Source organism: Methylophilus methylotrophus DSM 46235 = ATCC 53528 (assembly GCF_000378225.1).
In the GTDB taxonomy this organism is placed as follows: Bacteria; Pseudomonadota; Gammaproteobacteria; order Burkholderiales; family Methylophilaceae; genus Methylophilus; species Methylophilus methylotrophus.
In genome coordinates this window covers 343,283-449,225 of sequence record NZ_KB905141.1, presented here as the reverse complement: position 1 = coordinate 449,225, position 105,943 = coordinate 343,283, and the positions used below count along the sequence as shown (strand labels likewise).

93 protein-coding genes and 1 riboswitch (1 of these 94 only partly in view) are annotated in these 105,943 nt (G+C 50.4%); of the genes, 47 read left to right on the top strand and 46 right to left on the bottom strand.

What is annotated here, in order from left to right; translation table 11 throughout:
* Positions 1-756: 756 nt before the first annotated feature.
* The 4 genes from F463_RS0102110 to F463_RS0102095 are packed head-to-tail and all read right to left on the bottom strand — an operon-like array spanning position 757 to position 7,095.
* Positions 757-3,828, bottom strand: a complete 3,072-nt coding sequence (locus tag F463_RS0102110) for an efflux RND transporter permease subunit (protein ID WP_018985392.1) — start codon at positions 3,826-3,828, stop codon at positions 757-759.
* Positions 3,829-3,830: 2 nt separating this feature from the next.
* Positions 3,831-4,994, bottom strand: coding sequence for an efflux RND transporter periplasmic adaptor subunit (locus F463_RS0102105; protein WP_018985391.1), 1,164 nt, complete (start codon positions 4,992-4,994; stop codon positions 3,831-3,833).
* A 2-nt stretch (positions 4,995-4,996) separates the two neighbouring features.
* A complete protein-coding gene (locus F463_RS0102100; RefSeq protein ID WP_018985390.1) occupies positions 4,997-6,448 on the bottom strand; it encodes an efflux transporter outer membrane subunit in 1,452 nt (483 codons plus the stop codon).
* Entirely contained in the window at positions 6,445-7,095 is a 651-nt protein-coding gene (locus tag F463_RS0102095; RefSeq protein ID WP_033412998.1) for a TetR/AcrR family transcriptional regulator, read from the bottom strand. Before F463_RS0102095 ends, F463_RS0102100 begins: the two co-directional genes overlap by 4 nt.
* A gap of 172 nt (positions 7,096-7,267) precedes the next feature.
* On the opposite strand from F463_RS0102095, the gene F463_RS0102090 reads away from it, so the two are divergent.
* A complete protein-coding gene (locus F463_RS0102090) occupies positions 7,268-7,810 on the top strand; it encodes a YaeQ family protein (protein ID WP_018985388.1) in 543 nt (180 codons plus the stop codon).
* A gap of 66 nt (positions 7,811-7,876) precedes the next feature.
* Here the strand turns inward: F463_RS0102090 and F463_RS0102085 are convergent, their stop codons facing one another.
* The 3 genes from F463_RS0102085 to thiC form a co-directional block, all read right to left on the bottom strand.
* Positions 7,877-8,392 carry a hypothetical protein gene (locus F463_RS0102085; protein WP_026295224.1) on the bottom strand — a complete coding sequence of 172 codons (516 nt, stop codon included), beginning with the start codon at positions 8,390-8,392 and terminating at the stop codon, positions 7,877-7,879.
* Positions 8,393-8,497: 105 nt separating this feature from the next.
* Entirely contained in the window at positions 8,498-10,153 is a 1,656-nt protein-coding gene (locus F463_RS0102080; protein WP_018985386.1) for a hypothetical protein, read from the bottom strand.
* Positions 10,154-10,307: 154 nt separating this feature from the next.
* Positions 10,308-12,188 (bottom strand): phosphomethylpyrimidine synthase ThiC, encoded by a 1,881-nt coding sequence (gene thiC, locus F463_RS0102075; protein WP_018985385.1) that lies wholly within the window; start codon positions 12,186-12,188, stop codon positions 10,308-10,310.
* Between the two features lie 30 nt (positions 12,189-12,218).
* Positions 12,219-12,331: riboswitch (TPP riboswitch) on the bottom strand.
* 137 nt (positions 12,332-12,468) lie between these two features.
* On the opposite strand from thiC, the gene F463_RS0102070 reads away from it, so the two are divergent.
* Positions 12,469-12,876: a hypothetical protein gene (locus tag F463_RS0102070; RefSeq protein WP_018985384.1), complete on the top strand. Its 408-nt coding sequence runs from the start codon at positions 12,469-12,471 to the stop codon at positions 12,874-12,876.
* A 78-nt stretch (positions 12,877-12,954) separates the two neighbouring features.
* Here F463_RS0102070 and gatB read toward each other — a convergent pair whose 3' ends face one another.
* From gatB to gatC, 3 genes are read right to left on the bottom strand one after another with little or no spacing between them, the layout of a single operon-like run.
* The gene (gatB, locus tag F463_RS0102065) at positions 12,955-14,400 is read right to left on the bottom strand and encodes an Asp-tRNA(Asn)/Glu-tRNA(Gln) amidotransferase subunit GatB (protein ID WP_018985383.1); all 1,446 of its coding nucleotides are present in this window, start codon (positions 14,398-14,400) and stop codon (positions 12,955-12,957) included.
* Between the two features lies 1 nt (position 14,401).
* Positions 14,402-15,892 carry an Asp-tRNA(Asn)/Glu-tRNA(Gln) amidotransferase subunit GatA gene (gene gatA / locus F463_RS0102060; protein WP_018985382.1) on the bottom strand — a complete coding sequence of 497 codons (1,491 nt, stop codon included), beginning with the start codon at positions 15,890-15,892 and terminating at the stop codon, positions 14,402-14,404.
* Positions 15,893-15,941: 49 nt separating this feature from the next.
* Positions 15,942-16,229 carry an Asp-tRNA(Asn)/Glu-tRNA(Gln) amidotransferase subunit GatC gene (gatC, locus tag F463_RS0102055; protein ID WP_018985381.1) on the bottom strand — a complete coding sequence of 96 codons (288 nt, stop codon included), beginning with the start codon at positions 16,227-16,229 and terminating at the stop codon, positions 15,942-15,944.
* 126 nt (positions 16,230-16,355) lie between these two features.
* Between gatC and F463_RS0102050 the strand changes: the two genes are divergently transcribed.
* The 13 genes from F463_RS0102050 (at position 16,356) to F463_RS0101990 (ending at position 29,895) form a co-directional block, all read left to right on the top strand.
* A complete protein-coding gene (locus F463_RS0102050) occupies positions 16,356-17,399 on the top strand; it encodes a rod shape-determining protein (protein WP_018985380.1) in 1,044 nt (347 codons plus the stop codon).
* 29 nt (positions 17,400-17,428) lie between these two features.
* Positions 17,429-18,517: a rod shape-determining protein MreC gene (gene mreC, locus F463_RS0102045; protein WP_018985379.1), complete on the top strand. Its 1,089-nt coding sequence runs from the start codon at positions 17,429-17,431 to the stop codon at positions 18,515-18,517.
* Entirely contained in the window at positions 18,514-18,990 is a 477-nt protein-coding gene (mreD, locus tag F463_RS0102040; RefSeq protein ID WP_018985378.1) for a rod shape-determining protein MreD, read from the top strand. Before mreC ends, mreD begins: the two co-directional genes overlap by 4 nt.
* Before the next feature lie 4 nt (positions 18,991-18,994).
* On the top strand, positions 18,995-20,938 hold the full coding sequence (gene mrdA, locus F463_RS0102035) for a penicillin-binding protein 2 (RefSeq protein WP_018985377.1): 1,944 nt from the start codon (positions 18,995-18,997) through the stop codon (positions 20,936-20,938).
* On the top strand, positions 20,931-22,028 hold the full coding sequence (gene rodA / locus F463_RS0102030) for a rod shape-determining protein RodA (protein ID WP_018985376.1): 1,098 nt from the start codon (positions 20,931-20,933) through the stop codon (positions 22,026-22,028). The genes mrdA and rodA overlap by 8 nt, the downstream gene beginning before the upstream one ends.
* Before the next feature lie 25 nt (positions 22,029-22,053).
* Positions 22,054-23,076, top strand: a complete 1,023-nt coding sequence (locus tag F463_RS0102025) for a septal ring lytic transglycosylase RlpA family protein (RefSeq protein WP_026295223.1) — start codon at positions 22,054-22,056, stop codon at positions 23,074-23,076.
* Positions 23,077-23,117: 41 nt separating this feature from the next.
* Positions 23,118-24,257: a D-alanyl-D-alanine carboxypeptidase family protein gene (locus F463_RS0102020; RefSeq protein WP_483819021.1), complete on the top strand. Its 1,140-nt coding sequence runs from the start codon at positions 23,118-23,120 to the stop codon at positions 24,255-24,257.
* A gap of 22 nt (positions 24,258-24,279) precedes the next feature.
* Complete coding sequence (locus tag F463_RS15060) at positions 24,280-24,567, top strand: HP0495 family protein (RefSeq protein WP_018985372.1); 288 nt, start codon at positions 24,280-24,282, stop codon at positions 24,565-24,567.
* Positions 24,568-24,582: 15 nt separating this feature from the next.
* The gene (gene lipB / locus F463_RS0102010; protein ID WP_018985371.1) at positions 24,583-25,197 is read left to right on the top strand and encodes a lipoyl(octanoyl) transferase LipB; all 615 of its coding nucleotides are present in this window, start codon (positions 24,583-24,585) and stop codon (positions 25,195-25,197) included.
* Complete coding sequence (gene lipA / locus F463_RS0102005; protein ID WP_018985370.1) at positions 25,187-26,197, top strand: lipoyl synthase; 1,011 nt, start codon at positions 25,187-25,189, stop codon at positions 26,195-26,197. Before lipB ends, lipA begins: the two co-directional genes overlap by 11 nt.
* Positions 26,198-26,229: 32 nt before the next feature.
* Positions 26,230-27,540: a glutamate--cysteine ligase gene (gene gshA / locus F463_RS0102000; protein ID WP_018985369.1), complete on the top strand. Its 1,311-nt coding sequence runs from the start codon at positions 26,230-26,232 to the stop codon at positions 27,538-27,540.
* Between the two features lie 18 nt (positions 27,541-27,558).
* On the top strand, positions 27,559-28,509 hold the full coding sequence (gene gshB / locus F463_RS0101995; protein ID WP_018985368.1) for a glutathione synthase: 951 nt from the start codon (positions 27,559-27,561) through the stop codon (positions 28,507-28,509).
* 111 nt (positions 28,510-28,620) lie between these two features.
* Positions 28,621-29,895: a D-amino acid dehydrogenase gene (locus F463_RS0101990; protein WP_018985367.1), complete on the top strand. Its 1,275-nt coding sequence runs from the start codon at positions 28,621-28,623 to the stop codon at positions 29,893-29,895.
* A gap of 83 nt (positions 29,896-29,978) precedes the next feature.
* Here F463_RS0101990 and F463_RS0101985 read toward each other — a convergent pair whose 3' ends face one another.
* Positions 29,979-30,902, bottom strand: coding sequence for a bestrophin family protein (locus F463_RS0101985; protein ID WP_026295221.1), 924 nt, complete (start codon positions 30,900-30,902; stop codon positions 29,979-29,981).
* A gap of 145 nt (positions 30,903-31,047) precedes the next feature.
* On the opposite strand from F463_RS0101985, the gene msrB reads away from it, so the two are divergent.
* Entirely contained in the window at positions 31,048-31,494 is a 447-nt protein-coding gene (gene msrB, locus F463_RS0101980; protein WP_018985365.1) for a peptide-methionine (R)-S-oxide reductase MsrB, read from the top strand.
* 67 nt (positions 31,495-31,561) lie between these two features.
* On the opposite strand, the gene F463_RS0101975 is transcribed toward msrB, so the two are convergent.
* The 5 genes from F463_RS0101975 to F463_RS0101955 all read right to left on the bottom strand — a co-directional run bounded on the left by F463_RS0101975 (position 31,562) and on the right by F463_RS0101955 (position 36,947).
* Positions 31,562-32,551: a catalase family peroxidase gene (locus F463_RS0101975; RefSeq protein ID WP_018985364.1), complete on the bottom strand. Its 990-nt coding sequence runs from the start codon at positions 32,549-32,551 to the stop codon at positions 31,562-31,564.
* 108 nt (positions 32,552-32,659) lie between these two features.
* Positions 32,660-33,112, bottom strand: a complete 453-nt coding sequence (locus F463_RS0101970) for a MarR family winged helix-turn-helix transcriptional regulator (protein ID WP_018985363.1) — start codon at positions 33,110-33,112, stop codon at positions 32,660-32,662.
* Positions 33,113-33,456: 344 nt separating this feature from the next.
* Positions 33,457-35,901, bottom strand: coding sequence for a bifunctional diguanylate cyclase/phosphodiesterase (locus F463_RS0101965; protein WP_018985362.1), 2,445 nt, complete (start codon positions 35,899-35,901; stop codon positions 33,457-33,459).
* A gap of 12 nt (positions 35,902-35,913) precedes the next feature.
* Positions 35,914-36,504: a methylamine utilization protein gene (locus F463_RS0101960; protein WP_026295220.1), complete on the bottom strand. Its 591-nt coding sequence runs from the start codon at positions 36,502-36,504 to the stop codon at positions 35,914-35,916.
* A gap of 20 nt (positions 36,505-36,524) precedes the next feature.
* Positions 36,525-36,947: a group I truncated hemoglobin gene (locus F463_RS0101955; protein WP_018985360.1), complete on the bottom strand. Its 423-nt coding sequence runs from the start codon at positions 36,945-36,947 to the stop codon at positions 36,525-36,527.
* A gap of 186 nt (positions 36,948-37,133) precedes the next feature.
* Between F463_RS0101955 and F463_RS0101950 the strand changes: the two genes are divergently transcribed.
* Positions 37,134-37,973, top strand: a complete 840-nt coding sequence (locus F463_RS0101950; protein WP_018985359.1) for a DUF3034 family protein — start codon at positions 37,134-37,136, stop codon at positions 37,971-37,973.
* Positions 37,974-37,986: 13 nt separating this feature from the next.
* Here F463_RS0101950 and F463_RS0101945 read toward each other — a convergent pair whose 3' ends face one another.
* From F463_RS0101945 to F463_RS0101890, 11 genes are all read right to left on the bottom strand, one after another.
* Entirely contained in the window at positions 37,987-38,730 is a 744-nt protein-coding gene (locus tag F463_RS0101945) for a hypothetical protein (RefSeq protein ID WP_154650008.1), read from the bottom strand.
* A gap of 144 nt (positions 38,731-38,874) precedes the next feature.
* On the bottom strand, positions 38,875-38,946 hold the full coding sequence (pqqA, locus tag F463_RS14680; RefSeq protein WP_081624291.1) for a pyrroloquinoline quinone precursor peptide PqqA: 72 nt from the start codon (positions 38,944-38,946) through the stop codon (positions 38,875-38,877).
* A gap of 141 nt (positions 38,947-39,087) precedes the next feature.
* A complete protein-coding gene (locus F463_RS0101930; protein ID WP_245545103.1) occupies positions 39,088-41,325 on the bottom strand; it encodes a lipopolysaccharide kinase InaA family protein in 2,238 nt (745 codons plus the stop codon).
* 8 nt (positions 41,326-41,333) lie between these two features.
* Positions 41,334-43,322 (bottom strand): LTA synthase family protein, encoded by a 1,989-nt coding sequence (locus tag F463_RS0101925; protein ID WP_018985354.1) that lies wholly within the window; start codon positions 43,320-43,322, stop codon positions 41,334-41,336.
* 89 nt (positions 43,323-43,411) lie between these two features.
* The gene (locus tag F463_RS0101920; protein ID WP_018985353.1) at positions 43,412-43,780 is read right to left on the bottom strand and encodes a hypothetical protein; all 369 of its coding nucleotides are present in this window, start codon (positions 43,778-43,780) and stop codon (positions 43,412-43,414) included.
* A 178-nt stretch (positions 43,781-43,958) separates the two neighbouring features.
* Positions 43,959-44,336 carry a hypothetical protein gene (locus F463_RS0101915; protein WP_018985352.1) on the bottom strand — a complete coding sequence of 126 codons (378 nt, stop codon included), beginning with the start codon at positions 44,334-44,336 and terminating at the stop codon, positions 43,959-43,961.
* 162 nt (positions 44,337-44,498) lie between these two features.
* Entirely contained in the window at positions 44,499-44,999 is a 501-nt protein-coding gene (locus F463_RS0101910) for a hypothetical protein (protein WP_018985351.1), read from the bottom strand.
* Positions 45,000-45,070: 71 nt separating this feature from the next.
* Positions 45,071-46,684 (bottom strand): hypothetical protein, encoded by a 1,614-nt coding sequence (locus F463_RS0101905; protein ID WP_018985350.1) that lies wholly within the window; start codon positions 46,682-46,684, stop codon positions 45,071-45,073.
* Positions 46,684-48,006 carry an MFS transporter gene (locus F463_RS0101900; protein WP_018985349.1) on the bottom strand — a complete coding sequence of 441 codons (1,323 nt, stop codon included), beginning with the start codon at positions 48,004-48,006 and terminating at the stop codon, positions 46,684-46,686. The genes F463_RS0101905 and F463_RS0101900 overlap by 1 nt, the downstream gene beginning before the upstream one ends.
* Positions 48,003-50,135, bottom strand: a complete 2,133-nt coding sequence (aas, locus tag F463_RS0101895) for a bifunctional acyl-ACP--phospholipid O-acyltransferase/long-chain-fatty-acid--ACP ligase (RefSeq protein ID WP_018985348.1) — start codon at positions 50,133-50,135, stop codon at positions 48,003-48,005. Before aas ends, F463_RS0101900 begins: the two co-directional genes overlap by 4 nt.
* Before the next feature lie 28 nt (positions 50,136-50,163).
* On the bottom strand, positions 50,164-50,469 hold the full coding sequence (locus F463_RS0101890) for an ArsR/SmtB family transcription factor (protein ID WP_018985347.1): 306 nt from the start codon (positions 50,467-50,469) through the stop codon (positions 50,164-50,166).
* Between the two features lie 154 nt (positions 50,470-50,623).
* Here F463_RS0101890 and F463_RS0101885 point away from each other — a divergent pair, with 154 nt between their 5' ends.
* A complete protein-coding gene (locus F463_RS0101885) occupies positions 50,624-51,280 on the top strand; it encodes a hypothetical protein (protein WP_018985346.1) in 657 nt (218 codons plus the stop codon).
* A gap of 40 nt (positions 51,281-51,320) precedes the next feature.
* Here the strand turns inward: F463_RS0101885 and F463_RS0101880 are convergent, their stop codons facing one another.
* Positions 51,321-52,073: a uroporphyrinogen-III synthase gene (locus tag F463_RS0101880; RefSeq protein ID WP_018985345.1), complete on the bottom strand. Its 753-nt coding sequence runs from the start codon at positions 52,071-52,073 to the stop codon at positions 51,321-51,323.
* A complete protein-coding gene (gene hemC / locus F463_RS0101875) occupies positions 52,070-53,014 on the bottom strand; it encodes a hydroxymethylbilane synthase (protein WP_026295218.1) in 945 nt (314 codons plus the stop codon). Before hemC ends, F463_RS0101880 begins: the two co-directional genes overlap by 4 nt.
* 207 nt (positions 53,015-53,221) lie before the next feature.
* Here hemC and F463_RS0101870 point away from each other — a divergent pair, with 207 nt between their 5' ends.
* On the top strand, positions 53,222-53,890 hold the full coding sequence (locus tag F463_RS0101870) for a mechanosensitive ion channel family protein (RefSeq protein WP_018985343.1): 669 nt from the start codon (positions 53,222-53,224) through the stop codon (positions 53,888-53,890).
* Between the two features lie 17 nt (positions 53,891-53,907).
* Here the strand turns inward: F463_RS0101870 and F463_RS0101865 are convergent, their stop codons facing one another.
* Together F463_RS0101865 and F463_RS0101860 are read right to left on the bottom strand one after the other, a co-directional pair.
* Positions 53,908-54,654 (bottom strand): LytR/AlgR family response regulator transcription factor, encoded by a 747-nt coding sequence (locus F463_RS0101865; protein ID WP_018985342.1) that lies wholly within the window; start codon positions 54,652-54,654, stop codon positions 53,908-53,910.
* Positions 54,647-55,666 carry a sensor histidine kinase gene (locus F463_RS0101860; RefSeq protein WP_018985341.1) on the bottom strand — a complete coding sequence of 340 codons (1,020 nt, stop codon included), beginning with the start codon at positions 55,664-55,666 and terminating at the stop codon, positions 54,647-54,649. The genes F463_RS0101865 and F463_RS0101860 overlap by 8 nt, the downstream gene beginning before the upstream one ends.
* Before the next feature lie 91 nt (positions 55,667-55,757).
* On the opposite strand from F463_RS0101860, the gene argH reads away from it, so the two are divergent.
* Both argH and F463_RS0101850 read left to right on the top strand, forming a co-directional pair.
* Positions 55,758-57,176, top strand: coding sequence for an argininosuccinate lyase (gene argH, locus F463_RS0101855; RefSeq protein WP_033413108.1), 1,419 nt, complete (start codon positions 55,758-55,760; stop codon positions 57,174-57,176).
* Positions 57,177-57,226: 50 nt separating this feature from the next.
* Entirely contained in the window at positions 57,227-57,910 is a 684-nt protein-coding gene (locus F463_RS0101850) for a hypothetical protein (protein WP_154650023.1), read from the top strand.
* Between the two features lie 840 nt (positions 57,911-58,750).
* Here the strand turns inward: F463_RS0101850 and F463_RS0101845 are convergent.
* Entirely contained in the window at positions 58,751-60,274 is a 1,524-nt protein-coding gene (locus F463_RS0101845) for a helicase-related protein (RefSeq protein WP_018985338.1), read from the bottom strand.
* A 35-nt stretch (positions 60,275-60,309) separates the two neighbouring features.
* On the opposite strand from F463_RS0101845, the gene mutL reads away from it, so the two are divergent.
* Positions 60,310-62,205: a DNA mismatch repair endonuclease MutL gene (gene mutL / locus F463_RS0101840; RefSeq protein WP_018985337.1), complete on the top strand. Its 1,896-nt coding sequence runs from the start codon at positions 60,310-60,312 to the stop codon at positions 62,203-62,205.
* 51 nt (positions 62,206-62,256) lie between these two features.
* On the opposite strand, the gene dinB is transcribed toward mutL, so the two are convergent.
* Both dinB and F463_RS0101830 read right to left on the bottom strand, forming a co-directional pair.
* The gene (gene dinB / locus F463_RS0101835; RefSeq protein ID WP_026295216.1) at positions 62,257-63,414 is read right to left on the bottom strand and encodes a DNA polymerase IV; all 1,158 of its coding nucleotides are present in this window, start codon (positions 63,412-63,414) and stop codon (positions 62,257-62,259) included.
* Between the two features lie 282 nt (positions 63,415-63,696).
* Positions 63,697-64,113 carry an ester cyclase gene (locus tag F463_RS0101830; RefSeq protein ID WP_245545101.1) on the bottom strand — a complete coding sequence of 139 codons (417 nt, stop codon included), beginning with the start codon at positions 64,111-64,113 and terminating at the stop codon, positions 63,697-63,699.
* Positions 64,114-64,326: 213 nt separating this feature from the next.
* Between F463_RS0101830 and F463_RS0101825 the strand changes: the two genes are divergently transcribed.
* Positions 64,327-64,767: a winged helix-turn-helix transcriptional regulator gene (locus F463_RS0101825; RefSeq protein WP_018985333.1), complete on the top strand. Its 441-nt coding sequence runs from the start codon at positions 64,327-64,329 to the stop codon at positions 64,765-64,767.
* 5 nt (positions 64,768-64,772) lie between these two features.
* Here the strand turns inward: F463_RS0101825 and F463_RS0101820 are convergent, their stop codons facing one another.
* The 5 genes from F463_RS0101820 to F463_RS0101800 form a co-directional block, all read right to left on the bottom strand.
* Positions 64,773-65,486, bottom strand: coding sequence for an SAM-dependent methyltransferase (locus F463_RS0101820; RefSeq protein ID WP_018985332.1), 714 nt, complete (start codon positions 65,484-65,486; stop codon positions 64,773-64,775).
* A 124-nt stretch (positions 65,487-65,610) separates the two neighbouring features.
* On the bottom strand, positions 65,611-67,047 hold the full coding sequence (locus F463_RS0101815) for a DUF4139 domain-containing protein (RefSeq protein WP_018985331.1): 1,437 nt from the start codon (positions 67,045-67,047) through the stop codon (positions 65,611-65,613).
* A 93-nt stretch (positions 67,048-67,140) separates the two neighbouring features.
* Positions 67,141-67,740, bottom strand: a complete 600-nt coding sequence (locus F463_RS0101810) for a Maf family nucleotide pyrophosphatase (RefSeq protein WP_026295215.1) — start codon at positions 67,738-67,740, stop codon at positions 67,141-67,143.
* 57 nt (positions 67,741-67,797) lie between these two features.
* On the bottom strand, positions 67,798-69,645 hold the full coding sequence (gene oadA, locus F463_RS0101805) for a sodium-extruding oxaloacetate decarboxylase subunit alpha (RefSeq protein ID WP_026295214.1): 1,848 nt from the start codon (positions 69,643-69,645) through the stop codon (positions 67,798-67,800).
* A gap of 40 nt (positions 69,646-69,685) precedes the next feature.
* Positions 69,686-71,104 (bottom strand): acetyl-CoA carboxylase biotin carboxylase subunit, encoded by a 1,419-nt coding sequence (locus tag F463_RS0101800; protein ID WP_018985328.1) that lies wholly within the window; start codon positions 71,102-71,104, stop codon positions 69,686-69,688.
* Between the two features lie 332 nt (positions 71,105-71,436).
* Between F463_RS0101800 and F463_RS0101795 the strand changes: the two genes are divergently transcribed.
* The 8 genes from F463_RS0101795 (at position 71,437) to fabF (ending at position 77,824) form a co-directional block, all read left to right on the top strand.
* On the top strand, positions 71,437-71,943 hold the full coding sequence (locus F463_RS0101795) for a YceD family protein (protein WP_018985327.1): 507 nt from the start codon (positions 71,437-71,439) through the stop codon (positions 71,941-71,943).
* 182 nt (positions 71,944-72,125) lie between these two features.
* Entirely contained in the window at positions 72,126-72,305 is a 180-nt protein-coding gene (rpmF, locus tag F463_RS0101790; RefSeq protein WP_018985326.1) for a 50S ribosomal protein L32, read from the top strand.
* Positions 72,306-72,446: 141 nt separating this feature from the next.
* Entirely contained in the window at positions 72,447-73,499 is a 1,053-nt protein-coding gene (gene plsX, locus F463_RS0101785; RefSeq protein WP_018985325.1) for a phosphate acyltransferase PlsX, read from the top strand.
* A 48-nt stretch (positions 73,500-73,547) separates the two neighbouring features.
* The gene (locus F463_RS0101780) at positions 73,548-74,489 is read left to right on the top strand and encodes a beta-ketoacyl-ACP synthase III (RefSeq protein ID WP_018985324.1); all 942 of its coding nucleotides are present in this window, start codon (positions 73,548-73,550) and stop codon (positions 74,487-74,489) included.
* A 53-nt stretch (positions 74,490-74,542) separates the two neighbouring features.
* A complete protein-coding gene (gene fabD / locus F463_RS0101775; RefSeq protein WP_018985323.1) occupies positions 74,543-75,466 on the top strand; it encodes an ACP S-malonyltransferase in 924 nt (307 codons plus the stop codon).
* A 10-nt stretch (positions 75,467-75,476) separates the two neighbouring features.
* Entirely contained in the window at positions 75,477-76,217 is a 741-nt protein-coding gene (fabG, locus tag F463_RS0101770) for a 3-oxoacyl-ACP reductase FabG (protein ID WP_018985322.1), read from the top strand.
* A gap of 86 nt (positions 76,218-76,303) precedes the next feature.
* The gene (gene acpP / locus F463_RS0101765) at positions 76,304-76,540 is read left to right on the top strand and encodes an acyl carrier protein (protein WP_018985321.1); all 237 of its coding nucleotides are present in this window, start codon (positions 76,304-76,306) and stop codon (positions 76,538-76,540) included.
* A 51-nt stretch (positions 76,541-76,591) separates the two neighbouring features.
* Positions 76,592-77,824 (top strand): beta-ketoacyl-ACP synthase II, encoded by a 1,233-nt coding sequence (gene fabF, locus F463_RS0101760; protein ID WP_018985320.1) that lies wholly within the window; start codon positions 76,592-76,594, stop codon positions 77,822-77,824.
* Positions 77,825-77,884: 60 nt separating this feature from the next.
* On the opposite strand, the gene tpx (F463_RS0101755) is transcribed toward fabF, so the two are convergent.
* Entirely contained in the window at positions 77,885-78,388 is a 504-nt protein-coding gene (tpx, locus tag F463_RS0101755) for a thiol peroxidase (RefSeq protein ID WP_018985319.1), read from the bottom strand.
* A 90-nt stretch (positions 78,389-78,478) separates the two neighbouring features.
* The gene (gene tpx, locus F463_RS0101750) at positions 78,479-78,985 is read right to left on the bottom strand and encodes a thiol peroxidase (RefSeq protein WP_018985318.1); all 507 of its coding nucleotides are present in this window, start codon (positions 78,983-78,985) and stop codon (positions 78,479-78,481) included.
* A 181-nt stretch (positions 78,986-79,166) separates the two neighbouring features.
* On the opposite strand from tpx (F463_RS0101750), the gene dnaE reads away from it, so the two are divergent.
* The 7 genes from dnaE to F463_RS0101710 all read left to right on the top strand — a co-directional run bounded on the left by dnaE (position 79,167) and on the right by F463_RS0101710 (position 90,975).
* Positions 79,167-82,646 carry a DNA polymerase III subunit alpha gene (dnaE, locus tag F463_RS0101740; protein ID WP_018985316.1) on the top strand — a complete coding sequence of 1,160 codons (3,480 nt, stop codon included), beginning with the start codon at positions 79,167-79,169 and terminating at the stop codon, positions 82,644-82,646.
* A 33-nt stretch (positions 82,647-82,679) separates the two neighbouring features.
* Entirely contained in the window at positions 82,680-83,675 is a 996-nt protein-coding gene (locus F463_RS0101735; RefSeq protein ID WP_018985315.1) for an acetyl-CoA carboxylase carboxyltransferase subunit alpha, read from the top strand.
* Positions 83,665-85,128 (top strand): tRNA lysidine(34) synthetase TilS, encoded by a 1,464-nt coding sequence (gene tilS, locus F463_RS0101730; RefSeq protein WP_245545099.1) that lies wholly within the window; start codon positions 83,665-83,667, stop codon positions 85,126-85,128. Before F463_RS0101735 ends, tilS begins: the two co-directional genes overlap by 11 nt.
* 198 nt (positions 85,129-85,326) lie before the next feature.
* On the top strand, positions 85,327-87,765 hold the full coding sequence (locus F463_RS0101725; protein WP_018985313.1) for a TonB-dependent receptor: 2,439 nt from the start codon (positions 85,327-85,329) through the stop codon (positions 87,763-87,765).
* Between the two features lie 17 nt (positions 87,766-87,782).
* Positions 87,783-89,198, top strand: a complete 1,416-nt coding sequence (locus F463_RS0101720; protein WP_018985312.1) for a sigma-54-dependent transcriptional regulator — start codon at positions 87,783-87,785, stop codon at positions 89,196-89,198.
* A 150-nt stretch (positions 89,199-89,348) separates the two neighbouring features.
* Positions 89,349-90,545, top strand: a complete 1,197-nt coding sequence (purT, locus tag F463_RS0101715) for a formate-dependent phosphoribosylglycinamide formyltransferase (RefSeq protein ID WP_018985311.1) — start codon at positions 89,349-89,351, stop codon at positions 90,543-90,545.
* A gap of 4 nt (positions 90,546-90,549) precedes the next feature.
* Positions 90,550-90,975, top strand: coding sequence for a group II truncated hemoglobin (locus tag F463_RS0101710; RefSeq protein ID WP_018985310.1), 426 nt, complete (start codon positions 90,550-90,552; stop codon positions 90,973-90,975).
* A gap of 53 nt (positions 90,976-91,028) precedes the next feature.
* Here the strand turns inward: F463_RS0101710 and F463_RS0101705 are convergent, their stop codons facing one another.
* Both F463_RS0101705 and F463_RS0101700 read right to left on the bottom strand, forming a co-directional pair.
* A complete protein-coding gene (locus F463_RS0101705; RefSeq protein ID WP_018985309.1) occupies positions 91,029-92,453 on the bottom strand; it encodes a DEAD/DEAH box helicase in 1,425 nt (474 codons plus the stop codon).
* 9 nt (positions 92,454-92,462) lie between these two features.
* Positions 92,463-94,010 carry a DEAD/DEAH box helicase gene (locus F463_RS0101700; protein WP_018985308.1) on the bottom strand — a complete coding sequence of 516 codons (1,548 nt, stop codon included), beginning with the start codon at positions 94,008-94,010 and terminating at the stop codon, positions 92,463-92,465.
* Positions 94,011-94,399: 389 nt separating this feature from the next.
* On the opposite strand from F463_RS0101700, the gene typA reads away from it, so the two are divergent.
* The 6 genes from typA to F463_RS0101675 all read left to right on the top strand — a co-directional run bounded on the left by typA (position 94,400) and on the right by F463_RS0101675 (position 100,921).
* Positions 94,400-96,208, top strand: a complete 1,809-nt coding sequence (gene typA / locus F463_RS0101695) for a translational GTPase TypA (protein WP_018985307.1) — start codon at positions 94,400-94,402, stop codon at positions 96,206-96,208.
* Between the two features lie 618 nt (positions 96,209-96,826).
* Positions 96,827-97,186 (top strand): hypothetical protein, encoded by a 360-nt coding sequence (locus tag F463_RS14925; RefSeq protein WP_154650007.1) that lies wholly within the window; start codon positions 96,827-96,829, stop codon positions 97,184-97,186.
* Between the two features lie 263 nt (positions 97,187-97,449).
* Positions 97,450-97,830 carry a hypothetical protein gene (locus tag F463_RS0101690; protein WP_018985305.1) on the top strand — a complete coding sequence of 127 codons (381 nt, stop codon included), beginning with the start codon at positions 97,450-97,452 and terminating at the stop codon, positions 97,828-97,830.
* 197 nt (positions 97,831-98,027) lie between these two features.
* Positions 98,028-98,840: a polyphosphate kinase 2 family protein gene (locus F463_RS0101685; protein ID WP_018985304.1), complete on the top strand. Its 813-nt coding sequence runs from the start codon at positions 98,028-98,030 to the stop codon at positions 98,838-98,840.
* 126 nt (positions 98,841-98,966) lie between these two features.
* Entirely contained in the window at positions 98,967-100,268 is a 1,302-nt protein-coding gene (locus F463_RS0101680) for an ATP-binding protein (RefSeq protein WP_018985303.1), read from the top strand.
* Positions 100,269-100,282: 14 nt separating this feature from the next.
* Positions 100,283-100,921, top strand: coding sequence for a response regulator (locus tag F463_RS0101675; protein WP_026295211.1), 639 nt, complete (start codon positions 100,283-100,285; stop codon positions 100,919-100,921).
* A 65-nt stretch (positions 100,922-100,986) separates the two neighbouring features.
* Here the strand turns inward: F463_RS0101675 and F463_RS0101670 are convergent, their stop codons facing one another.
* Positions 100,987-101,850, bottom strand: coding sequence for a DMT family transporter (locus F463_RS0101670; RefSeq protein WP_281163705.1), 864 nt, complete (start codon positions 101,848-101,850; stop codon positions 100,987-100,989).
* A 59-nt stretch (positions 101,851-101,909) separates the two neighbouring features.
* Complete coding sequence (locus F463_RS0101665) at positions 101,910-103,061, bottom strand: aromatic ring-hydroxylating oxygenase subunit alpha (protein WP_018985300.1); 1,152 nt, start codon at positions 103,059-103,061, stop codon at positions 101,910-101,912.
* 274 nt (positions 103,062-103,335) lie between these two features.
* Here F463_RS0101665 and tal point away from each other — a divergent pair, with 274 nt between their 5' ends.
* The 3 genes from tal (at position 103,336) to hxlB (ending at position 105,738) form a co-directional block, all read left to right on the top strand.
* Complete coding sequence (gene tal, locus F463_RS0101660; protein WP_018985299.1) at positions 103,336-104,289, top strand: transaldolase; 954 nt, start codon at positions 103,336-103,338, stop codon at positions 104,287-104,289.
* A gap of 172 nt (positions 104,290-104,461) precedes the next feature.
* Entirely contained in the window at positions 104,462-105,094 is a 633-nt protein-coding gene (hxlA, locus tag F463_RS0101655; RefSeq protein WP_018985298.1) for a 3-hexulose-6-phosphate synthase, read from the top strand.
* Positions 105,095-105,201: 107 nt separating this feature from the next.
* On the top strand, positions 105,202-105,738 hold the full coding sequence (gene hxlB, locus F463_RS0101650; protein ID WP_018985297.1) for a 6-phospho-3-hexuloisomerase: 537 nt from the start codon (positions 105,202-105,204) through the stop codon (positions 105,736-105,738).
* 54 nt (positions 105,739-105,792) lie between these two features.
* Here the strand turns inward: hxlB and F463_RS0101645 are convergent, their stop codons facing one another.
* Positions 105,793-105,943, bottom strand: partial view of a HisA/HisF-related TIM barrel protein gene (locus F463_RS0101645; protein WP_018985296.1) — the 3' end only. Its footprint extends 551 nt past the window's final position; 151 of the gene's 702 nt are visible here — the last part of the coding sequence; the start codon falls outside the window, past its right edge — the gene reads right to left on this strand; it ends in the stop codon at positions 105,793-105,795.

The following is a 105,943-nucleotide window of genomic DNA, read 5'->3' as shown; positions in this document are numbered from 1 at the left end:
GAGTTACTTTCTGTTGCTTGCCCCACAGAAAGTAACCAAAGAAGAGGGCACCCAGCCATCACGGCCTACGGCTCCCTTGCGTTGCTCAACAAAGTGGGCGTCCATCGAAACTCGCCCTAGCGGCTTGCACACTACACAAGCCACCGCGGAACTCGAACAGCCGATGGCCGACTTCTCCCACTTCGTCTCCGCTACTCAGCGTGATGGGATGGGATTCATCTCATCAAAGTACCATCGTTGAAATTTGGAATAGTTAAAAACTCAAATTCTTTTCTTTTTAGCCCACAAACGGTGGCGCTCATTGGTTTTCGGGCCCCTATCTGCCGCGCCGAGTAGCGCAGACAAAATAAGATCAAGCGAGCGGCTGTCCGAATCCCGCGGTGGCCTGCGTATTGTGCAGGCCGCTAGGATGAGTTTCGCGAGCGCTTATTTTGATGAGCAACGCAGGGAACAAGCGGAAGCTAGGGTGTCTTGTTCTTTGCCTTCTTTCCTATGGACAAGCATAAGAAAGAATGGTCGCCTAAAGGCGAAATAAAGACTTCCTCCATCTAGGAGCACACTCAAAAGTAAACCATAGCTGCTCAAGCAAAGAAAAGTAACTCGCCTAGAGGCGAAATAGAAAGATTGTAAGTTGTAAGTGAGGATACGAGTGGCACTACAACCAAAAATTTAAAGAATTACCTTCTTATATATCCAATAAAAAACGAGGTGCACCTCTCAGCACGCCTCATTTTAATCAACTGTACTTTATAGAGATTACACGTGCTTCCGCGCCAATCTCCCCACTCCCCGCAACCACCCCAACAAATCATCCACATAGGTATACAACACCGGAATCACCACCAGGCTCAATACCGTCGAAGTAATCAACCCACCAATCACCGTGATCGCCATCGGTGAGCGGAAGCTGGGGTCTGCACTCCAGCCCAAGGCAATCGGCATCATGCCGGCTGCCATGGCAATGGTGGTCATGATAATTGGGCGTGCGCGTTTGTGGCAGCCATCAATAATGGCATCAAAGCGACTGAGTTTGCGCTCTTTGCGCGCCATGATGGTGTATTCCACCAGCAGAATGGAGTTTTTGGTCACCACCCCCATCAGCATCAACAAACCAATCACGCTTGGCATGGAGAAGCTGTTATGGGTCACCAGCAGCGCAAAGAAAGCGCCCCCCAATGACAGTGGTAAGGCTCCCAGAATGGTGATGGGCTGCAAAAAGTCACCAAACAGCAACACCAGCACCACATAGATACACATGACGCCAATGATCATAGCGCCGCCAAAGCTGGCAAATAACTCGTTCATACGCTTGGCATCGCCAGCTTCAAGCTGTTTCACGCTAGGCGGCAGGTTTTGCATAGCAGGCAGTTGCTGCACCTCACGCATGACTTCGCCAATCTGGCGTTTATTGAGCTCAATATCAAAGGTGACATTACGCATACGGTCCATGCGGTCAATCTGCTGCGGGCCGCTACCCATGCGGACTGTCGCGACGGTTTCCAGGCTAACACTGCCATTGCGTGATGGAACACGTAATTGGGCAATTTCTTGCAAACTGGTACGTACACTAGGTCCCAAACGCACGCGGATCGGCACTTGCCGCTGCGGCAGATTCAGCTTGGGCATGGTATTGGAGAAGTCTCCTGAAGTTGCCACGCGGATCACCTGTGCGATGGACTCCACAGTCACGCCCAACTCGGCCGCCTTATCTATATCCGGGATAATCTGTACCTCTGGCCGTTGCAAACTGGCGCTGGAGGTAATATTGCCCACACCATTCAAGGTCCTTAATTGCTGTTGCAATTGCTGACTAGCACTGGTTAACGCATTCGCATCATCACTAGCCAGTGTAATTTGCAACTTCTCGCCGGACTCGCCTATGCCTACTGTGACACGCGCACCTGGCAGGTTTTTCAACCGCTCGCGCAAGTCTGCCTCAATTTCAGACTGCTTTTGCTTGCGCTCACTGCGGTCGGTCAGGCTGATGACCAGACTGCCCTTGCGCACATCGGTGCTATTTTGTGAGGCGTTCGGCCCGCCCCCGCCGGTACTGGCCGTGCCAGCCGCAGTAAAGACCGCCTTGACTTCAGGATGCTGCTTGACAAGTTGTTCAGCCATTTGCACCACTTGCCGGGTTTGCGCAAGGGGCGTACCCGGTTGCAACTCAATATTAACCTTGGTCTGACTACTGTCGGAAGACGGGACGAAACCCTTGGGCAACAAAGGCATCAGGCTCAACGAACCGATAATAAACAGAATAAAGCCTGCCACCACGGTTTTGCGGTGATTTAAGCACCAGCTGACCCAGCCCAAATACCAGCGCATGGAAGCTGAGTCGGTTTCCTCTTTGACAGGATGTGGTTTGAGCAGGTAGGCGGACATCATGGGCGTTAACAAACGTGCCACCACTAAAGAACCCAGAATCGCAATGGCTGCCGTGATGCCAAACTGTTTGAAAAATTTGCCCGGAATCCCGCCCATAAATGCCGTTGGCAGAAAAATCGCCACCAGCGTAAATGTCGTCGCAATCACGGCAAAGCCAATCTCGTCGGCCGCCTCCATTGCTGCCTGGTAAGGCGTTTTACCCATGCGCAAATGCCTTACGATATTTTCAATCTCCACAATCGCATCATCGACCAGGATACCCACGACCAGCGCCATGGCCAGCAGAGTCAGCACATTGAGCGAAAAGCCAAAATATTGCATAAAAGCAAAAGTGGGAATCATGGACAGCGGTAAAGCCACCGCAGCAATAATAGTGGCGCGCCAATCACGCAAGAACCACCACACCACCAAGATCGCTAGCAACGCGCCCTCATACAGCAACTGCATAGAGCCTTCGTAGTTATCTTCTACCGGCTTAACCATGTTAAACGCCTCCACAATCTTTACTTGTGGATGCAATTGCTGAAATTTTTCCAGCGCCGCACGTACATCTTTGGCGACGGTCACCTCGCTGGTGCCTTTGCTACGCGTAATTTCAAAACGAATGACAGGCTTGCCATCATAACTGGCATAAGTAGTACGCTCAGCATAGGTATCCAGCACTTCTGCCACTTGCGCTAGCTTGATATGACGGCCATCACCCAGCGGGATATCGAGATTGCGCACCTCGTCGGCACTATGCAAGGCACCCAAGGTGCGCACTGACTGGATATTCGCACCGATATCGCCGCGGCCACCAGACGCATCCTGTTGCACGCGTTTGAGCTGCGCAGAGACATCGCTCACATTGACGCCGAGCCCTGCCATCAGCGTGGGATCGAGGTTCACTTGCACCTCGCGGTCTACGCCGCCGGTACGCGTGATCTTGCCCACGCCGTTGACGGCCAGCATCGCTTTGCTCACTTCATTATCGACAAACCATGACAACTCGCCTTCATCCATATTTTCCGCGGAGACGACATATGTCAGGATGGCATTGCCGGAAGTGGTCACTTTTGAAACGGTGGGCGTTGTTACGGCTGCAGGGAGCTCGGAACGGGCACTATCCACAGCGTTGCGTACGAGGTTGAGGGCTTCTTCACTCTTGGTGTCAATGGTGAACTGCACGCTGATGCTGACGCTGCCATCGGTGATGGTCGTGGTCATGTGTTCAATGCCACCAATAGTCGCAATCTTGTCTTCTATCTTGCGTGCAACTTCGGTCTCGAGCTGGGGTGGGGCCGCGCCTTCCAGCGTCGCACTCACGGTGATGACTGGTAACTCGATATCAGGGAAGTTCTGTTTGCCTAATTGGTTAAGCGATTTCAGTCCAAGAAAAGTCAGCACCACAAACAATAAGATGGCCGGAACCGGATTACGGATGGACCAGGCGGAAAAATTCATACTTAAGCCCCACGCTTCGTCTGGGTGACAACTTTGACGATGTCGCCATCATTTAAAAAAGCACCGCCGCTCAGCACAAACTGCGCCTGCGTATTGAGACTACCCAGCAACTCAATCTGCTCGCCATGCGAACGGCCGGTTTGCACCTTGCGCTGGATGACTTTGCTTAAGCCTTGCGCATCGGCGGGCGCCAGTTCAAAGACGTAAGCAAAGCCATCGCGATAAGTCACCGCACTCAGAGGTACCGCCACGCCTTGCTGCTGGCCAATATCGACCTCTCCCTGTACATACATGCCAGGCTTCGCACTGTCTTTGGGGATATCGACATAAACCAGTGCATTGCGGGTGTTGTTATCCACCGTTGGCGAAATCAGGCGCACTTTGCCATTCACGGTGTGGCCCCCAGAAAGTGTCAGTCGTACCAATTGGCCTGGGTGCAGAGCAGTCTGTTGGTCAGCATTCACTTCCCCACGCCACTCTATACGGCCCTGGCGCACTAACCGGAACAACTCGGCACCTGACGAGACCACGTTGCCCAAGTTGGCAGAACGTGACGAAATCACACCATCATCCGGCGCGACGACTTTAGTCTGGCGCAAGCGGATTTTCTGGTTTTCCAGCTCGGCTTCAGACAATGCCAGATTCGCCCTGGCAGTCTGCTCGGCTATCACATATTCGTTGATTTTTTGTGCGGATAATGCGCCACTGTCTTTGATTTCACGTGCTCTGTCGGCATTACTTTTTGCTTCAGCCAACGCTGCTTTATCCCTATCTACAGTTGCCAGCTGTTTTTGCAAGTCAGCTTTCACTGTTTCGTCAGCCAACATCACCAGTGGCTGCCCCTTGCTGACTTGTGTCCCCACATCCGCCATGATCTGCTGTATGCGCAGACCAGAAATTTCTGCACTGACCAGGGCTTCCTGCCATGGATAAATGCTGCCATTCAGGACCAGGGTCATCGGCCATTGCACAATCGCAGGCTGGGTCGCCTCTACACTCAGTGCAGCCTTGAGTGTCTGGGCTGACTGACGGGCTTGATTCTTGGCAGATTTCCCCTTCAATTCATCCTGGTGCAAGGGATGTTGCCAAAACCAGGCACTCACGCCCACCAGTAACGCTGCAATGATTAAAAATTTGGTTTTTGTTGTCAGTTTCTTTGCCATCATGCTTACCTTTTTTCCATGGGTTTCAATGGAGGTTTAACTGTTTGCCGGGTTTCAAGCCAGTCCCCACCAAACGCCTTATACAGGGCAATCCACTGTAATACGCGATTCTTTTGTTGGGTAATCACATTGAGTTCGGCGTTGATTTTCTGGCGGCGTGCATCTTCCAGCGATAACAAATCCAGGCCGCCAGACTTCCAGTTGATTTCAGCTGCTTGAAAGTATTGCTGATACTGTTGCGCGCTGGCCTGCTCCGATTGTGCGCGTCGCGTGGCGCTGTCCAGATTGACCAGGGCTTGCTCGACCTCCTTGACTGCCTTGCGCACGTCTTGTTTATAGGTCGCAAGCAAACTGTCAAAATTGGCACGCGCTTCCGCCAGGTCCGCACGCAAGGTGCCGCCATCAAAAATCGGTAACTTGAGCGAAGGACCATAAGACCAGGAGTCCGTGCGGGTGACTGTACCGTTAAAATTGGTACGGCGATATCCAATTGAACCCGTCAGAGTCAGACTGGGATACAACTGCGCTTTGGATACGCCAATATTAGCGCTGGCTTCTGCGAGGTTGCGTTCATCAATGGCCAGGTCAGGGCGGCGTATCAACAAGTTTGCTGGCATGGTGCTCACGTCAAACATGGCGGGTTCTGGCATGCCGTGACCTTTAGCCAGCAAGGTGCGCAACGCGGGCTCTGGGAGATTGGTTAACTCCACTAGTGCCTTGACCAGACCATCGCATTCCGCTTGTTGCCCATCCAATGTAGATTCACTGGCGCGTGTGGCTGCCTGTGCCAGCGCAAGATCAGACGGGGCAGAGAAGCCTGCCCGGGCAGAAATACCTGTCAAACGCGCGGTTTCACTGCGCGACTCATAAGCTTGCTTTAAAGCCTGCACGGAAGCCTGGCAAGCGCGATAGTTGACGTAGTTATTCGCTACTTCGGCAGCTAATGTCAGCCGTGCATCATGCCAGGCAATTTTCTTGGCCTCGAGCTGTGCTTTGGCAGCCTGCTTGGCTGCTTTTACTTTGCCAAACAGGTCGACTTCCCAACTTGCATCCAGCGAAATCGAGTCTATCTCGATCGTACTGGCCGGAAACGCCCCACCACCACCACCTTTACTTCTGGTGACGCTACCGGTGCTGGTTAAATCTGGAATTCCCTGCGCACGCGCCGACAACACGTTAGCGCGTGCCACACGAATATTCGCTAATGCAATCTCCAGCGAAGGACTTTCCTTCTGCGACTCAGCCAGCAACTGATCCAGCACCGGGTCTTTGAATTGCGCCCACCAGTCTGTTAAAGAAGCAACGCTTCCGCCATGTGGCAGAGGCGCTTGCCACTGCTCAGCGATGGCTGTTTTTGGACGGATATATTCGTCTATGACCGAACAACCGGCAAGTGGCAGATATAATAACAACCAGTAAACACTGGCCCTCCCCGACGTTAAAACACCCGGACTCATTTGTTTTTCATCCCTTGCAATCCGTTTAAGAACAATTGCACCACAAATGCAATGTGTGCCTCTGCATCCCAATCTGGTTCCAATACCCCAAACAGGGCTTTGTTACGTGGCCCGGCAACCAGGAGCTCGCAATATGACTCCGCCGCCTGCATAAAATTCTGTGCTGGCAACTCTCCTTTTGCTGCATAACCTGCAAATATATCTGCCAGCATTCGATGGATACGCTCTGGACCTACAGCCTTCACTGCACGGGTCAATTCCGGCAAGTGCGATACCTCTGACACGCCGATACGGAAAAACGATACCATGCGGGGCTCAAGTACCTTATTAAGAATCAATCGGCTGACATTCGCCAGGACGGTAGCCAATGGCTGCTCTCCCAAACCTTCAACGCGGGTCATCGCCAGCACATCCTGCTCCACCATATGCTTCAATGCCGCAACCAACAACTCGTCCTTACTGCCGAAGCGTTCGTAAATGGTCCGGGTGGAAACACCGCAGGTGCTCGCGACACGCGCAATACTGGTGCGCGCAAAACCTTCGGTCATAAATAACGCCAACGCCTGCTCAAGCAAATGCGCGTGGCGCTCTTGCTCAGTACCCGATTTGGGCCGACCAACCTTGGTTTTTAGCTGTGTGGATTCCATGAGAAGAGGCTTGTATAAAATAAAAATGAAACGTTTCATTTTTATTTTACCCATCCGCCTCAAATAAGCAAGCGTTTTGTTGTCACTGGAATGATACATAGAGCGCCCGCGCCCTATTCGCCAAGGGTTTGTTATACTCGCAGCACTTGAAGACGCAGACAACAAAGCACCTATGGCCCTCAAATCCACGATTTATAAAATCGACGTCAATATTGCCGACATGGATAGGCATTATTACCAGCAACATCAACTGACGCTGGCAAAACACCCGTCAGAGACTGATGAACGCTTAATGGTACGCTTGCTGGCTTTTGTGCTGTATGCCGATGAAGCATTGCTGTTTGGTAAAGGCTTGAGTGAAGACGATGAACCAGACCTTTGGCAGAAAGATTTAACGGGCGCAATTGAACGCTGGATTGGTGTAGGCTTGCCTGACGAACGCGAAATCCGCAAAGCGTGTGGACGCGCAGCGCACGTGGTACAAATTCTCTACGGTGGCCGCACGGCAGAGATGTGGTGGACCCAGAACCAGAAGGCCATGCTCAAGCTTGAGAATGTCACAGTGATTAACCTGCCAGAAACAGAACAACTGGCTGCCGCAGCCACACGTGGACTGACCATCAGTTTCACCATTCAAGACCGGCAAATGCTGGCGAGCTATGATGGTGGGAGCTTTGAAATTCAGCCGCAATGGTTAAAAGAAGCCAGGGAATAACCATCCAACTCGCCTCACAAAAAGCCAGCATGACTGGCTCTCATGAATACACTGAGAAAACCTCGCTTAGGGAAAAAGCTTGTGTTCTGCTGGCCAAACGCCACTATACATCGCTTCCGGGTGATGCTGCATGAGCCGATGGCGTACTTCACCCAACCTGCGCAATGGCACCGAGACAATCATTAAAATACTGCCTTGCTCAAGTTGGGATTGATATGATTTGAGGCGATAACTAGGGGCGGCAGTCGCGACTGCTGCAGCCCAGGCTGTACAAGAAAGCGCACCCAGCACCATGCAATAAGGAATCACCATTAACGTCACTTCGCCAAACCACCAGGGTACCATATAGGCCAGCAAACCACCCAGCAAACCAAACACCGCACCAAACACAAAGCCTGCCAATGCGCTATACACGACATCCGATTTTTCTACGGCATTCGCCTTGGGAAGATTGCCTAACAGCTGCTCGTTTTTAGCATGGAAGTGAATATGGCCTTCTTCGACCCTTTCCAGCAATAGTTCGTTCATCATTGCCTGTGCGCTTCTAATATTGGGTAAAACAAAATAGAGCCTGCGTCTCATAGTGTTCTCCTATCAATATTGCCAGTATTAGCGTGTCAAAATTGGATAGAAGCCCGTCACAAAGATTCATTTTTTAACAAGTGTTTGGATCTCCAAACTACCGGTTTAGTGATCATCAAGTCTTCCCACCCAGACACTGCGCAGTTTGGATAATTTGTAACCCAGCCCAGCCCCTTCATTAGAAAGTGCATCGAGGAACAGTGAAAGTCTTCTGGATTTGATGACCGTGTAAAAAGTCAGCAGGCTGACTGGAATAAAGACGATTGAAAAGTAGGCCAATTTTTCCAGCAGGCTCGCTTGTGTCAAGTCAATCAGGTTCATACCCAACAGGCCACTGGTCATGGTACCAATGAGCCCCAGAATGGTGACCACCGTCAGGCGAACGACGGTATCGGCCTGACGCTTGATTTCTTCGCCCTCAAGATATTCCGCCATATCCATAATACGGCGGCGTGTTTTTTCAAACAGGCTGACGGAATCCAGTTGCCTGAGCATGAGTGTAAACAGGTCTTTCGCTACCGCCTGGTCTGAAACGTTTTCAAACCAGTAGCGGTGGGTAAAGCGTAAAAACACGGCTGTGGCATTACGGATACGGCTGCGGAAAACTTTCACCGAATCTTCACTCTGGATATTCAATCGGCTGATGGCTTGTACCATGCGGTCAGACAGCATGAGCAACGCCGCTTTCTGGAAATGTGCAATCAAAAACAGCAAAAAGTACTGGTTCTGGTAATGGCGTTTGATGCCAGTGCGCTCATTGGTAAACACGCGGTGCTGGTGGCTGCCGACCACGACAAAATTCTGCCCGGTACACATGATGCGCGTGGTACTCCACGGATCCTGGCGGGCTTCATCCCAATAACGGTCATAACAATTATTTTTTTCGAATGCCTGCAAAAACTGTTCGGTAAATGGCAGGGTTTCCGAATGCCAGGGCTGGCACACCAGGCCCAGGCGGATAAGGTCACCACGACTGAGCTGACTCACATCATCAAACGACAGGTAAGCCATGAGCGGCATGCGCTGGTATTCAATTTCACGGTAACGCAGCTCACCTGCCTGGTCAGAGTAATGCGGCACCAATGGATGTAACAGTGCCAGCCAATGCAACGACACACAAGGCACATGATTCTCTTTAACGAACGCCAGGTAGCGCGCTTTGTCTTCATAATCAGAGCGCGCAATTACCTGTCCTTGTCCATCCAGCCATTCAACCAGTTGCGCACAGTGCCCGGCTTCACCTGAATCATCCCAATAATTAGGATAGGTACGCCCCAGCCGGTACATAACTTCCATGGCTGACTTTAAGGGTAACTCTTTGCCCGTCACCTCAAAGGCCAGCATGGCGACGTCAATATCAAAAAAGAAATATAACTCGACGTGGGAAACGCGCAATATCAAGGGTTCACGCTCACCTTGAAGGGTCATGCGTACCTGGCTGATATCTGTACGCGTGAAAATATGAATAGGCGATTCGCCATACCCGCCCGCCTCGCGTCCATGCTTGCCTTCTCCATACAAAAATCGCTGCGCAAACGGCAGAAAGGTGACAAATTCCTGATACCGGGTTTCACTCAGATGCGGCGAGGCCTGCAAAAACTCGTCTTGTATTTCTACCCAGGGTGAATTGGGCGTGTCTTTGAGCACTTGCCATGGATAATTCACAGCACTCAGGCTGCTGTGATCAGTCATCAACTGTATAGGCCAAAGTAATGTTTGCCTGAAATCTCGTACGATACTGCTCTGCAGGTTGTCCGCCATGATAGATGCCTCAAGCCGCGATATAGACTGTGCAATATACCGTGAGATGCCTGTTGAGAATTGACGAAAAAACCACTGGTTTGCAGATCAAATAACCACTTTGCAAGCAATAAAAAAACCGGCAGTACGCCGGTTTTTATGAAAAGCCCAGAAATTACACCTTCTGGTAAACCTCACTGCCCTTCTTCACGAACTCAATCGCTTTTTCCTGCATGCCTTTTTCCAGGGCCTCCTGCTCGCTCACGCCTTGTGTGGCGGCGTAGTCACGTACATCTTGCGTGATTTTCATGGAGCAGAAGTGAGGCCCGCACATGGAGCAGAAGTGAGCTTGTTTCGCGCCTTCCTGTGGCAAGGTTTCGTCGTGGAATTCCTTGGCTTTTTCAGGGTCCAGACCGAGGTTAAACTGGTCTTCCCAGCGGAACTCGAAACGGGCCTTGGATAAAGCATTATCCCGGATTTGTGCGCCTGGGTGACCTTTGGCCAGGTCAGCCGCATGTGCCGCGATTTTATAGGTGATGATACCCACGCGTACATCCTCCTTGTCCGGTAGTCCAAGGTGCTCTTTTGGTGTCACGTAACACAGCATGGCACAGCCGTACCAGCCAATCATGGCCGCACCAATGCCTGAAGTGATATGGTCATAGCCAGGCGCGATGTCGGTGGTCAATGGGCCAAGCGTGTAGAACGGGGCTTCACCGCAGTGTTCCAGTTGCAGGTCCATGTTTTCCTTGATCAGGTGCATAGGCACGTGACCAGGGCCTTCGATCATGCACTGTACGTCGTGTTTCCAGGCGATCTGGGTCAGCTCACCCAGAGTTTTCAGTTCGGCAAACTGTGCTTCGTCATTGGCATCGTAAATAGAACCGGGACGCAGGCCATCACCTAGCGAGAACGACACATCGTATTGCTTCATGATCTCGCAGATTTCTTCAAAGTGCGTGTACAGGAAAGACTCTTTATGGTGTGCCAGACACCATTTCGCCATGATGGAACCGCCGCGCGACACGATACCGGTCATACGCTTGGCAGTCATGGGGATATAAGCCAGGCGTACACCAGCATGGATAGTGAAGTAGTCCACGCCCTGCTCTGCCTGCTCGATCAAGGTATCGCGGAAGATTTCCCAGGTCAGGTCTTCTGCCTTGCCGTTCACTTTTTCCAGTGCCTGGTAGATAGGCACGGTACCAATCGGCACCGGCGAGTTGCGGATAATCCATTCGCGGGTTTCATGGATGTTTTTGCCAGTGGACAAGTCCATCACGGTATCACCACCCCAGCGTGTGCCCCACACCATTTTCTCTACTTCTTCCGAGATAGATGAACCCAGCGCAGAGTTACCAATGTTGGCATTGATCTTGACCAGGAAATTACGGCCAATAATCATCGGTTCGATTTCCGGGTGGTTGATGTTGGCCGGGATAATGGCACGGCCACGCGCCACTTCGTCGCGCACAAATTCAGGTGTGATGACTTTCGGAATGCTGGCACCGTAGCTTTGGCCAGGATGCTGTGTTTGCAGCAGCTCGCTCATGTTTTCGCGGCGCTGGTTTTCGCGGATGGCAATAAACTCCATCTCGGGCGTAATGATGCCCTGGCGGGCGTAGTGCATCTGGCTAACGTTTTTGCCTGGCTTGGCACGCAGTGGTTTGCGATGCAGGTTGAAACGCATTTCGGCCAGGGCTGGGTCGGTCAGGCGCTGCTGGCCGAAAGTCGAAGTTGGCCCGTCCAGCTGTTCGGTGTCGTTACGCTCTGCGATCCATTGCGCACGCAATGCTGGCAAACCGTTACGGATATCGATCTCAACATTCGGGTCTGTGTAAGGGCCTGAGGTGTCATAAACAACCACTGGCGGGTTGGTATCACCGCCAAAGCTGGATGGCGTATCACTGAGCGAAATTTCACGAAATGGGACCTGGATATCAGGACGGGAACCTTGTACGTAGATTTTGCGCGATTTGGCAAACGGTTTGGTGGCAGCTTCGTCAACTTTGGCATCAGCATTGACGAACTTGATATTTTTATCAATAGCGTTCATTGGCATCCTTAAAAGAAAAGACGTAAGGATGCATGTGGAGGTTTGCATTCCCTACGATGGTATCAACCACATCAGGTTCGAAGGGTAACTCTCACTGCAAAACTTTCAGAAAATGAAGAATTTACAGACCCCTAGCAACGAACGAATTGTGCGGGAAAACGCCTCATAACGCAAGCAGAAACGACCTCCTCTTGACAAGTAGACAGATCTGTCTACAATCACACCACCCGACTATAAAAACTACCGGGATTATTTCAATCGGGAACTCAGGAGAGATCATATGGAAGTGTTATTAATCGGTGCAGTTGCGTGCGCCACCGCCTTAATTTTGTCAGCATGGTTGATGACGTTTGCCCGCTGGTTCCCCATCAAGGGGATCGATGGCGATTTTCTGGTCGACTACAAAACCATGATACGCGCCCACGTCGACTATGCCTTGATGGCATTATTTAACCTGGGATTTTTTGGTGCGGCCAAGGCAGCGGGGGTGGAATTGCACTATTTCGCCTGTGTCTGTGTTGCCGTTGGCGGTTTTACCAACCCGACCATTTTTACCATCGCTGCCTTTGACACAGACTTCTGGAGCAAAACCAAGTGGAGAGTCTTTTCTGCATTGAGTTTTGTCATTACAACCGTAGGCTTCCTGACAATTTGCTATCAACTGCTTTGCCACGCATTGTGTCATTAAGTAGCGGTCAATCAGTTGCCATTAAAAAACCCCGCTATTGCGGGGTTTTTTAATGAGGAAAGTCGTATCACTCAAAAGTTAACCAAGCATTTTCTTAAGCGTCTCATTGACCTGGGCCGGATTGGCTTTACCCTTGCTGGCTTTCATGCACTGCCCTACCAAGGCATTAAACGCTTTTTCCTTACCGGATTTGTATTCATCAACCATGGCTTGGTTGGCCGCCAGCACTTCATTGATAATCGCTTCAATGGCGCCAGTATCTGACACTTGCTTGAGGCCTTTGGCTTCAATAATGGCGTCGACTTCGCCTTCACCGGCCCACAAGCCTTCAAACACCTGCTTGGCGGCATTATTAGAAATAGTGTTATCGGCAATGCGTTTGAGCAAGGCTGCTAATTGCACAGCAGTCACTGGACTATCAACGATGGTTCTTTCTTCAGCGTTGAGTTTTGCCGACAACGCACCCATTACCCAGTTGGCGGCTTGTTTTGGCTCGGCACCCGCATTGACTAACGATACAAAATAATCCGCCAGGCTACGTGAGGATGTCAGCGTGCTGGCATCATAACTGGAGAGTTGGTACTCACTAATCAAACGCGCCTGCAAAGCTTGTGGCAATTCCGGCATCTCAGCCTTTACTCGCGCCTTGTCAGCTTCTGTCACTTCTAAGGGCAGCAAATCAGGATCAGGGAAGTACCGGTAATCATTGGCCTCTTCCTTGGTTCGCATGGCACGCGTTTCACCGGTATCCGGATTAAACAGCACCGTTGCCTGCTGGATTGTGCCACCATCTTCCAGCGTTTCAATTTGCCACTGGGTTTCGTACTCGATGGCTTGTTGCATGAACTTGAACGAGTTGAGGTTTTTGATCTCACGGCGCGTGCCAAACTTCTCTGTGCCTTTCGGACGCACGGAGACGTTCACATCACAGCGGAAAGAACCTTCCTGCATGTTGCCATCGCAAATGCCTATCCACTGCACCAGTTCGTGCAGTTTTTTGGCGTAAGCCACAGCTTCAGCCGCGCTACGCATGTCGGGTTCGGTCACAATTTCCAGCAGTGGCGTACCAGCACGGTTCAAATCAATGCCGGACATGCCCTCAACGGCACCATGCACCGATTTACCTGCATCTTCTTCGAGATGGGCACGGGTAATATTGATGACTTTTTCGTAGGCTTGGGTATTTTTACCTGCTGGCACTTGTATCGTGATTTGGCCTTTACCCACCACAGGTAGCTCAAACTGGCTGATCTGGTAACCTTTGGGCAAATCAGGATAAAAGTAATTCTTACGGGAGAACACACTGCGCGGTGCCATCTCGGCATCAATCGCCAGGCCAAACTTGATGGCGCATTCGACCGCTTTTTTGTTGAGCACAGGCAATACGCCAGGTAAGGCGATACTCACTTCGCAAGCCTGGGTGTTTGGCTCAGCACCATAGGTCGTAGAAGCACCACTGAACTGCTTGGACTTGGTTTGTAACTGTACGTGGGTTTCCAACCCGATCACGACTTCCCACTGCATGTTAGATGTTCTCCAAACCGGCTGGCATGCGTGTATGCCAGTCTGTCACTTGTTGATAGGCATGTCCGACATTAAGCATGCGCGCCTCATCAAAATAATTACCAATAATCTGCAAACCGACTGGCAATGCCTTGCCTTCGCTACTGGTCGCAAACCCTGCCGGGATACTCATGCCTGGCAAACCAGCCAGGTTGACGGCAATGGTGTACAAATCTTCCAGATACATCGCAACCGGGTCACTGGTCTTTTCGCCAGCCTTAAAAGCGGTGGAAGGTGCAGCCGGCCCCATGATCACATCACAGTGCTTAAAGGCTTCGACAAAGTCTTGCGCGATCAGGCGACGAATTTTTTGTGCCTTGAGGTAGTAGGCGTCGTAATACCCCGCGCTCAACACATAAGTGCCGATCAGGATACGGCGCTTGACCTCGGCACCAAACCCTTCGGCACGTGATTTCATATACATTTCAAGCAGGTCATTGTACTCAGCCGCACGGTGGCCATAGCGCACGCCATCGTAACGTGACAGGTTGCTCGAAGCCTCGGCTGGCGCCAGCACGTAATACACTGGAATCGACAGATTATTGTTAGGCAAGCTGACTTCCACAATCTCAGCGCCCAATTTTTTGTATTCTGCAATTGCGGTTTCAATGACTTTGGCTACGTCGGCATTCAGGCCTTCGGCAAAGTACTCTTTAGGCAACCCGATACGCAGACCTTTGAGCGGCTGGTCGCCAGTCATGCTGGTCAGGCCACGCGTGTAGTCTTCTTTTTGGCGGTTCACACTGGTGGAATCACGCTCGTCAAAACCGGCCATGACATTCAGCATCAAGGCACAGTCTTCGGCAGACTTGGCCATGGGCCCGGCTTGGTCGAGTGATGATGCAAATGCAATCATGCCGTAACGCGACACCAGGCCGTAAGTAGGTTTGAGGCCGGTAAAACCGCACAAGGACGCAGGCTGGCGAATCGAACCGCCAGTATCGGTACCCGTCGCCGCCGCACACAAGCGAGCTGCCACGGCTGCCGCAGATCCGCCCGAGCTGCCGCCTGGCACGCGGTCAAAATCCCACGGATTTTTCACGCCGCCAAAATAACTGGTTTCGTTGGAAGAACCCATGGCGAACTCATCCATATTGGTTTTACCCAGGTTCACCGCACCCGCCGCATCAAATTGGCTGATCACATGCGCATCATACGGAGAAATAAAGGTCTCCAGCATTTTCGAGCTGCAAGTGGTGCGCCAGCCCTTGGCACAGAAAATATCTTTTTGTGCCAAAGGGATACCAGTCAACGGCCCGAAATCACCAGCCGCAATACGTGTATCGGCTGCTTTGGCCTGCGCCAGAGTTTTATCTTCATCTATGGTGACGTAGGCATTGATGGTCGGGTTGAGCTGTGCCATACGCTGCAAGTAAGCTTGCGTGAGCTCGACACTGGAAACTTGTTTGCTGGCCAACTGCTGGCCCAGCTGTTTAAGACTGCTGTTGATCATAGCTGTATCTATAGGTTAGTGGCGTGAACTTCGCTTGGAGCACACGCTGTTATTCAATGACTTTTGGCACCAGGTACAAGCCATCCTGTGTCGCCGGGGCAATCGATTGAAACAGCTCGCGCTGATTGGTGGCAGTGACCACGTCTTCACGCAGACGCTGCGTCACATCTTGCGAGTGCGACATTGGCTCGATACCGGTGGTATCGACTGCCTGCATTTGCTCGATCAAACCGAGGATACCGGAAAGTTTGTTCAGGGTTTCTTGCGCCTCATTGTCGCTGACCTCGATACGGGCCAGGTGAGCGATGCGCTTGATATCGTCAAGATTCAGTGCCATGTGGGTTAATTGTCTGTAAGATTTTGAAAGTACATCTTAAATTCATGTGCGTTTTGCGCTATTATACCTTGATTTTATGCCGCACCCAGCGGGCAGCGCCAAATCAGTATATTCACAGGATAAAACATGTTCGGTTCACTCAACAGCTACTTCTCCAATGACCTTGCCATTGACTTAGGCACCGCCAACACCCTGATTTATGTGCGCGGCAAAGGTGTCGTGCTGGATGAACCTTCGGTGGTGGCAATCCGTACCGAAGGCGGCCCTAACGGCAAAAAAGTATTGCTGGCCGTCGGTTCTGACGCTAAAAGCATGCTAGGCCGCGCACCGGCCAATATCCAGGCCATCCGCCCGATGAAAGATGGTGTGATTGCCGACTTCACCATCACCGAGCAAATGCTCAAGTTTTTTATCCGCAAAGTCCACGAGTCCCGCTGGTTCTCGCCTAGCCCACGCATCATCATCTGCGTGCCGGTAGGCTCCACCCAGGTTGAACGCCGTGCCATTAAAGAATCCGCCGAGCGCGCGGGTGCCAAACAGGTATTCCTGATTGAAGAGCCGATGGCAGCGGCCATTGGTGCCGATATGCCCGTGGCGGAAGCGACCGGCTCCATGGTGGTGGATATCGGCGGTGGCACCACCGAAGTGGGCGTGATTTCACTGGGCGGTATTGTTTACGCCAAGTCAGAGCGCGTGGGTGGTGACAAGTTTGACCAGGCGATTATTGATTACATCCGCCGTAACTACGGCATGCAAATCTCCGAGCCTACCGCTGAAGCGATCAAGAAACGTATCGGCTCTGCCTTCCCTGGTTCAGAAGTGCTCGAAATGGAAGTCACCGGCCGCAACCTGGCAGAAGGTTTGCCACGTAAATTCACCATTTCCAGTAATGAAATCCTGGAAGCATTGACAGAGCCATTAAACTCCATAGTCGGCGCTGTGAAATCTGCCCTGGAACAAACCCCACCAGAACTAGGTGCCGATATTGCAGAAAAAGGCATGGTACTGACCGGTGGTGGCGCCTTGCTGCGTGACCTGGATCGCCTGCTGGTTGAAGAAACCGGCCTGCCTGTCATTGTGGCGGAAGACCCGTTGACCTGTGTGGCGCGCGGTTGTGGGCGTGCCCTTGAAGAAATGGACAAGCTGGGCAACGTTTTTGCTAGCGAATAATACGGGGCAACGTTGGCGCATCCCCGATCATGCTAAAAGGCATACACCAACAGCTTGACCCGCAGGAATCCCCGGCTTTTTTTATCCAGGGACCCAAGCCTTTTCCACGCCTGATGTTTTTTTGCGCGCTGTCTCTGGTTATGATGGCCGTCGATGCGCGGTTCGATTACCTCGGCCAGGTCAGGCAATGGTTCAGTACCGCATTACACCCACTGGAGGTGGTTGCCAGCGCCCCCAATGAGTGGGCCCGCAACATCAACACCTACTTCAGCTCGCATAACCAGCTAATCCAGGATAATTTCAAACTCAAACAACAAGCCCTGATAGACCACGCCGCCTTGCAACGCCTGGCGACAGTCGATGCCGAGAACGCACATTTGCGCACCCTGCTGGCCGGAGATGCACCGATCATTCCACAAGCCACTTTGGGTGAAGTGATGCATATGGGGCGCGACCCTTTCAGCAATATCATCACTCTCAACCGGGGGAGTCGTCACCAGATTACGCCGGGCCAGGCGGTGGTTGATGAGCAAGGGGTGGTAGGCCAGATCACCCGCGTTTATCCATACACCAGCGAAGTAACGCTGATCACTGACAAAAAATTATCCATCCCTATCCAGATCGAACGGAACCAACTGCGGGCCATTGCCTTTGGCGAAGGCAAGCGTAATACACTGGATATTCCTTACTTGCCTACAAGCGTGGATATCAAGGTGGGTGACAAACTGGTGACTTCCGGCATTGATGGCGTCTATCCGGCCGGCCTGGCGGTGGCTGTGGTGACCCAGATCAAGCAAAGCCAAGACTCCCCCTTTGCCAAAATCATCAGCCGCCCGATTGCTGGTGTAAACAATCATAAACACGTATTGATTCTCAAGGTGCCAGATTCACCGGTGATTAACCAAACCAACGAAAACAGGCCTTTCTTGCCACGCAATAATGCCCAGCACCTTGATCAGTCCGTGGTCGATGTATTGCAAAAAAATAATGCTGCGGTGGATCCACATCCGGTTACCGAAACGCCAGTGCTCGACACAGGCGTACCTGAAGCGAACACCAACAGCCAAGGGTTAACACCCGAGAACACCCCCGCGCCTGTCGCGCCGGAGCATCCATGAAACCGGTCAAATTCAGTACTATCGTGTTTACCATGCTGGTGGGGCTGATCTTCCAGCTATACCCTTGGTCTAATTCCGGCATCATCATCCGGCCAGATTTTTTGCTGGTGATCATGATTTACTGGCTATTGCAGGCACCTTATCACTGCAATATTGGCTGGGTATGGTTTGCCGGCTTGCTAGTGGATCTCTCTACCGGCAGCTTGCTAGGCCAGCATGCGCTCACCTTTGCCATCACCGCTTTTCTGGGCCTGATTTACCAGCGTAGGCTAGTGTTGTTCAACCGCTGGCAACTTTATTTATACGTCATTTTCCTGTTTGGCGTGCAGCGTGCACTGATTCTGCTGCTCAAATTGTTTGCAGGCGGGGAAATACCAGACTGGACTTATGGCCTGCCCGTCATTTCCGACCTGATACTGTGGCAATTCATGATTATCTGGTTTGGCGAACTGACGCGTCCAAAGAAGTTATAAGCACATGGGGTATAGCACCGAACTCAAAAACCATCTAAACGAACAGCACAAGTTCCGGGTTCGTCTGGTTTTCCTGATATTACTGGTTCTCACTGCTTTTTCTGCATTGCTGGGTCGTTTTTACTTCCTTCAGGTCTACCGCTACGATTACTACCAGACGCTGGCAGAAAACAACCGGATTTCGATTGTGCCGATTACGCCAAACCGCGGCCTCATCTCAGACCGCAACGGTATTATTCTGGCACACAATTTTTTTGTCTATACGCTGGAAATCACGCCTTCAAAAACAGATGACCTGCAGGATACGATTGCCGAACTGGGCGAGCTGGTTGAAATCTCTGCCACTGATTTAAAACGCTTCAAAAAACTCCGCGCACAAAGCCACACTTTTGAAAGCATCCCCATCCGCACCCACCTCAATGAATACGAAGCGGCAAAATTTGCCGTCAACCGCTTCCGCTTCCCCGGGGTGGAGCTCAAGTCGCGGCTATTCCGCCATTATCCCTATGGCACGCTGGGGACGCATGGCATAGGCTACATCAGCCGCATCAACGAAAATGATCTGAAGCAGCTCAAGGAAAACAACCAGCTCTCCAACTACAAAGGCACTGAGCACATTGGCAAATCTGGTGTAGAGCAGGCCTACGAAGCTGAGTTACATGGCATCACCGGTTTCCAACAGGTGGAGATTGATGCCGATGGCCGCGCCGTGCGTGTGCTTTCAAGCGCCTCACCCACTTCCGGCAACAATATTGTGCTCTCCATGGATGCCAAGTTGCAGGAAATCGTTGAGCATGAATTTGCCGGACGCCGTGGCGCACTGGTCGCCATTCAACCGAAAACCGGTGAAGTATTGGCCATGGTGAGCATGCCCTCATTCGATGCCAACCTGTTTGTGGATGGCATTGATTACGACAACTGGAACAACCTGAATAACTCGCCTGACAAACCCCTGATTAACCGCTCACTCAAGGGCATCTATCCGCCTGGCTCTACCTTCAAGCCGTTTGTCGCATTGGCCGGACTGGAATCAGGTAAACGCCAGCCGCCCTTTACCATCAGCGACCCCGGTTATTTCATGCTGCCTAATAGCCGCCACCGTTACCGCGACTGGAAGCCTTCCGGCCATGGTGCCGTCGATATGCGCAAAGCCATCACCGTCTCTTGTGATACGTTTTTCTACGGCCTGGCGGTTGAGCTGGGGATCGAGCGCCTGACTGACTTTGTACGCCACTTTGGTTTTGGCGAAAAAACTAATATCGATATTCAGGGCGAGTTATCCGGCTTACTGCCTACCCCCGCCTGGAAGCAAAAACGCTTCAAGCAACCATGGTATATGGGCGAAACCGTGATTGTCGGTATCGGCCAGGGATACACCCTGGTCACGCCCATGCAATTGGCTTATGCGACGGCGACGCTGGCCAATAACGGCAAGGCTATCCGCCCGCATCTGGTCAACGCTATCGTCGATGCCAAAACCAACCAGGTAAAAATGCTGCCACACACGACTGCAGACCAGCTCACCCTGAACGCGGAGAATCTGGAAATCGTCAAGCTGGGCATGATGGACGTTACGCGGCCCGGCGGGACAGCAGCAGCTGTCGGGGCCAATGCAGGCTATGACATTGCGGCCAAAACCGGGACAGCACAAGTGGTGGGTATCAAACAGAACGAGAAATATAACGAAAAACTGATTGCAGAACGTCACCGCGACCATGCCTGGTTTATCGCTTACGCACCGGCGGAAGACCCCAAAATTGCTATCGCAGTGATTGTGGAAAACGGTAGCCATGGCGGTTCGACAGCTGGTCCAATTGCACGCAAAGCCATGGATTACTACCTGCTGGGTAAAGTACCTGTTGATCCTACCGTTGACCCCAGCACAGCACCAGCGCCGGACAGCACTGTGATTAATGCGCCTGAAGTAGAGGAGGAACCTCATGATTAGACAATGGATAGGCCACTTTATCCGGCATATCGATTCCATCCTGCTGGCGACTGTGCTGATGGTGTTAGTGGTGGCACTCATGGTGCTGTATAGCGCGTCAGGACAATCCCTGCTCAAGGTGAACGCGCAGCTGATTAATATTGTGGTCATGATGGTTGTGATGCTACTGGTGGCCAACACACAGCCACAGCACATAGAACGCATCGCCTTGCCAGCCTACCTGCTTGGGCTGACCCTGCTGATTGCTGTCGCACTGATTGGCGATATTAGTCATGGCGCACGCCGTTGGCTGAACCTTGGTATCACTAAAATACAACCTTCGGAACTCATGAAGCTGGCTGTGCCTATCATGCTTGCCTGGTATTTCTCCAAACGCGAGAGCATGTTGCGAACCGCAGATTATGTGGTTGCAGGTGTGATTTTGCTAGTCCCGGTATTGCTGATCGCCAAACAGCCAGACCTGGGCACAGCCACTCTGGTGTTTGCCTCCGGCTTTTATGTCATTTTCCTCGCGGGGCTGAGCTGGAAATTTATTTTCGGTAGCGCGATTGCCTTTGGTGCTGCCCTCCCTATCCTGTGGTCCATGCTGCATGATTACCAGCGCCGCCGCGTTGAAATCCTCATAGATCCCAGCCAGGATCCATTAGGGGCCGGTTACCATATCATCCAGGCCACTATTGCCATTGGTTCTGGCGGCATGACCGGTAAAGGCTGGCTCAATGGTACCCAATCGCAGCTGGACTTCGTCCCCGAGCGGACTACTGACTTTATTTTTGCTGTGTTTGCCGAAGAGTTTGGGCTGGTTGGGTGTAGCTTGCTACTGCTGCTGTTTACCATCATTATTGGCCGCGCCTTCATTATCGCGTCACAAGCCAAGAGTACTTTTGCCCGATTGCTGGCAGGCAGTATCGCCGCTACTTTTTTCACCTACTGTTTTGTGAATATGGGCATGGTGAGTGGCATCCTGCCCGTGGTCGGCATTCCCTTACCGCTGGTCAGCTATGGTGGTACCTCATTGCTGACATTGGGGTTGAGCATGGGCTTACTGATGAGTGTGCAGTCGCACAAGCGGCTGGTCGCCACGGATTAGCCATCTACGAACACCAAGGATTTAGATGTCATCTTACTTGCAACGATTAAGTATCCTGATGCTGGCGGCCTGGCTGGCGGCTTGTAACAGCAGCATGCCGCCACGGCAAACGCCGCCATCAGTAACGCCCGCAACAAAGCCTATGCCATCAGAGCGCCCTGCAACGCCTGGCACCACCATGACGACTCCCCCCAACACCTACCCGTTGGGCAGCGGACCCAAAATCATTAATATAGATCCCAAACCGGAAACCACTGGAAACCCCACTGACGGTATAGACCCGAATACCCCGCTGGAAACATCTGTCACCCCTAAACTGGAGCCGATTGTCAAAGGGACCACCAAGCCTTACATCGTCAACGGTGAAACGGTGACGCCCATGTCCGAGATAAATACGCCCTTTACACAGACGGGCCATGCTTCCTGGTACGGTAAAAAGTTTCATGGCCGCAAAACAGCCAGCGGTGAGGCGTATGACATGTTTAAATTAACAGCTGCACACAGAACCCTACCGATTCCATGTTATGTGCGCATCACAAACCTGAGCAATGGCAAAACCATCATGGCACGTGTCAATGACCGTGGCCCTTTTGGTCGCGACCGCATCATTGACCTTTCTTATGCCGCTGCCAAACAGCTGGATATCATCCGCCATGGCTCGGCCCAGGTACAGGTGACATTGATAGATCCATCGCAACCATTAGACACCGCCGTGACGACGGCGCAACCGAATGTAGACATGCAAACGTCCAGCAAAGAGGTTGTACAAGTCACTCGCACTGTCACATCGACAAAACCCGCTTCTGCACTGGAGACCAATGGAATATATGTGCAGGTAGGGGCTTTTGGCCAGGAGGAGAATGCAGACCGCCTGCAACAACGCATTTTTAGCGCCTTGCCCGAAACACAATCACTGCTCAACAAGGTGTATAATGGCAAAGTGTTCCAGATCGTGCTGGGGCCCTATCCAGATCACGCATTAGCGGCAAAGGCCGCGAGTCAGATGCGTGACCAACTGCAGTTACCTGCGCTAATATTTTCCCGGTAACTTTTTCTCGTTAAAGTATTTTTTCTCGTTAAATGATGACCATGTGGCGTTCTTGTATTGCTTTTCTACTTTCTATTCCTTTAATGACTGTGGCGGCTGAAGCCATCACTGGCAATGTGCCCACCCCGACGTTGGCTGCCAAAGCGTTTGTATTACGCGACGCCAACACTGGCAGCCTGCTGGCCGCCAGCAACCCGGATATGCCGGTAGAACCTGCCTCATTGACCAAGGTGATGACGGCTTACCTCACCTTTGAAGCAGTGAAGCAAAAGCGCCTTGCACTCACGCAGACCTTGCCGGTGAGCCAGAAAGCCTGGAAAGTCGAAGGTTCCAAGATGTTTATCGACACTACCATGACCGTCACGGTGGATGAGTTGCTGCATGGCCTGATTATCCAGTCAGGCAATGATGCTGCCATTACGCTGGCAGAAGGCATTGCCGGCAGTGAAGAGCTGTTTGCCACCCTCATGAACAAAAAGGCCATTGCCTTGGGCATGAAGAACAGCCACTTTGTCAATTCCACTGGTTTGCCCGACCCCACCCATACGACGACCGCCCGCGACTTGTCTATCCTGGCTAATGCCTTGATCCGTGACTTCCCTCAGGATTATGCACGCCTGTATTCACAAAAGTCTTATACCTATAACAAGATTACGCAACCTAACCGTAACCGCCTGCTGTTTCTCGACCCCACGGTGGATGGCATGAAAACCGGGCATACGGAATCTGCTGGTTATTGCCTGATTTCCTCGGCAAAACGGAACGACTTCCGCTTGATTTCTGTGGTCCTCGGCACCACTTCAGATAATGTACGTGCAGCTGAAAGCCAAAAGCTGCTGAATTTTGGTTTCCAGTTTTACGAATCCAAGCTGATTTATGCAGCCAACAAACCGATTACGCGCCAGAAAGTCTGGAAAGGGACTGAAAGCGAAGTTGATTTGACCGTGGCCAAGTCTGTGTATTTAACCTTGCCTCAAGGCGAGTATGCCAATATGAAGGCGAATATACGCATTCCCAAACCACTGGAGGCGCCCTTAACCGCACATCAAAAAGTCGGTTCTGTCGATTTCAGCCTGGGTGGCAAAGTCGTGCATAGCGTACCCTTGGTCACCTCACACGCGGTAGAAGCCAGCAATATCTTCTCGCGCATGATAGACCAGGTCCGACTGTATTTGCAGTAATCATCACCTGAGGTAGGTAACCATGACCAAGTTAGAGCCATTGCCAGATGTAGAAGAAACCCTGATTGAGTTTCCGACCAACTTCCCGATCAAGGTCATGGGCGAAACGCATGATGATTTTGCACGTGAAATCACACGTACTATCCAGGCGCACTGGCCCGATTTCGATACGCACCTGATCGAAATCCGTGGCAGCAGCAACGGCAAGTACCTGAGCCTGACCTGCCTGGTGTATGTCACCTCCAAGCCACAACTGGACGATATCTATCGCAGCCTGACCTCACACCCGATGGTCAAGGTTGTGCTGTAATCCCCTTTGCTTTCCATGCCTGCCCTGGAAATCCGCCAGCTGGGTCTGACTGAGTATGCTGCGACGCTGGCCGACATGCAGGCTTTTACTGCGCAGCGTGGCCCGGAGACGCCTGACCAGCTTTGGGTCACCGAGCATCCGCCAGTCTATACGCTGGGCTTGAACCGGCGTGGGGTGCGCTTGCCTCAAAATAACATCCCGCTCGTGAATGTAGACCGCGGCGGCAAAATCACTTATCACGGCCCCGGCCAACTCATTATTTACTGCCTGATTGATCTGGCACGCAGCCACTTGAATGTACGGCAACTCGTCTCCATCTTGGAAAACAGCCTGATAGCGTTTCTGGCAGCGCATGGTATCTCCGCGCAAGCGCGTGCAGATGCACCCGGCGTATATGTGGAAGGCAAAAAAATCGCTTCGCTAGGATTACGCCTGAAAAACCAGTGCTGTTATCATGGCCTGAGCTTGAATATTGAGATGGATTTGCAACCATTTGCCGAGATTGACCCTTGCGGTTATGCTGGCATGCAAATGACACAAACCCGGGATTTGAATATTGCGCTGCAGATGCCTGACATTGCCGCTGATTTAACCCAACGATTGAAAGAGAAACTGACGCATGTCAGATAATTCGACCCCAGAGCATCCTGCGAGCGAGCGCCCGGCGAAAAAAATAGCAGGCGTTAAAGAAATTGATGCCGCCAAGACCTCGCGTATCCCGATCAAGATTGTGCCGCAACCCATGCTACGCAAACCGGAATGGATACGCATGAAGGTGCCTGATTCGGCCCGCTTCCAGGAAATCAAACAGGTATTGCGCGACAACAACTTGCACACTGTCTGTGAAGAAGCCAGTTGCCCCAATATTGGCGAATGCTTTAGTGGCGGCACTGCCACCTTCATGATTCTGGGCGATATCTGCACACGCCGCTGCCCATTCTGCGATGTCGCGCATGGCAAACCCTTACCTCCTGATCCCAAAGAACCAGAAAACCTGGCACGTACCATTGCCCAGATGAAACTGCGCTATGTGGTGGTGACCTCGGTCGACCGCGACGATTTGCCAGATGGCGGTGCCCAGCACTTTGTTGACTGCATACGCGCCATCCGCCAGCAATCGCCACATATCAAAATCGAGATTCTGGTCCCCGACTTTCGTGGCCGCCTGGATGTCTCGCTTAAAATCTTGCGTGAAGCCCCGCCAGATGTCATGAACCATAACCTGGAAACCGTGCCGCGCCTTTATAAACAGGCACGCCCTGGTTCTGATTACCAGCACTCTCTTGATCTGCTCAAGCAATTCAGCGAAATGTATCCGGATGTCCCCACCAAGTCTGGCCTGATGCTGGGGCTTGGGGAGACTGACGAGGAAATTCTTGAGGTCATGCGTGACTTGCGCGCGCATGGCGTCAGCATGCTGACGCTAGGCCAATACCTGCAACCCAGCGTGCACCATTTACCAGTGTTGCGCTACGTGACCCCCGATACCTTTGCCTGGTTTAAAGAACAGGCAGATGCCCTGGGCTTTGACAATGCTGCCAGTGGACCCATGGTGCGTAGCAGCTACCATGCCGATCAGCAGGCCCATGCCGTGATTGAGCAAACATCGACAGAAAGCAGGCTGGCCTGACCACGCCGCATAAAATAATTACAGGAGCAATGATGGTTCCCCATTTAACCACCGCGCTGAGCGGCCCCCTGGTCGCGCTGGAAAAACGCATACTGCAAGCCATGCCGGATATTGAGCACTGGTTCCGTACGCAGTGGCAAGAAGTGGCAGCCCCTTTTTATGCCAGTGTAGATTTACGTAACTCAGGCTTTAAGATTGCGCCCGTGGATACCAACCTGTTTCCGGGAGGATTCAATAATTTAAATCCGGATTTTTTAAGCCTTTCTGTGCAGGCCGCGCAAATGGCAGTTGAAAAAATCTGCCCGGATGCCCGCCGCTTATTACTGATTCCTGAAAACCATACACGCAATACCTATTATCTGCGTAATGTGGTCGAACTATGCAACATCCTCAAGGCTGCGGGCATGGAAGTCCGTGTCGGCAGCCTCTCCCCCGAGATCACCGAAATCACCAGGCTAGAAACCCATGATGGCCTGCCATTGATCCTGGAGCCTCTGGTGCGTGTGAAAAACCGCCTGCAACTGAAACCTGTCTCATTTGAAGGGGTGGATTATCCGGCATTTGATAGCTGTGCCATCCTGCTCAACAACGACTTATCCGGCGGGGTTCCTGATATGCTGAAAGGCCTGGAACAAAACCTGATTCCGCCCCTGCACGCAGGCTGGTTCACGCGCCGTAAATCACAACACTTTAAGGCTTACGACAAAGTGGTGGATGGGTTTTCCAAATTGCTGGATATCGACTCCTGGTTGCTAAACCCGTATTTTGATACGGCCAGCGGCATCGATTTCCACAATAGAGTGGGGGAAGACGTGCTGGCAGAAAAAGTCGATGCCATCCTCAAAAAAATCCAGGCCAAATATGATGAATACGGCATTACGCATCAGCCCTTTGCCATTGTCAAAGCCGACGCCGGTACTTATGGCATGGGCATCATGAGTGTCAAGTCCGCTGACGAAGTACGTGACCTCAACCGCAAAACCCGCAACAAAATGTCGGTCATTAAAGAAGGCATGGAAGTGTCTGAAGTCATGATCCAGGAAGGCGTCTACACTTTTGAAACCATCAATGATGCCGTGGCCGAGCCAGTGGTGTATATGATGGACCATTTTGTCGTCGGTGGTTTTTACCGTGTGCATACCAGCCGTGGCGTTGATGAAAACCTGAATGCGCCAGGCATGCATTTTGTACCATTGGCGTTTGAAAAGCCCTGTACCCTGCCCGACTGTGCCGGCGCGCCTGACGCGCCACCCAACCGCTTTTATGCGTATGGCGTGGTTGCCCGCCTGGCGCTGTTGGCCGCAGGCATGGAATTGCAGGAAAATGACCCTTTAAACGCATAAACATCGCCGGGACGCCTCATGAAGCTGCTGTTTATTCTGGATCCGCTAGACGCGCTAGTCACTTATAAAGATACCAGCCTCGCCATGATGCGTGCTGCGCAGGCAAGGGGTCATGACCTCTGGGTATGTGAGCAGCATGACTGGCAGTTACAGCACGAAGTGGTCACTGTAGATGCACAGACTTTTGCATTTCATGTGGATGGCAGCTGGAAAACCAGTGACAAATCCACCGTCTCCCCGGCCAATTTTGACGCGGTGCTCATGCGCAAAGACCCGCCATTTGATAACGAATATTTATACACCACTTATCTGCTTGAACTGGCGCAACAGCAAGGCGCACGCATCATCAACGACCCAGCCGCCATCCGTGGTTGGAACGAAAAACTGTCTGTGGCGCGCTTTCCACAATTTACGCCTCCTTTTATCGTCACCAGCCTGCAAGACAAGATATTGGCGTTTCTGGCTGAACACGGCGATATTATTGTTAAACCGCTGGACGGCATGGGTGGCAGCGGTATTTTCCGGTTGCGTAAAGATGACCCAAATATTTACGCCATCCTGGAAACACTCACAAAGTTCCAAACGCAAACCATTATGGTCCAGCGTTATATCCCGGATATCGTCAAAGGCGACAAACGCATCCTGGTCATCAACGGTGAGCCTTTGCCGTATGCACTGGCGCGTATCCCCAAAACAGGTGAGACCCGCGGCAACCTGGCGGCAGGCGGCAAAGGGGTGGCCCAGCCACTGAGTGCCCGTGACAAAGAGATCGCCGATACTGTCGGCAAAGTATTGAAACAGCATGGCCTGTTTTTAGTCGGACTAGACGTGATTGGTGATTACCTGACCGAAGTCAATGTCACTAGCCCGACCGGAATGGTGGAGATTGCAACCCAATCGAAAGACTGGACACCAGCCTGCGACCCGGCCATCATGATGATTGAGGCGTTGGAACAACTCGTTGCCTAAATTCAACTGATCCCCCTTCAAAGACTCCGTCTGCACGAGTTATGCTTTGTAATATGAGGCATGTGCGGTAATGTACAAGCGATAATGTCGGCTGCAGTTGTAGGAGTATTCATGCGTGTATTGGTGCTGGGTTCTGGTGTCATTGGGGTCACAAGTGCTTACTACCTGGCATTAAAAGGCTTTTCTGTCACCGTCATTGATCGCCAGCCTGCCGTTGGTCTTGAAACCAGTTTCGCCAATGCCGGGCAGATCTCCCCAGGCTACTCAGCCCCTTGGGCCGGACCTGATCTACCGCTCAAAGCCCTCAAATGGTTATTCCAGCGCCATGCGCCACTCTCACTCAAGCCTGATTTCACAGTTTGGCAATTACAGTGGATTGCACATTTTTTACGTAACTGCTCGCTGCAACGTTACGACCTCAATAAATCACGTATGGTACGCTTGGCCGAATATAGCCGCGACTGCCTGCGTGAGCTACGCGCCAGCACGGATATCCAATACGAACAGCGTAGCCGCGGTACCTTGCAGGTGTTCCGCACCCAAAAGCAGCTGGATGCCGAAATCAAGGATATTGCCGTCCTTAGCCGCATGGGCGTGCCTTTCCAGCATGTAGATCCCGACGGCTGCGCGCTCATAGAACCAGCCTTAGCCTCCGTTAAAGACCAATTACTGGGTGGATTGCACTTGCCGGATGATGAAACCGGTGACTGCCAGCTTTTTACGTCACGGCTGGCGGCAGAAGCAAAAAGACTCGGCGTGCAATTCAGGCAAGACACCGATATCCAGCGACTGCTTGTACAGCAGAACCGGCTACTGGGTGTTGAAGTACACACTGAGCATGAGGGTATCGAAACGCTGGCTGCCGATCATTACGTGGTGGCTTTGGGCAGTTATTCCCGCCAGTTGATGCAGGCACTGGGATTAAGCTTACCGGTTTATCCTGTCAAAGGCTACTCGCTCACCGTGCCCATCATCAATAGCGATACCGCCCCTGTCTCTACGGTCATGGATGAAACCTATAAAGTCGCCATCACCCGGTTTGACCAGCGCATCCGCGTCGGTGGCATGGCTGAGTTGGCCGGCTTTGATTTGAGCCTGAATCCACGCCGCCGCGCCACGCTTGAAATGGTTTTAAATGGATTATTCCCTGATGCGGGCGATGTCTTGCAAGCCCAATTCTGGACTGGCCTGCGTCCGATGACGCCAGATGGTACGCCTATCATCGGACTAGCAAATACGAGATTGCCAAACGTATGGCTCAATACCGGGCATGGCACCTTGGGTTGGACCATGGCGTGTGGCTCTGGCCAAGTATTGGCTGATTTGATGGCGCAGGATAAACCAGCTATCGAGACTCAGGACCTGCAATTTACCCGCTATGTTTAAGCGCATTGATGCAAACAACGGGGCCATGCTCGCCATCTTCCTCTACTGAGTAAAGTTACTCAGTAGAGGAATCACCAGTTCAATTACATCAACACAAACTCATTGGGTGTCGGCAATGGCGGAACTTCCTTTTCACCCAATGCCTCCCTGAGATCGATTTCAATCACATCAGTCAGTGCATTGATTGGCAGAGCATTGGCACCCAGTGAAAAAGGTTCTTCCAGCTCGTTGCCCAGGGCGTCCAGACCAAACAAGGTATACGCTGCCAATGCTGTGACAAACGGTGTTGCCCAGCCCAGCGTATTGGCAAAGCAGAATGGCAGTAGAAAGCAGAAGGTATATGCCGTTCTATGTAGCAGCAATGTGTAGCCAAAAGGGATCGGCGTATTCTGGATACGCTCGCAGGAGGCTTGTGCTTGTGCCAGTTTTTGTAGCTGTTCATCCAACATTTGAAACTGGATGACATCGATTTTCGCTTCACGAAACGCGTTGACAAGCAGCGCCTGCATAGCACGCAAAATTATTTCCGGCGGGTTACGGCTCGCGTTCACAGCCTGCAACAACCTTTCTGGCAACATCGCTTCAAGGACATGTCGAGAACTGGCAGGCCGCAGTTGCATCAGTAAAGCATGTGCGTAGGCAATGCAATATTGGAGCAGACTTTTGCGTACAGGGCTGGCCTCGTCTTGTTGAGCGTCGAGCACCACACTCAAGCGGCTTAAATTTCTGCAAGTGAGCACAAACTCACCCCAGATTTTCCTCGCCTCCCACCAGCGTTCGTAACAGGCATTGTTACGGAAGGCTAGAAAAATAGACAAGGTAATCCCTAGTAATGCGAACGGCCCGCCATCAAACTTGGGTAACCAGTCTGGCCGGAAGGTATATATCGAAACTACGGCGGCAGACAATATCGCCACAAAGGCCAGCAAAGGCATGATCCTAAGGACGATAGATCCTTTGATGATAAAAAACAGTTCAAACAGAGTTGGTCTGGGCCTGACAATCAAGGAATTCTCCTCCCTGGCGAACTATAGTGACAATGATATACTCGATAGTTTGTAGTCTATCTGCCAGTAGTTTGTATGCATGTCAGAAAAAGACATGTGAAAAGGCTGGTTTAGCTTTGTTTACGCAGCATATGGAAGAAACATCATGTTGAAGTGGAAAGATATTCTCAAACTGAGCCGCGATGGCAACCTTGAACCGGATCACAAGGTACAAAGATCTGTACGCGCCTGGCGAGAAATTCTAGATGACGAAGTGTTCGCGGTCACGCGCCTGAGTGCAACCGAGCGCCCGTTTTCTTCGGAAATGTGTGGCGCATTTACGCCAGGCCGCTATGCCTGTGTTTGTTGCACGCAGGTATTATTCGACTCCGGGCAAAAGTTTGAGTCTTCTTCTGGCTGGCCGTCTTTTGATCAACCGCTGGCACCTAATGCGATTTCCTATTTTTCCGATGAAAGTCATGGCATGCAGCGCATAGAAGTGAAATGCAACGTTTGCGATGCGCATTTGGGCCACGTGTTTCCGGATGGCAAAACTGAGAGCGGCTTGCGTTATTGTATTAATGGCAAGGCAATTCAGTTTCTGGCAAATTAAATTCGTGCAAAAAAAGCGCGGCCTGTGATCACACAGCCGCGCTTCAGTTTTTCATGTGCTAGTTTATTTAGTGAGCAAGCCTTCTACCAAAGCTTACTGCATAAGCCGTTGGTCTTGCCAGCAAGATTGGGTCCTTGCTCGGCGCAATGCCGTCGGTCAGTTGGAGCGGGTTAAACATGATAGGCTTTTCTGCAGCCTTGCTATCCGCCACCGCTTTATTCAAGGTCAGCGTTCCCAGCTCTACGGTTTTACGGCTGTCTGGCCAAACCACAGTCGCGTTGTTCACTTCATCCCCGCTGTCTGCCAACTGTAATACCAGTTTGTATTGCACGCCCTGCCCTTTTACACGTTCAACAATATCATTCATCAGGTAATCCGGCGCCGCTTTTTCTGTGGCTTCCTTGCTTAAATACTGTGCACCAGCCACTGGGATAATCTGGTAACGTCCGAATACGTTTTTACCCGAGGCATTGGTAAACTCAAACGCATTGACACCAAAGAATGGCTGTGTGGCCAAGCTCACTGGTGCAGGTTTTGGAGTAGTCACAAATTTAAGCGCAGCCGGGTGTGTGCCCAAAAACTGCTCTACCGGGCTAGGCTTGGCCGTACTGCCTTGAGAATCACGCACCGCATTTAACAAGCCCAGGAAATCTTCAGGCGTTGCAGCCGGAAACCCATTGACTGAAATACTCACAATATCTGTGGCCGTGCCGTCGGGTAACTGAAAGCGGATGGCGATGCCTTTGGGGAATGCATTGCCATCGGCGTCAGGAATATTTGGTACGCCGGTAGCATCAGAAAAGCGTACCAGCACTGGCGTCGCTTTTTGAAAATGGGCAGCCTTGCTAATCCCTGCTGCCTGGGCGGTCGGCGTAAATGACCCTTCTACCATCACACCTTTGGCATGATTGGCACGGAAGCCGGCATGTGGCCCCCCTGACAGCGTGGTTAATGTATCCACCAGTTGCTCAGTGACCGGCTTGTCATCCGCCAGCACTGGCTGAGTGGCGGTAAGTGCTGTGGCAAATAATACGCTGGCTATTACTTTTGTTTTCATGTTATTCCCTTTCACGGTTAAAAATATTCCCTGGTTGATAATGCAAAATTAAATCGTACACTACTTAAATGTCAAAAAAAATGAAACCCCTATTTTTTTGAGCCGGGGCTAGGCCACATGCTGAATCAAATGATTACGCAAATCATTGAGGCGCTCACGCAAGGCTGAAAGCTCTTCCAGCGAACAGCCCATGGCGCAAAACATTTCATCCATAATGCCAGCCGCTTGCTGGCGCAGCTGGCGCCCTTCGTCTGTCAGGCAAATAATCACTTGCCGCTCATCCTGGCTGGAACGCACCCGCTGGACAAACCCTGCTGACTCCAGACGTTTCAATAAGGGCGTCAAAGTGGCAGAATCCAGAAACAGTTGCTCACCAATCTCACTGACTGTGCGCTGATCACCTTCCCACAGCACCAGCATAACCAGATACTGTGAATAAGTGAGATCCAGCTTTTTTAACAATGGCCGATAAACCTTGTTAATCGCAAGCGAAAGTGAATAGACAGAAAAGCACAACTGCTCTTGCAATACGGGTGTTTTGCTGTTGTTAAACTCACTCATGGCCTCATTATAAATAGCACGCTATTTAATAGCAACAAATTTATAAATTATTTTCGAAAAAAATTAATCACATAATGCACAATGAAGTTTGCTCTTTGATGCATGCGTATTTGACTCATGTTCATTCTCCTTTTGAATATGTAGCCATCATAAATCGGCTGACTCATCAAATAAAGTTGAATGTTTTTATCATCCCCATCAATAAAATTGATGGATTAACCAAAACAAAAAACCTCACGCTGTGGTGAGGTTTTAGTGACGCATGCTAGGGCCCGCGACTCTTTCCGCCTTGCGTAACGAATAAATGCTCTCCAGCAGCCGCAACTGAAATAGCGTTAACAGGCCTAGATATTATCGAGCTTGAAAGGATCGGATGGCTGCTGGTTATCCTCTAGCGGATTGATCGCGAAAGACAAGTCATCGCCGATATCGATCTCAATCTCGTTCTGGCCTTCCCAGCGCTGCAACCAGATAGAGAAATCTTTTTCTGGCATGGGTTTGCCGATAAAGTAACCCTGACCCTCGTTACATCCTAATCTGGCTAACTGGTTCAGCACGTACTCATTTTCTATCCCCTCGGCCACCACCATTAATCCGAGGTTATGTGCCAGGTCTATGGTGGATTTTACGATGCTGGCATCGCCGCTATTCTTGTCCATAAACATGACGAATGAACGGTCAATTTTAAGCTCTTGTACTGGTAACTGGCGCAAATAGGCCAGCGATGAATAACCGGTACCAAAATCGTCAATGGCCAGGTGTAATCCCATGGCCGCCAGTTTTTTCACGACCAGTTCAGCGCGTTCCGGGTCCTGCATCAGGCTACCCTCGGTGATTTCGAGTTTGAGCGCTTTTGCCTCCAGTCCATGGGATGACAACAGGTGTGCAATCTGCGCTGGTAACTGCATATTATTCAGGTCACGCGTAGACAGATTCACCGCTAGCGAAAGCCGCAGGCCCTGCTTCTGGAAGTCAGCCAATACCTGGCAGGCGCGCAACAACATCCAGTTGGTAATATCGCTGATCACCCCCGTTTGTTCTGCAAACGGGATAAACTGGTCGGGGAAAATCATGCCTTTTTCCGGATGTACCCAGCGGATAAGCGCCTCCCCGCCCACCGCCCGGCGCGTGGTGATATCAATCTTGGGCTGTATATATAACAGTAGCTGGTCATGTTGTATGGCCTGCTTCAAATCAGAAATCAGGGTCAGGGTTTCCGACTGGTCAATTTCCAGTGCAGTGTTGTAAACGATCCAGGGTGATTTCTTGGCACGCGATTCCTGCAAAGCCGTTTCGGCATGATTGAGCAACGCCTCTTCATCTACCCCATGGTCAGGGTACAAAGCAATGCCTATTCCAGTGCGGACATCAATCGCCTGCCCCTGGACGCTGACCGGTTGTTCAAATACCTGCTGGATTTTATCTGCATAGCGCGTGGCTTTGGCCTGGTCAGTATGCTGCAACAGGACGGCAAATTCGTCGGCATCTAGCCGTGCCACCATATCCTGTTCGCTGAGGACATATTGCTTCAATACCTGCCCGACATGGCGCAGCAAGTCATCGCCAAAATCACGGCCCAGTGTCTGGTTAATAGGTTTGAACCGATGAATATTGATGACGATGACACTCAATTTTTGCTGGCTATCGGCATGTGTAGAAATTGCCTGGTGAACACCCTGGTTAAACGCCAGCCGGTTAGACAGGCCGGTGAGCTCATCATTAAATGCCAGGCGCTGAATACGTAACGAGCGTTGCAACACGGCTTCGCGCATGCTGTTCATGGCCTTCGCCAGGTAACCGACTTCGTCCGTGCTGCTGACCTGGATTTCGGTTTCATAATCGCCCATGGCAATTTTATCGGCATCCTTGACCAACTCTGCAATCGGTTCAGTGGTTTTGCGTGACACATACCAGATCAATACGGCAAAAATGACCACCCCAATCAAGGTGAGTACTAACATCACCTTAAACAACATATTCAGATCCTGCGTAAAAGGTGCCACCGACCCTTGCAAGACAACCAATAGCGCTTCATCGGGCGTTTCATGCAGCGCCCTTATTTTCAAGTGATAGGTTTGATCGTTCAAATCTACGCTATGCAACGTGAGCCGTTGACGATAGAGGTCGGCCACCGTTTTCAGCAGCAAATTGGATAAGGTTTTGTCAGCGGTGCTACTCACCAATTGCCAATCCTTGGCATTCGTTTTCTGCACAAAGGTCACATCCAGGTGCGTGAGTTGCTTGATCTGGCTGGTAAGCTGGCTATCGACAGCAAAACCCATCACAATCCAGCCTATGGTTTCTGGCGCTTTCACGGGCACCGTGATCAGCTGATAAGGCTTGTCATCCACAATATCAAATTGGAGCTTCCCCGCATTTGATTGAATAATCGCCTGCCTGGCATCCAGAGACTTCAGTATGGCTTTAGCATCCGAGGTCCCCACAACCAGGTTTTCATCATTGCTGATGTAAAACGCGATTTGCGCACGTATGCGGCCCTGGTAACTTTCAAGTGCCGACTCTATGGTTTCTGCATCATTGGTGGCCACCGCCTCCCTGAAAGCAAAATCTGCCGCCAGTACCTGGGTGGCCTGTTTCAGGCTTTGTGTATTGTGTTGTAGCAAGCTCACGAACACGCGCTGGCCGACATCAATCTGATCTTCGGCCAGTGTATTTGCATGTTTGACCAGGGCATATTTAAGTGGAATAAGCCCTGCCAATTGAATAGCCACGACCACCGTAAGAAAAGTGAAAGCGATGCGTGAGCGAATATGTTTGAACTTGATCATGCAGTGTAATTGTTATGGAATGGGGATCTTGACCTCGGTCACCCCTTCTATGGTTGTCTTTTGTTCTGCGGCTGGTTTGTTCTGGCCTGGCAACCAGGCCTGGTAAGTGTACTGCCCGTCATTTAACTTGAGGATGGCCTTGCCTTTGTCATCCGTTTTGGCAAAAAATGGCGTATCCACAACATAGATATACCCTACCATAGAATCGTGAATGTTGCATCCCAAGGTCACCACACCGGCCTGATCAAACGGCACCGGATTGGTCGGCACGCCAGAATAGAGTTTCAATTCAAACTTTTTGGCGGGTGAAAATGAATAGACATGATGCCGGACTGTATCTTCATTCGGAAAATTGATGCTGGTCCCGGTTTGCACTACGGTGACCTTCGGGTTGAACATTTTGTTTTTTTGAATGATTTTCCCGGCTGCATTCGCATTCACCGCCGGGGTTTTACTGTCATAAAATGCAACCACCGCATCGGTGACAGGTTTGCCACCCGCATCCGTCACCATCACGGTGACATCGGCGGCCATGATGCCATGGCATGTGAGCGCCAATAACAGCGCGACAAAACACCGTCGTTGAAAAGTCGTCCATGCCATCTCAATTCCTTTAACAGCCATTAATTCGTTACAATTTCTCGCTTCATGGGCGCCAATATTTTTAACAATTCGTTTTTCTCTCTGGTGCCTACCCCATTCACATCCAGTCGTTCGCGCAACACATCAACCATCAACTCGAATTCAGCGGTGGTGATATGCAAGTCCGCATGTGAGTTATGCATGGTTTCGCCTTCGTAAACACAATCACCACCGGTTTTCACACACAGGAAATTGGTCAGGCTTTCTTTTAAGGTCTTCATTTTGACCCCTTCAAACGAGCGACTGGTTTTGGGGTCCTTGCTGACAATATCCAGTGTCTGGTTAGATATCCTGGTCAGCATGGGCAAACCACCGATACGCTGGTACAAACTGGCTTCCGGCTTGGGCTGCATCATGCATCCCAGGCAAAACAGCGGAATAACCATCATGATATTAAAACGCATTACATACTCCATTTTTTGGATCGACTATCACATATTACGATATTGGGTATTTATATAACCATCAATGTAAAAGGTGATCCAGCTTCTGTTTTTCCAATTGTTGTTATCGCGCAAATGAAATAATGCGATAACAACAATTGGAGCAAAATACTCATGCAAACTCTCACATCCCTTTATCCCCGTGTCATGGCCACAGTGACCATGCTTACCATGCCCATATTGGCACACGCTGGTGACAGGCTGTTAGCCACGGGTGGCGTCACACAAATTGAAGGCGCTGCGGGCGGCGGCTTAATGCCTTGGGCAGTCATCAGCGGGTACGGCACGGATAAACAAATTGGCGGTTCGCTGTTTTATACGCATGCAGAAACCAGAGGCGATTTTAAACTCAACACAACGGGTGTTGCTGTAGGGTTATTCAACCGTGTGGAAGTCAGCGCCAGCCAGGCACGCTTTGGCTTGGGCGACACCGTCCCTGGCGAACATATCCGCCTGAATACATTGGGTGTGAAGTTACGTGTATTGGGGGATGCGATCTACGAACAGGACAGTTGGCTGCCACAAGTTTCCGTCGGTGCCCAGTATAAATATAACGAAGACTTCGATTTTGTGCCTAAGGCACTGGGTGCCAAAGACCGTAGTGGCGTTGACTATTATGTGGCTACCAGCAAGTTGTTTTTAGGGGCGATCAATGGCTATAACCTGTTGGTGAATGCTAACTTGCATGCCACCAAGGCCAACCAGTTTGGGCTGTTGGGATTTGGGGGGGACAAGCGTGACAGCTACCGTGTATATCCGGCAGTATCTGCTGCCGTCATGCTGTCTGACAATTGGCTGGTGGGTAGTGAGTTACGCTACAAACCGGACAACTTGTCCGTGTACGAAGAAAATAATGCTCACGATATTTTCATGACCTGGTTTCCACACCGCAATGTCTCGGTGACCGGCGCTTATATCGACCTTGGCAGAATTGCTAACAAGGATAACCAGACAGGCTGGTATTTATCAGGGCAGATCAATTACTGATCAGGCCAACCGACTACGAGCTGAGTCCACAAGAGGCTTGCAATGCTTTGTCCAGCTGCTTGAAATCCCCGCCATTGCCGGTGGCAAATGCATATGGGTTAGTCATCAGGTAGCGGTTATATTTGACCTGGCGTGCCGAGTATTTTTCTGCCAGACCCTGGCTGTAACATGCACATGCCTTCTTACTATCATCAGCCCGGAATTGTTGCTGGCAACTGGTTTGGACGGATTCTAATTCTGCCTGGGCCCATGGCAGCTGCGCTTCTTGTCGACTGTTGGTTCTTGCCTGCGTCAACATGGCATACATCAGTTCAACACTGGCCCGTAACTTTCCTAAAGGCGCAGTTTGCAAAACCTCCTGGTGCAGAGGCTGCAATGTCGCCTGATCCACGGCAAACTCTGCCTCAACATTGGCTTGCTCGGGAATCTGGTAGCCTTGCGCCGCCAGCATGATCTGTTTGGCGGGTTCAGCTTGCAACAAAGCCTGTGCTTCGGCGATATCCACTTCAGGCAAGGTCAATTGCCAGCGCACCTGGCAAGTATCAGAAGCTTTAGCAGTCATTTGGCCTTGAATCAGCTGATCAGACACAGCATCGGCAAATGCCGGTGGAATACGCTGTAGCAGATATTGCATTTCCTTGTCTGCCAGCGCTTGTAAAGAGGGTTGATCCAGGCATGCCCACAACGGTGAGCAAGCAAGGAATAACATGCCGCCGAGGAAGGTATTTAGCCCAAACATGCGTGAGGATGTCTTCATAGTCGCCCGCGAAATAATAATCCTGCCTTTTGAGCAACGCCTGACAAAAAAGTTTTCTGCTGAAATCAGGTCGTCACTTACAAGCAAAAGAACGGACAAATGAAAACGGGCGCCTGGGCGCCCGTTCATGTCATTAAGAACAAATTATTTGTTCATAACGTACATAGTTACTTCGAAGCCGAAACGCATTTCGGTAGCAGCTGGTTTAGTCCACATAGTCATTTCTCCTTTTTCCTTAGATTCGTTTTAGCGGTTGCTATCAACGTGTGACCATATTAAAACTGACTGGCTTACTTGTCGTGATTAAACTGCGCAACTTGCGTTCATGATTTTCATGAGTGTGGCCTGATGCATGCTTTAAGCAAAGCGACTTTTGATATGGCGCAAAAGATTACGCATGCCTTTGCGGCCTATCGTACGCTTCAGCCACACTTTCAAGTCATACAGGTAAAACGGCCACAGGAATTGCCAGCCTAAGCGGCGACCGGTCATGCCTAAATACATTTGCAAGAATTGCTTGCGGCCATCCCAATGCAGTTTATGCAGTGCCCGCGTTAGATCAGCCAGACGCTTGTTAATCATGGTAGCAGTGGCTGTCGCTTGCAGGCGTGCAGTATCGATCAGCACAAAGTGCAGATTGTCTCCTTCATGCTGCACCAGAATATTCCCGCCTGAAAAATCACGGAAATAAATCCCCGAGTTATGCATATGCAAACAGAAACGGGCAAACGCATGGTACAAGGTGTCCGACGCAATGCCTTCAAAATGACTGTCTCCATGCCTAAACGCCAAAAAGGCTTTCGAAATAGCAAACTCATGCGGCACATAAGCCGAGATATAAAAATTGCGGCGCAAGGTTGGATCGTTGGCATGCTCAAAATATGCCAGCGGCATGGCAGTTCCCACGCCACGGCGCAACAATTCCATGGCCCCGTTCCAGCTGCGTTTGGCCTTGCTCGGCTTATGCCTGTCGAGCCAGGTTTTATGCCAGTACATGCGTACCGGTTTTTTCACGGTGACTTGTTGAGCTGCGTCACGTGGATCCGGTAATGGCCAAATCGCATTACGAGAATGGCGCAAAGCCTCTGACTTGGCTGGGGGTAACAGTGTCTCCGGGTGCCAGGCTTGCCACATCTGCTGCGCTTGCGTGGCATTTTCTGCCAGGATCATGCCGCGCCAATCCCCTTCTTCTATGGGAAAATACTGCTGTCCTGCAATATGTGCATGAATGATGGTTCCGCTTAGCTTTGGCCGTGTTGTACGCAAGACGATCTGTTCAGGCTGTTGCCATACCAGGTAGAGGGGTGACTCAGTCAGCATCTGCACATCTTGTACAGGTTCACCGTCACGGTTGAATATCTGCGCCTGTTGCAAACTGTGTGGCGAATAAATCTGGTCTAGCAAGCTGCATTGTCCATTAATGGTCCAGGCAATATGCACCGCTTGGCCCCGCTGTTGCAAATGATGAATTTCCAGGCCATTGCCCGTACTCACCGGCGCCAAATACTGTGCCCCATTCAGCCAGTGACTCACCGTTTTAAAGGCTGAAAAACTGGGGTTTCTCTGATAGTTGGCACATTCACCATCTGCAGCCTTGTAATATGCCACCCTTTCCAATGCCGGATAATCACTATCCTTGAGTCCGTCATCAATCAAGCCTTCACGTTGGCAGATAAATGCGCCCCAGTTGGCATGGCGCAACGCACCCGAAGCCGCCAGCAAAGTGAAATAACGCCCCACATAATCCGCCTGCTTTTGCGCACCATCGGGTAAACAGCGTTTAATCCGGTAAATAGCCCAAAATGCGACGGGAGATACAAGTGCAGGGACGCCCATATCGTCACCTATTTTTTGTAGTAGCTTGGCTTTTTTAATCAGGTTGAACTGGAGAATACGTGTCCATTTGTACTTGAAAATGCGGAAATCGGATAACTCTGGCTCAATCACACGCTCTACAAACAGATTATTACTATGCATATCCGGTAAACGGCGCTCATTACCCAGTGTATTGAGCAGGCTGATGTTATATAGCGGCTCAAAATCCTGGATATTCGGCCCGACCACAATGACCTGGTATTGCCTGGCGAGATCATATGCAATCTGCCAGGCAGCCATAAAGCCTGGCATATCATACCCGGCCCACTTTTTACGATTAACGGTGTTGCCAATTTCAAGCGCGGCAATCTTGCCCGCATACGCTTGGCATAGCTCTTCAATAAATTGCTTCCACTCCGCCTGCGCCTGGCTGCTGCGCATATTCTTGGCCGCTTCATAAGGCTGCACGGCATGCAGCGTCACCGAAAACCCGGCTGAGAGCAAATTGCGTAAAAAACGTTCCTGGAAAGGTCTTGCCTCGTCATTGCTGATATCCAGACGTACACGCTTGACCTCGAGGGTCTGTAGCTGCTCCAGCACATAATGATCGGTTGCCAGATCTGCATTGCTGGCCACGCACAGGCCGGTAAAGTCTTCAGGAATCACATGATTAAGCGCTGGCAAATGACTGTTTTTGAGCCACAATCGACCAGAAAGGATATATTTCAGGCCATCTAACATGACCTGACGCGTGAGCATGGAGGGTTGTTTCTTCTTCAAAACCACCCCTACTCCGGCAAGCGGTAACGCTGCTCTTTATATAACAGCGCCGGTAACAGGCTGTTCGCCAGGGCACGTTCAGCCAGGGCGGCACCATCGGCTGGTGCAGCTGTATTTTGTAACTGTTTGCTGGCAAGGTCGTAATGGCCAAAAGCCGGAGGCTTGCCTTCACGTAATACCACCACTTCATTGTCAGCTGCATCGGGCCCAAGCTGCTGCATCCAGCCAAAGTTATAGTTGTATTGCATCATGGCGCGGCCACGATAGTCATCACTCACATTGGACAAATCATGCCCGGTCATCGGGTGCTGTGCTTCTATGCCCATCAATGACAATACCGTCACCGGCAAGTCGATCTGGCTGGCTATCGCATCCACCGTTTTCGGCTGTACCGCACCACCCAGAATGAGCGCCGGAATATGGAAATGCTCAATGGGCACCAGGGAATCACCACGGACACGGATATCGTGGTCTGCGACGATTAAAAAGACCGTGTCGTTCCAGTAAGGGCTGGCCTTGGCTTTTTTGATAAACTCGCCGATCGCATAATCAGCATATTTCACCGCATTGTTGTCAGTCGCCTTGGGTTGCTCATAGAGCTCGATACGCCCATCGGGGAACTCAAACGGTGCGTGGTTAGAAGAGCTGAACGCCAGGGTAAAAAATGGCTTGCCGCTCGCATGGTGCGCCATGAGCTGGTCATGGGTTTTATTGAGCAAGTCCTCATCAGAGGCGCCCCAGCTGGCGACAAAGACTGGGTTCTTGAAATCCGGCTGGTCTGTAATCTGCTGGAAACCGTTGCCCATGAAAAAGCTGCGCATATTGTCAAAATGGGATTCACCGCCATAAATAAACTCCGTTAAATAACCACGTTTGGACAATAAAGCTGCCAGCGTAAAAAAGTTTTTCTGGCTTAAATCCAGCTTGACCGTACTGTCGGAAGGCGTGGGCTGAAAACCGGTCACCACTGCCTCAATGCCGCGCACCGAACGCGTCCCTGTGGCATACAAATGGGTAAACCAGATGCCTTCTTCTTTGAGCTTTTCAAGATTGGGCGTCACTGGTTTTCCGCCCAGTGACTCTACAAACCCTGCGCCCAGACTTTCTTGCAACAGGATGACCAGATTCAGTGGTTTATCACGTTTGACTGACGGCACCAGTGTGGTCAGGGTGGGGATGTCACCCTCCTGTGCTCCGGTTAACGCAAATATTTTCTCGCGTGGCAGCTTGCCGTAAATGGCGCTGGACTTGGCTTCGTGCTGCAAGCTGTACGCGGCGTAGAACACGGAATAGGTCGAATTCAGGATCAGGCTGTTGACCATGCTGTCCTGGGTAATGGCAAACAAGGCGGGATTGGCAGGGCGATGTGTCAGCGTGGAGCGGATGCCAAAAACCGTCAACAACAAGATCAGGGGCCATACCAGCCATACGGCCGGGCTCGCCCATTTCGCTTCGGCGTACCGCCATGGCTTGAGCAATTTAGCGCCCAGCACAAACGCAATCACGGTCATCAGCAGGCCAAAAAATAACTCCTGCTTGAAGCCTTGCCACAACATGCCAAACACCTCATGCGGATACTTAAGGTATTCGACAAAAATGCGGTTGGGTCTCACATCATATTCAAGAATAAATCCAGGGGTAGCCGCTTCGAGGAACACCAGCAACACGAGAGAAAGCAATACCCACCAGAAGGTGAAACTGCGCCAGATATTGAAAAATTTGCGTGTTGCGAGAATTGGGGATAGCAAAACAGGGATAAGTGCCAGCAACCCCAGCTGGATCACATCTACACGTATGCCTTGCAGCAAAATCTGACTCAACTCGCCTGTGGCCAGTACGCGCTCCCATTTCCATACCACCAACCCCAGGCGTGTCAGTGAAAGAAAGACGAGACCACTGATGAACATCACGATCAGCGGTGCATAAGGCCCAAACCAGTGGGCTAAACGCCACAATTTAGAAGTAGAACGCGGCTTGCCGAAATAACTTGATTGCATGTTGGCTTAATCAGATTGAGTCGAGCCTGACATTATAACGGTTATTGCAGATTGTGATTGCAAAGCACGCCTCAACCATGCGCTTCTGGTTAAGGCGCTTTCTTGCGCAAATCAAGATAGACAGATGATAACAAACCAACCGGGATGACAAAACCAACCAGTAAGGGCACTAAATCGATCAGGGTATCCGCAATACCCGTCTGGCTATTGAACAAACCCCAGGCTTTGGCTAGTAAAGGAAGGACCGTGAATAACAAGGTGGGGATAAGAAACCAGATCGTACTCGTGGCACCACTTTTGGCCAGGCGGGCGCACACGTAAGAAACCACAGCCACAATCACAGCGGCACCTGCCCCCCATACGGCCCCGGCAACAAATGTGATCCAAGTACCCACCTGGTACAGGAGCAAGCAGATAATGGCAGCCAAAATCATTTTTCGGTTGATGGCAATTGACATAAGGAACGCTTTTTATGATAGGAATACATCAGACTGTTTTTGATCCTAAAGGTGCTGCATCACCGATGGCAGATGTTTAAAATCACTTCTTGTGGGTATCAGCTGATTCTCATGAGCATAAAACGGGATTGCAAAAGCAATCCCTAAGATCGAACAAAAACTAAATGCGGTTAAACCATTAATTGGTCGTCGCTGGTGGTGCCGCTTCGTACTCCGTTGGCTGCACCGGATTGCCTTGGGTGGTCCCGGCTTTTTGATCTTTGTTCCTCAGTACTTTGTTTTTCTGTTTTTTAAATGGCCGATCCGCGGAATCCATCTCAATCCGCTGGCGTTGGTTTTTGACCTGCGGGCTGTTCTCATTACCAAGGTTACTAGCATCATGAGGAACACCATCCTGGTTGCCGCTAATGGGCCCCTTGTCTGTACGACTTTGCTGCCTATCCACTTGAGGACTTTTAGAAGTGCCTAACGTTGCCGCGTCATCTTTGCTTTCAGCCGCATAGGTAGACGTGGTGGAAACAATAAAAACCAATATTGTCATCAGTAGTTTATTCATGGTTGCATCCTTAAATAAAAACAAAGTATGTTGATTTATTTAATAATGCCTATGAAAATCACCCTATCAGAACTGCGCTGATTTTTATGTAGGAAGCGACTGCCAAGCCACTGTATCGAATTCGCCGACCATTCCCAAAACGCCCGGCGGGCTTGCGGCAATTCAATTCATCACTGACCAATTGAGCAACGATTGTAAATCTTGGTAGATGGGCATCTCAGGGTTCACATCCAGTATCCCTCTATCGATCAGCATGACTGCGCGCTGGCAACTATCCTTTTTATTTCCGCGGCCTATCCAGTCGACAATCGTGCCTTCTGCTTCTTTGCGCACGATAGTTGAATATTCTTTGAGCACGGCATCCCTGGCAACATTGCCCCCAGACGCAAACGCTGCTTCCATTTTTTTTGCCACGTATTTGGTCGAAGCATCATAGTATTTCGCATTGCGCTCCTGCCAGATATGCACATACTCTCGTGGTGTTTCCAGTCGACCAAGCACACCCAGGCACTCAATGCCGATGCGGCCCACCACCAAATTGGCTGCGCCCATAAAGGCCGAAGCAACGTTTCTGGATTCTGACTCTAAATCCGCACTTTCCTGCGCCCGTGCTTCACTCAATAACAGACTGATTAACATGACAGCCAAAAAAGTTTTTTTCATAACGTTTGCTTTAATAAGTGGTTAAACCAACACACCAAAACAGGTCGCCCTTTTAATGTGGAATCATCACCTCAGCGATTGATCGAATTTATGAACGCCTTACGCCACCCTTTCCTGAGCGCTAATAATAAAACCCATACGATACTTATCGCACTGACGAGGAAAAAAATCACAGACAAAGGCACCAATGCCGGCGCTTGCGGCTGAAGCGCCAAGCCCTTTTTCAGCTTTTCAGGTAATGGATTTGGCGTCACCGGAATAACCTTCCACTGGCTTCTATCGGCTGGGGCCTGTTGCAAATATTGGGCAAAACTGTACACAGGCGCCAGACCAAACGCGCGGCTAGAAGGAATCTGCGGAATACGGACAAAATAAAGTGCCTCTAATTGCCGGGGCATGGCTTGCATGGTGTCTGACGCTAGCGTATGTTGCTCCCCTGTTTGCGCAATATTGAGCAAATCATTGCCTATCGCATCAAACGCCACGGCTGGAAACAACCGCGTCATTTCGGTATTCAGGTAATCATAGATCTCACGCCCTTTTTGCAGGCTGCGTTCTGTGGTCGCGACATACCAGTAAGCTGCACTGGCCTTGAGGACACTTTCCACCCCGCGCTGGGGCACTTGCCAGCCTAGCTGCCGTAGGGTATCTATACTAATACCGGCACAATTTTCCAATGCATGGTCATATACCAGGTCATTGTGATGAAAATGTTGCATGACACGATTACTCAAAGCCTGGATTTGTGTAGGGATCTCAGGCTGGCTGAACACGGCCACCAGCATATAAGACGGCCGATAAAACGCCTGTCCGCTGTTGAGGTCCCCCATATATTTATCAAAAGGCGTCACCCCGGCAATAATGCCTTTTTCACTGTTGGTGGCCAGGTTGTAGTAATTATTAACCAACCAGGTTCCGTACTCCCCCTCCGCACCCACTACGCCGGTAGCCAGGGCAAAGTGTCCGCCATGCGCTTCATCATCATCGCCCTGGGCGCCATTGAGCAAAACGCCTAACGCGGTTTTTCCTGCCGAGCGTTGCCCCACACCGGGTGACCTCTCCCACAACAACCTGCTTTGGTATGGGCTGCGTGCGCCGCCATTGGAAAACTGTACCAGTGATTGCAAGGTTTCACCGCGTTGCAGTGGTTGCAGACCAGCAGTCAAATCTAGCTTGAAAGTGTGTGGCCAGAATGTGCGTGCAACCAGGGTTGTACCTTCTAACTCGCCGCGAATGGCAACCTTAGATTGGCTGAGGAATTCGCTGGTATCCGAGTTCCAGTATGCATAGTTGCTGGCAATCTTGGGGACCAGCTTGAGATTAAAACGCTGACCTTGCACAGTCGTGACTTCAGTGGCTGCGGCATTGAGTTTCATCTGCGGCCAATATTGGCTGGACCCTGTCCACACGAGTTCAGGCAACGCTTCCGGATTAAGTGCCTGGATATCTTCAGCACCACGCTTGCTGGTATCTATTTTAGAAACCGGCACACCTGGTTTAGGCACGGCAAACGTCTCATGGCGGAAATACCATAAAGTTTGCGGCAAGGTCTGGCATTGCGGGCACACACCTTCTACTGTCTGTAATTGCGCTTGCGGATAAATTCCCAAAGTATCCACAGCTGGCTGGCCCTCTACGAACGACGAAATCAGGCCGAGGCCAACCCCAAATAGTCGCCGCATCATTAGCCTCTAAAACCCATCAGATAATCACGCACGCTGTACCAATATTCGGGCTGGCGTAAGCATAGGTATATCGCCACCAGCACATTCGCCGCTGCAGTAATGGCAAATAATTGCGGGATAGTGACGCCAATACCAAATAACATCACCGAGAAACCAGCAGAAAGCACCATAAACAAGGCATTCATAATGTTGTTGGCGGCAATCACACGTGATTGATAACCTGTTTCAGCGCGGCTTTGCAGCAATACATATAGGGGCACAATATAAAGGCCTCCACTGATCCCCAGTAACGCCACATCCAGCAGCATATGCCAATAGTCCAATCCAGCGAGTGTATGCAAAGTCAGTGCTGGATTGGCAAGCAGCTGTTGCTGGATACTTTGGGTAACGCTGGCAAAATCCCAAGTGAAGACTGACATGCCCAATGCCCCCAGCATGACCAGCCCCAGCTCCTGCTTGCCCTTGGAGAGCCTTTCACACCAGACCGAACCCACGCCCACGCCCACTGAAAAAATCGAGAGCAAAGTGATGAAGTCACGCTCGCTGCCTTGCAAGACATGTTTGGCTAGATTAGGGAATTGTGCCAGCAATGTCGCACCAAAAAACCAGAACCATGAGATCGCTACAATCGCTACCCACAAGGTTTGTTGTGCCCAGAACGTGCGTACATTCTTGATCGTTTCAGTGATGGGGTTCCAGTTAATCTTGATTTCCGGCACAGGTGCCGGAGACAACGGAATCCCCCGGCTCAAATGGTAACCTGAGATGGCAATCAATAACACGCTCAGGCTGGTGAACAAGGCATGCTGCTCCAGGCTGCCTAGCCATGCACCCAGCACCTGCCCCAGCAGAATAGCGACAAAACTGCCCATTTCCACCAAGCCGTTACCTGCCGTGAGTTCACCGGGTTGTAAGTGCTGCGGCAAATAAGAATATTTCACCGGACCAAACAAAGTGGAGTGTAATCCCATCAAAAATAGCGCGAGCGCCAGCATCAACAGGCTGCGGTTCAAAAAACCAATACTGGCGAACAGCATGATGCAAATCTCCAGGATTTTGACCAAGCGGATAATTTGAGATTTTTCGTATTTATCTGCCAGCTGCCCGGCAGAGGCGGAAAACATGAAGAATGGCAAAATAAACAAGCCCGGCAGCAAGGTGACCAGTGTGGTGCCGTCCATCGTCGTCAGGCTGGCAGTATTAAAAGCCACCTGCGTAATCAATGCGGTTTTAAACACATTGTCATTAAAAGCACCCAAGCCTTGGGTCCAGAAAAAAGGGGCAAACCTTTGCTGACGGAGAAGATTGAATGGATTGCTCATGCTGCTTTTTCCGCCATTTGCTTCAAGGTGACATAATCGGTTTTGCCAGTCCCCAATAATGGTATTGCTTCCACATGAACCAATTTTCTGGCAATTGCAATTTCTGGCGCACCAAAATTCTTGGCAACCACCTGTAAATCATCCCGTTTCAGTTTTGAATCTGTTGTAAACAACACGATGTTTTCACCACGGTTGGCATCAGTTTGTGTTGTCGCCGCATGTTGATGGTCTGGCGCCGCAGTATTGGCAATTTTCTCAACAGTTTCTAACGACACCATTTCACCCGCCACTTTGGCAAAACGCTTTACGCGGCCTTTAATATGAATAAAGCCTTCCTCATCGATTTCGACCACGTCACCGGTGTTGTACCAGCCACCCTCCGGTGGCACCAATACGCCTGGCTGGTCGTATAAATAATAGCCTTGCATGATGTTGTCGCCTTTCACATGCAACACGCCACCATTGTCAATGCCTGGTACGGGTTCCAGTTTGCTCTCTATCCCAGGGAATAACTGACCCACCGTCCCGTTTTTATTGGCCATCGGTGTATTGGCAGAAATCACAGGGGCACATTCGGTAGCGCCATAGCCTTCCAGGATACGGATGCCAAATTTCTCTTGATACACCTTGCGCACCTCTTCATTCAGTTTTTCAGCACCGGCCACCACCATGCGCAGCTTATAAAAATCATACGGATGGGCAAACCTGGCATAACTGGCCAGGAAAGTACTGGTGGAGATCAATATCGTACAACCACGGTCATAGATCACTTCCGGAATCACTTTGTATTGCAATGGCGAAGGGAACAGCAGGATATGCACGCCATTCAGCAATGCGAGCAGGGAACAGGTGTAGCCAAACGCATGAAACAGCGGTAAGGACATAAGCAGCTTGTCAGTTGGAGTAAAGTCCAGCATGGCGATGGTCTGATGCACATTTGATAAAATACTTTTGTGGCTGTGCACCACCCCTTTAGGTTTTCCTTCTGATCCGGAGGTGAACAATATGACCAACGTGTCTTCAGGCTGGGCAGGTTTCATGGCCAACCGCGGAAAGCGTAATGCATAAGCCATCAACCAAAGTTTATCCACCACGCCAAACCGCTGTCTCAAATCCTCCAGATAAACGATCTTCAGGTTTTTTAACTGCGCGACGACTTCTTCCAGCTTGGCGGTTTCAAGAAACTTGCGAGAGGTAATGACGGTACGAATGTTCGCGGCAATACAGGCATTCTGCATACCCGCGGTACCCGACGTGTAATTCAGCATGGCTGGAATGCGTTTGAACGCCGACATCCCGAGAATCAACGCCAGTGTATTGGTGACATTCGGCATTAATACACCAACTGCTTCACCAGTTTGAGAGACCTTGCAGGCAATGCGTCCGAGCGCCAGGCTTCGTTTTAAAACCTCCTGATAAGTGTCTTCAACTTCGTTCATATCCTCAATGATTGGGCTGCTTGCACCAAATTTATTGCGGCTATCGAGAAAAGCTTCAAACAGGGTTTTCCCCTGCTGGGTTTTAAACAGCATGTACTGCATGATGTTGCGCATGGCTTCACCCGCCAGACGGCGCTTTTGCTTGGCGCTGAGTGGTCTGTCTGCTGGCTCTTCAATATTGATTTTCGTCGTGGGCATCACGGTCAACGTGACATGCGGCAACACTTTGCGCGGATGGCCTTCAGACAACCTGCCAAAATAGGATTGCGCCGCGCCTTCCACGCGAACAGGCAAGATGCTGACATTGGTTTTGGCGGCCACAAAACCAGGTCCGTCATACACCTTCATCAAGGCTCCCGTTAATGTAATGCGACCTTCCGGGAAGATCACGACATTTTCACCCGCATTCAGATGCTGGATGACTTTTTTCATTGCCAACGGGCTACGTGGATCCACGCCTAAATGGGGGGTCAATTTCAGAATCCAGCGGAAGAAGAAATTTTCCAGCACCTCATTGTGCACCACAAAAGTGGCTCGCTTGGGCAGAAACAGGCCCAGCAACAATCCGTCCAGCAATGACTCGTGATTGGCGATAATCAGCAACCGGTCTTCAGCAGGGACATTCTCCAGCCCGGTGACACGCACGCGAAACAGTAAACGGCATAATCCTCTTAATATACTTACCAGCATTGTTTCCTCTCCGTCTCAACTCTCTTTTTTATATGTCTTCTTTAATATAATTGATCACATTTTGTAGCGCCTGCTGCATGAATGGCTTATTCACCCAAAAATACACTTCGCGGCCGATTTTTTCACTTTGCAAGGCCCCGCCTCGCTCTAACACCTTTAAGTGATGCGTCACCGCCGTTCGGCTCAACTGAGAACCTTCAACAATTTGCAGGATAGTGAGCCGCTCGTCCTTATCAAAAGACAGCAGAATCCGTTGCCGGTGCGCATCACCTAGCGCGACGAACAACTCGGAAATTTGACTCCAGGGCTCTGGAATTTGAATGATTGTTTTCATATAACTAAATAATTAGTTATTTAGTTTAATTTGTCAAGCACCTTATCAACATTAAATAGTAGTCCATCCCTGATCCGCGTTTCATTAAACCATCATTCAGCAGGCAACGCTGAACGCTACACTGTGAAAAACTCAAAAAAACGAGGAAATAAAAATGTTACGGCTCACCACACTGATCTCCTTAATCGCAACCATGCCGTTGGTTGTGCATGCCAATACAGTGATCAACCTGGCCAATACCAGTTGCAGTGGCAGCCTGTCTATCTCATCGCTTCCTGGCGCTTCTCTCAGCTGCGACGGCAACTTTAGCTTGAACGGTGGATTCATAGACTCTGGCTCAAGTATTTTCATAAGCGCAGAAGGTGATTTGTTTCTTGAGAATCTTAGTCTGAATGCGCCTGAAATTTCGATTTCAGCAATAAGTGGCAACCTTCAAATGGCCAGCACCGTAAATATCCAAACAAGGCAAAACCAGAACAATGCGGGCGGGCCTTTGCTGATTAGTCCGCAACTGGTTACACAAGACATTCGTTGGAACAGTTTTAATATCGGCCTGAATCCAGGCGGTAATATCCAGTTTAGCGCACCCGATGCCAGCAGTAGTGTGTTTAATAGAATCGCTGAAAGTGGCAAGATCAATTTGATGAATATCAATGGCGTATTATCAAATGCCGGCACTGGAAATTTCCCAACTGCCGGACTGACCATTGTCAGCAATCAAATCAGCGTTTCCTCCGTACCAGAAACAAACACTGGTGCAATGCTGTTGCTAGGCATGGGGTTGCTGGCATTAAGACGCAAAGCGCTTTGATAGGTGAAGCGAAAAGCTTGTGCGTCTGGGGATTCGGAACCTAAAAATGACTTTTTAATAAATCCAGCATGGCGGTATCTCCAGCAACACCACTGCAATAAACCGTCAGCTTTGCGGCTTTGGCCTGCTCGGCAATACGGGCATGATTGACAAATAAAGGGGTGGCTTTCAGCCATGCAGCATCCTGAGCCAGGTCTAGGAGAAAGCGCAAAGCCTCACTGCTGGTGACGACGATGCCCTGCAATTTGCCTTCATGATAAGCCTGCGCCAGTACTTGTGCACTGCTTTGCGGATTGACGCGGCGGTAACATTCACCAAACACGACATCTGCACCTCGTTGTTTCAACGTCTCAGCTAGCACTTCGCGCCCGCCTACCCCGCGCACAATCAACACACGCTGCCCTTGCATCTGCTGCAACGCAGGCAGCGCCAGCAAAGCCTCGCTGTCAAATCGCTCCAAGGGGGTCAATATCTCTGCAACACCAAACTCCTGCAGATTGGCCGCCGTGGTCGGGCCGATGGCTGCAAATTTTAATTGCGCTGGAATGCCCGCCTGTTGAAGCAAAGGCATGCCATGCTGTACGGCATTGCTACTGATAAACACTGCCCAGTCAAACTGACTGAGTGGTGTGACCGCGGCATGAAAATCATTCAGGCTTTCCAGGCCTTTGATATCCAGCAGTGGAAACGAAATGACAGACCCGCCAGCAGCCTTGATAGCCGCTGTTAACTTGGTCGCTTGCTCGGGAGGACGCGTGACGGCAATAGTGCGTTCGGCCAACGGCAAGGTCATTTCACGCCGTCCAGCTCAGCCAAAATCTTATCCGCTCCACGTGAGATAAGCTGCTGCGCCAATTGCTGGCCCAGTTTTTCCGCCTCAACCGCGTTGCCAGTCACGGTTTCCTTGAGCATCTGCTTGCCATCCACGCTGGCGACAAACCCTTGCATGGTGATGTTGTCGCCCTGCTTGGTGGCATAAGCACCCAGTGGGACGGTACAACTGCCCGCCAGCGCGCGGCTGAAGCCTCGTTCAGCTTCCACGCACAACTGGGTGTCCACATGATTTAACGGTGCCAATACATCTATCAGGTCTTTGCGGTTGGCATTGATTTCGATGCCCAGTGCGCCCTGCCCTACCGCAGGAATACTGTCTGCCGGGTCGATAAACCCCTTGATGCGGTCACCTAACTCCAGACGGATCAGCCCCGCCGCCGCCAGGATAATGGCCGCGTATTGGCCCTCTTCGAGCTTGCGTAAGCGTGTCTGCACGTTGCCGCGCAAGGATTCGATTTTTAAATGCGGAAAACGTGCCTGGATCTGGCTTTGGCGGCGCAAGCTGGACGTCCCCACAATGCTGCCCTCAGGCAATTCTTGCAGACTGCTGTAGGTATTGGAGACGAATGCATCGCGTGGGTCTTCACGCTCCCCCGTCGCTGCCAGCGTGAACCCTTGCGGCAAATGCATGGGCACATCTTTCATACTGTGCACGGCCAAATCGGCACGGCCATCTGCCAGCGCATTTTCCAACTCCTTGACAAACAGGCCTTTGCCGCCAATGCGTGACAATGGCGAATCCAGAATCTGGTCACCGGTCGTTGTCATGCCCAAAATACTGACGTCACATTGTGGATATAAGGTTTGTAATCTGGCCTGGATATGCCTGGCCTGCCACATGGCCAGCGCACTCTCACGCGAGGCAATCACTAGCTTGGCTGGAGGGTTAAATTTACTCACAACGGTCTTACCTTTGACGAATTTAGCACAGCATTTTAACACGGCATCGCCCCACTTCTGCGCCTGTTACATGGCCACGCCACAATCATTGCCAAGGTGAACCTTTTGCTCCCCAAAAGAGTCATCTTGAGTTATGCTGGCAAAAAACAGCAATCCAGAAGTGACTAGAAAAGTCATTGTTTAATGATAAAAATGGAGGAACTATCCATGCAATACCAAATCGACATTTTCCTTTCTTCACTGAATCAATTCTGGGTCGAGTTAGTCCATTTTGTACCCAAATTGCTTGCTGCCATCGTCATCCTGTTTTTTGGCTGGCTGGTGGCCAAAGCTGTCAGGCTAGGCGTGAAGCGTATTCTTGAACTGACGCACTTTGATACTTTTGCGAAAAGCTCCGGCCTCGAAGCGTTTATGCGTAGCGCCAATTACAAAGTGACACTGAGCGGCATTATCAGTGAAGTACTCTATTGGCTGGTGATTTTACTGTTCGTCATCACTTGCGCCAATTCCCTGGGCCTCAACGAAGTCGCAGCACTTTTGAAAGAACTGGCCAGCTACCTGCCGCACATTATTGTGGCTATTCTGGTGGTGATTTTTGGTACGCTGTTTGCCCGCTTTATCAACCGTCTGGTGTTTGCCTGGCTACATAGCATCAAGTTTGAACAGGCATTGATCATCAGTACTTCTGCCGAATACTGTATCCAGATATTGGCGATTTTCATCGCGCTGGAACAACTGGGTATAGGCATGCAGCTGATCCACTCCCTGTTTGTGATTGTGTTTGGTGCCGTGTTCCTGGCGCTAGCGATTGCTTTTGGACTCGGGGGCCGCGACTGGGCAGCCAAGGTGATTGAACAGGCGCAGAAGAAAAAGTAAATAGTAAAAAAGGCCACCTAGGTGGCCTTAATCATATGCTGATGACGGCGGCTCACCGCCAGCGTCTCCGGGATACCCTTAATCAATACCACCCACACCGCATCACCTGCATCCTCGCCTTCCGCAATCCTTTGCTTTTCAAATCCGTTGATCGCGGCACGCGCCACCAGCGCATTGCGGTGTATGCGCACAAACTGCGTGGCATAGGTTTGTTCAAGCTGGTTGAGTGAGGTTTCCAACAAATAGCTTTTGTCACGCGTACGCACCGTCACATATTTCAGCTCGGCACGAAAATACAGGACGTCCTCGAGTGGCACCAGTAATATCCTGCCACGCCCCTGTATGCTCAAATGAGCATGTGTCTGCTGCAAAGGTTGCAAGGCCTGCGATTGCTCCGTTTGCAAAGGTCGTGCCTTGGCCAAGGCAGCTGCCAGCCTTTCACTACGTATCGGCTTAAGCAAATAATCAATCGCATTGAGTTCAAAAGCTTGCAAGGCATGATGATCGTAAGCGGTGGTAAAAATCAGGTTTGGAGGTGTCTCCAGACCGCGCAGATGTTGCGCCAGCTCTATACCATCCATCACTGGCATACGGATATCCACCAGCACAATATCCACTGGCTGATTTTGCAACAGATTGATCGCCTCCAAACCATTGGCAGCTTCGCCAATGACCTCATAGCCAGCCACATCGCCCACCAGGTCACGCAAACGCTGCCTGGCCAATGGCTCATCGTCTACAATCAGCAAACGCTGCTTAGCCATGCACCACCTCCGACATCGGCCGCGTCGGGATCAGGATTTCTACAATGTACCGCTGGTCGGCTTCATACTGCCGCAACTGGGCCTCCAGGTCATAATGCAAGCGCAAACGTTCGCGGATATTCTTGAGGGCCATTTTATTACCGCCAGACTTGTCACTGCGTGGTGGCAAAGGATTGCTGATACGCAACAGCAAACTCTTGCCACTGGGGCGAATTTCAATACCAATGAGGCCACCTTGTGATTGCGGCTCTATCCCGTGATAGACCGCGTTTTCCAGCAAAGGCTGCAAAATCAGGGGTGGGATCATAATCTCGGGCGGAATATCAGACAATTGCCAGTCATATTGCAAACGCTCATCCAGCCGCAATTTTTCGATGTTCAGGTATTGCTGGCACAAGGCAATTTCCTGCGACAACGGCACCAAGTCCCGGTTGTCGGCCATGAGCACACGAAACAACTCTGCCATATCCTCCAGCGCGTTTTCGGCACGCTGTGGCTGGCTGCGTATCAATGATAACGCGGCATTGAGGCTGTTAAACAGGAAATGGGGCCGGATACGCGCCTGCAAGGCCTGTAACCGGGCCTCGGCAATCGCAGGGGAATAGGCGCGTTGCAATAAATCCAGGTAATACAAACACATCAGCACATCTGCCACACATAGCAATATCAATTGCCATACTTGCGCGGTGGCTAACGGCGTAATCCAGCGATGATAGGCTAACGCGGACAAGGCGGTCAGGCTGATCGCCAGCAGGAAAATACTCGCAAGCGCCCATCGGTATGGCCAGCGGCTAAGATAAGGGTAAGCCAGTGTGAGTGCGCCCATCACTATTAACAGCGGTGGCGCCCAGTGGCTGCCAATCTGGGCCAGGTCGTTGAGCCATAAAGACACATTCCAGCCGGACGGGCCGTCATACACCGTCAGCAACGCCAACAAACAAAGGTGCAGCAACAGTACACGTAAGTGTATGCCCAGATTGCGAAAATTGGGAATGCGGCTAGTTTTACGCACAGCGTGATGTTCATTTATAATGTGGCTCCAGCATGATAAGTATTCAGCGCCTGTCGCGCAAGCCAGCCTTTTTGGCAGAAAGAATTTTGTTTTGACCGCATCCAAACCGACAACCCAGTCTTCTTTGCATCAAAAGGACCAAGCCTGGTCCGGCCGCTTTAATGAGCCGGTGGCAGAGCTGGTCAAGCGTTATACCGCCTCCGTCGATTTTGATAAACGCCTGGCCAGATTCGATATTCAGGGTTCGATTGCCCACGCCACCATGCTGGGTACGCAAGGGATTATTTCAGCGCAAGATGTAGAAGACATTAAACGTGGTTTGGGTGAGATCCTGACTGAAATTGAAGCCGGTCAGTTTGAGTGGCTGCTCGACCTTGAAGATGTACACCTGAATATTGAAAAACGCCTGACCGAAAAAATCGGCGATGCCGGTAAGCGCTTACACACTGGTAGATCACGTAACGACCAAGTAGCCACCGATGTGCGCTTATGGCTGCGCAGCGTGGTCGATGACACGATTGCCGGTATCCGCGCCCTGCAAACTTCACTGCTGGATTTGGCTGAGCAAAACGCCGCCACCATCATGCCTGGTTTCACCCACCTGCAAGTGGCGCAACCGGTGACGTTTGGTCACCACTTGATGGCCTATTTTGAAATGCTCAACCGCGATGCAGAGCGTTTTGCCGATGCCCGCAAGCGTATCAACCGCCTGCCCTTGGGCGCCGCCGCACTGGCAGGCACAAGCTATCCGATCAAACGTGAACTGGTGGCCGAGTTGCTGGGCTTTGATAGCGTCTGCCAGAACTCACTGGACGCCGTCTCTGACCGTGACTTTGCCATTGAATTTAATGCAGCCGCATCTTTGTTGATGATGCACCTGTCACGCTTCTCCGAAGAGCTGATTCTATGGATGAGCCCAAGATTTGGCTTTATTGATATTGCCGACCGCTTCTGTACCGGCTCCTCCATCATGCCGCAAAAGAAAAACCCTGACGTACCGGAACTGGTGCGCGGCAAAACTGGCCGTGTTTACGGTCACCTGATTGGTTTGCTGACCCTGATGAAAGGCCAGCCACTGGCCTACAACAAAGACAACCAGGAAGACAAAGAACCGCTGTTTGACGTGGCTGACACCCTGCTGGTGACCTTGCAGATTTACGCCGACATGCTGCGTGGCATCACCGTCAAAGCCGACAATATGCGCCAGGCCGCGCTGGAAGGCTTTGCAACCGCCACCGACCTGGCCGATTACCTGGTGAAAAAAGGCATGCCTTTCCGTGATGCACATGAAGTCGTTGCACATGCCGTGAAAGCGGGTGTGGAATCCGGCCGCGACCTGGCCGAATTCAGCCTGGCTGAGTTACAGGCGTTTAGTAGCACCATCAGCGACGACGTGTTTGAAGTCCTCACGCTGGAAGGCTCAGTGGCCAGTCGTAATCACACCGGCGGCACCGCGCCAGAACAAGTCCGCCGCGCCATTGCGCAAGCCAGAGTACAGTTAGGGCAGTGATGATTCCCCGCCATCCTCACCAATGGAATCTCAGATCATCGTTGGTGATGATGGCAGGCGTGATAATCGTTCTCGGCCTGACGCTCCGGCTATTCAGCCATCCCGTGCAGGCCGCGTTTGGTATCGCCAATCCCAGGCAAGAGCAATCCATGCTCTGGCCATTGCTACCTGGTGAAAGCGTCAACAGCCTCGCCGCCAAACTCTACCCGCAAAGCCCCGTCCTCCAGCAACGCTTTGTACAACAATCACTGACCCTGAGCCGCAGCCGCGGCATCCTGCTCAAAGCAGACCAGACGGCCAAGTCTGCGCAATTAATCGCCGTACCCAATGCGCAGACCCTGCATACCATCACCCACCGCATTAAAAAAGCCGATGAAGTCGATCCGCAAACCTTTGTCACCCCGGGATTGGTGATGAGTGTGCAGCTTACACAAGACGCCCAGCAAAGCTCGTGGTGGCATTTGCCTGGGCTTTCGCTGCCAAGCGTGCACCTTCCAGAATTACCGGCATCCAAAGGCTATTCCTTTTCGGTGGATCATTTAACGCGCCGTGTCATGGCCGTGAGAACGCATGTGTTGGATACCTATCAAGCTAATGCAAAAGCGATTGCTAACACCCCGCTGAACAAGCTTTATCAAGCACCGCAATTGGCATTGATTGTATTGAGCGCGCTATTGTTACTGGTGTTGAGTTTGGTTTGGGGTGTTTTGGAAGAGCGACGGCCTAAGCAGTAGCTCTTGTGTGCTTAGAAGATCATGAGTGATTTAATTTCGCCTTTAGGCGAGTGACTTTCTGTTGCTTGCCCCACAGAAAGTCACCAAAGAAGAGGGCACCCAGCCATCACGGCCTTCGGCTCCCTTGCGTTGTTGGCTACGGCCGCTACGCTTAACATCGCTACGTGAGTTAGCCTACGCCGTAACAGACTGCTTTGCAGTCTTAGTTATCAACAAAGTAAGCGGTCACGAAACTCGCCCTGACAGCTCACACAAAACGTGAGCTGTTGAGGAGCTCAGACAGTCGCTCCCTTCTCCCTTAATTTGTCTCCGCTACTCAGCGTGATGGAATGGGATTTGTCTCGCCAAACTACGAGCGTAGAAGTTTGGACCGTTCAAAAAAATAATTCTTTTATTCAATACGCCAACGGTGGCTCTCATGGGTTTTCGGGCCCCTATCTGCCGCGCCGAGTAGCGCAGTCGGCGTGGGAGGTGTCGGCCAGCGGCTGTCCGAGATCCGCGGTGGCTTGCGCAGTGTGCAAGCCACTAGGGCGAGTTTCGTTGGCCGCCCACGCTGACGAGCAACGCAGGAAACAAGCGGAAGCTAGGGTGCACTTTCTTTTGGTTACTTTATCCTTGGGCAAGCAAAGAAAAGTAACTCGCCTATAGGCGAAAAAAGAACATTACATAAAACAAACACTAATCCGAGTAGGCATACATGCTCCCCTGCGACTTTCTAATGGACAACAAGCGTAGGCAAGATTGATCGCCTAAAGACGAAACATAACAGTCATTTATCTAAACAATCAAACATCTACTGAATGATGCCCATGTTCAATGAAAATACCGCGCAGTATTCTTTCAGCGATATTGCCCCAATTCCGTTTCCCTCTGTGTCTTCCCATATCCCGCCTGCACCCGTAGCGCCCGGCTGATATACCCATTGAGTTTCTTGCGCGCTTCATCCACCAAGTCACCATCCCGAAAAATCTTGGGGTATTGATAGCCCAGCCAGCTGTATAAACTCAGGTGCTGGCAAATCAGTTCTGCTTGTTCTAGATATTCTGCCTGTTGGCCTTTCAACCATTCCGGCATGAGCGGCAATGGGCGAGGCTGATAGTTGTCTATCGCTTGTATGCACTGCACAAAATAATCCCGTGCAATCGGCACCTGTATCGCCAATGGCGCGCACATCAGTCTGAATTTATCGCGCATCGCTAGTTTGGGGGCCGTTTCATCAATCAATAACGCCTGTTGGTATTGCAAGGGCGTGACATGCCATTGCAATGCGGTCGCGCCAGATTGGCGTTGATACTGCGCATGCAGGGTTTCCACGCATTCTGCCAGCCGCCAGGTAGGGATTTGCTGGCTGAGTGCTTCAATATCGCCGCCGCCTACGGTAATAGGCAAGGCAAAGGGTGCGACGGTGTCATCACAGCCTAGCATTTCATGCAGGTGCCATTGCTCGTCATCTTCGAGCACGGTGACATAACCGGTGTCATATAAACCATGGCGGCCTGCGCGCCCGGCAATCTGGCGCATTTCGGTGGCATTGAGCGGGCGCGGTGCCACGCCGTCGAATTTGTGGATGTTGGCAAAAATCACGCGGCGAATAGGCAGGTTCAGGCCCATGCCAATGGCGTCTGTCGCGACCAGTATCTGCGCTTCGCCATTGGCAAAGCGGGCTGATTCGCCGCGCCTGACTTCGGGTGACAGGGCGCCATAAATGGTGGCGACCTGAAAGCCCCACTGGCGGATACGTGCAGCCAATGTCAGTACGTCTTTGCGGCTAAAGGCAATGATGGCATCGCCGGGCTGCAAGGCTTTGCGCAACTTGGCAGCATGGTAGCGCTCACCACAAATACTGGCATCTTCAATCATGAGCGGGGTCATACGCTCGAGGTAGGTGAGGGTATAGGGTTCTTGCAAGGCATCGAGTAGCCGGGTGCAGCTTTCGGTCACGCTATTGGCACCGCAGATAAATACCTGCTTTGCGGGTACGCCCAGCAATGCGGCTGTCCAGGCACTGCCGCGGTCGGGGTCCATCAGCATCTGGATTTCATCTATCACCGCCACATCGACGGCATGGTCTGGGCGCATCATTTCGATGGTTGAAGCCGTATGTTGCGCCCCTGGCATCAGGATACGCTCTTCACCGGTCACCAGGTTGCACGGCACACCGGCTTGCGTTAAGCGGTCACGTACCTCCATTGCCAACAGCCGTAGCGGGGCGAGATAAACGCCAGAGTTGGCTTGTCGCAGGGTTTCCAGGGCCTGGTAAGTTTTGCCGGAGTTGGTTGGGCCCACATAAAAATGATGCTGGCGACGCAACTTGCGGGCGAGGTTGAAACGGCTGAGGTAAGCCTGAAAATCGGAAAGCGACATGGCCTCCATTCTAGCAAAACGGGTAGAATGGCGAGATGCAAATTAAACTCTTACCCGATCAGTTAATCAGTCAAATTGCCGCCGGTGAGGTGGTTGAGCGCCCGGCCTCAGCGCTTAAAGAACTGCTTGAAAACAGCGTGGATGCGGGCAGCACGCAAATACAGGTCGCCTTGCAGCAGGGTGGCATGAAGTTACTGAAAGTGACTGATAACGGGCACGGCATTGCCAAGGATGAGCTTGAACTGGCATTGACTCGCCATGCCACCAGCAAGATACAAAGCCTGGAAGACTTGGAGCAAGTCGGCAGCCTGGGGTTTCGTGGCGAGGCCTTAGCCAGTATTGCCTCGATTTCACGCACGGTGCTGACGAGCCGCCAGCAGGCTGCCAGTCATGCCTGGCAAATCGCCGCCGAAGGCACACGCCAGCAAAATATCAGCCCTGCGGCATTAGATGCAGGCACCATCGTCGAAGTGCATGATTTGTACTTTAACACGCCGGCACGCCGCAAGTTTCTCAAAACCGAGAGTACCGAGTTTGGTCATTGTGAAGATGCCTTTACCCGGGTGGCATTGTCACGCCCCAATGTGGGTTTTTTATTGCAGCACAATGGCAAAGCCATTTCACGCCTGGCGGCCAATACTCCGCAGCAACGCATTACTGATGTGCTCGGGAGTGAGTTTGCTGCGCAAAGTATATGGCTTGAAGAAGAGAGCGGGGGGCTGCGCCTGTGGGGCATGACAGCCTCGCCTACATACCAGCGCCACAGCCGGGATAGCCAGTATGTGTTTGTGAATGGACGTTTTGTGCGTGACAAACTCATCGCGCATGCCATCAAGCAGGCTTACCAGGATGTTTTGCATGGCGACAAGCATCCGGCCTTTGTCCTGTTTCTGGAGCTGGATCCCTCATTGGTCGATGTCAATGTACACCCGGCCAAAACCGAAGTACGCTTCCGCGAATCGCAAGCCGTACATCGCTTTATCTTTCATAGCCTGCACAAGGCGTTAGGAAAGACTTCGGCCGAGATTCACGCCAGCCAGCCGTTACAGGCACCCTTTAATCCATTCAGGCCAGTTGCCGCACCTGCTTTTAGCATGCCGCAAGAGCAGGTGGAAATGCCTTTGCAAACCCGCTCGGTATTTGACTATCAGTCCGATAGGGCGGTCAATCGCAGCCCAGCAGTTGCCCAGCAGTTTTATGGTCAATTGTATGGGGATTTAAAACCTGATTTGAATCTGGATCATGTGCAAGGTGGGCATGTAGCTGAAGCACTTATCAATCCGGGGTCATCCATTGATTCGTCAACGGCCCAAGATCAAAGTGATGCTCAAGCACCTCAGCAATATCCGCTCGGCTTTGGCTTGGGGCAATTACACGGTATTTATATCCTTGCGCAAAATGCGCAGGGTCTGGTCGTCGTCGATATGCATGCCGCTCATGAACGCATCATGTACGAACGCCTGAAAAATGCCTTGAGCGAGCAGGCCATTTCCACACAACCTTTGCTGATCCCCATCAGTTTCTATGCAGAAAAGGTTGAGGTTGCTACCTTGCAAAGCTTGAATGGCAGCGACACCTTGCAACAACTCGGCTTTGATTTAGCCACTTTATCACCCACTACCATCGCTATTCGTGCGGTACCCACCATGCTGCAAGATGCAGATGCTGTCGCGCTAGCGCGTGCCGTATTGCGCGACTTGCATGAGTATGGCGCTAGCCGTGTATTGCTTGAACGGCAAAATGAAGTTTTAGGCACTATGGCCTGCCATGCGGCCGTCAGAGCCAATCGGCAACTCACCCTGACAGAAATGAATGCTTTGCTAAGGGACATGGAAGCAACTGAAAGAAGCGGTCAGTGCAACCATGGCAGGCCTACCTGGTTCCAGGTGAGTTTGAATGATCTGGATAAGATGTTTATGCGTGGACAGTAGTTGAGCGGTCTTCACCGTTTTGAGATTAGTTTAATGGGTGTTAGCTCACTCTCAATCAAAGGTAAAATCCAGCATAAACTGCTCTTGGATATTATGGGAGTTATCAGCGCGTATCAGTCCACTTGCTTTTACACCTAACAGGCGGATGTTCTTGCCTAAGTCTATCCTTTTTAGACATTTCCCAGCGGCATGCCGTAATGATTTTGCGTCGCTCACGGGGGCAGGTAAAGTCAGGTCGCGAGTGACCGTTTTGAAATCATCGAAGCGTAGCTTGATGCCGATCTTCCGGCAGGTATAGCCCTTGTGCTGAAGATCGCTGGCGACGCGCTCACATAGGAGAGTGAAGGCCTGGCTTAACACTGGTTTGTCACGTAACGGGTGTAAATTGCGTTCAAAAGTGGTTTCCCGGCTCATGGAAACCGGGGTGCTTTCTGTGACCACCGGTCTGTCGTCTTGCCCGTGCGAAACACGATGCAACCACCTGCCATAACTATTGCCAAAATGCTGTACCAGCCAGGCTTCACTCATGGAGGCAATCTCACCTATCGTATCGATATTCAGTGAGGCGAGTTTTGCGCTGGCTTTGGGGCCTATACCGTTGATCTTTTTTGCTGGCATGGGCCAGATACGGCTAGGTAAATCTGCCATGGTGATCACCGTAATGCCATCGGGCTTTTGCATTTCTGAGCATAATTTTGCCAGTAGTTTGTTTGGTGCAATGCCGACTGAACAGGTCAGGCTGGTGGCGGCAAATACGGCAGATTTTAACCGTTGTGCGATCTCGGTGGCATCGCCCGGCAGCGTGGATACGTCGGCGTATACTTCATCAATGCCGATATTCTCAACCAGTGGACTAACGCTACGAATTGCCTCTTTGAAGAGCCGTGAGTAATGGCGATACAGTTCAAAATTCACAGGTAACAAAATCGCATCAGGCGCGAGTTTGGCTGCTCGCATGGTCGGCATGGCAGAGTTGAGGCCTAGCGCCCGCGCTTCATAAGTGGCAGTGGTTAGCACACCGGGGCCTGTGTAATCCCGCAAGCGCGAGAATTCGCGGGTGCCATCTTCCCTGATCCTTGGAGTATGTGAGGAAGTCCCGGCCACCACCATGGGCAAACCTTTCAGCTCGGGGTAACGCGACAATTCACAAGATGCGAAAAAGGCATCCATATCAATATGTGCGATGCGTCTGGTTTCCTGGTCTGGCATATCAAGGACTTAGAAGCCTGGCAGAAGATGGAGCATCAGGTATGCAAAATAAAATATAAAGCACTAGCCAAATATATTGGGGAATATCTAAAGCTGGATTATCCCATGTCATGCAATAAAAAAGCATGCTTTGCATGAATGCTTTTGATCGTTGATGGGCAATCATCATTGCCTGGATTGTTGTGACAAGATGGTGCCCAATCTTGTTCAAAGTGATGGCATCAAGGGTTTCTCTAAGTTCAATAAGGCCTAACTGGGTAGGCCTTATTTTCATATCAAAAGCTACTGAATCACGCCCAGCTGTTTGAATAAGCCGTAAGTATCCAGCACATCCCAATGTTCGGCGAGTTTGCCGTTTTCTATTCTGAAAATATCCACGGCATAAATACGGTAATGTTTGCCAGTGGCGGGGATACCTAACCATTCACCTTGCTGGGTGCCGGAATACACGCCATAGGCCCAGACGGTGTCGCCTTCAGCCACCAGTTTTTCCAGTTGATATTCCCAGTCAGGGACAGCCTTAAACCAGTCAGCGAAAAACTGTTGAAATCCGCTTAAGCCTTGTGGCACCAACGGGTTGTGTTGAATATAAGTTTGCTGCATGAACTGTGGCAGTTTGGTGAAGTCTTTTTTGACAAAAACGGCATCGGCAAAGTCTGCCAGCAGTTGTTTGTTTTGTTGGATTTGATCTTGTGCCATAGTGAGGTTTCCTTTCGTTAACAGGGTGGTAAATAACAAAGCGGTGAGTAGGGATTTAAATAGCTTCATTGGTCTTCGTTTCATTTTTAAAATGCTTGCGTGGTTAGGACGGTATGCATAATAATTTCAATAGTTACTTTTAGTAAGTAGGAACCTTAAAGTAACTTATGCACTTGATACTGACTGAATAAGTTCTGCATAGAAAGGAAAGCCATGCCTAAAGACAGTGATCAACCGTTGCAAATCGTGCTTAGCTGGAATGCCTATCAGGCAGCGTGCCCGACGCGTCTGATGTTGAACCGCATTGCGGATAAGTGGACGGTACTGGTGTTGGGTTTGCTGGAGACGGAAACCAAACGTTTTAGTACGTTACAGCGGCAGATTGGCGGGATCTCACAAAAGATGCTCACCCAAACATTACGTGGGTTAGAACGTGACGGCCTGATTGCTCGTACCGTATACCCTGAAGTACCACCAAGGGTGGAGTACGCCATTACGCCATTGGGGAAAACGCTTGTGGGGTTGCTAGCAGCGTTGCGGGTATGGTCTGAAACGCATATTGAGGAGGTGCTGGAAGCGCAGAACCGTTATGACAAGGCTGAGCAGCAGGCGCTCAGCGAGGAAACAAAAGGCGTGAGGATCATTCGCTTTTGAATACCTTATGCCAGTAACAAAAACACTGTCGGTTTTTTATGCAAGTCAGGCAGAGGGGATTTCTTCCAGTCCGCGACGGTTTTGGTGACGATCAGCTCATCCTTGGCGGTCACATTGCATGCGACACATAACCTTGTTTGTGCTTGCAGGTTGGCGACCAGGTCTTCCAGCACATGCTGATTTCGATAAGGCGTCTCGATAAACAGTTGGGTAGCTTGTTGCTTTCTGGAATCAAACTCAATACCTTTGATGGTTTTGATGCGCTCGGCTTTATCGCTGGGCAGATAGCCTAAAAAGGTAAAGCGCTGGCCGTTGAGGCCACTTGCCATCAGGGCAAGCAGCAGACTGCTGGGGCCTATCAGCGGTGCAACACGTATGCCTTTTTGGTGGGCGACAGCGGCAAGGGTGGCCCCCGGGTCAGCGATGCCAGGGCAGCCTGCTTCACTCATCAGACCGACGTCTGTGCCTTGCTGCACCACTTGCAAAAGCCTGGGTAAGTCTTTGGGAGGCGTATCTTTGGTCAAAACAGCCAAAGTTAATTCTCGGATAGGGCCAGGATGGCCGCTGGCCGATAGAAACTGGCGGGCGGTTTTTTCATTCTCAACAATAAAGTGGCGCAGGCTACGCATCCGTTGTACGACTTCAGGCGGCAGTACTTGTTGTGGCGTAGTGTCTTCAGATAACGGAACAGGAATAAAATATAAAGTACCGGCGGCCATAATGATAGCGAGAAATACGGAAAGCTGGATTATCCCATGACGGGCAATAAAAAAGCATTCTTGTGCAAGAATGCTTTTTAAACTTTCCCCGCCATCATTTCCATGTAGCAGGGATGATCAACGGTTAGTACTTCACCTGGACGCGATATTTCAAAGTAGCCTCACCTTCCGCAGGCACAGTCACTTTCCAAGTGGCCTGATGTGCGCTGGTTTTTTTGTGAGGCTGCGACTCATTCAGAATTTTCCAGTCACCGTTAATCGGTTCCTGCACGATCACGGTCACCACCTCTTTTTTGGCATTGTGCAAGGTGATGGCATAAGCGCTTTCATAGACCTGAGCCTGGTTGGGCTTGCTCAGGTTTTTAAAGTCGGTTTGCACACGCTCAGCAGTGACATCAAATGCGTTGCCCAGTTTGAGGCGTATCGTGTCGTTTTTTGGTGTGTGGTCGATCTGGTCTTCACCGACGAATTGCGCAGTGCCGTCGTTATCTTTTTTATAGACACGCATGGTGCCTTTAGGTAATGGCAGACCGAGCTTGCTGCTTTCCTTGTTTTCAAACTCGACATACACCTGTACTTTTTGTTTTTTCTCGATATCGCGATACTGGCCCTGATAGTAGTAATCTGCTCCGCTGAGCACTAGCTCCTTACGGGCCGGAATATGCTGTGCCGAGAGCAATGCTACTTGCTTGGTCTGGTTTTCAGCAATCGTGGTGGCACGCGGCAGGGTGTATAAATGATATTCCAATAAGCCTTGCTCGGTCGGCATGGGCGCATCGGCCGCCATGGCTTCTGAACGCATTATCATGGTTTTGGGCCGGATGGCTTCGCGTACACGGTTGACGTCACCCGCTACCAGTTGCACTTTGGCGTTAGGGTAGGCCGTGCCACTGGTATTGGTCAGGGTGACCCAGCCTGAGAGGTCAATGGCGTCTTCTTTGCTGCTGAGTTCAGCGACGTAGTCGGCTTTCCATTGCAGGCCACCAGTCAGGTAGCTGAGTTCCACGCTGGATTGTTCAGCTCCTTTGTATTGCACTTGCGTGGTCAGCGTGGGCCTGTCTTTAAGCTGGCCAGGTACATTGGGGTACACGAGTCGGCCGGGAATGCCGGTTTCGATACGGTTACCGACTTTGAGTACTACCCCATCCTGCGCTGACAATATGGTGGCGCTTTCCTGGGTTTCGGCACCGGTGCTTGGATTCGTGCGAATGATGGTGACTTGCTGCCCTACATTTTTTTCCAGCAGTTTCTGCGGCGTTAATAAATCAAAGTCAAAATTCTGTTCCAGCACTTGCAGGCTGGTGTTCGGGAGCAGGCTGCGCAGCAGGGCGGTTTCAGATTTGATTTGCGCACTGACATCGCGGAATGACAGGGCAGATAAACCGTTGCCTAATGTGAGTTTACGGCTGTCTTTAACCAAAGCAAGGTCTTCGTTGTAGATGGTCACCGCAACACTGGTTTGGTCTGATTGCGGGCTGATGGTGGCCGATTCTGCTTGTGCCAGTGAACTATAGAGTGAAACACTGCCCAGGGAAAAAAACAGCAGGGAGCTGAGTCGCATGAATATCCTCTCGTTTTTGTTTGTAAGCTTGTACGCTTGAGACTGCCTTAACGCGGCAGCCGTTCAAAAGTTAACGCACGACTTTAGTTTGCGCTATGTACGTGACGCGGATAATATATCGACCCCTGCTTGTTGCAGCATATTGACCAGCGCAATCACCGGCAGGCCTATCAAGGCATTGGGATCATCCCCGCGCATATATTCGAGCAGGGCGATGCCCATGCCTTCAGACTTGGCGCTGCCTGCACAATCATAAGGCTGCTCCAGGCGCAGGTAGGTTTCGATCTGCACTGGCGTGAGGGGTTTGAATTTGACGTAATAAGGCGCAATGGTGGATTGCATGTGCTGGTTGGCGCTGTTGTACAGGCAGATGGCACTATGGAAAATCACCTCCCTGCCACTGAGCATGGTCAGCTGTTTGACGGCATTGTCATGGTTGCCTGGCTTGCCTATTTGCAGTCCATCGACCGTGGCGACCTGGTCGCAACCGATAATGAGTGCATTCGGATATGCTTCTGCTACTTTGCGCGCCTTACTCTCCGCCAATCGCAGAGAGGTTTGTTCCGGACTCTCGTCTGCTAATGGCGTTTCATCAATATCGGGTGAGACGCATTCAAACGGCAAATGCAGCTTTTCTAATACTTCACGGCGGTAGCGTGAAGAGGAGGCGAGAATTAAGGTTGGGATAGTCATCAGGATAAAAAAATCCCCGAACAATGATTCGGGGATTTTAGCATTTCAAGTCAGATATTATTCCGGCTGAATTTCAATCAGTGTTTCGTCCGGGGTCACACTGTCACCTTTGGCAACATGGATCGCCACTACAGTACCGGATTTACTGGCCTGGATTTCGTTTTCCATTTTCATTGCCTCAATCACCAGCACGCCATCGCCAGCATTGACCTTGTCACCGACATTCACTTTCACAGTGACAATGGTGCCTGGCATTGCAGTCGTGACACAGCCTGGATGGTTGGGCCGTGGACGGCCGCTGGCAGCCACCGCTGCTGCTTTTTTCTTGCTGCCGTTTGAATTGCCCCCGCTGACTTCCATCTCGCTCAGCGTTTCTACAAACACTTCTTCAGAGATTCCGTCGACTTTGACATAGTATGGCTTGCGCTCTTCACCGGCATGACCGCTACCTGTCAGTTTGATATGGTAGGTCTCGCCGTGCAGGGTGATGTTGAATTCGTTAGGCGCATAACGTGCTGCGGCAGTTTGCTGGGTCACGGCTTCTTTGCTCAGCAATTGTTCTGGCTGCAAGGAACCTGCGTTGCGCTCTTGCAAGAAAGTCTGCCCGATATCCGGGAACATGGCGTAGGTCAGTACGTCTTGTTCGTTATTGGCGAAACGCTCGGCTTCAGATTGCAATCTGGCCATTTCTGGTTGCAGCAAATCTGCAGGACGGCAGGTGATGACTTCAGCATCGCCTACGGCCTGTTTGCGCACATCAGCATTCACCGCTGCAGGCGCTTTACCATATTGGCCCAACAGGTAATTTTTCACTTCATTAGTGATGGATTTGTAACGGCTACCGGTCAAGACGTTTAATACCGCCTGTGTCCCTACAATCTGTGAAGTAGGGGTGACTAATGGAGGATAACCCAGATCTTCACGGACACGCGGGATTTCGGCCAGCACTTCATCCATGCGGTTGAGTGCGCCTTGTTCTTTCAGTTGGTTGGACAGGTTGGAAATCATGCCACCGGGTACCTGGTTAACCAGTACGCGGGTATCTACCCCAGTGAACTCGCTTTCAAACTGCCAGTATTTTCTGCGCACTTCTTTGAAGTAGGCAGTAATTTCCTGCAGTTTGCCAAGATCAAGGCCGGTATCGTATTCAGTACCTTTCAGGGCCGCAACCAGGCTCTCTGTCGTTGGATGGCTGGCACCTTCGGAGAAAGAAGAATTGCAGGTATCAATAATATCTACGCCGTTTTCCACGCTCTTGAGCAATACCATGCTGGCAAGGCCTGAGGTGGCATGGCTGTGCATGTGTACAGGCACGCTGACGGCAGCCTTGAGGCCTTTCACCAGTTCAGCGGCCATGGTTGGAGTGAGCAGGCCGGCCATGTCTTTCACACCAATGCTGTCGCAACCTAGCGCTTCAAGCTCTTTGGCCATGTTTACAAAGTAGGCGACATCATGCACTGGGCTAGTGGTGAATGACAGCGTACCAATTGCGTGTTTTTTCGCAGCTTTAACGGCTTTGATGGCGGTTGTCAGGTTGCGGATGTCATTCATCGCATCAAAGATACGAAACACATCCACACCGGTATCTGCCGCCTGTTTAACAAAGGCGTGGACGACATCGTCCGAGTAATGGCGGTAACCCAACAGGTTCTGGCCACGCAGAAGCATATTGATAGGCGTATTGGGCAAGGCTTTACGCAGGCTGCGTAAACGCTCCCATGGATCTTCTTTCAAAAAGCGTACGCAGGCGTCAAATGTCGCTCCGCCCCAGGCTTCCAGGGACCAGAAACCAATGTCATCCAGCTTGCTGGCGATTGGCAGCATATCTTCAGTACGCATGCGCGTCGCAATCAGGGATTGGTGTCCATCTCTTAAAACGAGTTCGGTGACATGTATTTTGCTCATAATCTGGTCGATCTAAATAAATATCTGCAATGCGGGTTAATCAAATGCCTTCGTGGGCGGCGATTGCTGCAGCAATCGCCGCAGCCATCAATTCTTTCGGTAATCCGACGTCATATTGCGTCAGCTCGGGATGTTGTTCCACAAAGCTGGTATTAAAGTCAGCTGCACGGAAATCCGGATGTTGCATGATTTGCTGGTAATAAGGAATCGTTGTTTTGACGCCATACACAATCATGTCGTTCAGCGCACGACGGCCGCGCTCGATCACGCCTTCCCAATCCAGCGCCCAAACCGTCAGCTTGGCACACATGGAGTCATAGTAAGGTGGAATGACATACCCGCTATAAATAGCTGCATCCATACGTACGCCAGGACCGCCGGGCGCGTAGTAGCGTGTAATCTTACCAAAGCTTGGCAAGAAGTCTTTTTGCGGGTCTTCGGCGTTGATGCGGTACTCCATGGCATAACCACGGAACGCAATTTCGCTTTGCTTGTACTGCAAAGGCAGGCCTGCCGCCACGCGGATCTGCTGCTGAACGATATCAACACCGGTAATGGTTTCAGTCACAGTATGTTCCACCTGCAAGCGGGTGTTCATTTCCATGAAATAGAAATTATTGTCAGAGTCGAGCAGAAACTCGACTGTGCCGGCATTTTCATAACCCACTGCTTTGGCTGCCTTGACACCCAGCCCGCCAATATATTCACGCTGTGCCTGCGTCAGTTGTGGTGACGGGGCGATTTCAATCAGCTTCTGATTGCGGCGCTGGATAGAGCAGTCACGCTCAAACAGGTGAATGACATTGCCATGGGAATCAGCCAGCACCTGCACTTCGATATGGCGTGGATGAACCACACATTTTTCAAGGAACACTTCCGGCTTGCCGAAGGCTTTGCTGGCTTCAGAAATGACACGGTCATAATTGCTTAATAATTCTTTTTCGTTGTCGCAACGGCGAATACCACGGCCACCACCACCATTGGTGGCTTTCAGCATCACTGGATAGCCTATTTTATTTGCCAGCTTGATGGCGGCGTCAACAGATTCGAGGTTGCCATCGCTGCCCGGTACACAGGGAATACCTGCATTAATCATGGCGTTACGCGCCTGAATCTTGTCACCCATCTGGCGGATAACGTCTGCCTCTGGGCCAATAAACTTGATGCCGCGGCGGGCGCAAACCTCAGCCAATTCAGGATTTTCTGAAAGGAAGCCATAGCCTGGATGCAAGGCATCACAACCAGCAGCCACGGCAATATTCACAATATTATGTGCGTTCAGATAGCCTGCTACAGGATCGGAACCAATGTTATAAGCTTCGTCGGCTTTTTTGACATGCAGGGCATGACGGTCAGCGTCGGAATAAATGGCGACCGATTTGATGCCCATTTCCGAGCAGGCGCGCACAATACGTACCGCAATTTCACCGCGATTCGCGACTAAAATTTTCTTAAACACACATTACCCTTAAAGCAAGAAAAAAGGACAGAGTCTTTTTGTTAATTTAACTGTTTGATCAACCAGCAAATGCTTGTATTTAAAACGGTTTGAGTTTCTTTGGTTATGGTTTTGCACCAACGTGGCCGCCAGAGCGGATGGCCGATTTTTTAAATCGGCACCATGAATGCGCCCATGAAAATAGCGCCGTGTGATGCGACGTTATTATAACAACAAACCGCGCTCTTAAATAGTGCAATATCATTTCCGGCTGGACTTCAAGCCCTGCGGGTCGTCAAGACAGGTTGAGTTTGTTATAGTATCGGGCTTATTTGAAATGAGATTTTTTGGTCATGGTACGATACCAGGAGCTGGCCCGGCAGCAAAAAAAAATAGAAGGCGAGTTGATGCTTTCGTCGTTACCCCGGTTGCATGAGGCCTTACAGGAGCTGGGTGTGAGCGATGCCGGCGCTTTGTCGGCGCTACGGGTGCAATACCAGGTGCGAGGTTTGCCTCCGCGCTATTTTGGCGGGGTATCATTGCCCATGCTGGCGCTGGCTGTGCAATCTGAACTGCCCCTGGTTTGCCAGCGCTGCTTTGCCCCTATGCCGCAAGCCATGGATTTGCAGTTTGAGTTTGCGCTGTGCGATGAGCCGCCGGAAGCTTTGTTGGAAGACGAGCAGGTGGACTGGCTGGATACACAGGAGGAGACCTCAGTGGAGTCGCTGGTGGAGGATGAGTTGCTGATGGCGCTGCCTATTGCTGTGATGCATGAAGAGGCCTGTACGGATCTGCAGCAAACGGCGGGCGACAAGCCCAATCCGTTTGCGGTGTTAAAGCAGTTAAAACTGGACAAGTAATGGTGTAGCGTTTTGATGGGTGTTCAGAAGCAAAAAGTAAACAAAAAGCGATATTTGCAGGATTTATTTGCAGTTGTCTCTGGAATATTTTATAATTGCGGATTAGGTAGCATTTTGAGTTTATATAACTGCCCTTAAACTTCAATCTCTGAGGTGTGGCGGTTTGATTTTGGAGCAATAACATGGCAGTTCAGCAAAACAAAAAGACACCGTCCAAGCGTGGTATGCACCGTTCCCACGACTTTTTGACAAACCCACCATTGGCGATTGAGCCAACAACTGGTGAAGTACATTTGCGTCATCACGTAAGCCCTAACGGTTTTTACCGTGGTCGTAAAGTGATGCCAGCAAAAGGCGAATAATCGCTGCATAAAAGCGACAAGCTTTAAAACGCGCCGCGCACTAAAATGCGCGGCGTTTGTGTATCTGGCGTAAGCCTGCGTTTTTACCAACCTACGTTTTTTTGCGCAGGGCAATAATGGTAAATAAACTTGGGAAATCACATGACAACTGGTCAACATAAGCATTCACAAGAAGTAGTGATTGCCATTGATGCCATGGGGGGAGATCACGGTCCACATGTGACTGTGCCTGCGGCTGTTCGAATTCTGAACGAAAATCCTAATCTCAATATCATCCTGGTCGGTTTGCAAGAAGCCATTGAGGCAGAATTAAAGGTCTTGCGCGTGGCAGCAAGCCCGCGTTTACGCGTGCATCATGCCAGTGAAGTCGTGCTGATGGATGAATCGCCGCAAAGTGCCATGAAGAACAAAAAAGACTCTTCAATGCGTGTGGCCATCAATATGGTGAAGACTGGCGAAGCGCAAGCATGCGTGAGTGCTGGCAATACAGGTGCCTTGATGGCGACAGCCCGCTTTGTGCTCAAAACCCTGCCGGGGATTGACCGTCCGGCCATTGCCTCAACCTTGCCTTCTGAAAAGGGCAGCACTTTTATGCTCGACCTCGGAGCTAACGCTGACTGTACTCCAGAGCATTTATACCAGTTTGCCATTATGGGTGCCATGGTGGTGAGCAGTCTTACCAATAAGCCTAATCCCACCGTCGGGTTGCTCAATATCGGCTCAGAAGATATCAAGGGCAATGAAGTTGCCAAGCAGGCTGCTGAGCTACTTCGTGGCAGCCATTTGAATTTCTACGGTAATGTAGAAGGGGACGATATTTTCAAAGGCACGACTGATGTCGTGGTTTGTGATGGCTTTGTCGGTAATGTCTCGCTCAAGACCACTGAAGGATTGGCGCATATGATGGGCAAGTTCCTGACCCAGGAATTCAAGCGTAACTGGTTGACCAAGTTGATGGCGCTGGGGGCTTTCCCGGTGCTCAAAGCGTTCAAGCGGCGGCTGGATCCAAGGCGCTATAACGGCGCAAGCTTTCTCGGGTTGCGCGGGATTGTGGTGAAAAGTCATGGAGGTGCCGACAGTGTCGGTTTTTACCATGCCATCCATGTGGCGATGGAAGAGGCGCAAAGCGGTATATTGAAACGTATCCAGGCGCAGCTCGAAATTGAACACCTAACTACTTCCGAGCCTTCCTGAGGCTAGATTAGTTAGGTTTTTTGAACCAATTAAGGCATAATCGCACGAATGATTTACGCACGAATCGCAGGGACTGGAAGTTACCTGCCACCAACTATTTTAACGAATGCCGATCTGGAAAAATTGGTTGATACCACTGATGAGTGGATCTTCGCCCGTACTGGGATCAAGCAGCGCCATCGCGTGACAGATGAGCTTACTAGCGACCTGGCCACCCAGGCGGCACGCAATGCGATTGAAGCCGCTGGAATCCAGGCGCAAGAAATAGACTTGATCATTGTCGCAACAACGACACCAGATAAATTATTTCCTAGCGTCGCCACCATGGTACAACGCAAATTGGGGATCGCTGGCTGTCCTGCATTTGATGTGCAAGCAGTGTGCAGCGGTTTTGTCTACGCACTCACGACTGCCAATCATTTTATCCGCTCTGGCCAGCATAAAAACGTGCTGGTGATAGGGGCAGATACCTTTACTCGTATTACAGATTATACCGATCGCAGCAACTGTATCCTGTGGGGTGATGGCGCAGGTGCCGTCATTTTGCAAAGTAGTGATCAACCAGGCATCCTGTCTACGCACATTCATGCAGACGGCAATTATGAAAACTACCTACATGTCCCGCGTAATCCTGATGGCCCTGATACTGTGGTGATGGAAGGCAATCCGGTATTCAAGATTGCTGTCAATACCTTAGACCAGATCGTGGACGAAACGCTGGAAGCCAACCACATGCAAAAGTCCGACATCGATTGGCTGGTACCACATCAGGCCAATATCCGAATTTTGCAGGCGACTGCCAAAAAACTGGATATGCCTATGGATAAGGTTGTGGTGACAGTAGACCGCCATGGCAACACTTCAGCTGCGTCTATTCCTCTGGCTTTGGACGTTGCAGTACGTGATGGCCGTATCCAGCGGGGGCACACCTTATTGATGGAGGCGTTCGGCGGTGGCTTTACCTGGGGTTCTGCCCTGGTGAAATATTAATCCTCATCTGGCATGTTCAACATGCGTGATTTTAGTTAACTCACTGAAAATATATGTCTAAATTTGCTTTTTTCTTCCCTGGCCAAGGTTCACAATCCGTGGGCATGATGCAGGGACTCGAAACACATGCTATTGTCAAAAAAACTTTTGATGAGGCGTCTGCTGTGCTTGGTGTTGATTTCTGGAAAATGGCTACTGAAGCCAATGATGAAATCAACCTCACTGAAAATACCCAACCTATCATGCTCACGGCAGGTGTCGCTACCTGGCGTGTTTACCAGTCCCTGGGTGGGAAATTGCCCGCTGCCATGGCAGGCCACAGCCTGGGTGAATATACTGCCCTGGTGGCTGCCAACGCTATTTCATTTGCGGATGCCTTACCACTGGTGAAATTCCGCGCGCAAGTGATGCAACAAGCCGTGCCTGAAGGCCAGGGCGCGATGGCTGCTATTTTGGGCTTGGATGATGAAGCTGTGCGTACAGTGTGTTGCGAAGCTGCACAAGGGCAGGTCGTGCAGGCCGTGAACTTCAACTCCCCAGGCCAGGTAGTCATTGCAGGGGATAAAGCCGCGGTTGAGCGTGGCATGGAACTCGCCAAAGCAAAAGGCGCTAAACGGGCCTTGCCATTGCCTGTCAGCGTACCATCCCACTGTGACCTGATGAAGCCAGCTGCGGATAAATTGCGTGATTATTTGCAGAATGTAAATGTACAGGCACCTGAGGTCCCAGTGCTGCATAATGCAGATGTCGCAGCGTACAGCGATCCCGACAAAATTAAAGATGCATTGGTGCGCCAGTTATATAGTCCTGTGCGTTGGGTTGAAACGGTACAGCAGCTCGCATCGCAAGATGTGTTGAGTGCAGCAGAATGTGGTCCAGGCAAAGTGTTGGCTGGTTTGGCCAAGCGCATTGTGGCTGAAATGAGCTGTGTGGCACTGATTAGTGATGAATCTGTGCAAACGTTTGTTGCACAATAAGGGGATAAGGATGTCTGATCAACAAGTAGCATTAGTCACTGGCGCCAGTCGCGGTATTGGTGCCGCCATTGCACGAGCATTAGGTAAGCAGGGCGCGGTTATCATTGGCACGGCCACCTCTGCAAGTGGCGCCGAGGCGATTACTGCGCATTTGAAGGCCGCGGGTGTCAATGGTGTGGGAATGGCCCTGGATGTCACGCAATCTGAACAAATTGATGCGGTATTGAAGCAAATCTCTGAACAGTATGGTGACGTGACTATCCTCGTAAACAACGCAGGCATTACCAAAGATACCTTGCTGATGCGTATGAAGGATGAAGACTGGGATGCAGTGCTCAACACCAACCTGAAATCTGTTTTCCGTATGAGTCAGGCCGTATTGCGGCCTATGATGAAAGCCCGTCAGGGCCGCATCATTAATATTTCCAGTGTGGTGGGTCATATGGGTAACGCCGGCCAGACCAATTATGCGGCGGCTAAAGCGGGTATGACAGGTTTTACCAAGTCTATGGCGCAAGAAGTCGGTAGTCGCGGTATCACGGTGAACTGTGTGGCCCCGGGCTTTATCGATACCGACATGACGGCTGAGTTGCCAGAAGAGATCAAGGCAAAAATGCTGGAGCGTATTGCCGTGGGGCGTTTGGGTCAGGCTGAGGAAATTGCAGCTACGGTGGCATTTTTGGCTTCACCTGCGGCCGCCTATATCACAGGCGAAACCATCCATGTCAATGGCGGCATGTACTGTGCTTAATATTTAGTTTCTTTGGTATTCTGGACAAGTTTTGCTAGAATACCGGTTTACTGTACACGACACTTATCAACAAAGGGGTATTTTAGATGTCCGACATCGAACAACGCGTAAAGAAAATCGTTTGTGAACAATTAGGTGCAAACGAAGCTGACGTAAAAAACACATCATCTTTCGTGGATGATCTGGGTGCAGATTCTCTGGACACCGTAGAATTAGTGATGGCTTTGGAAGAGGAATTCGATTGCGAAATCCCTGACGAAGAAGCTGAAAAGATCACTACCGTGCAGCAAGCGATTGACTACGTCAACGCAAACCTCAAGTAATTCATTGACTCTTTCTTTAATCAGCCCTCGCAAGAGGGCTGATTTTCTATTATGACGAAACGCAGAGTAGTAGTAACTGGCTTGGGCGTGGTGTCTCCAGTAGGGATTGGTACCCAAACCGCTTGGAACAATCTGGTCGCTGGTCAATCAGGCATTACCCGTATTACTAAATTCGATCCAACCCCGTTTGCCTCGCAAATTGCAGGTGAAGTGAAGGGTTTTAACGCTGAGGAATTTATCCCGGCCAAGGATGCACGCCGTATGGATACTTTTATCCAGTATGGCTTGGCAGCTGGCCTGGAAGCTTTCCGTGATTCCGGTCTTGAAGTGACAGAAGCCAATGCCGAGCGCATTGGGGTTACTATCGGCTCCGGTATTGGTGGGTTGGGTTTGATTGAATCCACGAATGATAGCTATGACGAAGGGGGCCCGCGCAAGATCTCGCCATTCTTTATTCCTGGTACCATCATCAATATGATTTCAGGTAACCTCTCCATCATGTTAGGCCTCAAAGGGCCGAACATTGCAGTGGTGACTGCCTGTACGACTGGCACGCACAGTATTGGCGAAGCCGCCCGTATGATTGAGTATGGCGATGCGGATGTGATGGTGGCCGGTGGCGCTGAGGCGGCAATTACCGAGCTTAGCGTTGGCGGCTTTGCCTCCGCGAGAGCCTTATCTGGCCGCAATGATGATCCAGCTACAGCAAGCCGCCCCTGGGATAAAGACCGTGATGGCTTTGTCATTGGTGAGGGCGCTGGGGTACTAGTGCTGGAAGAGTATGAACATGCCAAAGCACGTGGTGCCAGAATTTATGCCGAAGTAGCAGGCTACGGTTTAAGTGCCGACGCCTATCACATGACTGCGCCAAATATGGACGGCCCACGTCGTTCCATGGTCAATGCATTGAAAAATGCGGGTGTGAACCCTGACCAGGTACAGTTCATGAATGCGCATGGGACTTCCACACCCTTAGGCGATACTAATGAAACTAATGCGATTAAAGCCACGTTCGGTGATCACGCTTATAAACTGGTCGTGAACTCTACCAAGTCCATGACGGGTCATTTGCTAGGCGGCGCCGGTGGTCTGGAGTCTGTGTTTACGGTCTTGTCCGTGTACAACCAGATTTCGCCGCCGACCATCAACCTGTTTAATCAGGATCCTGAGTGCGATCTGGATTACTGTGCCAATACGGCGCGAGATCTCAAGATTGAATATGCCTTGAAAAACAACTTTGGTTTTGGAGGCACGAACGGCAGCTTGTTATTCAAGCGCGTTTAAGTTATTTAACGTAGCAAAATAAAAAAGCCAGCAATTGCTGGCTTTTTATTTGTTGATGGCTTATTTCAGCACTGCCAAGGCTGCAGCGTAGTTAGGTTCGTCAGCTATCTCGCTCACCAGTTCGCTATGCAGTACCTTGTTGTTTTCATCCAGCACTACCACCGCGCGTGCAGTGAGGCCCGCCAGGCTGCTGTCGGTGATAAAAACACCGTAATCATTGGCAAATTTTGCAGTGTCACGGAAAGTAGACAGCGTCACCACGTTTTCCAGGCCTTCAGCGCCACAGAAGCGGCTTTGTGCAAATGGCAAATCAGCAGAAATGCACAGTACAACGCTATTGCTGGCGCTGCTGGCCTCTTTGTTGAATGTGCGTACAGAAGTCGCGCAAGTGGGCGTATCAATGCTTGGGAAAATGTTCAGAATTTTACGTTTGCCAGCATACGCATCTAAACCAACCAAATTACGTTTGGCATCTGCCAGTTGAAATGCAGGTGCGGTATCTCCGACTGCCAAAAACTTACCGCCAACGGCGACCGGGTTACCTTTAAGCGTGACGCTTGCCATAATTTTCTCCAAAACAATAAATGATGAGTAGTTAATCTTCTACTTTAACGTGTCAGTGCGTGGCAATCAACCACATAAACAATAAGGGAATCATGGCTGCAATACTGCCATCGCCGCTTCATAGTCTGGTTCGTTAGTAAGTTCTTTGACTAATTCAACATGCAGTACGCGGTTATCTTCATCAGCGACCATGAGTACCCGGGCAGGTAAGCCTGCCAGTTTGCTGGTCATCATCAATACACCATAGTTCTTGAGCATATCACGGCCGCGTAGGGTCGAGAGGTGTATCCCTGTGGAGAGGTTTTCTGTTGCACAAAAACGGGCTGTCGTAAAAGGAAGATCGGCGGAGATATGCAAAACAACGGTGTTAGGCAAGGTTGCAACCATGCTATCGAGGATGCGGACGCTGTTGGCACTTGTAGGTGTATCAATGCCAGGGAAAAAATGCAGGATTTTTCGCTGGCCGCTAAAGGCATCCAGTGAAACATCTTCTAACGCCGCATTCACAAGCTGAAAAAACGGCAATATCTGCCCAATGCTGGGCAAATTATCTTCTACTAAGATGGGGTCATCCAGCAAGGCGGTCGCGTTTGGCATGGTCAAATGATCAATTTAAGAAATGCCTGACATCATAGTGCATAACGTTTTAGGAATTAATTTTTTAGCACTTGTTAACGCGGTTGGCAGGGCTGCCTTGAACGCGATTTTTAACCATGTCAACCAGATTATTTGCACCACGCATAGATAAAAAAGCGTGATGACGAGTAAAATAAAAGCCATGGATGCATCAGAAATTTCCACCTTAAAACCAGCCTTTATTCATCTGCGCTGTCACAGTGAATATTCCATTGTGGACGGCACAGTGCGTATTGACGATTACGTTAAGGCCGCCAAAAACGATGCAATGCCTGCCATTGCCCTGACTGACCTTGCCAACCTGTTTGGTGCCGTAAAATTTTATAAAGCCGCTCGAGGCAAAGGCCTCAAGCCTGTTCTCGGCTGTGATGTATGGGTTGAAAATACAGTTCAGCGTGACCAGCCCCACCGTATGTTGTTACTGGTTCAGGACCAGCAAGGCTACCGCAACTTATGCGAGCTGCTGTCTAGCGCGTACCTGGAGAACCAGTATCGTGAGCGGGCAGAAATCAAGGTTGAATGGCTTGTAGAGAAAAATGCCGGTTTATTGATGCTGTCCGGTTTCTCGGCAGGGGATGTAGGGCAGGCGTTACAAGCAGGCAACCAGTCGCAAGCCATGCAATCTGCCCGCCAATGGGCGAAGACTTTTAATGGCCGCTATTATCTTGAAGTGCAACGTGTCCACGATAGAGATCGTCCTGAGGCGCATACGCAAGAGCAACTAATACAGCAAACAGTATTGCTGGCACAACAACTGGATTTACCCGTGGTTGCTACACATCCTGTGCAATTCCAGACGCCGGACGACTTCATGGCACACGAGGCACGCACCTGTATTGCTGAAGGATATGTGCTGGCTGATAACCGTCGCCCACGTCGCTTTGTCGAATCGCAATATGTGAAAACACAAGCAGAAATGCAAGCTTTGTTTGCGGATATGCCTGTCGCATTACAAAACTCGGTGGAGATTGCCAAGCGTTGCAACTTGATGCTGACACTGGGTAAAAATTACCTGCCAGATTTCCCGACGCCAAATGGCGAAAGCCTGGATGCCTACCTTGTTGACCAATCTAAAGCAGGGTTGGAGCATCGCTTGGCGTATTTATATCCGGATGAGCAGCAACGGGAAGCAAAGCGTGCCGAATACGAAGAGCGCTTACAGTTTGAGTGCAACATCATCGTACAAATGGGCTTTCCTGGTTACTTTCTGATCGTTGCCGACTTTATTAATTGGGCCAAAAACAACGGTGTGCCTGTTGGCCCTGGCCGGGGTTCCGGTGCTGGTTCCCTAGTGGCTTACAGTTTAGGGATTACCGACCTCGACCCGCTCAAATACAACTTGCTGTTTGAGCGTTTCCTGAACCCTGAGCGGGTGTCCATGCCTGACTTCGATATTGACTTCTGTATGGAGGGACGAGATCGGGTCATCGATTACGTCAAGCGCAAGTATGGCTTGGCATCGGTTTCACAGATCGCCACCTTCGGTACCATGGCGGCCAAAGCGGTGATCCGTGACGTTGGCCGCGTGCTGGATTTACCGTTTAACTTTGTTGATGGTATTGCCAAGTTGATTCCGATGGAGTTGGGCATCACGCTGGAATCCGCCCTGGAAAAAGAACCACAATTACAAGAGCGTCGCGAAAAAGAAGAAGAGGTCGCAGAATTACTTTCCCTGGCGCTGCGGCTGGAAGGACTGGTGCGCAACATCGGTATGCACGCCGGTGGTGTGTTGATTGCGCCAGGCAAGATTTCTGATTTCTCGCCGGTTTATTGCCAGCCCAATGGCGATAGCCTGGTCAGTCAGTACGATAAAGACGACGTGGAGGCCGTAGGTCTGGTCAAGTTCGACTTCCTGGGCTTGCGTACGTTGACCATCCTCAATATGGCACTGGAAAACGCTAATGCCCAGCGCGCGCAGGAAGAATTACCGCCACTGAGTTTCGAGACGATTCCGCTGGATGATAAAAAGAGTTATCACCTGCTGAAAACAGCCAACACTACTGCTGTATTCCAGCTGGAATCACGCGGCATGAAGGACATGCTCAAGCAGGCCAAGCCAGACCTGTTTGAGGACATTATTGCGCTGGTAGCGCTGTATCGTCCGGGGCCGATGGACCTGATCCCGGATTTCTGCCGCCGTAAACATGGAACTCAGCGGGTCGAATACCCTCACGCGTCTACTGAGTCTATCCTCAAAGAAACTTACGGGATCGCCGTGTACCAGGAACAGGTGATGCAGATCGCGCAGGTAGTGGCTGGCTATAGCCTGGGTGGTGCGGACTTGCTGCGCCGCGCCATGGGTAAGAAAAAACCCGAAGAAATGGTCAAGCAGCGCGAAATCTTTAACGAAGGTGCGCTCAAAAATGGCCTGACCTTGCAACAATCTAACGAGTTGTTTGACTTGTTGGAAAAATTTGCTGGCTATGGCTTTAACAAGTCGCACGCGGCAGCTTATGCCTTGGTGGCGTACCATACGGCCTACCTCAAAGCGCATTACCCCGCGGCATTCCTGGCGGCGACCATGTCCGCCGATATGAACAACACCGACAACGTGCATACTTTCTTTGATGATTGCGGTGCCAATCATGTGGAAGTGTTGCCGCCTGATATCAATACGAGCATTTACCAGTTCAAACCACTCAATGCGCAGCAGGTGCTGTACGGCCTGGGTGCTATCAAAGGCACTGGCTTGGCGGCGATCGAACTGATTATGGCTTCGCGAGAGGCGCAAGGACCGTTTAAGGATTTGTTTGATTTCTGCCAGCGGCTGGACTTGCGCAAGGTCAACCGCCGTGTCATTGAGTCCTTGATCCGTGCTGGCGCGTTTGACAAACTTGAACAGAACCGCGCCGCCTTGCTGGCCGGCCTGGATACCGCGATCAGTGTGGCCGAGCAAGGCGCAGCACACGCCGGGCAGGATTGCTTGTTTGGTGGCGTGATTGAAACGCGTCATGAATTACCAGCCATCCCGGCATGGAGCCCTGAACAAGCCTTGCAGGAAGAGAAAACTGCGCTCGGCTTTTACCTCAGTGGTCATCCATATTTAAGCTACAAAGCGCAGTTAGGACCTTTTATCAAAGGCAACCTCAGCGAACTCGCTCCGCAGGATCAGCCTAAACTGCTAGCAGGCGTGGTCATGGGTGTGCGTGTACGCATGACGCAGCGCGGAAAAATGGCAATCGTGACGCTGGATGACGCGGTTGGCCGTGTTGATGTCGTGATTGGCGCAGAACTGCTGACACAGCATGCACAGTGGATCAAAGAAGACCAGTTGCTGGTGGTGGAGGGGCGCATCAGCCACGATGAGTTTTCCGGCGGTATCCGTGTCAGTGCCAGAAAACTCTATGACCTGGCGGCGGTCAGAAACCGTTTTGCGCAGATGCTCACCATCAGTTGCAATGGTTCGTCTGATGTTCATCGCCTCATGAATGTCCTCACGCCTTACCGTTATGCCAGTGAAGAGCAAAAGCGTTGCCCGATCAAGGTGGACTACCATAACCAGTCTGCTCAAGTCAGCCTGATGCTGGGCGATGACTGGCAAGTGGTGCTGCATGACGACTTGCTACACAATTTACAAGGCTGGTTGTCAAAAGAAAACGTCAAAATCCTTTATAATGCCTGAACTTTTTTCTAAGAATTCATATTGGAATTCACAATGAGTGCAAAACGTTTAACGCCTAGTAAACTGACTTATCTTGATTTTGAGCAGCCTATTGCTGAACTCGAGAAGCGAATTGAAGCCCTTCAGGTTTCACATGATGAACATGATTCACTGGATATTTCCAAAGAGCTGGATTTGCTGCAAAAGAAGAATAGTAAGCTGTTGCAAGATACTTACCAGAGCCTGACAGCCTGGCAAATTTCCCAAGTCGCAAGACATCCTCAACGTCCTTATACCATTGATTACATCAATGCCTTATTCACCGATTTCCAGGAATTGCATGGTGACCGTGCCTATGCCGATGATCCAGCCATTGTTGGAGGCATTGCGCGTTTTAAAGGCATTCCGGTGATGGTGATGGGCCACCAGAAAGGCCGTGATATCAAAGAGCGCCAATACCGTAATTTCGGTATGCCTCGTCCAGAAGGCTACCGCAAAGCCTTGCGATTGTTTCGTCTGGCTGAAAAATTCCACATGCCTATCATTACCTTCATTGATACTCCCGGCGCTTATCCAGGTATCGGTGCAGAAGAGCGAGGCCAATCCGAGGCGATTGCGCGTAACCTCTATGTCATGGCCGAGTTGAAAACACCCATTATTGGTGTGGTGATTGGTGAGGGCGGTTCAGGTGGCGCGCTGGCCTTAGGTGTGGTGGATCACTTGAACATGTTGCAATATTCAACTTACTCTGTGATTTCACCTGAAGGCTGCGCATCCATTTTGTGGAAAAGCGCCAGTAAAGCACCGGATGCTGCTGAAACGCTGGGTATCACTGCAGATCGCCTGAAGTCGCTGGGCTTGGTAGACACTATCGTCAGTGAGCCACTGGGTGGCGCTCATCGCAATTACGAAGAGGTGATGGAACGTGTTGGTCAAACCATCGGCCAGCAACTTAAAACGCTACAAGCCAAAAAATTGCCGCAGTTGCTGGAATCACGTTACCAGCGCCTGATGAGTTACGGTAAATTCAAAACAGCCAGTGAAAAATAGTTCCTTCATGCTGGCCACACTGGAAAACGTCCTTGCGACTTTTCTTCGTGGCCAAAATGCTGTCTCACCTTCGCCATCACCACATCTGCTGCTAGCATTGAGTGGCGGTGTTGATTCTGTTGTATTGCTACATGCATTGGTGCTGCTGCGAACGCAGTTGCCATTTACCTTGTCGGCGATGCATGTGCATCATGGGTTGAGCCCCAATGCAGATAGCTGGTTGCATTTATGCGAACGGTTATGCCTGGAGCGCAATGTTCCGTTTTATAGCGAAAAAGTGCATGTGAGCGCTCAAAGTGGGCTGGGCATTGAAGCAGCGGCGCGGGATGCCCGTTACCAGGCACTGGAGCGCGTACGCCAGCAACACTCTGCATCCGCCATTCTGACCGCACATCATATGCAGGATCAGGCCGAAACCCTGCTGTTGCAATTGATGCGTGGTGCAGGCGTCAAAGGCTTGAGTGCCATGGGACAGTGGGATATAGGCCGGCATTTGCTCAGGCCGCTATTGACGGTGTCCAAGGACGAGTTGTTGCAATATGCATCTGAGCAGCAACTGACATGGGTTGAAGACGAAAGTAACACCGATGTGACTTATGACCGTAACTTTATGCGGCAGAAGGTCATGCCTGTCATGCGTGAGCGTTACCCGCAGCTGGATAATGCTTTATTGAGGAGCGCCACTCATCTGGCAGAAGCACAAACCTTGCTGGATACGCTTGCGTATCAGGATCTACAGGCGTGCGATGTCCGGGGTGAGTGGCTGGGTCAGTCTCTGGATATTTCACGGTTATACGCCCTTGGCGAGGTGCGCGCCAAGAATTTGTTACGCTTCTGGTTTCAGCAACTGAATTTGCGTATGCCCAATAGTGAACAATTGCAGGATTACTGGCAGCAGCTTTCCTCTGTGAAGCCGCATCGATATTTGCATCTGCCATTGCAGGGTCAAACCCAACATCATAAGGCTTACCTGCATCATTACCAGCAGCGCTTATACTGCGTTGGCAAACCTGCAGCCCTACCGCAAACGCCGCTCATTTGGCAAGGCCACCAAAGCCAGGTGTGGGGCGAGTGGCAAGTTCAGTTCAAGGTCAGCAAAGCACGCGGTATCGCCTTGGCCAGGCTTGGTATCTCTCCAGCCGCTATCACCTTAAATAAGCGTTATGGCCAGCCTCTCCCATTACCTGAGGGGATCGAATTGTTGTTGATGCCACGTGGGGGTGGCGAAGCTTTGCAACCAGATGCCAAGCGGCCAAGGCGTGAATTAAAAGTTATTTTCCAGATGCTGGCAGTGCCTCCCTGGCAGCGCGCTTTTTATCCTGTTGTTCAGGTCAAAACGACTCAACCAGTTTCCTCTCAATCACTAGTTGCTTTAGCTGGGCTGGCGGTCGATCATACCTGGCGTCCAGGCCGTAATGCTTACGGCTTAGAAATTTTCCTTACCCCTTTGTAATTCTGGTTGTAATAAACCACTTTAAACCATAAAATTGGTTGTATATAACCAATTTTGTGGTTTATATCCACCAGTCCTTATTTTAATTAATTGATTTTAATGATCTTTTTTTGGTGGCCATAACCGGTACGGTTATTGCTCAGTAGAAGTGCTTTTTAAATCAAAATAAAAGTATTTCGGGAAAAGGGACATTACTTTATGAAAAAAAATACAATCAAGCCTCTAGTCCTGGCCATCGTATCTGCTTATGCTGCAGAGGTGGCTATTGCTAAAGCTGACTCATTAAATCTGGAAAAAGTTGAGGTATATAGCACTACTCCATTAAAGGGGATAGGTGTACCACTTCACAAGGTGCCAGCCAATATTCAGATGGCTAATCCTGCTGCAATTAATAACCAAACCGGTGTTTCTATTGCAGATTATATGAATAACAATATGCAAGGCGTGACGGTTACGGAGTTGGGTGGTAACCCTTGGCAGCCAGAAATTAATTTCCGTGGCTATTCTGCTTCTTCATTGTTGGGTAATCCACAAGGTCTTTCAACTTATATTGATGGCGTGCGTGTTAATGAACCATTTGGCGATGTGACTTCATGGGACAAAATCCCCAGTTTCGCGATTGGCAACATGCAATTAATTCCAGGCTCAAATCCATTGTTTGGTTTGAATACATTGGGTGGCGCGATTGCTATACAGACCAAGAGCGGTCGAGACAATCAGGGTGCGGCCGTTGAGTACGAAGCAGGCTCATGGGGTCGTCAACGTGCCTTAGCTGAGTACGGTGGTGTGTCAAAGGATGGCTCAGTTGATTACATGATTGGTTTCCAGCATACGACTGAAAATGGCTGGAGAAAATACTCACCATCGCATGTGAACCAGTTATTTGCAAAAACCGGATGGCAAAACGAAACCACCAAGCTGGATTTAACTTACATAGGTGCAGATAACACTCTGATTGGTAACGGTTTAACACCGGAGTTTTTATTGAGCGGTGATCGTGACCAGATTCATACAAGACCAGATGCGACCAACAATTACTCACACTTCCTGGCTTTGAATGGAAGTCACTGGCTGAATAATGACACTATGCTGTCTGGGAACATTTATTACAAAAAATCTAACCGTAGAACAAAAAATGGTGATGGATATGAGGCTGAAGTGGATGACGGGGATACTTTGGCTGGCTATCCTGGAGTAACTTGTAATGATCCTGCTGATTGTGAGTTGACTGGTGCTGTAATGAATCGTACACATACCAGCCAAAATACCTATGGTGCAACTGGTCAGGCAACCTTCAATCAAGATTTATTCGGCAAAGAAAACCAGTTCGTAGTCGGTGCTGGATATGATTACAGCTTAATACGATTCAGACAGTCAGAGCAAATCAATATCGGGGATATTGACGGTACCGTGGTCGGTGTCGGTGAAAGTGATCCTGTATTTGACGATACCCGCGCACCTGTTTTGGACGGGGCGGGTGCGTTACCTCAACGCCAGACCACGGGCCTGACCGGCAAGCAATACACAGCCCGTTTATTCGCGACTGATACATTGTCATTGAACGAATTTTGGCATCTGAACGCAGGCGCCAGCTGGAATTTCACTCGTATCGACAACACTGATACATTGCGAGGCCCGGCATCAGCGGCCAATAACTTCAATAGCTTAACTGCAAAAGATAGTTACACACGCCTGAATCCTACTGTCGGTTTAACTTATACACCCACTAAAGCACTCACCGTGTACACGTCGTACAGTGAGTCCAGCCGCGCGCCAACCGCAATTGAAGTAGGTTGCTCTAATCCGGCCTCTCCTTGTCTGTTGCCAGCTGCACTTGCAGATGATCCGCCTTTGAATCAAGTGGTTGCTAAAACGTATGAGTTTGGTGGACGTGGTCAATTGACAGACAATGTATTCTGGAATGCTGGTGTTTATCATGCGGTTAACCATGATGATATCCAATTTACGGCTGCCAATACCCAGACTGGTGCAGGCTATTTTAAAAATGTAGGTAGAACCAAACGTGAAGGTATAGATCTAGGCCTGAATGGAGTGATTGATCGCTTTAAATGGAACGCATCTTATAGTTTTGTGCATGCGACTTATGACACCGATGTTGAATTCGTCAATGCCTCAAATGCTACAGGTAACGCCGATGGTATTTATACAGCCAGATCAGGTGACAGAATACCTGCGATACCACAACATCAGCTGAAGTTGCGTGGTCAATTTGCTGTAACACCTAGTTGGAATATAGGTGCGAATGTCATCGGTTATTCTGATCAGTTTGTTTATGGTAACGAAAATAACAGCCATCGTTCCAACTCGGCGAATTGTAATAACGGAGATGATTGCGCAACTGGTCGCGGTAAACTGAGTGGCTACTTTATCGTTAACCTGGATAGCCAGTACAACTTTGGTAACGGCTGGAAAATGTTTGCCAAAGCGACCAATATCTTTGACAAAGACTATTACATCGCTGGCCGTTTAGCTGAGAGCCTGTTTGATAACAATGGTAACTTTGATGAAGAGCGCAAAGTGTTGAGCCTGTTGCCTGGCGCACCGCGTGCAGCCTGGGTTGGCGTGCGTTACGAGTTCAAACCTAAGCAATCATTAGCTAGCTACGATAACGACTAATATAAAAGGGACCAGGCGTGCTTTCACAACTCTCATCATCCACGGACAAATCTGTTTTTCTGCCATTCAAGAAAAAAATTCTGTTGGTAGAGGATGAGGTGTTATTTGCAAAAGCGGTAGTCAAGCGTTTGCAGAAAGCCGGATTCGAGTGCGAGCACGCTGAGTCTTTGCAAGATGCCAGATTGCTGGTCAAGCAATTTGAACCAGACATGGCCTTACTGGATATGCGCTTGCCGGATGGTAATGGTCTGGATTTATTGTCTGATTTTGTTGCAAGAAATATTAATACTATCGTGATGACTGCCTTTGGCGATGTGACTGATGCCGTCAACGCCATCAAACTGGGGGCGATTGATTACTTAAAGAAGCCCATTGATCTTGAAGAGTTGTTGCTCATTATCCAAAAAAACGAAAAAACCACTGATTTACAGGCCAGCCTAGATTATTCCCGGCAACGAGATACGATCGTGAATGAATCGGTGCAACTGATTGGTGAAAGTGCTGCCATGCAAAGCGTGCGTCAGCAAATTACCAGAATTGCGCAACTGAGCGCACTCAGTGATGCGGTCCAGCCAACTGTACTGATTACTGGCGAAACAGGTACAGGGAAAGATGTCGTCGCCCGTTACTTACACGCTAACTGTGCCAATCATGACAAGCCTTTTGTACACGTCGATTGCGCCTCCTTACCAGCTGAGTTGATTGAAAGCGAACTGTTTGGCCATGAGAAGGGTGCCTTTACCAATGCAGTGGCTTCCCGTCCTGGCTTGATTGAGTCGGCCGAAGACGGGACTTTATTTCTGGATGAGATTGGCGAGCTGCCTCTGGGCTTGCAGGCAAAATTACTTAATGTGCTGGAACGCAGAATGGTACGGCGCCTGGGTTCGACCAAAGAGCGTCCTGTTCAGGCACGTATTATTGCGGCAACCAATCGAGATTTGTACCAGATGTCTAGTGAAGGTCGTTTCCGTTCTGACCTTTATTACCGTTTAAATGTCATCACTATGCAGATGCCGCCATTGCGTGATCGCGGCCAGGATGTATTGTTACTGGCCAATTATTTCCGTCAGATGACAGAAAAACGTTATGCCTTGCCGCATCATGAATTTAGCCCCTTGGCACTGATGGCAATCCAAAGTTACCACTGGCCTGGCAATGTGCGTGAAATGCGGCATCAAATCAGCCGTGCTGTGTTGATGTGTACGCAAGCCATGATCTCTGAGCATGATCTGGGGTTGCCGCAAATGGCGGCAGTCAATGGCAATCCAGTCGCACAGGTAGATGCACCGGTGACCCTCGATGGCGCAGAAAAGGCCATGCTACTCAATGCATTAGAGCAGTCTCGTAATAATGTCTCCAAAGCGGCTAGATTGCTGGGAATCACCCGCATGACCATGCGCTACCGCATGGATAAACACGGCATTTCCGTTTAGTTTTCAATAAGTAAAAAACCTCGCAACTGCGAGGTTTTTTGTTTGTACTTGTCAGTGACAAATCAGATATTCTTATGACATAAATCAGACACAATCAGCGGCTTGCCAAATCACGCATGGTATCATTACACTTTTACAGTGGAGCTGAAAATGATTGGTACCCCGTTGAGCGCGAATGCGACCAAGGTCATGTTGTTGGGCAGTGGTGAGCTTGGTAAAGAGGTGATTATTGCCTTGCAGCGTTTGGGGGTAGAAGTCATTGCAGTGGATCGTTATGAGCATGCGCCTGGGCATCAGGTGGCACATCATGCCTACACCATAGACATGACCGATGCCGCGGCATTAAAAGCGCTAGTTAATCAGGTCAAACCACATTACATTGTGCCGGAAATTGAGGCATTAAACACGCAAGCACTGGCTGAGATTGAAGCCACTGGCGTGACTGTGGTCCCTACCGTGCGCGCCGTACAACTCACCATGAACCGTGAAGGGATCCGCAGGCTGGCAGCGGAGGAATTAAACCTGCCGACGTCACCGTATGCGTTTGCGCGTTCTGAGGCTGAATTGCAAGCAGCGATTGATGGTGGCATTGGTTATCCATGTTTTATCAAGCCAACCATGTCTTCTTCCGGTAAAGGCCAGTCACGCATTACAGAGGCTTCTGAGGTTAAAACCGCCTGGGAGTATGCGGCCAGCGGTGGCCGAGTCAACCAGGGGGTCGTGATTGTCGAAGGGCAGATTGATTTTGATTATGAAATCACTTTGCTGACGGTACGTGCCAAGAATGGAGCAGGACAAATAGAAACATACTTCTGTGCGCCGATTGGCCATGTGCAGAAGCAGGGCGATTATGTGGAAAGCTGGCAGCCACAGGCCATGCATCCGCAAGCATTAAAAAATGCGCAGGACATTGCCAAAAAAGTCACGGATGCCCTGGGTGGCCAAGGGCTGTTTGGCGTGGAGTTGTTTGTCAAAGGCAAGCAAGTCTGGTTCTCCGAGGTAAGTCCGCGGCCACATGACACCGGCATGGTGACCATGTGTACCCAACGCCTGAATGAGTTTGAACTGCATGCACGCGCGATTCTCGGATTGCCGGTAGATGTTGCCCAGCGCGAAGCCGGTGCCAGCGCAGTGATTTATGGTGGTGCGGATACGCAAATGCTGGCCTATCACGGCTTGGAGGCTGCCATGTCTGTTCCTAACAGTGAAATCCGCCTGTTTGGCAAACCAGAGTCGTTTGTCCGTCGCCGTATGGGCGTCGCATTAGCAACTGCAGACAACACTGAATTGGCGCGGGAACGCGCCAAACAGGCAGCTGGCCTGGTTACCCCTCAAGTAGCAGGCTGATATCATGACATTGGAAATACAAGAGCCAAACGCAGCCAAGCAATCCCTGTTTGAATGGCTGGGTGGCGCTGAAAAAGGGCCTGAGACCATACGTAACCTGGTCGAGACTTTTTACGATATTATGGACACAGATCCTAAAGCCGCCGGTTTGCGTGCCATCCACCAGGCTGATTTAACTTCAGCCAGAGAAAAGCTATTTATGTTTTTGATGGGCTGGACAGGTGGGCCGCAACTGTATATTGAACGGTACGGACATCCACGTTTACGCGCCCGGCATATGCCTTTTCCGATCGATGAATCGGCACGTGACCAATGGATGTACTGCATGATTAAAGCCATGCATACACTAGAGTTTGATGAGGCGCTAATGAAGCATATTGCCAATCAACTCTATGGCGTAGCGGATTTTATGCGTAACCGTGAAGGCTAACTTCGCCTAAAAAAGATATAAAGAAGCCCCGATGGTGTCGGGGCTTCTTATTTTTATGATTCTGCACTGACGGTTTCGACCGCTTTGGCTTCTTTGTTTTCAGACTTTTGCCGCGATTTACCAGTAGCGCGTTTTGCCTGATTACGCGGTTGCGGAGAGGCTTTAAAACCAAAACCACCTAACAGGGCCGCAACGACTTTACGTTTGGCTGAAGCTGGTTTTGCCCCAACAGGCTTGGGAGCAACAGCAGCAGATGTGGGCTCGTATGGCTGATGAAACCAGGGATCCTCGGTTTTTGCGCTTTTTGCAGGGCGCGCGGGCCGGTTGCTGACTGAACCTTTTTCTTTTGGAATCTGCTTTTTAATCAGCTTTTCAATTTCGTCGAAATATTTGGTTTCTTCTTCATCAATCAGTGAAATGGCGATGCCTTTGGCGCCTGCGCGACCCGTACGGCCGATACGGTGTACATAGTCTTCTGGTGCGGTAGAGATTTCATAATTGATGACCAGCGGCAGGTCGGTGATATCCAGGCCACGCGCTGCCACATCGGTTGCAACCAGTGCATGAATCGAACCTGCCTTGAACGCATCTAGTGCTTCAATACGCTCTTTTTGTGTCTTGTCGCCGTGGATGGCGCTACAAGGAATCTGGTCACGCTCAAGCGCACGCGCCAGCTTGCTGGCCGAGAGCTTGGTTTTTGTGAACACAATGACCTGCTGATTGGTGTATTGCTTGAGCAGCTGTACCAGGAAGCGTTGTTTCTGGTCGCTATTCACCAAGTAAGCTTTTTGTTCCACATTGTCATTGGTCGCATTGCTGCGAGCCACTTCGATCAAGGTTGGATTATTCAAGAAAGCATCGGCCAGCTTTTTGATTTCGTCAGAAAATGTGGCGGAAAACATCAGGTTCTGGCGTTGCTTGGGCAGTAATGCCAGGATGCGTTTCAGGTCTGGCATAAAACCCATGTCCAGCATACGGTCGGCTTCGTCCAGTACTAAAAACTGTACCTGGCTTAAAGATAAAGTCTTTTGCTCGACGTGATCCAGCAAGCGGCCAGGGGTGGCGACCAGAATTTCAACACCAGTTTTTAAATGCGGAGTTTGTGTCTTGATATCCACCCCGCCATATACCACCAGGCTGCGAAGCGCCGTGTGTTTGGCGTAAGTCTTGATGTTGTCATAGACCTGGATGGCCAGCTCCCGCGTGGGCGCCAGCACCAGTGCCCGTATTGGGTGTTTGGCTGGCGAGGTGCTTGTGCTGGCAAGTGGTAACAGGGTATGCAAAATGGGCAAAGAAAACGCTGCCGTTTTGCCGGTACCCGTTTGCGCGCCCGCCATCAAGTCCATGCGCTGCAACGCCAGAGGGATGGCCTGCGCCTGAATAGGGGTAGGTGTCGTATAACCAGACTCTTCAATCGCTTTTAACAGCGGCTCGGCCAGGCCGAGCGCACGAAAATCTACTGTGGTTTGCTCAGACATAGGCTAGGCTTAAACGAATGAACGGGGACGTTTTACACCAGAATCGCCAAATGACTTACCGGCTGGACGGGGCTTGTTATTGCCGCGGCTAGCATTCGGGTTGCCAAAGCGTTCCTGGTTGTTGCCTGCCGGACGTTGACGGCGCTGGCCGAATTCGTCAGCCAAGGCACGTGCAAACTGGAAGTCGGTATCTTTGTTGTAATGCTTGCTGTTACCGTTCACTTCTTTGTCTGTTCTGGCTTCAGTTTGACGTGGTACGCGTGGCTTGTTACCTTGCGTTTCACGGCTGCCGCCTTCACGGGCAACGCGATCGCCAAAAGACTTACCTTGACGGTCATCGCGGCGGAAACCGCCTTTACCCTGTGGTTTGCCTTGGCCTGGGCGTTTGCCACGACGGCCTTCGCCATCATCCATGCGCGCTGCGCGCTTAGGTTCGAAACCAGCAATCACTTCAGCCTGCAGTTTCTGTCCGGTGTACTGCTCAATTTTGCGCAGCAGGTGGCGGTCAGCGTTAGAGGCAAACGAAATAGCCACGCCAGTATTGTTGGCGCGACCGGTACGGCCAATGCGGTGTACATAGTCTTCTGCAAATTTTGGCAGGTCGTAGTTAATGACGTGTGAAATGCCTTGTACGTCGATACCGCGTGCAGCCACGTCGGTGGCAACCAACACCTTAACGTCGCCATGACGCAGTTTAGTCAGTGTGCGGTTACGCGCGCCTTGTGTCATATCACCATGCAATGCAGCCGTTTTATGGCCTGCAGCATAAAGGTCCTCAGCCAGCAGGTCAGCGTGACGCTTGGTGCTGGTGAAAATAATGGTTTGATTCACATCCGGGGCAATCAGCAAGTGCTCCAGCAGTTTGTTTTTGTGATTCATGTCGTCCACAAAGTGCAGACGTTGTTCAATATTGGCGTGTTTTTCTTTCTGGCCAGCCACTTGAATGGTGATTGGGTTACGCAAGAAGCGTTTGCCGATATCCATAATGCCATCCAGCGTCGCAGAGAACAGCAGAGTCTGGCGCTCAGCTGGCAACGCTTCACAAATACGCTCTACGTCTGGCATAAAGCCCATGTCCAGCATGCGGTCAGCTTCGTCCAGCACCAGCATTTGCAAGCGGCTCAGGTCGATACGGCCGCGTTCCAGATGGTCAATAAAGCGGCCTGGGGTCGCTACCAGAATGTCTAGTGGCTGTGACAGCAGTTTGTTTTGCAATGGGTAAGGCATGCCACCCACGATACTGATACAGCGGGCGCGCAGGAATTTACCGTATTTACGGGCGGCTTCGTTTACTTGTGCTGCCAGTTCACGTGTTGGTGTCAGCACCAGGATGCGTGGGCCACGGCTACGGACTGGATGTTGGGTTGCCAGCAGGTTTAATGCGGGCAGGGTAAAGGCAGCAGTTTTGCCTGTACCGGTTTGAGCGGAGGCCATAATGTCACGGCCTTGTAATGCTTCAGGAATAGATTGCGCCTGGATAGGTGTTGGGTTTTCATAGCCTGCATCGGTTAATGCACGCAAAATGGATGGGTCAAGATTTAAATCTGCAAAAGACAAGGAATGTCCCTTTCATCAACAATTAAAAAGGGCGCTAGTAAAGCAAAAGCAAAGCTTGTCATTTTGACCAACACATTTTAATGTGCGGGACGATTAACAAAGCCAAAGCAACATTACATGATTAGAAATGAATTGCTTTTACCGGCGCTTGGGCATGGCCACTAACCGATAAAAGAAGATGTGTCATGAAGACTTCATCTAAAGATGATAACCTCAAAATTTCGCGAGTTATCGACAGGTCAGGGCAATGAATTTAAAACGTTAAGATAGCGGGTCAAGTACCAGCTGCGTTTTAAAGTTGCTCGCAGTATAGCCATTTTATTTTAAAAGTCAAATATTTAGTTGATTTGTGATAAAATCGCGCCCTTTCCAAACATATGGCAGTTCACATGGCACGCAACTTAAGAAATATCGCAATTATCGCCCACGTTGACCACGGTAAAACCACCATGGTCGACAAACTCCTGCAACAAGCGGGTACTTTCGCCTCACACCAACAAGTGACCGAGCGCGTCATGGACAGCAATGACCTGGAAAAAGAGCGCGGCATTACCATTCTGGCCAAAAACACTGCCGTGAACTATGAAGGCACCCACATCAACATCGTTGACACCCCGGGCCACGCTGACTTTGGCGGCGAGGTAGAGCGTGTGTTGGGAATGGTGGATGGTGTGGTATTGCTGGTGGATGCGGTAGAAGGCCCGATGCCACAAACCCGCTTCGTGACCAAAAAGGCCCTGGCACTGGGTTTGCGTCCTATCGTGGTAATCAACAAGGTTGACCGTCCGGGTTCACGTACTGATTGGGTGATTAACCAGACATTTGATCTGTTTGCCAATCTGGGCGCTACCGACGAGCAACTGGATTTCCCTGTGGTGTATGCCTCAGCCCTTAACGGCTTTGCCACATTGGATATGAATAAGCCCAGCGACACCATGCGTCCGCTGTTTGAAACCATTTTAAGCCACGTGCAACCACCAGAAGGTGACAGCGATGCACCGCTGCAATTGCAAATCTCCGCACTGGATTACTCTACTTACACTGGCCGTCTGGGCGTAGGCCGTGTGAAAAATGGCCGTATCAAACCAGGCCAGGTCGTTGCCGTGATGCGTGAAAACGAACAAGTCGCACAAGGCCGCATCAACCAGGTATTGGGCTTCCAGGGTCTGGAGCGCGTGCCAGTAGAAGGTGCCGAAGCCGGTGACATCGTCATTATTTCCGGTATCGAAGAAATCGGTATTGGCTTTACCATTGCCGACCGTGACAAACCAGTCGGCTTGCCACACCTGGGCGTAGACGAGCCAACCTTGACCATGGACTTTATGGTCAACACCTCACCGATTGCTGGTACAGAGGGCAAGTTCGTAACATCCCGCCAGATTCGTGACCGTTTAACCAAAGAGTTGCTCACCAACGTTGCGTTGCGTGTAGAAGATACAGAAGACACTGACGTGTTCCGAGTGTCTGGCCGTGGTGAATTGCATCTGACGATTTTGCTGGAAAACATGCGCCGCGAAGGCTTTGAAATTGCTGTCGGCAAGCCACGCGTGGTGTACCGTGAAGTCAATGGTGAAAGATGTGAGCCTTATGAAATCCTCACTGTCGACGTTGAAGATGAACACCAAGGTGCTGTCATGGAAGAACTGGGTCGTCGCCGTGGCGAAATGACCAACATGGAATCTGACGGCAATGGCCGTACCCGTGTGGAATACCGCATTCCAGCCCGTGGCCTGATTGGTTTCCAGGGTGAGTTCCTGAGCCTGACACGAGGTACCGGTTTGATGGCACACATTTTTGACGACTACGCACCAGTGAAAGCGGACATGCCAGGCCGCCGCAACGGTGTGCTGATTTCTCAAGAAAACGGTGACGCCGTCGCCTACGCATTGTGGAACCTCGAAGACCGTGGCCGCATGTTTGTCAGCCCAGGCGACAAACTCTACGAAGGCATGATTATTGGTATCCACAGCCGTGATAACGACTTGGTAGTTAACCCGATCAAAGGTAAAAAACTCACTAACGTGCGTGCGTCAGGTACCGATGAAGCAGTGCGCTTGACCCCACCAATCAAACTGACACTGGAGTCTGCAGTAGAGTTTATCGACGATGACGAATTGGTTGAAATCACACCAAAAACCATCCGTCTGCGTAAGCGCTACCTCTTAGAGCACGAGCGTAAACGTGCTTCTAAAGACTAAGTCATTTGATCGTAAAAAACGCCAGCAGAAGCTGGCGTTTTTTATTGCAAGAATACTGGCTGATTAAGTATTCAAAAGTGCGCTTGCAATGGTTTAAAAAATAGCTTTAAATCAGCTGCGCATAGGCAGCTTCAACGCATTGGCCGCAAAGCTTCAAGCGCTCAATGATTAACGGGAACAACTGTAGCGACGGTTTTACTTCAGCTGCGTTTTCTATAGCGGGATCCCTGTTTTTAGGCGTTATATAAAAACACTAACCATTGATTTTATTATGATAAATAATTTTTTTAAATTTATAGACAATGGGCTAAATAAAAAATTAAGTTCGTTTTTGGGGTCTAATTAACGTTATATTCTTGGAGCTAAATAAATGGCTACTGATCTATCATTGGCTAAAATATACTGCAACAATCTTGATGAAATCCGAAATCGATTATTGCTAGTAAATCATTTGGTAATGGAAATAAAACTTTAGGTAATGAGCGATCTGATTATGAAATTGTAGCTGTAAACTTAAGAAAAATTCTTGAGCTAATCGCATTTGGATCTTTAACCGCAAATAAAGATTTATATGCACAAACGTATGCAAAATTTTCTGAGCATTGGCGAATAAAACAGTTGTTTGAAAATCTTAAAAAAATCCATCCTGATTTTTATCCAAAAGCCTTAATGAAACCCACAATATCTTCGGGTACACCAAGGAATGTTCATTTTGAATTTGAGACTAATGGATTCCTTACCGCTCAAGAATTATTCGAATTATATGGCCATTGCAGTGAAGTTATTCATACTCATAATCCTTTCAAAGGCAATATAACCATTAATTTTCGTCTTTCGATTACAGACTGGGCGGCACGTATTGAAAAGCTACTTACTTTCCATTTATTTCGGCTTGCAGGCCTTCCTCAAGTATGGGTAGGGGAATTATCAGATCCGCAAAATGGTAAAGCACACGTTTATATTGCTAGCCCTAATTAAAAAATATAACACTACGTTCAACAGGGACTTGCTTCAGCGGTTCTCTCATGCAATTCTGGTAATTTATTTAAACAAATTCTCTTTACTTTGGTTTGAGGTAGGCCCGTTAACTTCACGTTAGACGACATGTCGCCTTTTTCTAAAACGAAGTTAAAACCTAGCTCAAGCAGGGTGGTGCAGCCAAGTAGGATGGGCAATTAATTGCCCACGAATATTGATCAATCCCCAACAACCGTTAAAGACATCCAGCTCAATGTAAACTAATGCCGATTAATACAACTCATAAAATTCAAAGTCTGGCCTTGCTAGGCATAGTCTCTACGGTTGCTTTTGAACGTATTGCCGCCACTGACTGGCGTTTTTTAAACAGCAAAGCGGGAATATTGATTTGCCTGTGGAGCGTGTTGCCTTATTTGCTGATGGCTTGTGCGACTGAACTGTTGAAAAATCCGCGTACTCAGTCTTGGTGGCTGGCGGTGTCAGCTGTGATGGTTATGTTGGCTATAATGGCTTATTACCATACCTTGCTTGTACAGCCAGATGCGCAAGGCGCATTGATTTTTCTGTTTTTGCCTTTGGTGCAGTGCTTGATTGCTTGTGTTGCGTTGATATTGATACGATTTCTGGCAGGGCGGGATAGATGAGAAAGTTTTGTTGCTGTTGATTTTATTTAACGGCACCGAGAATTGAGTGGTTAGATCTCTAATTAATCATTAAGGCGATCAGAGCCAAGTATTGTTAACTCATTACCCGCGCATTATGCTCGTCACTTAGGCTCACCTTTTGCAACCCTCTCAGCTTGAGATACACTGCTTGTGATTTCGTCATCTTGGCAGGCCTCATGGAAAAGCTGGAAAAATACCGCGTTAACCCTAAAAAATTCTCCCTCAAGCAATATTCTGCAGATGACCGCTCAGCGCGTAATGAAGATAAAGCGCAGGATTTAGCCGAGTTAGCCAAATTGACGGAGGCAATTAATGCGCGGCAGGATATTTTGCATGCTGAGGGCAAGCATAAGGTGATTTTGCTGTTGCAGGGCATGGATACCAGTGGCAAGGATGGCACAGTCAAGCAAGTATTTAGTGCTTGTGACCCGTTGGGAATTCGTCTGGCGAGTTTTAAGGCGCCGAGTGCTGATGAGTTGGCGCATGATTATTTGTGGCGGGTGCATGCGCAGGTGCCGGCCAAAGGTGAATTGGTGATTTTTAACCGTAGTCATTATGAAGACGTGCTGATTGTAAAGGTGCATGGCTGGATTGATGAGGGGGAATGTAAACGCCGTTACCAGCAAATTAATGATTTTGAGCGCATGTTGACCGAGACAGGCACTACTTTGATTAAGTGTTTTTTACATATCTCTAAAGAAGAGCAAAAAGAACGCTTGCAAGAGCGCTTGGATGAGCCGACCAAGCATTGGAAATTTAACCCCAAAGATCTTGAGGAGCGCGCGCTTTGGGATGACTACATGCAAGCGTATGAATCTGCCATGCAAGCCACCTCTACAGAATATGCCCCTTGGTATGTGATCCCGGCCAACTCAAAAACCAACCGCAACCTCCTGATTTCTCGCCTATTGCTGGAGACTTTAAACGCGTTGCCATTGGCTTATCCACCTAAACCAAAAGAGTGGGATGCGTTAAAAATTAAAGACTAAGCGCTGGCCCTGCAGAATTTAATGATTTTACGCTGTGAGAATACGCGGTAGTTACAGTTTAATAGGCGAATTGCGATTATCATCAATCCCATGAGTTTACGTTTCAGGTTAAATCTTTTAGTCACCATGCTGTCGCTGGTTTTTCTGGTCGCGGCAGGCGTGGTGCTTGTGCGCGATACCAAAGACAGTATTCGTGAGCGGGTAGAGGCGGCTACGCGGGTGACGGTGCAATTGCTGGATACGGTGATTGTCAGTTCAGCCATGAATCCCAGCCTGGGTCCTACGCATTATGTGTTGCAAGATTTTTTGCGCTCCCTGGGCTATGTGCGTAGCAGCCGTATCGAGTTATACGACTATTCCAATAATCCTTTGTACATTTCACCGACTTCAACGTTTAAATCTGAGATCAATCCCCCAGAGTGGTTTGTAAAACTAGTGGCTCCCAAAATTGAGACGGTGACGCGTCGTATCCGCTACGGTACATTGATTATCACCTCCAGTGCAGAAGGCTCTATCCGTGAGGCCTGGTCGGGCTTCTTGCAATTGATGACCATGGGGATCGGTTTTTTCGTGCTACTTAACCTGCTGGTGTATGGCTTGCTGAGTCATGCTTTACGGCCGGTCAGGCACATCTTGCATGCCATTAACCGCATAGAGCAGGGCGACTTAACTGCACGACTGGAACGCTTTTCAGTGCCTGAGTTTGACAAGATTGGGTTGAGCCTCAACCAGATGGCGGTGTCGCTGGATGCGGAAAGGCAATTGGAGCAGAACCGCCAGTTGACACAGCTAATTCAGCAGCATATTGAAGACGAGCGCCGTAGCCTGGCACGAGAGCTACATGATGAGCTGGGGCAATATGTAACCGCGATCAAGACTTTTGCGGTCGCCATTGTCAATAAAACCAGGGAAAATGCGCCTGACATTGCTGCCAGTGCACAAACCATCGTCGCTGCAGCCAACCATATTTACGATGGTATGCATAATATTATTCGCCAGTTGCGTCCGGCTGCCATGGATAACATGGGGCTGGTAGAAACGCTACGCGATATGGTGTCAGGCTACCAGGCACAGCATCCTGAATTGAATATTCAGTTACATGTGTCTGGAGAATTCCAGCCGCTGGGAGAAAATGTGAACATCAACCTCTACCGGATTGTGCAAGAGGCGGTGAATAATGCCATTAAACATGCCCATGCCCAATGCATCAACGTACATCTGCTGACGGATACCGAGGGTTTGCGTCTGATGATTTGTGATGACGGGGTAGGCATGCAAATAGAAACGGTAGATCAAACACAGCATTTCGGCCTGCTTGGCATACGTGAGCGTGTCCAGGCCTTGCATGGCCAGTTTAAAGTGGTTTCACAGCCGGACGCCGGTCGCGGAACCACTCTGGAAATTAGATTGCCTATACAATCAGCATAGAATAAAAGGGGGAGATAAACGTGATTAGTGTAATGCTGGTGGATGATCATGCCGTGGTCAGGATGGGCTTTAAAATGTTGCTCGAATCAGACCAGGACATCAAAGTAATTGCTGAGGCCGAAAGTGGTGAAGCTGCCATCAAGGCCTATGTCGAACACCAGCCCCAAGTAGTGGTGATGGACATCACCATGCCCGGCATCGGTGGTATGGAGGCGATTGAGCGTATTTTGGCCAAAGATAATCATGCACGTATTCTGGTGCTGTCTGCGCATGAGGATTCCGTGCATCCGAAACGCGTGCTGAATGCGGGCGCTATGGGTTATGTGACCAAACGTAGCGCGGCCGAAGAGCTGATTAAGGCAATCCGCAGTGTGGCGCAGGGTAAGAAATATATTGAAGCCAGCGTGGCGCAGCAAATGGCCATCCAGCAGTTGTCCGGTGAGCAGAATCCGGTCGATGTGCTCAGTGAACGCGAATTTGAAGTGTTTATGTCGCTGGCCCGCGGCAAGTCAACCAACGAAATCGCAGAAACCTTATTCCTGAGTCCGCGTACCGTGGGGACGCATTTGTACAATATCAAGCAAAAACTCAACGCGCAAAACTCGGCGGAGATTGCACTGATTGCTATGCGTTGCGGATTGCTGGAGCCTTAAAGTAATTTTCAGAGGTGCGAATAAAAGCCATTCTTTTAAGAATGGCTTTTTACATTGTGAAAACGCTATCGCTTGATGCGCGTACTGAATATGCCAAAAGCAGCAATCAGTAACATCCCGGCAATTTCGTGCAGGCTCAAGGTTTCCCCCCACACAATCATGCCTATCAACGTGGCAAACACGACGGTGCTATACGCCAGACTGGCTACCGTCAGGGTGTTGCCGGTGCGATAAGCACGCGTCAACGCCAGTTGGCTGAAGGTCGCCGATATACCCAGGCCAGTTAATAATGGCAAATCTTGCCAGCTTAGGGCGGTCATATGGTCAATGAGCATCCAGGATCCGCTGGCAACAGTGCAAACCAAGGTAAAGTAAAACACAGTTCGCCAATCCGGCTCGCCTTGTATGCCTAACTGTTTGACGTGAACGTAGGCCAGGGCGGCGCCTATGCCTGAGAGCAGGCCTATGCCGCCAGCAAGCAGTTGGTCCCTATGAAACGTTGGTTGCAGTAGCAGGCAAATGCCAGCAAATCCACCTGCGACGCACATATTCAACACTAACCGCTGTTGACGTGTCAGTGGTTTGTCACCTGTCAGCAGCCATGGCGAGAGCAGGGCCAGGAACATCGGTGAGGTGTAGTTAAGCGTGATCGCTGTGGCGAGCGGTAAATGCGCAATGGCATAGAAGAACAGTAGCAAGGCTGTGAAGCCTATGCCTGCCCTACGTAGCTGCATGGCAAGCAATGGCGTTTTCAAGGGCTTGCGTTGCCAGCAGACAAGCGCCGCAATCATCAGGAAACCAAACGCAGAGCGATAAAATACCAGCTCACTGGTGGTGAAGCGCGCTGAGCCTGCTTTCACAAAAGCTCCCATGATGGCAAACCCTAACCCTGCCAACAGCATCCAGTAACTGCCAAGGCGCCAATGCAAGGGGTGCCAGTGTTTGGGATGCCAGTGACTGACTTGTCGGGACTTTAGCAAACAGAAGCCTAGCGCTGTAAATGGTCAGGCAGATGTGGCTCCATCTGCTTGCGGTACCATTGATGAAAGTGTTCCAGACCAGTTTCCATGGGATGCTGGTAAGGGCCGCGTTCATCTTTGCCTAGCATAAACAGCCCTTTTCGGCCGTCATGCATGCGCTGGCAAATTTCTTTGTCTTCAACCGCTGTTTCAAAATAAGCCGCCTGTTGAGCCTTAATATACTCACGCTCAAACAGGGCAATATCTTCCGGATAATAAAACTCCACCACATTCTGGCAAGATTCTATGCCGGTGGGAATAATGTGCGAGACCACCAGCACGTTTGGATACCATTCAATCATGAGAAATGGGTAGAGTACAAACCAGATCGCGCCATACTTAGGCGTAGTGCCTTGCTGGTAATCAGTCACCGCTTGTTGCCATTGTTTGTAAACAGGGGAGAGGCTGTAATCCGGCAATGGTTTGTAGCCAACCGTTTGTACGCTGTAATGCTCGCCAAACTCCCAGTTCAGTTCACCGCAATCGACAAACTGGTTCAGGCCCGGGTGGAAAGGCCCGACATGATAGTCTTCAAGGTAAACCTCAATAAACGTTTTCCAGTTGAAATCGTAATGATCCACAATGGCGGAATCAAAGTGGTAGCCGGTAAAGTCGAAATCTTGCTTGCACCCGAGCTGTTTAAGGATATTCGCAATCTCCAGGCCTTTTTGCTTGCTGGCCTGATCATTGGCTTTAAATAACAGGCCTTGCCATTCAGTCAGGGCCTGTTTTTCGAGGTGCAGGCAGGGGTTTTGTTCAAAATGCGGCGCACCTAGCAGTTGCCCGCCTAAATCATAGGTCCAACGATGTAACGGGCAAACAATGTGCTGGGTATTGCCCTGGCCATTGAGCATCACGGCTTGGCGGTGGCGGCAAATATTGCTGATGAGTTGAGGTTTACCCGCTTGATTTACCAAGGCTGTAGCATTGTGCATCCAGTCCAGGGCGCGATAATCACCCGCATGGGGGATCATGCGCTCGTGGCCAAGATATTGTGGAATCTTGGCGAACAGGTGTGCCTGCTCCAGCGCATACATCTCCGGATGCAGATACCAATCGACAGGTAATTGTGCGAAGCGAGTCTGGTTTTGTTCTTTGTTTAAAGAGGTGACAGAACCCATATGCCCAACTGATTAATCACTTGCAAAAAAGGTGAATTGTGCCCGAAAAGGGGGTAAATGAAAAGTCAGACCCCCTTTATCTACTGTAAAAATCTGGTTCAATCATTTGATTTTAATCAAAAAAATGTAGGGTTCATATCAGGCTGCCCCAAGACTGGTGCGCATTTAAGGCGAAAACGAGGCTTAACCAACTCAAATAAATTCAGTTATAATGTTGGAGGTTTCTATGTATAACTATACGTAAACGATTATTGCAATTTTTAGGAGCAATCGAATGGCAAACTTATTAGATCAGTTGAAAGCAATGACAACCATCGTGGCTGACACTGGTGATGTTGAAGCAATCAAAAGTGTTAAACCTGTGGATGCAACCACAAACCCATCTCTGGTGTTGAAAGCCAGCCAAATCCCAGAATACGCACCGTTGATTGACACTGCCATTGCTTATGCAAAAGCACAAGGTGGTTCCAAAGAGCAACAAATTGAAAATGCTGCTGACAAACTGGCAGTATTGATTGGCGCTGAAATCACTAAAGTGGTTCCAGGCCGTATTTCTACAGAAGTAGATGCACGTTTGTCTTTCAACATCGATGCGATGATTGCTAAAGGCCGTAAATTGATCAAGTTGTACGAAGAGTCTGGCATCAGCAAAGACCGCGTACTGATCAAACTTGCTTCTACCTGGGAAGGTATCAAGGCTGGTGAGCAGCTGGAAAAAGAAGGTATCCAGTGTAACCTGACATTGTTATTCGGTTTCGGCCAGGCGCGCGCATGTGCTGAAGCTGGCGTGTTCCTGATCTCCCCATTCGTTGGCCGTATCCTGGACTGGTACAAAGCGAAAAATCCAGGGACTGAGTACACTCAAGAAACTGACCCAGGTGTAGTTTCTGTTCGTGCAATCTACCAGTACTACAAAGAGCACGGCTACAAAACCGTTGTGATGGGTGCTTCTTTCCGTAACACTGGTGAACTGATTGCGCTGGCTGGTTGTGACCGTTTGACCGTGTCCCCAAACCTGCTGCAAGAATTGGCAGCGACAGAAGGTACATTGGCTCAAGTGTTGAAAGACGGTGGCAAGACTAAAGACGTGCCAGCTAAAATGACTGAAGAAGAATTCCGCTTCCAGTTGAATCAGGACGCCATGGCGACTGAAAAACTGGCAGAAGGTATTCGCGGTTTCGTGGCTGACCAGAAAAAACTGGAAGACGCTTTAGCCGCAAAACTGTAATATCGCACTGCGATAATGCAAACGGGCAGGAACCTGCCCGTTTGACTTTTAAGTCAGGCACAAATGGGCCTGCAACATTGACTTATTTTGGCTGCAAGCTTACTATGAGCGACCAGCTTGAATTGGTAGTACGCTAGCAATAGCATTTAAATTTTAATTTTTGGAGAAAAACATGGCATTAACACAAATGGCATTAGACTCATTGGATTTTGACGCAACTATCGCTTTGGCAGAAAAAGTTGCTCCACACGTTGACATCCTGGAAATCGGTACACCATGCATCAAGCACAACGGTATCAAATTGCTGGAAACTCTGCGCGCTAAGTTCCCAAACAACAAGATCCTGGTTGACCTGAAAACTATGGACGCTGGTGAGTACGAGTCTGAGCCATTCTACAAAGCCGGTGCTGACATCTGCGTAGTATTGGGCGTATCCGACATCGGTACAATCAAAGGCGTAATCAAAGCAGCTAACAAATACGGCAAAAAAGCTCAAGTTGACCTGATCAGCGTTGAAGACAAAGTTGCTCGTACTAAAGAAGTTGCTGCTGCTGGTGCTCACATCATCGGTATCCACACTGGTTTGGACCAACAAGCTGCTGGTCAAACTCCATTTGCTGACCTGGCTGCTGTTGCCGGTTTGAACCTGGGTGTTGACATCTCTGTTGCTGGTGGCGTTAAAGCTGCTACAGCTGCTCAAGTACGTGACGCTGGCGCGACTATCATCGTTGCTGGTGCTGCTATCTACGGCGCTGCTGACCCAGCTGCTGCTGCTGCAGAAATCACTGCTATCGCTCACGCTTAATTCATTTAAGTATCAATAAGTAATTATTGATCAGCGAGACAAAAAACCCGACTCAGCAATGTGTCGGGTTTTTTATTCAATTATTTTTGTTTACACAGGATTAAAAAATGGATCATCAACAATTTATTCTGGATAACCTGAAGCGTATTCTGGATGTGACTGATAAATCAAAAGCCGCTGAATTGCTGAAGCTGGTTGACGAAGCCGGTTCCACATTTATCGGTGGTGCAGGCCGTTCTTTGCTGGTTTCACGTTTCTTCGCGATGCGTTTGGTGCATTCTGGCTACAGCGTTTACATGATTGGCGAAGTGGTGACTCCAGCCATCAAAAAAGGTGACTTGCTGATCTTGGTTTCTGGCTCTGGTGGTACTGCAACCTTGTTGCCATTTGTGAAAAAAGCCAAAGAAGTGGGCGCTAAACTAGTTGTTATCTCCATGAAGAAAACTTCTGCCATGGCAGATGTGGCTGACCTGGTGATCCAGATTGGTCAGGATGACAGCTTCCCATTGGTCAAAGGCATGCCTATGGGCGGTCAATTTGAATTGTCCACCTTGGTCTTCCTGGAGGGTGCCATTTCTGAGCTGATCCACGCAAAAGGCCTGACTGAAGAAGGTATGCGCGCGTTGCACGCTAACTTGGAATAATTTTCAGATTATCCTGGCGATAAAAAACCGGCTTTTAAGCCGGTTTTTTATCGCTTATTCAGTCGCCTTGTAGGCAAAATCTGCGGCCGCGATTTTCTTTTGATGCAAGGCGCTGGCTACCAGCACACCAGATGCACCTGCCTGATCTAACGCATGAATATCCGCCATTTGCCTGACGCCGCCGGCGGCATATAGCTGTTGGTGG

Bases quoted from the DNA above. Each gene is read 5' to 3' on its own strand.
- F463_RS0101950 (WP_018985359.1), top strand. From the start codon at position 37,134: ATGGCCACAGTGACCATGCTTACCATGCCCATATTGGCACACGCTGGT.
- typA (WP_018985307.1), top strand. From the start codon at position 94,400: ATGGCACGCAACTTAAGAAATATCGCAATTATCGCCCACGTTGACCAC.
- hxlA (WP_018985298.1), top strand. From the start codon at position 104,462: ATGGCATTAACACAAATGGCATTAGACTCATTGGATTTTGACGCAACT.
- gatC (WP_018985381.1), bottom strand. From the start codon at position 16,229: ATGGCACTGAATCTTGACGATATCAAGCGCATCGCTCACCTGGCCCGT.
- hxlB (WP_018985297.1), top strand. From the start codon at position 105,202: ATGGATCATCAACAATTTATTCTGGATAACCTGAAGCGTATTCTGGAT.
- F463_RS0101665 (WP_018985300.1), bottom strand. From the start codon at position 103,061: ATGGGTTCTGTCACCTCTTTAAACAAAGAACAAAACCAGACTCGCTTC.
- F463_RS0102080 (WP_018985386.1), bottom strand. From the start codon at position 10,153: ATGGCGGACAACCTGCAGAGCAGTATCGTACGAGATTTCAGGCAAACA.
- msrB (WP_018985365.1), top strand. From the start codon at position 31,048: ATGTTGAAGTGGAAAGATATTCTCAAACTGAGCCGCGATGGCAACCTT.
- F463_RS0102095 (WP_033412998.1), bottom strand. From the start codon at position 7,095: ATGGAATCCACACAGCTAAAAACCAAGGTTGGTCGGCCCAAATCGGGT.
- F463_RS0101990 (WP_018985367.1), top strand. From the start codon at position 28,621: ATGCGTGTATTGGTGCTGGGTTCTGGTGTCATTGGGGTCACAAGTGCT.
- mreD (WP_018985378.1), top strand. From the start codon at position 18,514: ATGAAACCGGTCAAATTCAGTACTATCGTGTTTACCATGCTGGTGGGG.
- F463_RS0102085 (WP_026295224.1), bottom strand. From the start codon at position 8,392: ATGAGACGCAGGCTCTATTTTGTTTTACCCAATATTAGAAGCGCACAG.
- F463_RS0101680 (WP_018985303.1), top strand. From the start codon at position 98,967: ATGCTGTCGCTGGTTTTTCTGGTCGCGGCAGGCGTGGTGCTTGTGCGC.
- F463_RS15060 (WP_018985372.1), top strand. From the start codon at position 24,280: ATGACCAAGTTAGAGCCATTGCCAGATGTAGAAGAAACCCTGATTGAG.
- F463_RS0101725 (WP_018985313.1), top strand. From the start codon at position 85,327: ATGAAAAAAAATACAATCAAGCCTCTAGTCCTGGCCATCGTATCTGCT.
- F463_RS0101885 (WP_018985346.1), top strand. From the start codon at position 50,624: ATGTTACGGCTCACCACACTGATCTCCTTAATCGCAACCATGCCGTTG.
- F463_RS0101975 (WP_018985364.1), bottom strand. From the start codon at position 32,551: ATGAAAACAAAAGTAATAGCCAGCGTATTATTTGCCACAGCACTTACC.
- F463_RS0101880 (WP_018985345.1), bottom strand. From the start codon at position 52,073: ATGACCTTGCCGTTGGCCGAACGCACTATTGCCGTCACGCGTCCTCCC.
- oadA (WP_026295214.1), bottom strand. From the start codon at position 69,645: ATGAGCAAAATACATGTCACCGAACTCGTTTTAAGAGATGGACACCAA.
- mreC (WP_018985379.1), top strand. From the start codon at position 17,429: ATGCTAAAAGGCATACACCAACAGCTTGACCCGCAGGAATCCCCGGCT.
- gatB (WP_018985383.1), bottom strand. From the start codon at position 14,400: ATGCAGTGGGAAGTCGTGATCGGGTTGGAAACCCACGTACAGTTACAA.
- F463_RS0101735 (WP_018985315.1), top strand. From the start codon at position 82,680: ATGAGTGCAAAACGTTTAACGCCTAGTAAACTGACTTATCTTGATTTT.
- F463_RS0101915 (WP_018985352.1), bottom strand. From the start codon at position 44,336: ATGAATAAACTACTGATGACAATATTGGTTTTTATTGTTTCCACCACG.
- F463_RS0101955 (WP_018985360.1), bottom strand. From the start codon at position 36,947: ATGCGTTTTAATATCATGATGGTTATTCCGCTGTTTTGCCTGGGATGC.
- fabF (WP_018985320.1), top strand. From the start codon at position 76,592: ATGACGAAACGCAGAGTAGTAGTAACTGGCTTGGGCGTGGTGTCTCCA.
- tpx (WP_018985319.1), bottom strand. From the start codon at position 78,388: ATGGCAAGCGTCACGCTTAAAGGTAACCCGGTCGCCGTTGGCGGTAAG.
- F463_RS0101705 (WP_018985309.1), bottom strand. From the start codon at position 92,453: ATGTCTGAGCAAACCACAGTAGATTTTCGTGCGCTCGGCCTGGCCGAG.
- F463_RS0101820 (WP_018985332.1), bottom strand. From the start codon at position 65,486: ATGGCCGCCGGTACTTTATATTTTATTCCTGTTCCGTTATCTGAAGAC.
- F463_RS0101965 (WP_018985362.1), bottom strand. From the start codon at position 35,901: ATGATCAAGTTCAAACATATTCGCTCACGCATCGCTTTCACTTTTCTT.
- F463_RS0101870 (WP_018985343.1), top strand. From the start codon at position 53,222: ATGCAATACCAAATCGACATTTTCCTTTCTTCACTGAATCAATTCTGG.
- tal (WP_018985299.1), top strand. From the start codon at position 103,336: ATGGCAAACTTATTAGATCAGTTGAAAGCAATGACAACCATCGTGGCT.
- mutL (WP_018985337.1), top strand. From the start codon at position 60,310: ATGCAAATTAAACTCTTACCCGATCAGTTAATCAGTCAAATTGCCGCC.
- F463_RS0102050 (WP_018985380.1), top strand. From the start codon at position 16,356: ATGTTCGGTTCACTCAACAGCTACTTCTCCAATGACCTTGCCATTGAC.
- F463_RS0101780 (WP_018985324.1), top strand. From the start codon at position 73,548: ATGATTTACGCACGAATCGCAGGGACTGGAAGTTACCTGCCACCAACT.
- F463_RS0102100 (WP_018985390.1), bottom strand. From the start codon at position 6,448: ATGAGTCCGGGTGTTTTAACGTCGGGGAGGGCCAGTGTTTACTGGTTG.
- F463_RS0101710 (WP_018985310.1), top strand. From the start codon at position 90,550: ATGACATTGGAAATACAAGAGCCAAACGCAGCCAAGCAATCCCTGTTT.
- aas (WP_018985348.1), bottom strand. From the start codon at position 50,135: ATGCTGGTAAGTATATTAAGAGGATTATGCCGTTTACTGTTTCGCGTG.
- F463_RS0101970 (WP_018985363.1), bottom strand. From the start codon at position 33,112: ATGAGTGAGTTTAACAACAGCAAAACACCCGTATTGCAAGAGCAGTTG.
- F463_RS0102025 (WP_026295223.1), top strand. From the start codon at position 22,054: ATGTCATCTTACTTGCAACGATTAAGTATCCTGATGCTGGCGGCCTGG.
- tpx (WP_018985318.1), bottom strand. From the start codon at position 78,985: ATGCCAAACGCGACCGCCTTGCTGGATGACCCCATCTTAGTAGAAGAT.
- dinB (WP_026295216.1), bottom strand. From the start codon at position 63,414: ATGCCAGACCAGGAAACCAGACGCATCGCACATATTGATATGGATGCC.
- thiC (WP_018985385.1), bottom strand. From the start codon at position 12,188: ATGAACGCTATTGATAAAAATATCAAGTTCGTCAATGCTGATGCCAAA.
- F463_RS0102070 (WP_018985384.1), top strand. From the start codon at position 12,469: ATGGAAGTGTTATTAATCGGTGCAGTTGCGTGCGCCACCGCCTTAATT.
- acpP (WP_018985321.1), top strand. From the start codon at position 76,304: ATGTCCGACATCGAACAACGCGTAAAGAAAATCGTTTGTGAACAATTA.
- F463_RS0101900 (WP_018985349.1), bottom strand. From the start codon at position 48,006: ATGAGCAATCCATTCAATCTTCTCCGTCAGCAAAGGTTTGCCCCTTTT.
- F463_RS0101845 (WP_018985338.1), bottom strand. From the start codon at position 60,274: ATGTCGCTTTCCGATTTTCAGGCTTACCTCAGCCGTTTCAACCTCGCC.
- mrdA (WP_018985377.1), top strand. From the start codon at position 18,995: ATGGGGTATAGCACCGAACTCAAAAACCATCTAAACGAACAGCACAAG.
- fabD (WP_018985323.1), top strand. From the start codon at position 74,543: ATGTCTAAATTTGCTTTTTTCTTCCCTGGCCAAGGTTCACAATCCGTG.
- F463_RS0101690 (WP_018985305.1), top strand. From the start codon at position 97,450: ATGCCGATTAATACAACTCATAAAATTCAAAGTCTGGCCTTGCTAGGC.
- F463_RS0101960 (WP_026295220.1), bottom strand. From the start codon at position 36,504: ATGGCATGGACGACTTTTCAACGACGGTGTTTTGTCGCGCTGTTATTG.
- gshA (WP_018985369.1), top strand. From the start codon at position 26,230: ATGGTTCCCCATTTAACCACCGCGCTGAGCGGCCCCCTGGTCGCGCTG.
- lipB (WP_018985371.1), top strand. From the start codon at position 24,583: ATGCCTGCCCTGGAAATCCGCCAGCTGGGTCTGACTGAGTATGCTGCG.
- F463_RS0101825 (WP_018985333.1), top strand. From the start codon at position 64,327: ATGCCTAAAGACAGTGATCAACCGTTGCAAATCGTGCTTAGCTGGAAT.
- F463_RS0102110 (WP_018985392.1), bottom strand. From the start codon at position 3,828: ATGAATTTTTCCGCCTGGTCCATCCGTAATCCGGTTCCGGCCATCTTA.
- lipA (WP_018985370.1), top strand. From the start codon at position 25,187: ATGTCAGATAATTCGACCCCAGAGCATCCTGCGAGCGAGCGCCCGGCG.
- fabG (WP_018985322.1), top strand. From the start codon at position 75,477: ATGTCTGATCAACAAGTAGCATTAGTCACTGGCGCCAGTCGCGGTATT.
- F463_RS0102105 (WP_018985391.1), bottom strand. From the start codon at position 4,994: ATGATGGCAAAGAAACTGACAACAAAAACCAAATTTTTAATCATTGCA.
- F463_RS0102090 (WP_018985388.1), top strand. From the start codon at position 7,268: ATGGCCCTCAAATCCACGATTTATAAAATCGACGTCAATATTGCCGAC.
- F463_RS0101920 (WP_018985353.1), bottom strand. From the start codon at position 43,780: ATGTCAATTGCCATCAACCGAAAAATGATTTTGGCTGCCATTATCTGC.
- gshB (WP_018985368.1), top strand. From the start codon at position 27,559: ATGAAGCTGCTGTTTATTCTGGATCCGCTAGACGCGCTAGTCACTTAT.
- gatA (WP_018985382.1), bottom strand. From the start codon at position 15,892: ATGATCAACAGCAGTCTTAAACAGCTGGGCCAGCAGTTGGCCAGCAAA.
- F463_RS0101945 (WP_154650008.1), bottom strand. From the start codon at position 38,730: ATGAAGACATCCTCACGCATGTTTGGGCTAAATACCTTCCTCGGCGGC.
- F463_RS0101925 (WP_018985354.1), bottom strand. From the start codon at position 43,322: ATGCAATCAAGTTATTTCGGCAAGCCGCGTTCTACTTCTAAATTGTGG.
- F463_RS0102020 (WP_483819021.1), top strand. From the start codon at position 23,118: ATGTGGCGTTCTTGTATTGCTTTTCTACTTTCTATTCCTTTAATGACT.
- F463_RS0101815 (WP_018985331.1), bottom strand. From the start codon at position 67,047: ATGCGACTCAGCTCCCTGCTGTTTTTTTCCCTGGGCAGTGTTTCACTC.
- F463_RS0101810 (WP_026295215.1), bottom strand. From the start codon at position 67,740: ATGACTATCCCAACCTTAATTCTCGCCTCCTCTTCACGCTACCGCCGT.
- F463_RS0101685 (WP_018985304.1), top strand. From the start codon at position 98,028: ATGGAAAAGCTGGAAAAATACCGCGTTAACCCTAAAAAATTCTCCCTC.
- F463_RS0101830 (WP_245545101.1), bottom strand. From the start codon at position 64,113: ATGGCACAAGATCAAATCCAACAAAACAAACAACTGCTGGCAGACTTT.
- dnaE (WP_018985316.1), top strand. From the start codon at position 79,167: ATGGATGCATCAGAAATTTCCACCTTAAAACCAGCCTTTATTCATCTG.
- plsX (WP_018985325.1), top strand. From the start codon at position 72,447: ATGACAACTGGTCAACATAAGCATTCACAAGAAGTAGTGATTGCCATT.
- F463_RS0101850 (WP_154650023.1), top strand. From the start codon at position 57,227: ATGGCAGGCGTGATAATCGTTCTCGGCCTGACGCTCCGGCTATTCAGC.
- F463_RS0101905 (WP_018985350.1), bottom strand. From the start codon at position 46,684: ATGATGCGGCGACTATTTGGGGTTGGCCTCGGCCTGATTTCGTCGTTC.
- F463_RS0101910 (WP_018985351.1), bottom strand. From the start codon at position 44,999: ATGAAAAAAACTTTTTTGGCTGTCATGTTAATCAGTCTGTTATTGAGT.
- F463_RS0101795 (WP_018985327.1), top strand. From the start codon at position 71,437: ATGGTACGATACCAGGAGCTGGCCCGGCAGCAAAAAAAAATAGAAGGC.
- F463_RS0101865 (WP_018985342.1), bottom strand. From the start codon at position 54,654: ATGGCTAAGCAGCGTTTGCTGATTGTAGACGATGAGCCATTGGCCAGG.
- F463_RS0101890 (WP_018985347.1), bottom strand. From the start codon at position 50,469: ATGAAAACAATCATTCAAATTCCAGAGCCCTGGAGTCAAATTTCCGAG.
- purT (WP_018985311.1), top strand. From the start codon at position 89,349: ATGATTGGTACCCCGTTGAGCGCGAATGCGACCAAGGTCATGTTGTTG.
- rodA (WP_018985376.1), top strand. From the start codon at position 20,931: ATGATTAGACAATGGATAGGCCACTTTATCCGGCATATCGATTCCATC.
- rpmF (WP_018985326.1), top strand. From the start codon at position 72,126: ATGGCAGTTCAGCAAAACAAAAAGACACCGTCCAAGCGTGGTATGCAC.